Below are 86,780 nucleotides of genomic sequence, written 5' to 3' on the forward strand. Positions count from 1 at the left end.
CGGGGTGGGCGGGGCCGGGGTGGGCGGAACCGGGGTGGGCGGGGCCCGGGTGGGCGGGGCCCGGGTGGGCGGAACCGGGGTGGGCGGGGCCGGGGTGGGCGGGGCCCGGGTGGGCGGAACCGGGGTGGGCAGAACCGGGGTGGGCGGGGCCCGGGTGGGCGGGGCCCGGGTGGGCGGGGACGGGGTGGCGGTGGTGGTGCCGACGCACCGGCGGCCGGAGTTGGTCGTGGGGGCGGTGGAGGCGGCGCTGGGCCAGACGGTCGCAGTGGACGAGGTGGTGGTCGTGGTCGACGCCGACGGGGGTGGGGCCGAGGAGACCGAAGCCGCCCTGTCGGCCATCGGCGACCAGCGCGTGCGGGTGGTGCGCAGGCCGGGACGGGGCGGCCCGTCGCAGGCCCGCAACGCGGGAGTGGCCGTCACCTCGGCCCCGTGGGTGGCCTTCTGCGACGACGACGACCGCTGGCTGCCGTCCAAGCTGGCCCGCCAGCTCGACGTGCTGGCCCGCGCCGGATGGCCGCCCGACGCGGTCGTGTCCACCGGCGTGGTGGCCCGTAGCCCGGGCTCGGAGTACCGGTGGCCCAAGAGGTTCGTCGACGGGACCAGGTCGGTGGGCGAGTACCTGTTCTGCACGCGGACACCGTTCCAGGGTGAGACGCTCCTGCACACTTCCACGCTGTTGGCCTCACGATCGCTGCTGGAGGCCGAACCCTTCGACGAGACCCTGCGCAACCATGAGGACTGGGACTGGCTGGTCCGGGCCGCCGGGCGGGGAGCACGGTTCCTGGCCGTTCCCGAGCACCTGGCCGTCTGGCACATCGAAGAGGACCGGCCCGGGCTCACGGCCGTCACCGGCGACTGGGAGCGTTCGCTGGCCTGGGCCGGGCGCCAGCGGGGACGGCTCGGCGAGCGCGCCTACTCGGCCTTCTGCCTGACCGTCGTGGCCGGCCGGGCCCGGGCCTCGGGATCGGCCCGGGGTGTGGGGGCTGCGCTGGTGGCCGCCTTGGGAGGCTCACCCCCGGTGCGCAACCTCCTGTGGTTCCCGTTCTACGCCGTCCTCTCGCCGGGTGTGCGCCGCCGGCTCCGGGCCCGTCTCACCTCCGCCCGGCTACCTTCGGGACGATGGTCCGCACGATCGTAGGTTTCCGGCCGGCCGACGGGGACGGTTGGGTGGCCGAGCTGTCGTGCCTGCACACCCAGCACGTGAGGCACCGCCCGCCGTTCCAGCTTCGGGAGTGGGTGCTGACCGAAGAGGGGCGGGCGGACCGGGTGGGAAGCCCGATCGAGTGCCCGCTGTGCGACCGGGCCGAGCTGCCCGCCGACCTAGAGGTGGTGCGGGCCCTCGGGCCGTTCGACCAGACCACCCTGCCCGCCGGCCTGGGGCGTGCCCATCGGGTGGCCGATGGCATGTGGGGCCGCCTGACAGTGACCGAGGGCGAGGTCACGCTCACCATCGAGACAGAACCCCCGCTCGTGACCGTCGTCGGGCCCGGGCAGTCCCATCCCATCCCACCGGCTGTCGACCACGCCGTAGCCCTCGCCGGCCCAGCCCGCCTGGCCGTCGAGCTCCTCGCCCGCCCGGCCCCGGGGCCGCCGCACTAGAGCGGGGCGCCGGGGCCGAAGGGCGGGGCGGTGATCACCACCGTTGGAGCGGCCCCGCCCGCCAGTTGCTGGACGAGGCGGAGCTGCAGCAGGGCGGGGTTGTCGGCGCACAGGCGGGCGGCGTTGGCCAACGAACGCAGAGCAGCCGTCTCGCCGCGCGCCCGCTCCAATGCAGCCTGGCCCTCGGCCCGGCCGATGAGGACCTCGGACTGCGCCCGCTTGAGGTCGGGGGGCAGGACGACGTCCTTGAGCTCCAGGGCGTCGAGGGCCACGCCCACCTCGTCCAGGCCGCGCACCGACGCGGCCAGGGTGGCCGCCACCTCGGGCCGCGACGCCAGCAGGTCGGCGACGGTGGTGACGGTCACCAGCTCCCGTAGCGCCACCTGCACGGCCAGGTAGAGGACGGCCGACGGGTCCTGGGCGGCCGTCACCCACGCCTCGGGGTCGACCACCCGGACGCGCCCGGCGGCCGTGATCTTGACCGTCACCCCGTCGGCCGTGGGCACCTCCTGGGTGGGCACCTGCAGCACCCAGGGCCTGACGTCGACCCGCCGTACGCGCTCGCGCCGCGACCACGACCGGTACGCCCCCGGCCCGAGGGTGCGGGCCAGCGCGCCGTCTCGGAACACCAGGGCGCGCTCCCACTGCTCGACCACCAGCCGGCCGCCGGGGCGCGCCGGCTCGGCCACCGCCACGTACCCGTGCACGCCTGCCAGCCAGGCCCGGTTGGTCCGTCTCATCTGTGTTCCTTCGTGCTCGTGTGGCGTCCCGCTCCGGCCGGCCCACCGCCCCCGGCGGGGCCTTGGGGACCACAGGGCCGGTGCCGTGGTGCAGTTGCCTGCCGCCGGCCGGAGCCAGAACGCATCGGACGGGGAGTCGAACCCCTCTAAATGCCCCAGACAGCGGGCAACACGTCGGAACCGGCCCCAGAACTCCGGGGCCCGCCGCTCACGCCGCTGTCACCGACCAGGGTACGGACAGTTGACGACCTCCCGCCTCGCATTTCCCGAAACCTGCGCGGGTTTCGTGGGTGTTTTGCCCACGAAACCCGCGCAGGTTTCGGGGGTTCGCGGGGTTCGGGGTTTCGGGGTTCGGGGTTTCGGGGTTCAGGCGAGGGGGGCGAGGCGGGTGGTGGTGGCCACGGCGTCGAGGCCGGGGCCGCCGGAGGTGGCGGGTTCGGCGGGCTGGAAGTCGTGGCGGCCGGCGAGGGCGGCCACGACTGCGGCCGACGAGTTGGCCAGCGCGTCGAGGTCGTAGCCGCCCTCCAGCACGACCACGCACCGGCCCGGGGGGACGAGTTCGGCCACCCGGCGGGTGAGGGCCGCGTAGTCGCCCGAGGTCAGGCCCAGAGCGGTGTCCTCCAAGATGTCGTCGCGGTGGGAGTCGAAGCCCGACGACACCAGGGCCCACGTCGGCTCGAACCGGGCCGACACCCGCCCGACCACGTCCATGGCCGCCTGGTACACGTCGCCGGTGGCCCCGGGGGGCAGCGGGAAGTTGACCGTGTGACCCGCGCCCGGGCCGGTCCCCGTCTCGTCGGCCCCGCCCGTGAACGGGTAGAGGGGCCACTGGTGCATCGACACGTAGAGGACGCGGTCGTCGGCGTAGAAGAGGTCCTGGGTGCCGTTGCCGTGGTGGGCGTCCCAGTCGACGACCAGTACGCGTTCGCCCCGGGCGGCCAGGGCGGCCGCCCCCACGGCCACGTTGTTGAACAGGCAGAAGCCCTGGGCCTGGCCGGCGGTGGCGTGGTGGCCCGGCGGCCGCACCGCGCAGAATGCGGCCCGCTGGCGTTCGCCGGCATCCAAGACGGCCCCGGCCGCGGCCAGCGCCGCGTCCCACGATCTGGGACCGGCTCCCGTGTCGAGGGTGAGCATCCCCCCGCCCCGTTCGCTGAAGCGGCGCACGGCCTCGATGTGCCCGGGGTCGTGGACCAGGGCCACCTCCTCGACGGTGGCCGCTCGGGGCGTGACCCACTCCACGTCCGCCCCGAGGCCGGCCGCTTCGATCCCAGCCACCACCGCCCGCAGCCGGGCCGGCCTCTCGGGATGGCCGGGGCCGGCGTCGTGGCCCAGCCCCGCGGGCGGGTACTCCACCACGGCGGACATGGGGCGGAAGCTACCCGGCGGGGCCGGGGCCTATCCTCTCGGCAGGTGTCTACACGGTCGGCTGTCCTGGAGTGGGGCCGCGAGCGCTTGCGTGTCGGCCGCTGGCGGAGCGACAGCCGGACCGCCATCCTCTCGCCGGCCGGGGAGAGCGCGCTGCTCTCGCGGTCGTTCATCGAGCGCTGCCTGAAGACCCTGGCCGACGAGGGCTACACGTCGGCTGTGACCGCCGCGTTGTCCCGCACCGAGCAGGCACCGTTCCTGGCCGCAGGCTTTTACGAGCACGAGCGGCTGCGGTTGCTGAGCCACGACCTGCGCCGGGCCCCGGTCGTGCGTGACGCCCCCCTGCGGCGCGCCCTCGACCATGACCACCCGGCCGTACTGGCCGTGGACGCGGCCTCCTTCAGCCCCTTCTGGCAGCTCGACGAATGGTCCCTGCGGGAGGCCATCGAGGCCACTCCGTCGACCCTGTTCAAGGTGGCGGTGGACGGGGCCGACCAGGTCGTCGGCTACGCCATCGCCGGCCGGACCCAGCGCCGGGGCTACCTCCAGCGCCTGGCCGTCCACCCCGACTGCCAGCGCCTCGGGCTGGGCGCCGCCCTGGTGGCTGACAGCCTGCGCTGGATGCGCAGGCGGGGCGTCGAGCGGGTCGTGGTCAACACCCAGATGGGCAACGAGGCGGCCCGGCGCCTGTACGTGCGCCTGGGGTTCAGGGAGGAGCGCGACAGCCTGGCCGTGCTGCGCTACGACCTGCCATGAGGGCCCAGCCCACGAGCGCACGCGCCCTGCTGGCGGTGGCGTGCGCCGCCTTGGTGGCCGTCCTGGCCCCCCCCGTGACAGGGGGCGGAGCTACGGCCCACGCCCAGGCCCAGGTGCCCCGGCGCATGACGCTGGTGAGCCAGAGCCCCTACGTGGGACCGGGCGCCGACCTCGTCTTCCGCCTTCGCGTCGAGCGCAGCGGCCTTCCCGCGGGCAGCGAGGTGGTGGTCACGGTCTACCGGCCCGTGCAGACCCGCTCGGAGTTCGCCCAGACCCTGGAGGACCGCATCGGGCGCCCGGCCGCCCTCGAACCGCACCGGGTGGCTTTGGCCGCGGTCACGCCCGAGGCCAACGGGGATGTCACCGTGCGGGTGCCGGTGGGCGAGCTGGGCGAGACCAACGGCGTGTTCCCCACCCGGGTCGACCTCCGCGACCCGGCGGGCACGCTGGAGCGGATCACCACCCACCTCGTCTACCTGACCAGCGCTCACGCCGGGCCCAAGCTCGGGCTGGCCATGGTCCTGCCCGTGCACGCCCCGGTGTCGCTGCCCCCCGACGGCCAGCGCCGCCTGGCCGGCTTCGACGACCTCGTCACCTCGGTGGCCGCGCTGGAGGCCAACCGGTCCCTGCCCTACGTCGTCCAGGCCACGCCCGAGACGGTGGCCGCCCTCGCCGCCAGTACCGACGACCGCGCCGACCGGGTGCTGGAATCGCTGCGCCGCCTGGGCATCGACCACCCCGTCGTGACCCGGCCGTTCGTGGGGGTGAACGTGCCCGACCTGGTGGCCGCCGGTCTGTCGAACGAGCTGGGCCACCAGCTCATCCACGGGGCCGAGGTGCTGACCGACGCCTTCGTCCAGCGGCCCGACACCCGCACGTGGGTGGAGACCGGGCCCCTCGACCCCGAGTCGGTGGACGAGCTCATCAGGCGGGGGGTGGCCCACTTCGTGGTGGCCGACTCGATGCTGGAGCCGGTGCCCGAGCTCAACGTCACGCTGAGCCGGCCCTTCGTGCTGGGCGGGCGGGAGGAGGACGCACCCGCGGTGGCGGCCGACACCGACCTGTCGGCCCGGTTCAACGCCGAGCGGGACCAGGTGCTCGAGGCCCACCACCTGCTGGCCGACCTGGCCGTGCTGTGGCTGGACGCGCCCGCCGACCGCCGGGCGGTGGTGGCCGTGGCCCCCCCGGGGTGGAAGGCCACGCGTGCCTTCCTCGACGTGCTGACCGCCGGCCTCACCCAGAACCCGGTGATGGAGGCGGTGGCCGTCGAGACGGTGTTCACGGCCGTCACCCCGGCGCTCGCGGGCCGCGGCCTGGGGCTCGTGCGCCACCCGGCGCCCGCCAGCCCCGGTGCCCTCGACGAGGTCGCACCCGCCATCCGCCAGGCCCGAGGCCGCCTGGCCTCGTTGGCCACCGTCCTATCGCCCGCACCACCCAGCATGGCCCTTCTCCAGGAGCGTCTGCTGGCCGCCCAGTCAGCCGAACTGGGCGACAGCCGGGCCCGGCAGGCCTACGTCGACGCCGTCGAGACGGGCATCGCCGACCAGTTGGGCGCCATCGAGATGCCCACCGGCCGCTCCATAACACTCACCGCCCGCCAGGCCCAGATCCCCGTCACCTTCCAGAACCGCACGGGCTCGCCCGTCAAGGTGCTGGTGACCGTGCAGAGCGACAAGCTGGAGTTCCCCGACGGGTCGACCCGCTCGCTCGACCTGGAGCGGCGCAACACCACCGAACGCTTCGAGGTCCTGGCCCGTACGTCGGGTGCCTTCCCGCTGCGGATCACGCTCCAGTCCCCTGACGGCAACCTGCTCATCGGCCAGGCCCGCCTCACCGTGCGCTCGACGGCTGCCTCCAGCGTGAGCCTTGTCGTGTCGGCCGGGGCGCTGTTCTTCCTGGCTGTCTGGTGGGCACGCCACGTCGTCAGGGGCCGGCGGGCGGCCCGTCTCGTCCCCGCGTGACCGGCCCGCCGTCCGGGCCGCCCGGACGGTCCAGGGCGCGGGAGGCGGCCGCCTCCTAGACTGCGTTCAATGAGCGTGCATATCGTCACCGACAGCGGCTGCGACCTCCCTTGGGAACTGGTCGATTCCCACTCGATCTCGGTCGTGCCCCTGACGGTGAGGTTCGGGGCCGAGGAGCTGGTGGCGGGCCGCGACCTGTCGCCGTCGGACTTCTGGTCGCGCTGCGAGGCGTCACCCACCTTGCCCGAGACGGCCGCACCGTCACCGGGTGCCTTCGACCAAGTGTTCCGGGCGGCGGCTGAGGCGGGGGCCGACGGGGTGGTCTGCATCAACCTGTCGTCGCGCCTGTCGGCCACCATCCAGGCCGCCCAGGCGGCGGCCAAGGGAGTGGCCGACGTCGTGCCCGTGCGGGTGGTCGACTCGCTGTCGGCCACTCTGGGGGAGGGCCTCATCGTGCTGGCTGCGGCCCGGGCCGTGGCCGCCGGGGCCTCGCTGGCCGACGTGGTGGAGACGACCGAGGCGGCCGTGGCCAAGACCAACGTGGTGGGCACCATCGACACCCTCGACTTTCTCAAGAAGGGGGGGCGCATAGGCGGTGCCCAGGCCCTGCTGGGCTCTCTCCTGTCGGTCAAGCCGGTGATCGTGGTGGTCGACGGCAAGGTCGAGCCCGGGCCCAAGGTGCGCACCCGCACCAAGGCCCTGCGCCACGTAGCCGACCAGGTGGCCAACGCCCCCGGCAAGGTCGAGCACCTGGCCGTGCTCAACGGGGCGGCCGCCGACCTCGACCAGTTCCTCGACATGCTGGGCGAGAACTTCCCCCGCGACCAGATCGTGGTGGGTGACATCGGGCCGGTGATCGGGGCCCACACCGGCCCCGGCACCATCGGCGTCGCCTTCCAGGTGGCCTGAGGCCCGACACCAACAGCGCTCCAACCTGTGCTGGACTCCGGTCCGACATGGTGCTGACCCGAGCTGGGGCTCTACAGGCGGGGCGGGGCGCACCGGCGCACCGGCGCCCGCGCCGGGCCCGGCCCGCCCGTAGGCTGGCGGCACTGGCCGCAGCCGGCGGCCTCGTCCTGTCCGCGTGCGGGGGCGGTGGGGGCGGTGGGGGCGAAGGCACCTCGGCGGCCCCCAGCCCGACGCTGCCCAGCCTCGAGGCGGCCCCGCCCACGACCGGGGGAGGCGGCGGTGACGCAGCCGTCCCGACCACCGGGACCACCGCTCCGAGCACGGCCCGCAGCGTGCTTCCCGATCTCGTGGTCGACGACGTGGGGGCCGGGACGAAGGTCAACCTGGCATCGTTGGTGCCCTCGGCCCAGCCCGTGCTGTTGTGGTTCTGGGCCCCCCACTGACCGACGTGCCGCCGGGAGGCCCCCGGCGTCGAGCAGTTCGCTCGGCAGCACCAGGACACGGTGAGGGTGGTCGGCCTCGGCACCCAGGACAGCCTGGGCGAGGCGCGCGACTTCGTGGCCCGTTACGGCACCACGTTCACCATGCTGTGGGACTCGTCTTTGCGGTCGTGGCGCGAGCTGCGCATCCCCGGCCAGCCCGCGGCCGTGCTGCTGTCCCCGGGTGGCGAGGAGGTCGAGCGCTGGCTGGGCCCCTTCCCCGAGCAGGAAGTGCTGCGCCTGGCCGCTCGTTACTGAAGCCGGGCCGTTGATAGACGCTCCCTTGGCCCTCGGCTTCGCGGCTGGGATGGTGGCCGCTTTCAACCCCTGCGGGTTCGCGCTCGTGCCTGCCTACCTGGCCTTCTTCCTGGGCGGGGAGGACGGCGGGGAGGACGGCGGGGACGGCCAGGGGGGTAGGCCATCTCCCCGTTTGGCCCCGGTGGCTCGCGCCCTGGCCGTGGGCGGCTCGGTCACGATCGGCTTCGTAGCCGTCTTCGGGCTGGCCGGCCTGGCCACGACCGGGTTCTCGCTGGCCGTGCAGAGGGTGGCCCCTTGGGTCTCGGTGCCCATCGGGCTGGCCCTCACCGCCCTGGGGGTGGCCACCGTGGTGGGCTGGAAGCCGGCCTTGGCACTCCCCCGCCTGGCTGCCGGAGGCCGGCGGCGAGGCCTGGCGTCGATGACGCTCTACGGCGCCTCCTACGCCACCGTGTCGCTGTCGTGCACCCTGCCCATCTTCTTGGCCGCGGTGGCCACCACGTTCCGAGACGCCAGCCTGCTGTCGGGGTTGGCCGTGTTCGTCGCCTACGCGCTGGGAATGGGGACCGTCCTCACCGCGCTGGCGGTGGTCATGGCCCTGGCCCAGCAGCCCCTGGCCGCTGCCTTCCGCCGGGCCGTGCCCTTCGTGACGCGCGCTGGGGGCGGGTTGCTCGTGCTGGCCGGGGCCTACGTGACCTGGTACGCCGTCTACGAGATCCGCCTCCAGAACGACGACGGCACCGGCGAGGGCATCGCCGCCGGCCCGGTCGTGTGGGTCACCCGCTGGTCAGGACAGGTCTCCAACTGGATCGACACCGTAGGCAGCGGACGGATCGCTCTGGCTGCCCTCGTCCTGGTGGCCCTGGCCGCCGCGCTCCAACGGCTGCGGGCCCGTGCCCGGTCCCGGCCGGCCGCCGTCGGTCCCGGCGAGCCCGCCCCCTGATACAGCTACGTGGCCGGGCGGTCGAGTTGGGAGCGGAAGTGGTCGCGCTGGGAGAGCAGGAACCGGCGGTAGGAGCCGACGAGCAGGTCGACGGTGCCCAGGTCGCCCTCGTAGCCCTGAGGGAGCCCGGCCGCCCGTAGGAGCGTGCCTGCCCGCTGAGAGGGCGCGCTGGTGAGCCCGAACCAGCCCGCCAGGTCGCGGGCCATCATCTTGTGAGGTCCGAGCGTGAACAGGTTGTTGGCCCGGGCCACGGCCCAGCAGATGGCGGCCGCGGCGGTGTCGGCCCGGGCCTTGCGGCGGAAGACGGCGGGGTCGCCGGACGCCGCCCGGGCCAGGATGCGCCGGCAGGCGGTGCGGTACTCGGTGGTCAGGCGTTCGTCACAGAAGCGGTCGCACAGCGACAGCACCTCGTCGACCTTCGGGCGGATGTCGTCGGGCGTCCCGGTCCAGTCCATGGGTTCGTCGGGCAACGGCCGGTCGTCGAGGGCGTCGAGGACCGCCTCGCCCCCGACCTCGCGGGCCAGGTACGCGAGCCGGCCCCGAGCGTTGTCCTGGGCCCATCGACCCTCTCTCCAGTAGGCCTCGTCGTCGAAGTCGGCGTCGAAGTCGTCGTCGAAGTCGTCGTCGAACTCGTCGTCGAACAGGCCGGGCTCGCCCCTCATGGCGGCCATGGCAGCCAGGATGGCCTCCGCTCCCTGAGGCCGGGGCGACCGGATGGTGCGTTGGTAGGCCGGCTCGAAGCGGTCGACGGCTGCCAGGGTCTCGGCTGTGAGGGCCGGTGTGATGGCCCGCTCGGCGTGGCAGAAACGGATGAAGGCGCGCAGCACGTCCGGGGCCTTGGCCAGGTAGGCGGCATCGGCCATGATCTTGCGGGGCACCCAGTCCTCCAGCACGATCTCGACGGCCACCGGGCTCCAGCGCAAGGGGTCGCCCGGCCCGTAGCCGGTGCCGAACCACAACAGGTGCTGGACGAAGTCCTGCTGGTCGGGGTCGAGGGCGGCGGCCATGGGCGAGGCCAGGAACCGGTCCCGCAGGTCGTCCTGGTCCTGCTCGCTCCACTCGGGCCGCACGTAACCGGTCCCCCCGGTCGGCAGCAGGCCGGCCATCCACTCGACCAGGGCCATGGCCGCCGGCCAGGTCTCGGTCTCGATGCGGGGAACGGTCATGGCGCCCCGGGTGATGGCCTCGGTGATGCGGGCCCGGGCGTCGGCCGGGTCGAGGTCAGCCCACCGGGTGTCGGCGTCGGCCCCCGCCGCCTGACGGAAGAACGCCACGACCCCCGTGGTGCCCTCCGGTAGGACGAAGGCGTCCTTCACCAGGGAGCCGAGGTTGTGGTCGATGTAGACCACGGCCGTCATCTCGTGCCCGGTGGGGAACCGGGCCCCGATCAGCACGTTGTCCCCGTCCCCGAGGACGTGGGTCATCTCCATGGTCTGGTAGGCCTCGGCCTCGCCCATGCGGACCAGCCAGGCCGGCAGGTCGTCGGCCCGGGCGGCCAGCTCCCGGCGCACCCGGGCAGCCAAGAGCTCGTCGCCCAAGAGGTGGGAGACAGCAGCCAGTAGGGCGCTCGTCTCCCGCCGGCGGACCTCCAGCATGGCCGCCAGCAGGCCGTCTCGACCCAGGGTCTCGTCGCCGTCACGGTCGAAGGGGTCGTCGGTGCGGGGGTCGACCACGGCCAGCAGTGTGCTCGCATGGGCCAGCAGCCCCAGGGGGTGGTCGTCAGCCAGGGCCTCGGCCACCTGGTCCATGAGCCCCGGGCCGTCGGCGGGATGGTCGGCGGGGCCGTCGTCGTAGGGGCTCTCGCCCGAGCGGTGGGTGCCGGGCGGGCGTGTCCCCTTGGGGGTGGTGCGTCCGCCCCGGCGGTGGCGTCCCTTCCTGCCCATCCGGCGTAACTCTATGCGGCCCGAGGTGTGCGGGCGGGCGAGGTTCGGTACCGTGAAGACCGGTGCCCGACTCGCCTCGCATTGACGCCGAGCGCGTCCTTGCCGGGCGGTACCGGCTCGGCCGCCCCATCGCCCGCGGGGGGATGGCCGAAGTCTGGGAGGCGTCCGACGAGGTGCTCGGGCGTCCGGTGGCCGTGAAGGTCCTGCTGCCCCACCTGGCCTCGGACGGTTCGTTCCTCGAGCGGTTCCGGCGCGAAGCGGTGGCCGCCGCCCGGCTGGCCCACCCCAACGTGGTGGCCACCTTCGACACGGGCGTGGACGACGGAGTGGCCTTCATCGTCATGGAACTGGTCCACGGCCGGACCCTCTACGAGGTGCTGGCAGCCAACGGCCCCCTGCCCCCGGCGCGGGCTACGGGCATCGCCGTGCAGGTGGCCGACGCCCTCGACTACGCCCACCGCCACGGCGTCGTCCACCGCGACGTCAAGCCCGGCAACATCCTCCTGGGCGACGACGACACCGTGAAGGTGGCCGACTTCGGGATCGCCAAGGCGGCCGCCGAGCCGCGTTCACCGGCCGGTGGGGACGGTGACCTCACCCAGGCGGGGGCGGTCGTGGGCACGGCCAAGTACCTGTCCCCCGAGCAGGTCGACGGGGCCGAGGTCGACGGCCGGGCCGACATCTACGCCTTGGGGGTCGTGCTCTACGAGATGCTGTGCGGCCAGCCTCCGTTCGTGGCCGACAGTGACATAGCCGTGGCCCTCAAGCACAAGACGGCCCGCCCCCTCAGCCCCCGCCAGTTGAGGGCCGGCATCCCCCGCTCGCTCGAAGCCGTGGTGATGCGGGCGCTGGCCAAGTCGCCCGACGACCGCTATCCCCACGCCGCCGAGATGCAGACCGCCCTGCTGTCGATCGACCTGGGCCCCGACGACGCCGTGCCTCTGGTGGTGAGGGAGCCCACACCGCCCGAAGGCGTGCGGGTGCCGACCTTCGGCCAGAGCGAGCGGTCGTGGCTGTGGCCGGTGGGCCTGATCATGGTGATGGCGGTCGCCCTCGGGGTGATCGGTGTCCTGTTCGCCACCACCGACACCGGCCAGCGGTTGTTCAACCCGGGTTCGGAGGAGCAGGCGCGCCCCGTCCCCGTTTCGATCGTCGAGGCCCTGTCGTTCGACCCCCCTCCGGGGTCGGGCGGCGAGCACGACGACCGGCTCCCCCTGCTGCTCGACGGCAACCCGGCGACGGTGTGGACCACCGAGACCTACGCCAACCGCCGGCTCGGAGGGCTCAAGGACGGGGTCGGTGTCGTCCTGGTGCTCGACCGCCCAGCCGTCGTGCGGGAACTGTTGCTGAGCACTCCCAGCCGAGGCTGGAACCTGCGGGTGTACGTGGCCGACGGCCCCAAGGCCTCTCTGGCCGAGTGGGGCGACCCGGTGGCCAGCCGCAACAACGTGAACAGGCCCGAGATCGAGCTCGACCTCCACGGCCGGCAGGGCCAGGCCGTGCTCGTGTGGATCACCGACCTCGGCCCCGACCTACGGGTGGCCATCGGCGGCGCCCGGGTCACGGCCGCGTCAGATGGCTGACACCCGGCCCGGGCGGTACACGTCCCGTACCGACGGCGACCTGGTGGCCGCCGCCCAGGGGGGCGACCGGGGGGCGCTGGAGGCCCTGCTCGAACGCCACCATGACCGGCTCCACGCCCTCTGCCGGCGGCTGACGGGCAACGACGCCGACGCGGCCGACGCCACCCAGGAGGCCCTGATAGCCGTCGTGAGGGGGTTGGCCCGGTTCGACAACCGCTCGTCGTTCACGACCTGGGCCTACCGGGTCGCGACCAACGCCGCCCTCGACGAGCTCCGGCGTCGGCGCCGGCGCCCCGAGCCCGGCCTGCCCGACGGTCCCGGGGCCCGGCCGGCCGGGGGGGCCTGGGGGGTGGCCTCGCCCGGGGGGGAGGGCACCGTCGAGCAGGCCCTCGAACGCATGGACATCGACGCCGCCCTGGCCCGCCTGCCGGCCGACTTCCGGGCCCCTGTGGTCCTGCGCGACCTGTGCGCGCTGACCTACGAGGAGATCGCCGACGTTCTCGACCTACCTCCGGGCACGGTGCGGTCCCGCATCTCACGGGGCCGGGCCGCCCTGGCCGAGCTGATCGCCCCCGAAGGGAACCGGGAGCCTCCCGCCCGGCGTCCAAACACCAGACCGTCGACAGAGAGACATCCGTGACCGACCACCCCGACCTCGACGCCCTGAGCGCGGCCCTCGACGGCCTCGACGACGGGGCACGAGCCCACGCCGGGTCCTGCCCGGCGTGCGGGCGGGCGTTCGCCTCGCTGGCTTCGGCCCGTGACGCCGTGGCCGGCGCGGTGCCCGCACCCTCCCCCACCACCCGGCGGGCAGCCATCGCCGCCGCCCTGGCCGCGTGGGACGAGGCCACGGCCGCCGGCCTGTCTCCCGGCCAGGCTGGGGGGGTGGGGCCGCCGGTGGGCCTGTCCGGGCCCGGGGCCGAGGCGGGCGGGACGCGGCGGCCGGCTGGCCGGACCGGCGACAACCAGCCCCACCCGGCTGAAGGCTGGCCCGGGCCGGTGTCCGCCGGTCCCGGCGGTGGGGGCGACAGCCCGTCCGGGGTGGGCCGCCGGGGGCCTCAGCCAGAGGGACCTGACGGTTGGCCAGGGCGGGTGGCCGCCGGTCCCGGCCATGGAGATGACCGGGGACCTGGGGCGGGGGTGGTCGTCCCTCTGCGGTCGCGGAGGTGGCAGTGGGCCGCCGGTTCGGCGGTGGCGGCCGTGCTGGCGCTGGTCCTGGCCATGTCCACCCTGGTCGGGAACCCGGGCAACGACGAGTCCACGGGCACGGCCGCCCTCGGGCCCGTGGCCGGCTCGGCCACCGAGGGTGGGCGGTTCGCGGGGCCGGTCGTCGACGGGGGCGACCTCGGCCCGGTGGCCGACGTGGACGCCCTGCGGGCCCGGATCGCGGCCGCCTTGTCGCCCGCCTTGTCGCCCGCCTTGTCGCCGCCCGCCCTGGCCGGGGGTGGGGCTACCCCGGGCTCGGGGTCGGTGGATGCGCCCGCCGCCGGCCAGGGCGAGGCTACGGCCGACCGCGCTGTGCCCCAGCCTTCTCAGGTGGGCACTTACGTGTGCGAGATCGAGGCCCGTACGGCCCGGCCCCAACTCGAGACTGTCGTCTACCGGGCGTCGGCCACCTTCGGGGGCACGCCAGCCACCATCTTGGGGTTCGGGCCTAACCCCGGCCTGGCTCCGCAGGTGGTGCTGGTGTTCGCTCATGGCGACGGCTGTCGGCTCCTGGCCGAGACCAACCTGTCCTGACCCCGGCCGTGACCCCGGTGACGACCACGGCCGTCCAACCGACGGGGCCGAGGAAAGAGAGGTCGTGGCTGGTCGTGATCCAACCGGCCCACACCATGGCCGCGAGCCCGACGGCCCCACACGCCACCCCGAGGGCGAGGCTGGGGCCGCGGGCCACGGCTAGGGCCGCCTCGCCGATGAACAGCCCGAGAACCACGGCCGAGGCGACGACCAGGGGGCCGGTGAAGGGGTACTCCCCCAACACCAGGGCCCCGGCCGCTCCCACGGCCGCGGCGGCGAGCACAGCGAGGGTCAGGCGCACCGGCCAAGGGTAGGCTCCGGGCCGGGGCCCACCCGGGCGGTAATGACGAGTAGGCGAGCCGAGGGAGGCACAGTTGTCCGACAGCAACGGCGCCGGCCAGGAGCCCGACTGGGCCGCTGAGACGGTCGGTCGTCTCGAGGAGTTGATCGACAAGGTCCGGACGCAGACGACCGACCGGGTCGTGATGGTCGCCCGGGCCGTCGTCTACGGCCTGCTGGTGGCTGTCTTGGGGCTCATGGCCGGCATCCTGCTGCTCATCGCCTCGGTCCGCGCCCTCGACGCGCTCATCCCCCAGGAGGTGTGGCTCACCTACCTGATCGTCGGGGCAATATTCACGGCGGCTGGACTGTTCGTCTGGTCCAAGAGGCAACCCCGCACGGAGGGTGCGTGAACGACGATATCGAAGAGGTCATCATCATCGGCTCGGGACCGGCGGGCCTGACGGCCGCCATCTACACGGCCCGAGCCAACCTGCGCCCCCTGATGCTGGAGGGCGAGCTCACGTCGTCCTCCGACCAGCCCGGCGGCCAGCTCATGCTCACCACCGAAGTCGAGAACTACCCGGGCTTCGTCGACGGCATCCAGGGCCCCGACCTCATGGCTAACTTCCGGGCCCAGGCCGCTCGCTTCGGCACCCGCATCGTCACCGAGCGGGCCGAGCGGGTCGACTTCTCGTCCCGGCCCTTCGGCGTGTGGACGCGCGACAACGAGTACCGCGCCCATTCGGTGATCATCTCGACCGGAGCCCAGGCCCGCATGCTGGGCCTCGAAGCCGAGAAGCGGCTGCTGGGCCATGGCTTGTCCACGTGCGCCACCTGTGACGGCTTCTTCTTCCAGGGCCTGCCCATCGCCGTCGTGGGCGGCGGGGACTCCGCCCTCGAAGAGGCGCTGTTCCTGACCAAGTTCGGCCAGAAGGTGTCGGTCGTGCACCGGCGTGACTCGCTCCGGGCCTCGAAGATCATGCAGGAGCGGGCCTTCAAGAACGAAAAGATCGAGTTCGTCTGGGACACGGTCGTCACCGACCTGGTGGGCGACAAGCGCCTCGAAGGCGCCCAACTGCGCAACGTCAAGACGGGCGAGCAGTCGGTCCTGGCGGTGAGCGGCCTGTTCGTGGCCATCGGCCACGTCCCCAATACCGGCTTGTTCGCCGGCCAGCTGGCCCTCGACGCCAACGGCTACATCCTCACCCACGACGGGACCCGTACCAGCGTGGAGGGCGTCTTCGCGGCCGGGGACGTACAGGACCACGTCTACCGCCAGGCCATCACGGCCGCCGGCTCCGGCTGCATGGCGGCCATCGACGCCGAACGGTGGCTGGAGGACCAGAAGGACTAAGGGGGCCCCGGCGGGGGCGGCGAGGCCGGAGGCCGGCGACCAGGCCAGCAGGAGTAAACCGGCCCGCCGCCGTGTTCAGACAGTCGGACGGGCCTCCAGGGGCCCAGGACGAGAGAGGAAGCGCAGCACCATGGCAACCGGGATCACCGACCTCAGCGACACGACGTTCGACGAGGAGATCGGCGCGGCCGAAGTCCCGTTGCTGGTCGACTTCTGGGCCGAGTGGTGCCACCCGTGCCGGATGGTCGCGCCCGTCCTGGAGCAGATCGCCGGTGAGCAGGAGGGCAAGCTGCTGATCCGCAAGCTCAACGTCGACCACTCCCCCGACATCGCCCGGCGCTACGAGATCTTCAGCATCCCCACCCTGCTGCTGTTCAAGGACGGGGTGCTCAAGAAGCGCATCGTGGGCGCCAAGGGCAAGGGACAGCTCATGAGCGAGCTGGCCGAGTTCATCGACGCCTGAGCGAGCCAGCGCCCTGCGCCCCGAGCGCGGCTCGGCTGCAGACGTTCTCCACAGACAGGGGTCAAGCTGTGGACACCGGCGCGGGCCGGCAGCTCAGGCACGGCCGGTAACCAGCGTCGGCGGCCAGTTGCGCGCTCGGGAACATCACGCGGTGGGCGGGTGTGCTGCGGCGGACATGGTGGCACGTCGGCAGGCAGAACACCCCGGTCGTGGTCACCCCCGTGAAGCGGGCCCCGGAGGCCGCCAGGCGGGCCAGTTCGTCGAGGTCGACACCCTCAGCGGCCAGTAGGCGGCGCTTGGCGTCGGGGCCGAGGGCGTAGTTGCCGATGTGGCCGTCGGTCCTGACCACCCGGTGGCAGGGGACAAGCACCGGGACCGGGTTGCGGCCCAAGGCCGTGCCCACCGCCCGGGTGGCTCCGTGGTGGCCGACCTCGCGGGCCACCCACCCGTAGCTGCGGACCTGGCCCCGGGGGATCTGCGCCGCCTTCTCGAGCACGGCCCGCTGGAACGGCGTGCAGCTCGACAGGTCACACCTAGGCGTCTTGCCGCCACTGAGCGCGCTCAGGAGCGCCCGCGGTAGGGGTGTGCCTGGGGGCGCTCGGTGGAGACGGCGCTGGGGGTAGCGGGCCGCGAAAGCCTCGGCGAACTGGTGTTCGTCGTCGGGGGACGCAGTCACGGCTGGAGCGACCAGGCTGGCCCCCGCCTGGCCGAAGGCCACCCGCAGCGGCCCCGTCGGGCCGTCGACCACCAGTTGCAGGTCGGCCAGGCCGGTGGCCGCGTCCACTCTGGCCGCCAGGCTGGGTGGGGCGGGACTGGCCAGGAGGGCCAAGGCGGCTTCGAGGTTCATGGTCGGTCCTCCAGTCGGTCACGCATGGCGGCCAGGGCACGGGAAACCTGGGCTTTGACCGTACCCTCGGGCCTGCCCAGCACCGCCGCCGTCTCAGCAGTCGAGCAGCCGATCACATGGCGGAGGACCACCGCCTGGCGGGCGGCCAGCGGCAGGGAGGCCAGCGCGCCAGCCAGGTCGAGGCGGTCCGAGGCGGTCACCGCCGGGTCGGGATGAGAGCGCAAGGGCGATGGTCGCCGTCCGTCGTCCATCGGTACGGTCGTGCGGCAAGAAGCGGTTCGCAGGTGGTTTCGCGCCACGTTGAGCGCGATCGTCAACACCCATGGTCGTAGTTCGAGGGACGCGGTCCGCGACGGCGAGTAACTGCGAAGAGCCTTGTGGGCGCGTACGAAGGCGTCCTGGGCAATGTCCTCGGCCGCCGACGCGTCGCTCACCCGCCGGGCGAGTGTGAACACGTCCCCCCCGAACCGGTCCACGAACGCCGGGAAGGCCCCGTCGACATCGGCGGCCAGGTCCGCGGCCAGGTCGGCGGCCAGGTCGGCGGCGAGGTCGGGGCCTGGCCTCTGGTCCATGCCTTCAGAACACCGGCGGGTGCCGTTCGGTTGCGTCGGACCGCCTGGTTGCGCCGGCTACTTGCCGGTCATCGCCCGGTAGATGCGCTCCAGGTCCTCCAGGTCGGCGAACTCCACGACCACCCGTCCTTTGGAGGCCCCCAGCTCGACTTTGACCCGGGTGTCGAGGTGGGAGGCCAGCATGTCCTCGAGCTCCAGCAGCCCCGCGGGCCGCAATCCCCCGCCGGGGGCCTGCTTCGGAGCAGGGCCCGGTTCGGGGGCGGCGGCGCGGTCCTCGCCCCGGTTGCCGTCGTTGTGATGGCGGGCCAGGTCCTCCACCGTCCGCACCGACAACCCGTCGCGTACGGCCCGCTGGGCTAGCCCTTCCTGGAAGGTCCGGTCCGGGGTGGTCAGGAGGGCACGAGCGTGGCCAGCCGTGAGCTGGCCGTCGTGCAGCATGCGCTGGACCGCGGGGGGGAGCTGGAAGAGCCGCAGGGTGTTGGAGATGGCCGCCCGGCTCTTGCCCACCCGGGTGGCCAGCTCGTCGTGGGTGAGGTGGAAGTCCTCGATCAGCTGCTGGTAGGCGGCGGCCTCGTCCATGGGGTTGAGGTCTTCGCGCTGGACGTTCTCGACGATGGCCTGTTCAAGCGAGGCGGTGTCGTCGACTGTGCGGACGATGGCCGGGATGGTGGCCAGGCCCGCCCGCCGAGCCGCCCGCCAGCGCCGTTCCCCGGCGATGAGCTCGTAGGGGCCTCCCGGGCCGGGCCCGCTGGAACGTACGAGCACGGGCTGGAGCACGCCCAGCTCACGCACAGACGCCGTGAGGGCGGCCATGGCCTCCTCGTCGAAACGGGTGCGGGGTTGGCGCCGGTTGGCGGTGATGGAGGACACCGGGATGTCGCGGAAGACGGCGCCTTCGTCGTCCGCCCCCGGAGGGATCAGGGAGTCGAGCCCCCTACCCAGCCCGCCGCGCCGCGCCACCGCTCACCTCCTTCGCCAGCTCCCGGTAGGCGATGGCACCCCGGGACGACGGGTCGAACACGCTGATCGGCTGGCCGAAGGACGGCGCCTCGGACAGCCTCACCGTGCGAGGCACGATGTTGCGGCACACCTTGGCGCCGAAATGGCTCTTGACTTCCTTGACCACCTGGTCGGACAGCTTCGTCCGGGCGTCGTACATGGTGAGGACGATGGTGCTCAGCTCCAGCTGGGGGTTCAGGTTGCTCTGGACGAGGTTGATGTTACGCATGAGCTGGCCCAGGCCTTCGAGGGCGTAGTACTCGCACTGGATAGGCACGAGCACCTCGGAGACGGCGGCCAGACCGTTGACGGTCAGCAGGCCCAGCGACGGGGGACAGTCGATGAGGATGAAGTCGTAGTGGTCGCCTGCTCGCTCGATGGCCCTCCGCAGGCGCAGCTCGCGGGAAAAGGCAGGGACCAGCTCGATCTCGGCCCCGGCCAAGTCGATGGTGGCCGGGGCCACGAAGAGGTTGCGGACCGCCGTCGGCTCGATGCAGTCCTCGAGGGGGGACTCCGACATCAGGACGTCGTAGATCGACAGGTTGAGGTTGCGGGAGTTGATCCCCAGGCCCGTAGTGGCGTTGCCTTGGGGGTCGAGGTCGATCACCAGGACACGGAACCCCAGGTCAGCCAGCCCCGCACCCAGGTTCACGGCCGTGGTCGTCTTACCCACGCCACCTTTCTGGTTGGCCACAGCGATGGTCCGGGGCAGTGATCGGGCAGGAGCCCGCTCTCCCCCGGGGCCGGCCAGGGGCCGGGTGGGGGGCAGGTCATCGAGGGGGCCTCGGTCCCCGCTCCGGGCATCACCGCCCGGTTCCTCGCCATCGGTCGGGCCGTGGCCGGCGCTCGCCGGTCGCTCCGGTACGGCAATGACGAGCCCCTGAGCAGGGTCGCCGGCTTGTTCGTCGACTTCTTCGCCGGCTTCGCCTTGGTGGCCCGCTGCCCCCTCGCTTGGCGAGTCGCCGGGTGCCAGCCCGTCGGTAGTGGCCGGTACGTCGCCGGAGGGGTAGTCGCGGAGGGACGCGCCTTGAGCCTCTTCCCCGTGGTCTCCCGGGTCTACGAGGTGAGCGTCGACCGGGGACGAAGGGAAGGGGGCCGCCGTCATGGACATCCCTGAGTCGCCCTCGGAGCCTCGATTGATGCTCTCATCCGGCTCGCGTTCGGGCGCCCCTCGTCGTCGGTCACGGCGAGACCAGGGGTTCGACCGACCAGCGGGCCTCGCTGGCGTCGGAGGCGGGATGACGACCGGGCTCCAGATCCCTGGAGGCTTTCCGGCCCACCGTGAGATGGGGCACTGCTGGGTATCTTGACTGGTCTCGACCTGACTATCAAGTATTGGTTTCACGTGAAACACTGAAGAGCGGGCGCTTTGTTGGAACTCCGGTCCGTCGCGGGAACCGGTCGGGGGCCGGCTCGACCTGCGTGAACACAACCAACGACACCTCCCCATCCGCCACCAAGCGGTCGAGCTCCAACCCCAGGCCCCTCATGGCGACTGCTGGCCACCGACGCTCGTCGCCCCCGGGCGGCTCGCTCACCACTAGCTTGCCTCCGGTACGCAGGAACGGCGCCCCACACTCGGCGGTAGCTGCCGGCGGCCCGAAGCCCCGGGCCACCACCAGGTCGTACTGATGCCGGTGCGTAGGGTCATGGCCCATGAGCTCGGCTCGGCCGGCTAGGACCGTGCACCGCCCGCCAAGACCCAGCTCCTCGACGGCCTCCCCCACGAACCGGGTACTGCGCTCTCGGCCGTCCAGCAGGTACCACCGTGTGGAGGGCCAGCAGGCGGCCAACACCAGACCAGGAAGGCCACCGCCCGTCCCCAGGTCGAGGGCAGGTCCGGTTGGTGGCGCGATGTGCTCGGCCATGGCCAGCGCGTGCCTGACCTGGACCGATACTGGGCCAGGTCCGAGTAGGCCCTGCTTCTGTCCCTCGCCCAGGACCGCCTCCAGCCGGGCCACGTCGGAACCATCCAAGCTGGCCACGTCCCGATCATGCACCACCGGCGCGCGCGCCTCAGCCGTTGGACCGAGGTGGAACGAGGCGGCCGAGCAGTCACCCGACGTTGATGGCAACTACCAGGGCAGGCCGGGTGCCCCGGGCCGGGCCCCCGGGAGAGGGCCCTGACGGGGGGTCAGGCCGGCTTGATGACCACCCGGCGGTGGGGTTCCTCGCCCTCGGAGGTCGTCGTCACGCCCTCGATCGCGTTGATGGCGTCGTGGACGACCTTGCGGTCGGCCGGGATCATCGGTTCGAGCACCTTGGCCACCCCCGAGGCGATGACCTGTTCGGCGACCTGGTTGGCGAACCTCTCCAGTGCCGCCCTGCGGGCCTGGCGGTACCCGGAGATGTCGAGGATGATCCGGCTCGAACGCCCACGCGACCGGCGCTGGACGGCCGTCCTGGTCAGTTCCTGGATGGCGGCCAGGGTCTGGCCTCGCGGGCCGATCAGCAAGCCGAGGTCGTCGCCCTTGACGCTCAGCTCGACGAGGTCGTCCTCCAGCTCACGACGCTCGATCGTGAACGACGCGCCGTACGTTTCCAGCAGCCCTGCCAGGAACGTCTCGGCCACCTCGACCTCGTCGGCCCCCTCTTCGGCGCCATCAGAATCGTTCACACTGCCCTCCAGATCGTCTTGTAGGTGACTCACACCGGCTCTCCCCGGCCCCCCGGACTGGGCTCTGACACCGGCTCGACCACTGTCCGCGCCACCGCCACCGGCGACGGTGCGGGCCGCTCCCGAAGCGCCGGCCCGGTCGCCGGCCCCAGCCTCGCCGCCTGTCCGGCCACCCCTGCGTCTGCGGCCGCCCCGGCCGCGGCCCGACGGGCCAGCCGGGCCAGTCGGCGACGTGGCCTCACCACCACCCGAACGACGTGGTCGATCGCCGCCGCGGGCCGTAGCCTCGCTGCCGCCTCCTGGGCTCTCCCCCCCGGCCGGTCGGCGATCGAAGTCACGTTCTCGCCGGCGATCGCGCCGGTCCAGCTTGGGGCGAGGGGAGCTGGGCGCCACCCTGGCCCGCACCCGGGCTTCGGAGCGCAGGCGCCCGAACAGCCCGGCGCGAGGCTCCTCCACCACCTCGAACTCGGCCTCGGCCTCGTCAACCCCGAGTACCTCGAGAGCCGACTCCTTAGCTTCTTCGACCGTTCTTCCGGTTACCTCGACCCACTCCACAACTACTTCCCTCGTCGCGTGTTCCGGGGTTTGGAGCGGCTCGAAGAGCCTCCCTTACCCTGGGCGCGCCCGCTGCTCCCGCGGGGCGTCACCCGTCCGTTGCTTCCCGACCGGCCCGCCGGCCGGTTCCCTCCGGATGACTTCCCGCCTGCCCCAGAACCGCCCTTACCAGCGGTTTTGCCGTTACCGGACGACTCGGTCCGGGCACGCGGGGCTTTCTGCCGGGGTGGACGGGCCACTCCCGCGGTGCCCCCGCCCAGTCCCTTGTTGGGGTTAGGTGTGCCCAGGGCCTTGGCCAGCCTGGCCATGAAACCGCCTGGGGCAGGGGCGCCCGCCGTCGCCGCCTCGTCCGCACCGGCATTGACCCGGGGCGCGGGCCGGGTGTCCCCGCCGTCGTCGACAGGCCCGTCGTCGTCGACATCCTCGTCCCCGGCCCCGGGGTCGACATCCGGGGCAACGTCGGCCCGGTCCTTGGTCCCGCCCGCTCCGGCGCCGGCCCCAGTTGCACTCGAACGTCCTTTCCCGCCGCGAGTACTGGTCCCGTTGCTCGAAGCCCCGCCGGACGCCGGCGCCTTGGGCTTAGGGGTGCTGACCGCCGTACCGCCGCCCTTGCCCTTAGGGGGCTCGGCTGCTTCCCGTAGCTGCTGGCGCCGGAAGAGGTAACCCTGCTGGCCGATCTGCCACAGGTTGGAGATGAAGAAGTAGACCACGACCCCCGCGGGGATCGTCCAGGAGACGACCGCCAGGAAGATGGGGATGACCTTGGTCATCATCAGGATCTGGGCGTTGGCACCGTCTTTGGGCATGCGGGCCGTCATCTGCTTCTGCTGGTAGAAGCCGGTAGCCAGCACCAGGGCGATGAGGACCAGGTAGGGGAGGAGGTTGGTGAAGCCGCTGATGTCGGCCGCCCGCCGGGAGAGGTCCATGCCGAACGACTGCATGCTGCCGCCCGCGGCCACCAGGGCGTCGAACAGCTCGCTGCCCCGGGGCACGTGCTTGGGCTCGGGCTGGGTGTTGAGCTGCAGGATCAGCCGGTAGAGCACGATGAACAGCGGCATCTGCAGCAGCAACGGCAGGCACCCGGCGAACGGGTTGACGTTGTGCTCCTTGTAGAGGCGCATCATCTCTTCGTTGCGCTTCTGGGGGTCGGCTTTGTACTTGGCCTGGACCCTCTTGAGCTCGGGCCCGATCTTCTGCATCTCCTGCTGGGACTTGACCTGCTTGGCCACCAGGGGCATACGCAGGACCGACACGGCCATCGTCAGCAGGGCGATGGCCACCCCGTAGGACGGGACCAGCGCGTAGAACCAGGCCAGGAGCTGGCCGAGGAGGGCGTAGAGGGGGTCGAGGATCCAGAACTTCTCGGCAGCGAGGAGCGGGACGGCGTTCACAGGGATCGGTGGCTCTGCTTTCTCATCAGGTACTCCGCTCCGGTACGAGGTCGATGCCCTGGCCGCCCCAGGGATGGCACCGGGCCAGGCGGCGGGCCGCTAGCCACGACCCACGGCCCGCACCGTGGAGGGTGACCGCCTCGAGGGCGTAGTTGGAACAGGTGGGCCAGTAGCGGCACGGAGAGGGTCGCCCGGCGCGCACAGCCTGGTAGGCCTTGACCACCACGACCAGCGCCCGAGACATCACCGATAGTGGTGGAGAGGTCACAGGGCTCGACTGTGGATCGGCCGGGGCGCGCTTCAATGTCGGCGGTCCGTTGCCGCACGCAGCGCTTCGGTCACTGTCGCTCTCAGCTCTCCGTAAGAAATGGCCGCCGCCGCAGGCCCCGCACCCACGAGGTAGTCCCCGGGGGATAGGTCGGCACTGGCCTGGCGGATGATCTCCCGTAGCCGGCGTCGTAGCCGGTTACGGACCACTGCACCTCCGACCTGGCGGCCGACGGCGTACGCGACCCGCGGCGAACTGCCTGGGTCACCAGCCACCCAGGTTACCGTCACCGGCCCCCTGCGCACCCGTCGACCTTTGCGACGTAGCACCGCGAAGGCGGCGGGGCCGCTCAGGCGGACAGGCGGTGGCGCCCCTTGCGCCGCCGAGCGGCCAGGATGGCCCGACCGGCGCGGGTCTCCATGCGGTGCCGGAAGCCGTGGCGTTTGGCCCGCTTGCGGTTGTTGGGTTGGTAAGGACGCTTCACTCATGGCCTCCCCGAAAGGGAACGGTGAGCCTGCCGGCCGGGCGCGGCCCGGCGGGGGGAGCTCTGAGACCCAGATAGCTTACGCCCCCACACCCCTCCCGCCGCCAAAGGCAAAAAACCCAACAAAATCGGCCTTGATCGCGGCCCCTTAGGGGATGGTACGGTTCGGTGCAGTGTCCGGGGAAGCGGCCCCCGGGCGAACGGGTCCCCCACTTTCCCGGCCCTGTGCTGTACCGGTGGCGTTCACCGGATGACCGCCGCACGGAAAGGGAGCCCGAGTTATCCACCGATTGTGGATAACTCGTGGACTGTCGTGGGAGGTGAGTGGTTGGCAGGCGCGGACCACCTCTGGGCCGCTTGCGTCGGGAGGTTGCGCGACGAGTTCCCCGACGGCACCTGGAACACATGGCTGGCGGGAGCGAGGGCGCGTGACCTCGACGGGCACCGGCTCCTGGTGAGTGTGCCCAGCGCGCTGGCCAAAGAACGCATCGAAGCCCGACACCTGGAGCGCATCCAACAGGTCCTCGCCGAGGTCACGGGCCACCCCCACCAAGTGGTGCTCGAGGTCTACACCGACGCTGCCCCCGACGACGGGCCACCGCCCAGCCCCCCGGCGAGCTCGGGGCCGAGCCCCTTGGCCACCAGCCCGCTGGCCGCTCCGGCCGCGGCTGCTCCGGCCGCCGGCCCTTCGGCGACCAGCCCTTCGGCAACCGGCCCCTCGGCAACCAGCCCGCTGGCCGCGTCCACGGCCACAGTGCTCCCGGGAACAGTGCTCCCAGGAACAGTGCTCCCGGGAACAGTGCTCCCAGGAACAGTGCTCCCGGGAACAGTGCTCCCGGGCACGGGGGCCGTTATCCCGGCCGAGCCGCCGGGCGGCGTCTCCCCCCCCGCGGCCGTCCCCGCGGCCCCGACCGGCGACAGCCCGTTGAACCCCAAGTTCACCTTCGACGACTTCGTGATCGGCGACTCCAACCGGTTCGCCCACGCGGCCGCCTTGGCCGTGGCCGAGCAGCCGGCCCGGTCGTGGAACCCCCTGTTCATCTACGGGCGTACCGGGTTGGGCAAGACCCACCTGCTGCACGCCATCGCCCACTACGTGCACCGCCACTACCCGGGCATGAACGTGCGCTACGTCTCGACCGAGACCTTCCTCAACGAGTTCGTCGACGCCATCCGCACCAACGCCATGGCTGCCTTCAAGCGCCGCTTCCGCGACTGCCACGTCCTGCTGATCGACGACGTGCAGTTCATCGAGAACAAGGAGCGGTTCCAGGAGGAGTTCTTCCACACCTTCGACCACCTCCACTCGGCCGGGCGCCAGATCGTGATCTCCTCGGACCGGGCACCCCGCAACATCGCCACCCTCGAGGAACGGCTGCGCAGCCGCTTCCAGGGGGGCCTCATCACCGACGTCCAGCCTCCCGACCTGGAGACCCGGCTGGCCATCCTGCGCAAGATGTCCGCCGCCGAGCCCGTGCCCATCCCCGACGGGGTCCTCGAGTACATCGCCACCCACATCACCGACAACATCCGCGAGCTCGAAGGCGCCTTGCTGCGGGCCTCGGCCTACGCCAGCCTGAACGGGGTCACCCTGTCGCCGGCCCTGGCCGAAGAGGTGCTCGGCCAGCTCATCGGGGGCACAGCCGGCCGGCGCATCACGGCCACCATGATCCTCGACGCCACCGCCGAGATGTTCGGCCACCCCGTGGAGGAGCTGTGTGGCAAGAGCCGCAGCCGGCCGCTCGTCCAGGCCCGCCAGGTCGGCATGTACGTCTTCCGGGAGCTGACCGACTTCAGCTACCCGGCTATCGGCCGGGTCTTCGGCGACCGTGACCACACCACGGTCATGCACGCCGTCGAGAAGATCTCCCAGCTCATGAAAGAACGACGGCCCATCTACGACCAGGTGACGGCCCTCATCCACCGCATCCGTAGTGGTGGGTGATCCAGCCGTGCTGATCGGGCCGTGGACAACCCTGGGGAAAAGCTCGCCCAGCATGGGGGCCCTCGGCGCCGGGCCCACAGCCTTGGCCTGGGCCCCCACCCAGGATCTCGTGCCTGGGGAAGCACATCGATGTCATTTCACCCCGCTGAGCGGCTAGGATCCCGGTTATCCACAATCCACAGGCCCTACTGCTCTTCCTAAAGAGAGATCTCCATCTAGAGAGCAGTGCTAGTCGCACCCCTCCGGGGGCACTAAACAGGATGGCGACATGAGGTTCCGAGCCGAACGAGACGCACTGGTCGAAGCTATGGCCACCGCCGGACGTGCGGCCGCCACCCGGGGGGGCGCCCTGCCGGCGCTGTCGGGGATCCGGATGGAGCTGGCCGACAGCACCCTGCACCTCGCGGGCAGCGACCTCGACCTCACTGTCCAGGTCGAGGTGGCCGTCACCGGCCATGAGCCCGGGGTCTGTGTCGTCCCGGCCCGCCTGGCCACCGACATCGTGCGTGCCCTGGAACCGGGGGCGGTCACGTTCTCGGTCGACGGGGGCGAAGCCGTCATCGCGGCCGCCCGTTCGCAGTTCGCCGTGCGGGTGCTGCCGGCCGAGGAGTTCCTGCGCCTTCCCCAAGTGAGCGGTGACCCGGTGAGCCTCGACGCCCTGCAGTTGGCCGGCGCCCTTCACCAGGTCGTGCCCGCCGCCAGCCGCGACGACTCCCGGCCGATCCTCACCGGGGTGCTGTTCGAGGCCGAGCCCCGGGGCCTGCGCCTGGTGTCCACCGACTCCTACCGCCTGGCCTTGCGCGACCTGCCGGGCACGACGCTTCTGGCCGAGGGCCAGCACGTGCTCGTCCCCTCTCGGGCCCTGGGCGAGCTGACCCGCCTGCTGGGCGGGGCCACCCAGGTCGAGCTCCGCCTCGGCCCCGACGAGGCCAGCTTCTCGGTGGGCAACGTCCGGCTCACGACCCGCCTGCTCGAGGGTGAGTTCCCCAACTACGGCCAGCTGATCCCCCCGCACTACCCCAACCGCCTGACCATCGCCAAGAGCCCGTTCCTCGATGCCGTGCGCCGGGTGAAGCTGATGGCGCGCGATGCGGCCCCGGTGCGGCTGTCGCTCGGTCCCGAGACCGTGGAGCTGAGCGCCATCACCCAAGACGTCGGCCAGGCCCGGGAGGATGTCGAGGCCAAGTACGAGGGTGGCGAGATGGTCGTGGCCTTCAACCCCGAGTTCCTCATCGACGGGATCGAGGCATGCCCGGGCGACGAGGTGACCCTCGAGACCCTCGACTCGCTCAAGCCGGCTACCGTCCGGCCCACCGAGGGCACCGACTACCTCTACCTGCTGATGCCCGTACGGGTTTCGTAAGTCCGTCGAGGAGCGGTGCGCCTCGACCGGTTGTGGCTGTCCGACTTCCGCAACTACCAGTCCGCCGAGCTGTCTCTTCCCGCCGGCCTGCTGGCTGTCGTGGGTGACAACGGGGCGGGCAAGACCAACCTACTGGAGGCCGTTGGTTACCTGGCCACCCTGTCGTCGTTCCGGGGGGCGGCCAACGAGGTGCTGGTGAGGACGGGCACCCCCCAGGCGGTGGTCCGGGGCCAGGGGACCAGGGCGGGCCGGGAGCTGCTCATCGAGTGCGAGGTGCGGGCCGGGGGCCGGGGCCGCACGACTGTGAACCGTCAACCCCTGCGCAAGGGCAGTGAGCTGGCCGGCGCCCTGCGGGTGACCGTCTTCTCGCCCGACGACCTCGAACTGGTCAAGGGCGGGCCCACTGGCCGGCGCCGCTACCTCGACGATCTGCTGGCCGCGCTACACCCCCGCCACGACGCCGCCCGCCGTGACTTCGAGCGGGTCCTGCGCCAGCGCAACGCCCTGCTGGCCCAGATAGGCGGGCGCCTCAATGACGACACCGCGCCCACGCTGGCCGTGTGGGACACCCGCCTGGCCCAGACAGGCGAGGCCCTGGGCTCGGCCCGGGCCGCGCTGGTCATCCGGCTGGGGCCCATGGTCGCGTCGGCCTACGAGAAGCTGGCCGCGGGCGGCGAGGTGACCATGGCCTACGAGTCCTCGTGGATGGCGACCGGCATGGCGACCGCCATGGCCGCCGCTCAGCGCGACGAGCTGCGCCGAGGGGTGAGCCTCGTGGGCCCGCACCGCGACGAACTGGCGCTCACGATCACGTCCATGCCGGCCCGCACCCACGCCAGCCAAGGCGAGCAGCGCTCCCTGGCGCTGGCCTTGCGGGTGGCGGCCCACCAAGCCGTCACCGAGCAGGTGGGCGAGCCACCGCTGCTGCTGCTCGACGACGTGTTCTCCGAGCTCGACCACCTGCGCAGCCAGGCCCTGCTGGACAGCCTCCCGGCCATCGTGGGTGGTCCGGGCTCGACCAACGGGCAAGCCGTGCTCACAACGGCTGGCCCCCTTCCCGAGGGCATCGTGGCCGACCGGGTCTTGCGCGTCGCGGGCGGCCAGCTGTCCCAAGGCCAGCAGGCATGACCTGGAAGCCGTTCTCCCCGCCCCCCGAACCCCGCCGCCTGGGCCGCTCGCTCGACCGCATCACCCGCTCGTTGGGCGCCCCCTCGGCCGGCGCCCTGGCCACGATCTTCGAACGCTGGCCGGCCATCGTGGGCGAGGCCGTGGCCGCTCACTCGCGACCCCTGTCGCTGCAGCGGGGCACCCTGACCGTCGGTGCCGACCAGCCGGCCTGGGCGGCCCAGCTTTCCTACTTGGAAGACGACATGAAGCGCCGGGTGAACGAGGTCGTGGGAACCGCGGCGGTGACCCGCGTACGAGTCGTGGTCCGACAGAAATAGGCGCCTGCGGCGCCTCCAACCCGCGCAGCCCCCGAGGTAAACAGGCGCCTGCGGCGCCTCCGACCGCGCGAGCGCCAGCGAGCCGGGCGGGGGTGGGGGAGCCGGCTCAGCCGTGCGCCGGGGGCGCAGCCCCCGAGCTAAACAGGCGCCTGCGGCGCATCCGACCGCGCGAGCGCCAGCGAGCCGGACGGGGATGGGGGAGCCGGCTCAGCCGTGCGCCGGGGGCGCAGCCTCCGCTGCAATCAGCGGCTGTCCTGGTATCCTGGGGGTGCCGACAGACCCCCTCCCGCTTGGGTCTTCGCGTCTCGAAGAAGGGAACCGCAACTACTTGGCTCAGCAGGCAACCGGGTCCTACGGCTCCAAGGACATCACCGTCCTCGAGGGCTTGGAGCACGTCCGCAAGCGGCCCGGCATGTACATCGGGTCCACCGGGCTCAACGGGCTCCACCACCTCGTCTACGAGGTCGTCGACAACTCGGTGGACGAGGCCATGGCCGGCTGGGCCACCCGCATCGACGTGACGCTCCTGGCTGACGGAGGGTGCCGGGTCGTCGACGACGGCCGAGGCGTCCCCACCGACCCCCACCCCAAGGTGCGAGGGCTGACGGGGGCCGAGGTGGCCTTCACCATGCTCAACGCCGGGGGCAAGTTCGGCGACGGCGGGGGCTACAAGGTCTCGGGTGGCCTGCACGGCGTCGGTGTGTCGGTGGTCAACGCGTTGTCCCGCCGGCTCGAGCTGACTGTCGACCAGAACGGCGACCGCTACCACGTCGTCTTCGAGAACGGGGGCCGCCCCCAGGGCCGCCTGCAGGTTGTCGGCAAGGCCCCCCGCAGCCGCCGGGGCACGACAGTTGCATTCTGGCCCGACCCCGCGATCTTCAACTCCGAGGGCACCGACTTCCGGGCCACCACGATCCTCGAGCGCCTGCAGATCTACGCGTTCCTCAACAAGGGCCTGGAGATCCGCTTCCGCGACGAGCGCCCGGGCCACGAGCAGGAGCAGGTCTACCGGTACGCGGGCGGCATCGTCGACTTCGTCCGCCACGTGAACCACGCCAAAGAGGCCCTCTTCAAGCGGGTCGGGCACTTCGAGGCGGTGGAGGCCGAGCAGGAGGTCGAGGTCGCCCTTCAGTGGAACACCGGCTACCACGAGGGCATCTTCAGCTTCGCCAACGGCATCGCCACCGTCGAGGGCGGTATGCACGAGGAGGGCTTCAAGAAGGCCCTGACCAACGTGGTCAACAAGTACGCCCGGGCCAAGAACCTGATCAAGGAGAAGGAGGACAACCTCCTCGGCGAGGACATCCGCGAGGGCCTCACCGCCATCGTGTCGGTGAAGCTGCGTGAACCCCAGTTCGAGGGCCAGACGAAGGCCAAGCTGGGCAACGTCTCCATACGCTCGCTGGTCGAGCGGGTGACCAACGAGAAGTTGGCGGAGTGGCTCGAGGAGCACCCGACCGAGGCCCGCCAGGTCGTGCAGAAGGGCATCCAGGCCTCCCGAGCCCGGCTGGCCGCCCGCCAGGCGCGCGAGGTCATCCGCCGCAAGACACTGCTCGAGGGCGCGGGCCTACCCGGGAAGCTGGCCGACTGCTCGTCGCGCAACCCCGAGGAGTCCGAGCTGTTCATCGTGGAGGGCAACTCAGCCGGCGGCTCGGCCATCAACGCCCGCGACCCGGTGACCCAGGCCATCCTGCCCATCCGGGGGAAGATCCTCAACGTCGAGCGGGCCCGGCTCGACAAGATGCTCAAGAACGCCGAGATCCAGTCCCTCATCTCGGCCATCGGCGCCGGTGTGGGCGACGAGTTCGACGTGAGCAAGATCCGCTACCACAAGGTGATCGTGCTGGCCGACGCCGATGTCGACGGCAACCACATCCGAGCCCTGCTACTCACGTTCTTCTACCGGCAGATGACCGACATGGTCTCCAAGGGTTACGTCTACATCGCCCAGCCCCCGCTCTACTCGACGATCGTGGGCAAGGAGAAGGCTTACCTGAAAGACGACTCGGCCAAGGACCGGTTCATGGCCGAACACCCCAACCACCGCAACGACTTCCAGCGGTTGAAGGGCCTGGGGGAGATGGACTTCGACGAGCTGCGGGTGACCACCATGGACCGCAACCACCGCACGCTGCTGCAGGTATCGGTCGAGCAGGCGGCCCTGGCCGATGAGGTGTTCTCGGTCCTCATGGGCGACGACGTCGAGGTCCGCAAGCAGTTCATCCAGACCAATGCCAAGGACGTGCGGTTCCTCGACATATGAGCGACCAGGGCAACCTCCCGTTCGGGCTCATCGAGCCGATCGAGCTCCAAGAGGAGATGGAGCAGTCGTTCCTCGTCTACGCGCTGGCGATGATCACGTCCCGGGCGCTGCCGGACGTGCGCGACGGGCTCAAGCCGGTCCACCGGCGGATCCTGTGGGACATGTTCGAGCAGGGTTTCCGCCCCGACCGTCCCCACGTCAAGTGCGCCCGGGTCTCGGGCGACGTGATGGCCAAGTACCACCCCCACGGCAACCAGGCCATCTACGACGCCCTGGTGCGCATGGCCCAGCCCTTCAGCCTGCGCCATCCGCTCATCGACTTCCACGGCAACTACGGCTCCACCGACTTCGAGGCGGCCGCCGAGCGCTACACCGAGTGCCGCCTGCACCCGCTGGCCATGGGCCTCATGGCCGGAATCAACGAGGACACGGTCGACTTCGTCGACAACTACTCGGGCGAGTTCCGCGAGCCCTCGGTGCTGCCGGCCCGGTTCCCCAACCTGCTGGTGAACGGCAGCCAAGGCATCGCCGTGGCCATGGCCACCAACATCCCTCCCCACAACCTGGGCGAGGTCATCGACGCCACCGTCCACCTGATCGACAACCCCGACGCCACCCCGGACGACCTCATGGCCTTCGTGAAGGGCCCTGACTTCCCGACGGGCGCCTACATCCTGGGCCGCCAAGGGATCATGGACGCCTACCGCACCGGCCGGGGTTCGGTGAAGATGCGGGCCAAGGCGGAGATCAAAGAGGGCAAGCGGGGCGAGGAGATCGTCGTCACCGAGTTGCCCTACCAGGTCAGCGTGCGGGCCGTGGCCGAGAAGATCCAGGAGCTGGTCGACAGCCGCCAGCTCGAGGGCATCCGAGACATCGACAACCTGTCGGCCAAGGGCCTGACCAAGATCGTCATCTATCTCAAGCGCGACGCCAACTCCAACGTCGTGCTCAACAACCTCTACAAGTACACCCCCTTGCAGACCAACTTCGCGGTGAACACGGTGGCCCTGGTCGACGGCGTGCCCCGCACGCTGAACCTGGCCCAGTTGCTGAGCCACTACGTCGAACACCAGGTCGAGGTGGTCACCCGCCGCTCGCAGTACCGGCTCGACAAGGCCCGCGCCCGCGCCCACATCGTCGAGGGCCTGCTCAAGGCGCTCGACATGATCGACGCCATCATCGCCCTCATCCGGGGGTCCGACGACAAGGCCCACGCCCGGCAGGGCCTGACTTCCGAGCCCTTCTCGTTCAGCGAGGAGCAGGCCGAGCACATCTTGGACATGACGCTCTCCCGCCTGACCCGCCTGGGCCGCCACGAGCTGGAGGAGGAGATGGCCAAGCTGCGGGAGGCCATCGCCGAGCTCGAGTCGATCCTGGCCGACCCCGTGAAGCTGCGGGGCGTGATCAAGAGCGAGATGGGCGAGGTACGCGAGAAGCACGCCACCGCCCGCCGGGCCGAGATCACCTTCGACCCCGGGGACCTCGACAGCCTCGACCTCATCGAGGACGAGGAGCTGGTGGTCACCATGACCAAGGCCGGTTACATCAAGACGGTCACGGCCGACGCCTTCCGTACCCAAGCCCGGGGCGGCCGTGGCATCTCGGGCACCAAGCTCAAGGACAACGACTACGTAACCCGCATCCTGTCTACGACGGCTCACGCCTACCTGCTCTTCTTCTCCAACCGGGGGCGGGTATACCGGCTGCGGGCCCACGAGATCCCGGTCAAGGAGCGTACGGCCCGGGGCACGGCCATCGTCAACCTCCTGCCGCTCGGGCCCGACGAGCGTATCCAGGCCGTGATCGACACCCGCGACTACGAAACCAGCCGGTACCTGTTCTTCGCCACCAAGCGGGGCCAGGTCAAGAAGACCCGGTTCACCGAGTACGACTCCTCGCTGCGGGCCGGCATCATCGCCATCAACCTGCGCGAGGGCGACGAGCTGGTTCGGGTCATCCAAACCAACGAGGGCGACGACATCTTCATGGTCAGCCGCACAGGCATGACCATCCGTTTCGACGAGGGTGAGGTGCGGGCCTCGGGCCGGGCTGCCCAGGGTGTGATCGGCATGCGCCTGCGCGAGGACGACGAGGTCGTGTCATGCGATGTCCCCCGGGCCGACGCCGACATCCTGCTGGTCACCGACGCGGGTTACGGCAAGCGCACCAAGGTGGAGCGCTTCCCCAAGAAGGGCCGGGGCACCCTGGGGGTCAAGGGCATCAAGCTCACAGCCCGCCGGGGTTACGTGGTAGCCGCCTTCATGGCCGGCATCGACGACGAGATCCTGCTCATCTCCTCGGCCGGCATCACCAACCGCCAGTCGGTGCGGGGCATCTCGTCGCAGGGCCGTGACGCCACCGGCGTCAAGGTCATGAACCTCGACGCCGGCCAAACGGTGGCGGGCGTGGCCCTGGTGCTCACCGGCGACGACTGAGCCGTACCGGCGCTAACATGACGGGCACGGCGGTCCCTTCCCCCTGAGTTCTTCTCACGGAGGAAAGGCGCGCCCGTGCACTTATCACGACGCAACCAGAGGGGCTCGGTGCTGCCCCTGGTGGCCCTGGCCATGGTGATGGCCGGGGGAGGTGCCCTGCTGCTCGGCCGGGTGGGCGAGGCAGCAGTGGCCCGGGCCACGGCCCGCACGGCGGCCGACGCCGCCGCCCTAGCTGGTGCGGCCGAGGGGGAAGCGGCCGCCCATGAGGTGGCCCAGGCCAACGGAGCGTCGGTGGTCCGCTACGAGACCGTCGGTCCAGACACCCGGGTCACGGTCCGGGTCGGGCCGGCCGAGGCCGTGGGCCGCGCCCGCCGCGGCGAGGCCGGCGCGGCCGGCGGCCCACCCTGATCCAACCGCGGTTGGTTCGATCCGTCGGTGATCGGGTATCGACGGGGCCGTGGCCCTGATCGAGCCCGAGCAAGGCGCGGCACCTCGAAGCCCGGCCCTCCCAGCCGGGCCCAGCCCTCCCGCCACGGGTGGGCCGCCGAGCGACGGTAGTCTGCGCCCGAACGACGAACAGGACCGGCGCGGCACCCGGGTGGTCTCCGGGGGGCCCGCGCGAAGGAGTCCCATGCCCCAGGGACGGCGAAGCCGGCTCACCATCCGAAGAGTCGACCCGTGGACGATCCTGAAGTTCTCCGTGCTGCTGTACGCCAGCATGTACTTCGTGATCATCGTGGCCGGCCTCGTACTGTGGGCCGCGGCCACCGGTAGCGGGGTGCGGGGCAACATCGAGAGCTTCATCGGCGAGCTGATCGCTTCTGAGGACTTCTCGTTCAACCCTGACCAGATCCTACGGTCGTCGGTGATCGGCGGGGCCATCCTGGTCGTACTCGGCAGCCTGGCCAACGTCCTCATGGCCGTCCTCTACAACCTCATCAGTGACGTGGTCGGGGGCATCGGCATCAGCGTCGAAGAGCGCCCCCCCCGGCGACGCAGCCTGAGCCGCCGGCCGCGACCACGACCGGTGGCCGGCAACCACCAGGGCGACGGCGCCCCCAGGGCGCGCCCCCCCCAGCGCCCGGCCCCCACCTCCCGACCACCCGGAGGCCAAGCTGACCTGGGTGGTTGAGCCCAACGCCGTCGGCGGGTGGGATGTCCACCCCGAGGCCCAGTCCACACGCCACAGCCGCCATCCCAGCCGCGACGAAGCCGTCGAGGCGGCGCGCGCCCTGGGGGGAGACGTCGTCGTCCGGGGCCTACGGGGCGAGGTGCTGGCCCGCCACCGGTCGCCCGCCGAAGGCCCCGGTCCCGAGGCCGTGGCCGCCGGTCGGCCCGGGCCGGCGGGCCCACCGCCGGGCGGGAGCCCCCGGCCCGGTATGCGCATCGGCCAACTGCTGGCCCTGAGCGACCAGACCGACGAGACGGGCCGGCTGCTGCTCGAGGACTCGGCCCCCGAACCAGCGGTCCGCAAGGCCAAGCGGGCGGGCATCGCCATGGAGACCGTCCCCGCGCCTTACCAGGACACCCCGTCACGCCTGGGCGGGCCCATGAACGTGTCGGCCTACGAGGCCTTGCGCCACGACGTCGGCGCCATCCTCGACGGGTTCGCCTGGCTGGCCGAACAGCACCGCGCCAAGGAGCCCCAGGCGGCGGGCGCCCCCCGCCGCCTGTTCGTGACCAGCTATCTGGGTGTCAGCTTGGCCCACGTGCTCTTCCACCGAGCGCACAACCCCGTGCCTGCCCACGGGGCCCTGCCCGCTTTCGTGGCTTCGATCTTCAAGGCCAGCCGGGGCGTCTTCTCGTTCTCGGTCCAGCTCGAGAACGACCTGGGGCCCGACAAGGAGATGACGGCCGCCGACGTCATGGCCTACGCCGAGGAGCGCCGCCAGCTCGTGCGTCCCGAGACGGGCCGGGTGTGCGCCGCCCCCACCAGGCTGATCGAACGTACCATCGAGGCCGTGCTGACCGGGGTAGGCGCCGACCCGGCCCGCTCGACCCTGCCCGACCTGGTCGACTTCGAGATGCTCTGGGAGTTCTACCGGCTCCAGGACTCGGTGGGGGAGGTCTTGAGCACCTACCGGGTCGTGCTCAACCAGGTGGCAACCCCCGAGCTGATGTCCGACCCCAACCGCCTGTTGCGCACGGTCGTGCCTGCCGGTCCGGCCCAAGGTCGCAAGTTCGGCGACTTCACCCAGTCGGTCCTGGCCCACGTGAACGACGCCCAAGCTGGCCTCAACCGGGCCCTGGGCCGGGCCGGCAACGCCCGCCCCATCAACCTGGCCGACCTCATGGGGATGCTCTGACCGGCCGGTGAAGGGGCGGGCACCTATCGGCTTCTGGGCCCACCAACTGGTGGAATACCTGCTGGGCTTCATGCTCCTGTCGCTGGCCATCCGCCTGACCGGCCCGGCCGTGGTTCCCACCATCGTGGGTGGGCTGCTCCTGGTCAGCCTGGCGGCCTCGACCGACGGCCCCCTGGGGGCCCTGCGCCTGGTGGGACGAAAGCTGCACCGGCGCCTCGACGTGGCCGTGGCCGTGGCCTTGGCCGCCAGCCCCCTCGTGTTCGGCTTCGGCAACGTCATGCTGGTGGCCGTGGCCGAGGGTATGGCCCTGGCCATGGTCGTGCTCGTGCGGCGGACGACCTACTTCGCCCCGTCCCGTAGGCAGCGCCGGGCCGAGGCCCGGGCCGTGGGCGGGGCCGACCTGGCCGACCGGGCCATCGACGCGGCCACCAGGGCAGCCACCGCTCGGGCGCGGGCCGCGGGCGAGGTCCTGGGCCGGGTGGCGCGCGACGGTCCCACCCGCTTGGGCCGGTTCGTGGGGCGCCACCGCCGCTGACCACCCCCGCCCCCGCCCCCTGACCTTCGTCCGACGCCGGCACTCGGTGGTGTGCTATGACGGCGGTGCACTGGGAGGGCGGGATGGGCAAGGTAGTCGTCGGGGACGGTGTGAGGACCGAGCGCCGGGGCGCTGCCGACTTGGCTGCGTCGTTCGCTCTGGCTTACGCGGTGGGCGCCGGCCTCATGCTGGCCCTGCTGCACAACGCCGGGATGTGGTCGGTGGTGGCGTACACCCGGCTGCTCGACCTGGCCATCACGGCCGGCGTCGTCCAGTTGCACGACGCCCAACCCGGGATCATCGAAGGTGTCCCCGAGCTGGAGCTGTTCCAGAAGTCCCAAGAACCAATCGACACCGGCCTGGCCCTGGTGGGTGCGGTTTCCGCCCTGGGTCGGCGGTGCTCAACAACCACCCGATGGCACTGATCAACCTGCTCAGCCTCGAGGCCGCGGGCGGGGAGGACAGCTTGCTGCTGGCCGCCCTGGTGGGGGGCGACCTCGGCCCCCGGCTCCTGCCCATCGGGTCGTTGGCCGGTCTGCTGTGGGTCGAGCTCCTGCGCCGGGGCGGCGTGAGGGTGCCCCTGCGGCGGTTCGTTTCGGTCGGCGCGATGGTCACGGCCCCCGCCCTGGTGGCCTCGCTGGCGGTGTTGTCGGTCACCACCTGAGGCGGGGGCGGTGGGCAGTCAGCCGAGCCTGGCCAGCTCGGCGACCACGAGCCTCTCGACGGTCGTAGGGTCGAGGCCGGCGGCGGCCAAGGGGCCGTCGGGGGGACCGGTCTCGAGCAGGGCCAGCAGGATGTGCTCGGTACCGACGTAGTTGTGGCCGAGGCGCAGGGCTTGGCGGATGGTGACCTCCAGGGCCTTGCGAGCGTCAGGGCCGTAGGGGACGAGGGCCGGCGGGTCGGCGGCCCGGGGGGCCAAGGCGGCGGTGGCCGCCTCCCGGAGGGCGTCGAGGCCCACCCCGGCGGCGACGATGGCCTTGGCCGCCACGGCTTGCGGCTCGCTGAGCAGGCCGAGCACGAGGTGGGCCGCGCCGACCAGGTCGTTGCCGGCCGCCTGGGCCTCGTTGTGGGCGGCCATGACCACGTTGCGGGCCCGGGGCGTGAACCTGCTGAAGTCGCCGTTGGACGCGAGGTCGTCGGCATCGCCCGGGCCCTTGGGGACGAACCGCTTACGGGCCGCCTGCTTGGTGACCCCCATGGCCCGGCCGATCTCGGTCCACGAGGCGCCCGACCGCCGGGCTTGGTCCACGAAATGGCCGATGAGGTGGTCGGCCAGCTCGCCCAAGTGGTCGGCGGCCACCACCGCACTGGTGAGCTGCTGGAGCTCGTCGTCGTGGACCTTGCGGATGGCATCTATCAGGTCGTCGAGGCGGACGTTGCCCGGGAGAGTGGGGTTGGCCATGGCGACAACTCTAGGTTGTCGAACGGACCTAGACAACCAGAAGTTGTCGAAACCCCCTCTTGTCGACCGGATTAGTGGACAACAAGCTATATTCCAACTAACCTGGTGGATATTAACGAACTAGTCGTCGTGTTCATCGCCGGGTTCCTGGCCTCGCTGGTCGACGGCGCCCTGGGCATGGGCTTCGGGCCGACGTCGTCGAGCATCCTGCTGGGCGGCGGATTGTCGCCCGCGGCCGTGTCGACGACGGTCAACCTGGCCAAGGTGGCCACCGGCCTGAGCGGGGCCATCGCCCACTGGCGCTTCGAGAACATCGACCACCGGCTCGTCGGCCGCCTGGCCCTGCCCGGCTGTGCCGGAGCCCTGATCGGGGTCACGGTCCTGGCCAGCGTCGACGGCGACACCCTCAAGCCGGTGCTGTCCTGCTTGCTGCTGGTGATGGCCGCCCGCATCCTCCTGCGCTTCAGCCTGCCCCTGCCGGCCCGAGCCCCGCGCCAGCCCGGGCGGGGCGCCGACGGCGGTGGCGACGAGGGTGGTACCGACCAAGACGGTGCCGCCGAAGAGGCCGCGCTGCGGCACTACGACGACAGAGGCACCGCCGCGGTGGCCGCCGTCGGGGGCGTCACCAACGGCCTGGTGGGCGCGTGGGGACCGGTCGTGACCCCGTTCCTGCTACACCGGGGCCTCACGCCCCGCTTCGCTATCGGCTCGGTGAACACCGCCGAGGTGGCCGTGGCCGTCGTGGCCTCGGGGTCCCTGCTGGCGTCCATCGGCGGTGGCGGGGTCGACTTCGGCATCGTCCTGGCCATGCTGGCCGGCGGGGTGCTGGCCGCGCCGCTGGCCGCCTGGGTGGTCCGCTTCCTGCCCGCCCGGGCCCTGGGGGTGGCTGTCGGCGGCCTCCTGCTGTTCACCAACCTCCGCCAACTGGCATCGACCGCCGGAATCGGCCCCGCCCGCTGGGGGGCCTACGCCTTGGTCGTGGGGGTCTGTGTGCTGGCCGCCCTCCGCCCCCGCCTACGGGCCCGCTCCCCCCTGGCAACCTGACGGCTCGGCCCGGTTGAAACAGCCCGTGGCTGCAACAGCCGTCAACCCGGCTCCAGGTAGGCAACCCCGCTGCTCGGCCGCGTCGGCCCGGTACGGCGGCTTGGCTGTCTAACCTGGCCCGGTGGACGACCCCCCGAGGCTGGACGCGTTCGAGGTCACCGCCCGCGCCCGCTCGGCCTACGGCCCCGACGGTCGGCTGGCATTGCCCAAGGTGGCGTTCTAGCCGATCTGTCCCTTCGAGACCGCCACCCTGCAGGTGCGCCACATCGAGGACCCGGTGCTGCCGGAGCCGCCCCGCCACGGTGAGGACGCCGACGACTGCGGGCACTGCCGTACCCCGGACGAGGAGTTCGTCTGGACCGACGACCGGTGGCGGGTAGCAATGCCAGAACAGCCCATGGCGCTGCCGAACGTCTGGCTCCACTCCCGTGCACACCTCGACTTCGACGACCTGACCGACGAGCTGGCGGCCGAGCTGGGCGTGCTGATCGCACGTGCTCACCGGGCCCTGTCGGGGATCGACGGTGTGGGGCGGGTCCATCTCAACCGCTGGGGCGACGGCGGGGCGCACCTGCACGTCCTTCTCGTCGCCCGGCCCGAAGGCATGGTGCAGTTGAGGGGGATCTACCTCATGACCTGGATATACGCCCTGCCGCCACTGCCGGCTGAACAGTGGCGATCGATGCGGGCACACGTAGCCGCCCGGCTGGGCTCCACCTGAACGCTCAGCGCCGGGCTAGCCCGAGCGAGGACCGGCCATGGACCGCCGGGGTTCGGGGCTCGCCCCGCCTGCCGGGACGCGCCACCGTTCGGCACCGGTGCGGGCGTCCAACGCCACCGCCTCTCTCGCTGAGCGCGCTTACCTTGCGCCGCGTATGTGCCGTTGTCGGGCGCCGACGGCAGGACCGGACCCTCCCCTGAGGCTAGGACGTGAACCCGATCAGGCCGTCCACTGCGGCTTGGTCGACCGGCAGGTACCACATCTCGGAGATCTTGCCGTCGCGGAAGTGGAATACAAAGACCTCGTTGAACTCTCGCGTCTCCCCGTCGCGTACGGACTTTCCTCGTTGAAGGGTGATCCCATGCTCGTCGTCAGCGAGGTATGCGTGGTTCTGGAAGGTGTACTCGCCCATCGCCTCGAGGAAGCGTCCGAATAAGCCCTGTAGCTGATCGAGGCCCGCGTAGTCGCCAGCCAGCCGGCTGCTGCCAGTCACATGCACGACGACATCCTCGGTGTAGTGCGAGAAGAATCCCTCGATGTCGCCGCTCTCCATGGCCTCGTCTGCCCGCCGCAGAACCTCGGTGTTCGGATGTGCCATCGCTCCTCCTCCCTTCGACCGGCGGGCCCCCGCACGCCGGCGTTGTAAGGCTACGCCGTTCCTCGCGCCAAGGGACCCTGAAGGGGCTGCTGTGCTAGTAGCCGCACAAGGCAACAGGAGCGATCGTCGACGGCCTTCTCACGTGCACCAATCGTGCCGCAATCGTGCGATTCGGAGAGCAACGGAAACCAGGATCGCTACTGCATCGCGAGATCCCCAAACGGAGGACGCCCTTGTCGACAGCCTCTCAATGCAGGGCGGAGGCCTCCGCAGGTTGCGAGTTGCGCTGCGGTCTGCTGGTAGCGTCTCTTACCGGGTCGGCTGCCTGAAGTGGGAAGCCGCGTGCAAGCGGGAGGTCTGGACAATGGGTGTCCGGGACAACCAAGAGCTCGTCCGACAGATGTTCGAGAAGGCGATCAACGAACGGGACCCGTCAGTGTTCGAGTCCTTCATCGCCGCCCGTTATGTAAACCACGACATGCCTGCGCCGGAGCCGGGCCCCGAAGGGTTGAAGTCAGTGATGGGCGGCTTCTTCGCCGCATTCCCCGACATGAAGATCGTTGTGGAACAGACCATCGGCGAGGGAGACATCGTGTGTACGCGAGGCCATTTCATCGGAACGCACGACGGGGAGTTCATGGGCATTCCCGCAACCGGCAAGAAGGTTCACGTGAAGTACATGGACATGTGGCGTATCGACGAAGGCAAGGCCGTCGAGAACTGGGTGCGACTTGATATGTTGGGGTTGATGCAGCAGCTCGGTGCCGTTCCGGGCCCATAGACCGGGGGGACTTCCTGCCGCGGCCCACGCCCGGGCCAGCGCTCTGCCATCAAGGCTGGCGTGACCGTCGAGAGAGCCACGTCCACGGTCGTAGCTCATCGTCGTGCGGGGATCGACGTGTGAGGCGGCCTCCTGCACGTCGCGCCGCGGCACCCCGGTATCCGGAGCGGCTGTGATGAAGCCGTGGCGCAAGCAGTGGGGGCTGATCCTCTTGGCGATGCCAGCCAGGTGGGTGAGGCGCTTGACCGTTCGATCCGCGGCGTAGCGGTCCATCCGGCCTCCATTGTCCCCGATGAAGATCGGTCTGGTTGCTCGCTCGTCGATCTACCGGATGGCTCGCGAGGTTCGGGGGGCGAGAGGGATCGTGACGTGCTTGCCACCCTTTGGCAGGATCTTGACGGTGACTAGAATTAGGGTCATGTCTGAGACGCTATCCCTGGCTCATATCAAGGCCCACCTCTCCGAGATCGTCGACCGAGTGGAAGGCACCCACGAGCGGGTGGTGCTCACGCGCAACGGCCGCCCTGCTGCGATCATCATGAGCCCGGCAGACCTCGCGGCCCTGGAGGACACGCTGGACCTGCTCTCGGATCCCCATGCCGTGGCGGAGATCCAGGCCGCACGCGAAGATGTGGCCGCGGGCCGCGTCGTGGGGGCCGCCGACCTTCGTAACAGGTACCTGGGTGGGTGAGGGCACCTACGAGCTGGTCGTTGCCGCGACAGCGGAGCGATCCCTCGCCCGCCTGCCTGAAGCCGTCGCCGCGGCGGTCGTGGAGTTCATGCTCGGTCCGCTCACCGAGAACCCACGGAGAGTCGGCCATCCCCTGCAGCGCGAATTCGCCAGGTTGTGGGCAGGGCGGCGCGGCCCCTACGGGGTTGTGTACGAGGTCGACGACGACGCTATGACCGTGACCATCCTGCGGATCGACCACCGAGCCGACGTGTACCGGCCTACCTGAAGGTTTCGCGTTACCTGAGCGCGCCACCGGTGCCGAAGTCGGGCGGTGCTGACCGCCCCGCTGGTCACGCGGTCCTGAGTGTCCCACCTACCCGGCGGTCAGGGGACACCTGGTCCTGTATGCCGTGCTCGTTGTTCGGGGCGCCTCTCCGAAGCGCGAGTCGATGGGCGAGACCGTGGTTGAGGCCCTGTGGCGAGGTGACCACCGTCCGAGGCGCCAGCACATCCAGGGCTGCCTCGATTCGATTCCGGCGCTTTCGAAGTTAGCCTCGCAGGCGCTGGGGAGCTGGCCCGCATCTTCATCGTGTCTGGCAACGGGGCGGACCATTCAGTCGAGTAGGTCACGTGGCGTTCCACCGTTCGCCCGAAGGCGGTGATGCTGTAGCACCGCAAGTCCGGCACCTCCGTCATGATCTCGCCGCAGAGTTCCAGGCACTCGTTGCAGATGATCTCGCCCGTTTGGCTCGCCACCAGCTGTCGACGTGGTGCCCGAGGCCGACGAAACAGTTCGTGCCCGAACGACGCCGGCGACCCCGGAGGGTAGGGCGGCGCCGAGTGCCGGCCCGTCGTTCGGGCTCAGCTGACGGACGCGCTACCGGTCGCCGCCGCGACGCGTCGGGGCGTCGCCGGTCACGGCCGCGGTTTCCGTCAGACTGAGAAGGATGTGTTCGAGTTCCACTTGACGGGCGCGGAGCTTGTCGGCTCGCTTGCCTTCTTGGATCGCCGCCAGGGCGTCCAGGATCGCGGCTTCGGCGAGCTCCCGCTCGTGCAGGGCCACCGCCGGGCCCAACTCGGCCAGCTTGGCCTTCACCCGGTCGATCATGGCCTCGAGAGACGCTCGAGCGTAGGCGTCCAGTGCCACGGCACCGACTTCCTTGGCCCGGTTCGGGTTTGCGCGGCTCACCATCGCTGCACCTCCGCTGTATCGGATGGCCCCGAAGTGGGGCGCGGACGCTCGTCCTTGACGGCACCCTCGCGCTCGAGGCTCTGACCGGCATCCCGGGATCGCGTAGTGGATTAGGGGGGCGCCTCCCGCTGGCGACCGGCCCCGCGAGTACCGATCGGTTCGCCAGCCATCTCGCGTTCGCGGCACACGAAGGGGATCGGCACGTCCCGCTCGGGAGCCGCCGGTAGTGTCCCGCTTCAGCGATGACGTCCAATCCGATCGAGGAGACCGAGCCTACGTGGGTCGACGTCGATGACGCGGCCAGGTTCGCCGGCGTCAGCCGCTCGACGATACTGAGAGCCTGTTCAACCAGAGGCATTCCGGTTCGGGAGGACGGCCGTCGACGCTTAGTCCCTCTTGAGCGCGTGTTGATTGCAACCGCCGGCAAGGAGGTGGAGGCCCTGCGCAGACGACTCGCCGCCGCGGCCAGCCTCCCTGACGCGCCAGCGGCGGTCAGAGAGTGGGGCGATGGCGTGCTCGCGTTCGTCGAACCCCTGATCGACCGCCTGCTGGCAGCCGAGGCCCGTGCTGCGGTAGCGGAAGCCAAGCTCGCCCTCCTTGAGCAGGAGAAGCGACCGCTGACCCCCACCAAGGGCAAGGCGAACGGGACAACCGACCGATAACCCACTTCGTGTCGGAGATACCGCCGGACAACGCCGTGTGCCCGACCGAGATCTACCGGCACCTTCTGGTCGGACTCAGGTCAGTCCCGGTCGGTCACCAGGACGACACGACGGGCTCCGCTCTTCCAGAGCTCGGCGTGGAACGGGAGTTGTCCAGGCGCACCGGTAGCCGGTTTCCAGTTCGGCTCGTCGTGGAAGTTTGGGGCCAACTCCTCGCGCCAGACTTTCTGCCGCTCATCTGGAGCGAGCCAGCGAAGCGGTCGCGAAGCGTGCGAGACCGCATCCTGGATGTCGGGGTCCACTACAAGGGGGACACCGCCCATACGGTTCCTGCGGCGGTGACGTCCGAAGAGTGGGTACGGGTTCAGTACGAATACCGCCCGACCCCCCTGTAGGAGGAGGCGCCCGGGGCACGCCCACGCATAACGTCCCTCAGCGCTGATCCCGCTCGCGCACTCCGGCCGCACTTCGCCTCGTGGCACCAGACCGAGAAGAGGCGTAGGTGGGTGGCGTAGTTCCTTCGGGTGCGCCCGCAGTACCCGCCCGAGGAACCCGGCGACGGCGATTGCTCCGTCCGCAAGGGATCTCCGACGAGGACGACGGCTGTAGTCGTGGACAAGACTGCACTCCTTTCGATGAATCCGGTCCAGAGGAGGACCGGCATCGAGGAGCACACCACGGAGCCCGGCGGTTTCGTCCGGCGCCGATGCCCACGCCCGTCGCCTCCCGTCGGGCATGATGCGGCAGTGACGAAGCGCTCCACCTCAATCCTCGAACGCCCGGTCTACGGCGTTTCGGAGGCCGCTGGCCTCCTCGGCCTGCGCGCTGACCGGGCTCGGGCGTGGCTCGACGGCTACGAGCGCCAAGGATTTCGATACCCGCCTGTGATTCGCACGGAGCCGACAGGCGAGGACGTCGTGACCTGGGGAGAGTTCGTCGAGCTGGGCTACCTCCGCGAGTACCGGCGCAAGGGCGTGCCCCTCCAGAGGCTCCGCCCGGTGATTGACGAGCTGCGTCGCGAGTTCGCTACTCCCTATCCGCTGGCCACGGCGAAGCCCTACGTCCTCGGCAAGGAGCTCGTGCTCGAACTCCAAGAGAAGAACGGCATCCCACCGGCGATTGCCATCGTGATCCGCTCCGGTCAACAGATCCTGCTGGCACAGGACGCCCAGCGATTCTTCAAGAAGGTCGAGTTCGACCCGCCCGGCCGAGGCGACGTGCGTCGGCTGCACCCCGCCGGGCTGGCATCGCCCGTCGTCATCGATCCTCTCGTGCGGTTCGGCCGTCCGTCAGTGCAGGGCGTCGCCACTGAGCGACTCTGGGAGCTCTTCGACGCCGGAGAATCGATCGAGGAGATCGCCGACGGCTACGAGATGCCCACCGAGCAGATAGCGGCAGCGGTCGCCTACGAGGAGCAGCTGCGTTCGCTGGCGGCATAGCCGGCGATGCCCGCCAGGTTCTTCGTTGATGAGAACGACCTGGCGTTGGGCAAGGAACTCGCCGAGCTGCACGGCAACGTCGTCTTCCCCGGCCATCCCGACCTGCCCGAGGTGCCGAGGCAGAGCCTTGACGACGAGTGGCTGGGGGTGGTCGGCACCGAGGAGCTCGTCGTCATCACCCGTGACCAGCGAATCCGTTATCGGCCGGTCGAAAGGCGGATGTGGGTCGAACATCGGGTGCGGGGCTTCGTCCTGACGGGGACGGCAAGCCAGTCGACCGCCGACAGCCTCAGTCTGCTGGAGCAGTGCTGGGCGAAGATGGCCACAATCGTGGACGCGAAGCCTGTTGGCCCGTGGATGTACGCCGTCACGCGAGCCGGGCTGCGAGCCATCCTGCTCGCCTGACCCCTCGGGACCTTCGCCGCGCGACTCGCCCAGACCGGATCGACCACTCCGCTGCGAGCGCATTTCCTCGCGCCCCGGGCGTGTCGTAGTCGGGCGGTCGGGCTGGCGGCGAGCCGGTCACCGGGGTACGGCGAGTGGGCGACGTTATGTGCGCCTTGTGGCCCGTGCGGCCGGCGTAGAGCCGTCGATCGGTCGCGCGCCTGCCGGTCGAAGGTCGACTCGCTGGGCCCGCCCGAGAATCCAAGTTCTGCGCTGTCAGTTCGGCGCCGAACGAGATCGACCAGTCCGCGGCGGGCCCCGCTCGATACCGGGCATACTGCGTGCGTGGCTGGCGACGGTAGCGGCCGACTCTCGGTCAGGCGCCTGGGGCTCGAGATCCTCGCGGTCTCGGCTGGCCTGGTCATCGCATGGGCCGTGACTAGCTCGCTCTGGGTCGCCTTCGGAACGTTGCCGATGGTTGTGAGCGGCTCGAGTGTCGCCCTCATCGGCGTGATCATCTTCCGAAGGCGGCTCTATGGGTTAGGAACCGGCCTGGTCGCTGGCGCTCTCGTCTGCGGCGCCGTGTTCGTGATGCTTTCGTTCCTGATGCCGGCTGCCGGCGTCGACTGACTTTCCGACATTCTGCGCTTGATCGATGAACGCGAGCGGTCGCGAGAGCGGGCAGTCTGATCGCCCTGGAGGCGCTGGCCGGGGTTCGACGACCAGCGCGGGCCTTGCCCTACGAGCGCCTGAGGAACTCGCAACGTGTACTTGGTGATCATCGTGGACGAGAAGAACGAGACCGTCCACGGCCATCACCTACGCGATCTCAACAGGGCTTACGGCCTCACATGACCCCGGTCGCGGGGTGATCTGCACGCCTCCCGACGCTCGCTGACGGTACGAGCGGGCATCGGATCGCCTCCCGGGCATCGTCCTCGCTCCGACCGTCCGTCGATTTGGCACCCGCTTTTCTCGTCCCGAGGTCAACTCGTCCAGGTTTCAGCCGTGCGGGTAGTCGGGCAGCCCCGACGAGTCGAGCTCGGTGCGTAGCTGACGGATGAACCGCACGGCGAAGGAACGGCCGGCCTCCGCCCGGAGACGCGCCGAACCGGTCGCCTGCCCAGCGCGTAATCGGGACGACCTCGCCATCAGCGAGCGATTCGGGGAGCGGCGGAGGCCCGTGATCGAGCACCCACTCGCTCCAGTCGCTCATCCACTCCCACTCGAACGACGGAGGCTGCACGCCGACCATCATCCCCGGCCTGGCACCCTGGTAGCAGTGGGGGTGGAAGCGATCGCACTCAAGGCGCTCATCCGGGGCAGCGTCGACGCCGCGGTGAAGTCGTCATTCGCACCGAGCGAAGCGAAGGCGCTGGCCCTCGACGCCCACGACAGCGTTGCCGCCGTACTCGTCGTCCGCCGTCGTCGTGACGATGCTTGGATCGTTGATGTCGTGACGTTTGTTGAGGAGGACGGCACGTGGACCGACGTCGGATCCGGAGGAGGGACCTGGGGTGATCTGCCACTCGACCGCGATCCACGTGCTGCGCCGTCGTTGGGACCGGTTTCGATAGGCTGGTCCGTGGTCGGTGACGATGGGCTGGTCACCGTCGGCGGGTTGGTGATCGGCGCGGTCGACTCGGTGGAAGTCGCCGTCGGTGATCAGACTCGCCGTGTTGCTATCCGGCCCGACTCAGCAGGGTTCGTCGTCGCCATTGCCGCGCCCGACGATCAAGACATGGAAGCCATCGACGTCCGTGCGATCGATCGCAACGGCGCCGTCGTCCACAGTTCGGCCGCTTGGCGGGTGGAACGAGAAGTAGCCCGGCCCGGCGTGAGCGTTGCGGACGCTCTTCGGCTCCCGAACGGAACCACAGCGACCGTCCGAGGTGTGCTGCTTGCCGTGCCCGGCCAGGGACCACTGTTGTGCGACGACGTAGATCCGGGTCCGCCGCCGCGATGTCGGGGGGCGGCCCTTCAGCTCGACACGACCGCTCCGCTGCCACCGACCACGATGGAAGGCGGCGCGATCTCAGCCTTCATGGTGGTGGTGTCGGGAGTCGTGCACGACGGAGTTCTGACGCCAGCCGAATAGGGTCCGTGTGGCCCAGGAGAAGTTGACCAGGCCTACTTGTGCTGCACGGCTGGCTGCATGTCGACCAACGGGTGGACATGGGCGATGGCACGCCCGTGCTGGGTGAGCCCGGCCCACTGGACCGCACCGGCAGTCCCGACGACGATGTGGGCCTCGTTGGTGCCGTTCTCGATGATGATCCCGTACTCGCGTCCTTGGGCGTAAGGGCCCGCGTTCACGGGGTTGCCGTGCTGGCCGACGAACGTCGTGACCGGGTCGGGTGCGTTACCGGGGACCGGGTCGAGGGCGTTGAGGGTGTTCAGCTGGCCAGCAGCCAGGTCCTCGAGAAAGCGGACGAGGTGGTCGAGGGATGAAGGACTGCGATTGCGTTCGCTGGGAGCGGTTGGCGGCCCGTAGACTCAGTTCCGATGAGGCAACCAGCTCCCGCGCAGCCGAAGTCTACGGCTACAGTTATGGGCTGTACTAGCGCTGTGCTTGGGCTCCAGGGGCCTTTCCGGAGGCATCGAAAGTGCCTCTGACCAGCATGTTTGCTGGGGCTATAGCTCAGTCGGTTAGAGCGCATCCCTGATAAGGATGAGGTCGCAAGTTCGATTCTTGCTAGCCCCACCATGAGCACGATTCGTCGAGGCCTGCTGGCTGTTGGCCTGGCCAGCATCGTGGCCGCCGTCTTGAGGCTGCGCGGGCCCTCGGGGGTCCCGCCCCAGCGAGGCGGCTGGCGGGAGCTGTCCGGCACGGAGCTGAAGTAGGCCAGTGCGCGCCGTAGTGGTGGGCTCCGGCACGGTCGGGGCCCGGGCCGGGCGCCAGCTGCTGTTCCTGGGCCACCTCGACGACGTGGTGGTGGTCGACGCCTACCCTGCGAGGGCGGCGGCCGTGGCCGAGTCGTTCGGACGTCCGGCCCGAGCGGTCGACGGCAACGGCCTGGCCTCGCTGGAACCGGGTGACGTGGCCCTGCTGGCAACCCCCAACAACCACCGGGCCCTGGCCGAGGAGGCCCTCGAGCGGGGGGCGCACGTCGTGTCGGTGGGCGACGGCCCCGACGACGTACGCGCCCTGCTGGCTCTTGACGCGGCCGCCCGCGCCCAGGGCCTCAACGTGGTCGTCGGCGCCGGCTTCGCACCCGGGCTGACGTGCGTCCTGGCTGCCCTGGCCGCCCGGGCCTTCGAGCGCGTGGTCGAGATCAGGGTGGCCAAGGTGGGCACGGGCGGGCCGGCCTGCGGGCGCCAGCAGCAGGCCGCCCTCAAAGGCGAGGCCCTCGACTGGCGCGACGGCCAGTGGCACGGGCGCCGGGCCGGTTCGGGACGTGAGCAGTGCTGGTTCCCCGACCCGGTGCGGGGGATCGACTGCTACCGGGCCTCCCTGGCCGACGCCGTGCTGCTCCACCATGCGTTCCCCGAGGCCGAGAGGGTGTCGGCCCGCCTCGGGGCCAGCCGCCGCGACCGGCTGGCGGCCCACCTGCCGCTGCGGCCCAAGGTCGACCCCGAGGGCGAGCTCGGCGCCGTGCGCGTCGAGGTCAGGGGCGCCCAGGGCGTAGCCCTCGACGACCGGGTGCTGGGGGCGGTCGACCGCCCGGCTGTGGCCGCCGGAGCGGTGGCCGCCATGGCCGCCCGCTGGGCCCTCGACGGCCGCCTGTCCGGTCCCGGGGCGTCGGGCCTGGCCGGCCTCGTCGAGCCCGGCCCTTTCCTGGCCGCCCTGGCCGAACGGGGCGTCAAGGTGGCTGTGTTCGAGGGCAGCGAGCACGGCAACGGCAACCCCCTGCCCTCCCCGTCCGCCTGACCGCTCCCCGTCGGCGGGCCCGTCGCCCGCGGCCCGCGCCCGGCCCCCTCCCGCCGCCCGTCGCCCGCCGCCCGCTCCCCGTCGCCCGTCGCCCGGCCCCCCTGCCCGTCGCCCGCTGCCCGTCGCCTGACCGGTCGGCTCCGGCCGCCGGTCCAGATCAGCGCACGAGGCGTGAGAGCCGGCGGTCGGCCAGCACCTTGCCGCCGGTCTGGCAGGCCGGGCAGTAGGTGACCTCGTAGGACTCGTAGGACACCCGCCGCAGGCCCTCCCCGCAGCGGGGGCAGGGAGTGCCGTGGCGGCCGTGGACCACCCAGTGGTCGCCGACTTTGGTGGGCAGGCCGCCCGTGCGGCGCCGTTCGGCGGCCAGCCCATCGGCCAGCACGGCCCGCAGGGATTCAAGCAGGGCATCGCGCTGGCCGGGCGTCAGGCTGCGCAGGCTGTCGTAGGGGGAGAGGCCGGCCCGGTGGAGGGTGTCGTCGGTGTAGCCCCGCCCCACCCCGGCGACAGTCCGCTGGTCCCGCAGGATGGTGTGCACCCGGCGGGAGTCCTCGCTGGCCCGAACGAAGTCGGCGAACTCGTCCGACAGTGGTTCGGGCCCGAGCCGGGCCAAGGGGCCTTCGTCCCCCTCGGCCAGCACCCACCACCCCGCCTTGCGTTCGGTGCCGAACTCCTTGAGCAGCACCGAGGCCCGTCCTGCGAACCGCCAGCGCACGACCGCCCCTTTGGGCCGGGTCGTCTTGGGCGGGTCCTCGATGTCGACCCGCCCGCCTTGGGACAGGTGGAAGGCGATGCGGGGCCCGCCCAGCTCGAACAGGGCGAACTTGCCTCGCCGCCCCACTCCCGTCACCCGCCGGCCGACGAGGGACTCGGGCGGGGGCACGGCCGTCTTCAGGGCCGAGAACTGCAACGGCGCCGCCCCCGAATAGACCGCCCCGCCTACGGCCTCCTCCAACCTCTCGGCCATGGCCTGTACCTCGGGCAATTCGGGCACCCCCCGAGGGTAAACCGCCCTCAAGGTGGCGGGTGGCCGTGCCGACACCGCGGGGTACCGGCGCGCGGCGACGGTGGGTCCCTCGACGGCGGCCCGAACGAACAACGAGGAGACGACGCGATGGACGACCACCTGTCGAAACGACCCGGGCGCGCAGCCTCCTTGACCGCCGGCGTACTGGCCGCCGCCGTGCTACTGGCCGCCTGCGGGGGTGGCGGGGAGGCGGCCGCGCCCACCACGACGTCCACCACCGTGCCCCAGGTCGAACTGGACAAGCGCAAGGCCGAGCAGGCCGTGCTGGCTGCCGCCGACCTGCCCGGCTATACCGACGATGCCGACGAGGACGAGGACGAGGGCGAGGACCTTGCGGGCGCCTCGGAGTGCGTCAGTGCCAGCGCCCTGCTGGTGGTCCTAGGCGAGACCGGCGACCCCCGGGGTGCGTCCTCGCCCACCCGCAGCAGCGGCGTGCACAGCGTGTCGTCGAGCGTGTCCTTCGCCGCGACCGAGGACGAGGCCGTGGCCGCGCTGGCCGTCGTCGAGGACGAGGTCACTGCCACCTGCCTGGGCAACGCCCTGGTGGCCGACATGGGGGCCACCCCAGGCTTCACCAACCCGAGGCTGACCACGTCCCGCCTGCCGGCGGTGCCGGCCGGCGACCAGCAAGCGGGCTTCCGCATGGTGCTGCGGGCCACTGCCGCCGGCCAGGTCCTGACGTTCAACTTCGACCAGACCTTCGTACGAGTGGGCCGGGGCGTAGCCGTCGTCTTCACGTTCTCCGAGGGGGCCACCTTCCCGAACACCGAACGGTCCCGCCTCGTGACCGCCGTAGCCAGCCGCATGGCGGCCTGAGGATCGGCGCACCGGCCGGGGCCCGGCCGTCAGGCGAGCACGGAGCGGGGGACGAGGCCCTCGTCGGCCAACCAGGCGGCTGTGCGGGCCAGGGTCTCGGCTGCCGGACGGTAGCGCAGCCCCAGTTCGCGTTCGGCCCGCGACCCGTCGTAGCGGTGGCCGTGGAGCAGGGCGCGCAGCGACTCCCGGCAGACCAGCGGTGTGCGGTCCCGGGCCCGGGCCACTCCCTCGACCCCGGCCACCGCCACCTTGAGGGCGGCTGCCGGCACGAGGCGGGGAGGACGCACCCCGGGGGCCACCGCGGCCATGGCCGCCAGCAGTTCGTCACCGTCCAGCGAGCAGGCGTTGAGCAGGTAGCGCCTCCCCGCCACCCCGCGAGCCTCGGCCAGCAGGTGGCCCCGGGCGCAGTCGTCCACGTCGACCAGGCTGACGGTCGTCTCCACCCAGAACCGCAGCCGGCCCCGCAGGAAGGCCACCAGCACCTGGCCCGTACCCGTCGTCCGGCCCGGGCCCTGCACCGACGACGGGTTGACGTAGACGACGTCCACCCCCAGGGCCGCGGCCTCCCGGCGGACGGCCTGCTCGGCGTCCCACTTCGAGCGCTCGTACTCGGACAAGAACGTCCCCCGGTGCGCCGACTCCTCGTGGCCCAGGGCGCCGGTGGCCTCGCCGATGGTGACGGCCGACGACGTGTAGACCACTCGGCCCACCCCGGCGCGGGCCGCCGCAGCCACGCAGTTCACCGACCCGGCCATGTTCGTGTGGTGCATGGGCGACGGGTCGCGCAGGCAGAACTTGTTGACCCCGGCCACGTGGTAGACGGCGCCGCACCCCTGCATGGCCCGCTCCAGCGACGTCCCGTCGAGCACGTCACCCCGCACGGGCTCGGCCCCCGCGGCCACCAGTGCGGCCGCGGCCTGGTCCGAACGAGCCAGGCCTCTCACCTGCCGCCCGTCGGCCACCAGGTGACGGACCACGGCCGCTCCCACGATCCCGGTGCCTCCCGTGACCAGGACAGGGGGGCCGGGCATGGCCGAGCACGCTACCGCCGCACCCCGCCGCTACCGTGGCGGCCCACCTGGCCTGCGGCCCGGCCCGGCCGTCAGGTACGGGGCGATGAACCGCTGGCGGTGGCGCCGGGGTAGGGGCCGAGCAGGGGGGGAAGGTCGGCCAGTGCTCCGACGTGGGGGTGGTCGACGGCCCCGCAGAACCCGTGGGGGTCGACGTGTACCGGCTGCAGGCCGGCGTTGCGGGCCCCTTTGACGTCGAAGTGCACGGTGTCGCCCACGTAAAGGCACCGTTCGGCCGCGATCTCGAGGGCCTCGAGTGCGTACCCGAAGATGCGGGGGTCGGGTTTGGCCACCCCCACCCGGTGGGAGTCGACCACGATGGCCACCTGGGCGGACTGGCCGTCGACCGCGCAGATCTGGCGGGTCTCGAGCTGTTCCTCCATGTCGCCTCCGGCGTTGGAGACGACGGCCAGCGGGTAGCCGGCGGCCTGGAGGGCCAGAAGGGCCCCCACTGCCCCCGGCGCGGCCACCCAGGGCGTGGCCAGGTAGACGTCGCGCAGGCGGGGCCGCACGGCGTCGACGTGTTCGTCGCCCACCCCGAAGTAGGTCGCCATGGTGGCGTCCAGCCCGGTCCAGTCGGGCTCGTCGAACGTGTCGACGCCCTCCATGATGCGGTCGACCTCGCCCATCAGGCGGTAGTGGTTGCGGTTGCAGGTCGCGTCGTCGGGCACGTCAGCCACGTAGGGGCCGACGGCCGCCCGGATGGCCTCCTGGTCGGGCAGCAGCAGCACCCCCCCGGCGTCGAGCACCACAGCCTCGATGGGCCCGGTCCATTGCTGTCGTGCCTCGTCACCCACGAATGACCATTGTCGCCCAGCCACCTACCGGACCTGGATACGGAGGGGGACGAGGGCCACCGGCCGGCCCGGTTCAGCGACCACGATCGCCGCGGACCACGTTCCCGCCATGATGAACTTCATGTCGACGTCGTAGCGCCCGCCGGAGGCCTCCCGAGCCATGGCACTCACCCCCGGGTGCTCCATCTCGGGCATGTCGGCCGCGAAGCAGACCTGGGCCCCGGTCACGGGCCGGCCGTCGCGGCGCACGGCCAGGCGGAAGGTCGTGCCCTCCAGGCGGGGCGGGTCGGGCTCGGAGTCGACGGTGGCCGAGTACGCCGGGTCGGTCTCGCCTTCGGGGCAGGGGGCCCCGCTGCCCGCTCCCGAACGGCGGGTGTTGACCTCCATGGGCACTTCGACGGCGTCCGAGCCCGACTCGACCACGACGGTGACGGTCCAGATGCCGGCGATCGACAGGTCCCGCCCCGATCCTCGCCACCGCTGGTCGGCTGAGGCCTCGAGGTCGACAGCCGTGGGCGTCAGGTCGGGGTTGTCCTTGAGCTGGAAGCGCAGCGAGACCCGGTCGGCGCCCGCCGCCCGGCCGGTGTCGTAGTCGTCCACCTTTGCCTCGTAGCGGTTGAGCCCAGGCTGGCCGGGGGTGACCACCAGTTGGACACGGACCGTCGTGGCGAAGTCGCTCCCGGTCACGCTGATGGGAGCGGCGGCCGCGGCGGCCTCCTTCGATGCCGCGGCCACCAGGACCGACGGGGGGAAGCCGGCCATGACCGCGGTGGCGGCCAGCAGGGTGGCCCCCAACCCCACCTCGAGCCTCACGACCCGCCGGAAGCCGCCGGCGCCCCCCCCGGCAGCCGCCGGGACGTGGCGGAACCGCGCCCGTGCCCCCAGGGCCACGAGTACGGCGAAGAGGCCGAGCTTGACCAGCAGGGCCAAGCCGAAGTCGGTGTTGACCAGCCGGTCCCACGCCCCCACCTGGTTGAGGGCACGGGCCGTCCCCGAGACCACCACGAGGGCCAGGGCCCAGGCGGCCACCGTGGAGAAGCGGCGGGCCAGGCCCCGGCCCCGGCCCGGGTCGCCCCGGCGCATGGCGGCCAGGAGCCAGACGAGCCCGCCCACCCACACGCCCACCGACACCATGTGCGACCACTGGGCCCCGACCGTGAACCACCGGGCCGACGAGGCGTCGGCGTGGCCCGCCAGGGCACGGGCCAGCATCGCCGCGGCCGCCCCCACACCCACGGCCACCAGCGGTGCCCGGTCGCGGCGTACGGCGGACCACGCCACGGCCGCCCCCGCGGCCAGCACGGCTACCGCCTGCACAGTCAGCTTGTGGCCGGTGGCCGACGAGAGCAAGTTGCCCAGGCTGGTCTCGGCCGACGCCCGCTGGTCGGCGACGGACAGCCCCACGCCCACAACGGCCGCGAGCCACGAAGCGGCCAGGGAGCGCCGGGGCAGGGAAGCAACGTCGGCCGCGACAGCCACCCCCACCACCGCCGCCCCCAGCATCAGCACCACGCCCGCGTAGAAGAGCCACCGGCCGGCCACACCGACGGGGGTGGGCGCGGGGGTATCCATCAGGACCACTCCGGCTTCGCCCGGCAGGGGGGCGGGCACTCCCACGCCGAACCCGACCGAGCCCGCCGTCGTGTGCCCGTCGATGGACGAGGTCGTCCGCCACGTGACCGTGTAGGCGCCCTGGTCGAGGCCCTCGAGCGTCACTCGCAACTGGTAGGGCTGGTCGGGAACGGGCTCGGGCTTGCCGGCCCGCACCTCCTTGCCCGACGAGTCGAGCACCCGCACGGTGGTCAGGGCGAAGTCGGGTCTCTCGGTGAAGGCCAGGACCACCGAGCCCGGCGCCTCGGCCAGGCTCTCGCCGTCGGCCGGGTTGGAGGCCGCCAGCAGGGCGTGCCCCGACGCCGGGGCGCTGGCCAGTGCCATCCACAGGGCGGTCAGCAGCACGGCTGCCAGCGCGGCCGGCCCCCGCCCTCGGGGCCACCCCGCCCGGGCGGTCACGGTGTACGAGATCGCGCCGCGCCCGTGGCCCCCGCCCCGCGGCTGGCATCGTTGCCGGCCGCCGGACGGCCAGGCGGGGCCGTGCGAGAACGGCGGGCGGAGACAAGGGCGGCGCCGGCCGCCAACGCCCCCAGGCCGCCCAGGGCCAGGCCCGCGACAGCCAGGGCACGGGCACTGCGTACGCGATCGTCGGCGGCCGCCAGGGCAGCCTCGACCTCGTCGGCCCGGGCTTCCAGCCGCGGGACCTCGCGGTCGATCCGTGTCGCGATCTGGCCCGTCGAGGGGTCCCGGGCCGGGAAGTGGGTCTCGGTGGCGTCCACCACGTCGTCGAAGGTCGTGCTCGAGGAGGTGAACGACTCGTCGACGCTCTGGCCCCGGATGGTGCCGGTGAAGCGGAACGTGTAGCTCCCCGGCCGGGTGGGCGTCAGCCACGCCCGGTAGTCACCAGGCGTGCCCGAGGAGGTGCCGAAGTTGGGGACCATCGGCATGGTCACGCGGTCCTCGCCCTTGACCACCTCGACGTTGAGCGTGCCCGCCACGTCGGTAACCGCGGCCCCGCTGCCGGCCTCGGTGATCCGCACCTGCACGCTGTTGAGCAGGCCCGTGTAGGCCGGCTCCTGGCCCCAGCCCACCACCAACACGAAACCGCCCACCGCCTGCTGCTCGTGGGCGGCCACGGGGGCAGCCCCGACGGCGGCCCCCGCGGCCCCCAAACCCAGTGCCAGCGCAACCAGCGCGGCGCGACCCACCACTCGGTCAACCCTTCTCATGACACCCGGACGCCGACATCGTAGGCTGCTATCCACTTGCACATACTCGCGTTGCCGTAAGTTCATCTCATCGTTAGGATCGATCAACCTGTAAGGCTCGGGAAAGGGAACTGACTTGAAGCTGACACGTACGCGCGCGGTGGTGGGGATGCTCGCCGCAGTCGCGATTGCCGTACCCGCATCGTTTGCCTGGGCCTGCGTGGCCCCCGTCTCCATGACCATCGTCGGCAACCCGTCGGTGCAGCCAGGCGGCACTGTCACCGTGTTGCTGCGGGAGTACGCCCAGGGGGCACCGATCGAGGTGCGCCTCAACTCGCCCACGGGCCAGCTCCTGGCCACCCACCCGGCGCCCACCACCACCATGACCAGCTCGCACACCCTCGAGGTGCCCATCCCCGAGACCCTCCAGCTCGGCACCCACTTCCTGGTCTCGGTGCAGAACTACCACCACATGAACTCCGGCAACATCGGCCGGGCCACGATCTACGTGGGCACCCAGCCGCCTCTGCCCGCCGGCCCGGAGGCCCGCCCGTCGGCCCTCGAGGTCGGGTCCGGCCCCAGCGCGGCCACCCTCATCCTGGTCGGTCTCGGTGTGGCTGGCGCCATGCTGCTGCTGGCCGGTGTGTACACCGTCATCGCCGGTGGCAAGGGCCCCGAGCCCAAGCCCGAGCCGGTCAAGAAGTAGCCGACGGCCCCAAGCGACTCAGGAGACGAGATGAGAACTCGCAAGCTTTTCCGAGGCGCGCTGGCCGTCGTGGCCGGAGCCATGGTGGCGTCGACCACCGGCCCGGCCACCGCCCAGACCGCCATGACCTACCCCAAGGTCACGTTCGCCCAGCAGGACCAGCAGGTCGACCAGGTCCTGTCGGCCGTCAACATGACCCGCGACGCCGAGGCCCCGGCCCGGGGCTTCACCGGCCCCTCGGCCATGGCCGTCGACCCCAACAACCCCCGGGTCGTCGTGGCCGCCACTGCCGACCTGCGCAGCCGCATCTGCTACATGACGGTCTCGCGTGACGCCGGCCGCACGTGGAACTTCTCCAACGAGCTGCCCGGCTCGGAGGCCTACCCCTTCTGCACGAACCTCACTGCGGGCGTGCCCACGGTGCAGGTGAAGTTCGGGAGCAACGGGGTCATCTACTACGCCCGCCAGGCCTACGGTGACGGCGAAGGCCCGCGCGAGGGCAAGTCGAGCATCCTGCTGGCCCGCACTACCGACCTGGGTAACACGTGGCAGACGACCATGGTCGAGGACAACCGGGGCAAGACGGGCGAGACGGCCCCGTCGGCCAGCGGCGTGCATGGCCTGGCCGTCGACACCTCCGGGGCCCGCGACGTGGTCCACGTCGGCTACGTGCGTTCCCACCCGGACGCGCCCGCGGGGTCACCCCTACGCCGGCCCCATGTCATGGTGGCCACCTCGACCGACGGCGGCGACACCTTCGCCGAAGGGGTCAACCTGAACGCCACCTCCCAGGTCAACTTCACGATCGCCGGGCAGTCCGTGCCCCTGATCATGCGCACCGGCTTCGGGGCGCCGTTCATGTTCGCCCGCAACGGCACCCTGCTGGTGGTGGCCGGCCCCGAGTTCGAGCCCGGTACCGCTCCGACGGCCCCCGAGGACTCCGGTTCGGGAGGCGCCTCCGGTTCGTGGTTCCACTTCGCCCTGCCCCAGCTCATCGCCCGCTCCACCGACCAAGGCCAGACGTTCACGATCAACACCCTGAGCCCGCCCCGCTACGACGGCACGGGGGCCATGACCGGCCTGGGCTGGACGCCCCACGGCGGGCCCGAGGGCACGATCATCGCCGTGCACGCGGCCACGCCGCCCACCTCGCCGACCTCGGGAGTGGCCGATGTCGTTATGCAGCGGTCGACCGATGACGGGGTGACCTGGTCGGAGCCCCTGGCCGTGGGCGACGCCGCCCCCGACGAGTACACGACCAACTTCTACCCCAACCTGAGCGTGGCGCCCAACGGTCGGGTGGACGTCATCTGGCAGAGCAACCGGGGCCTGGCTGACAACAAGTTCTCGGTCGAGTACACGTACTCCACCGACGGGGGCGAGACGTGGGCGCCCAACATGACCGTCAGCGACCAGCCCCTCGACTTCAACTACGGCATCAGCTTCAACTCCGACCTCCGTTACGCGCCGGGGGTGGCCTCGACCAACCAGTACGCGGTCTTCGGTTGGGCCGAGGCCCGCCAGCCCGACGAGCTGAACCAGACCCAGGACGTGTACGGCACCTCGGCGCAGTTCGCCCCCCTGCCGGCCACGTCGAACACCACGGCCCCCATCCTGGCCGCCGCCTTCGGCGGTCTGGTCGTGGCCGGCCTCGTCCTGCTGCTGGCCATGCGCCTCCGTGGCGGGGGCGGGGGGTCGCCCCAGCCGGCAGCCGCCCGCCAGCAGGCGACCGCCGCCGGCTAGCCAGCATGCATTAGCGGTCAAGGGCACGCGCCAGGCGGGGCGCGTGCCCTTGGCGCGCCGGGATCAGGTCTCCAGCGCCGAACCCACGGCCACGAGCAGATGGTCGCGCCACGGCCGGGCCACCAGTCGCAGCCCGCCGGGCAGCCCGCCGACGTGGCCACAGGGCGCTGACACGGCCGGGAAGACGATCCGGCCTCAGGGGATGGCGTTGCGGGATCCTCGGCGTCCGGGCCGTCGAGAAGTACGTCACAGCCATCTTCGACATCGGTCCCACCTCTTGACCGGAGGCTGACGGGCGGGCATCGTGGAGGGCGGTACCAGGGCGGGCCTTCGCCGTCGGGCTCACGACGGTCTTTCGTTCACACGACCGAAGGGCCGGAGCCTGAAATGACCGCGAACCACCAACACCAACCCGACGACCGCAATGACGAGGGCTGGTCCGATGAGGCCGTCGCCCGCCTGCTGGGCACAACGGCTGACGCCCTGCTTGAGGCTGTGACCGATAGTGGCAGGGGCGTTCTCGTCCACCTGGCCGAGACCGGGGGCGACATCAACATCGGCACGCTCGATCTCGACGGCCGCCATCCCGCCGAGGTGCTGGTGGGCACGGTGGCCCCCGAGCACTGGCTGGCCATGGGCGTGGCAACCGGCGGTCGTGCCTACTCCCTCGACGACCCTGGTCGCGGGCGCGGGGGCACCAGCCGGCGGATCGTGAGCGTGGTCCTGGTCCATCGCCGCGGTTCGGTGGTGAGCCGGTTGCTGCTCGACGGTGAGGTCTCGAGCTCGGCGCCGGCTTACGGCGTCGTGCTCGACTGCCTACAACGGGCCCTCTGGCTCGACACCGCCGCCCCCGCCGTCCCCACCGGTGGGCTGTTCGCCACCTACTGGCTGGAGTCGACGCTGCACCTCCTCGCCGAGCAGGGCGGCGAAGTGAGCTGGCCGGAGGTCTGCAGCCAGCACCCAGCGGCCCGCCTGCTCGACGACGACTACCGCATCGCCAGCACCGGCGAGTTGGTGGCGGCGGCCGCCGCCCTCCAGCGGGTCTGTGACTGGGAACGGTTGCGCTGGCTCGTCATCGAGGGAAGCTGGGAAGAGCGCACCCTGACCCCTACCGAGGCCGCATGGTTCGACGCCGGCTCGTTCTCGCGCTGGGTCCTCACCGAGCATCCGCCGCCCGACGTGCTCGTCGGCGAGATCCGCCACTTGGCCCCACCCCGGATCGCCCGTCAGTGCTTCACCGCCCTGAGGCGGATGGGCATACCAACGCGTGGCGCCGGTACCCATGCGGCGTGAGACCGGTAGCTTGGCCGGGGGAGGGCACGACGACGATGCGGATGCTGTTCAGTACCACCGCCGGTTCTGGTCATTTCGGGCCGTTGGTCCCGGTGGCGCGAGCCTGCCAGCAGGCGGGGCACGAGGTGAGGGTGGCGGCGCCCGCCTCCTTCGCCGACGCCGTGGCCGGGGCGGGGTTCGCCCACGAACCGTTCGCCGACGTCTCCCCCGAGGTGATGGGCGCGGTGTTCAGCCGCCTGCCCCACCTGCCGAGGGAGGAGGCCAACCAGGTCGTGCTCTCGGACGTGTTCGGCCGCCTCGACGCCCAGGCCGCCCTCCCGGGCGTGACCGAGGTGATCGCCCGATGGCGACCCCACGTGGTCGTGCGGGAGACGTGCGAGTTCGGCTCGTTGGCGGCCGCGGAGAAGGCCGGTGTCCCCCACGTCGAGGTGGCCATCGGGCTGTCGGGCGCGGTGGCCATGGCCCGTCCGGCTGTGGCCACTGCCCTGGACGAGCTCGACGCCCTCGCCGGTTTGACTACCGGGACGCTCTCGGCGAGCTGGGCCCGCTCGCCGGTGCTCACCAGCGTGCCCGTCGAGCTCGACGACCTCGCCTCGGCGACCGGCCCGGTCCACCGCTTTCGAGCCGAGGGCGCCCCCGGGGGGCAGCGCCGGGCGGCCGGCCTCCCGCCGTGGGGCGACCCGGACCAACCGCTCGTGTACGTCACGTTCGGGTCGGTCACCGGTGGACTGCCCCCCTTCGCCGGGCTCTTCCCGGCGGTGCTCGGCGTGCTGGCGGGCGAGCCCGTCCGGGCCCTGCTGACCACGGGCCACGGCGTCGACCCCGCGACCTTGGCGCCCGTGCCCCCCAACGTCCACGTGGAGCGGTGGTGGCCCCAAGACGACGTGCTCCTGGTGGCGGACGCGGTGGTGGGCCACGGTGGCTTCGGCACCACGATGGCGGCGTTGGGTGCGGGCCTGCCTCAGGTCGTGATGCCGCTGTTCGCCAGCGACCAGTTCGTCAACGCCGAGCGGGTGGCGGCCACCGGTGCCGGCGTCTGTCTCGACGGCGGGCTGGCGGCCGTCCCGGTACTGGCCGGAGCCGTGCGGGAGGTGCTCGAGGAGCCTGGCTACCGCGAAGCCGCCCAGAGGGTCGCCGCGGCCATGGCCGCCCTCCCGGGCCCGCTCTCGGCCGTAGCGTTCATCGTCGACCGGGTCACCTGACCACGTCGAGCGGCCGAACCGTCGCGGTCGAGGGGCGGGCGGCCACCCTCTGCCGCGCCTTGTCCGTGACCGGGGCGCCCGTCCCGGGCCGGCAGGCCGAGGGTCGCGCAGGGGCGGGCCAGGGGCGGGCCAGTGGCGGGCCAGTGGACCGCCGAAGCAGGCGGTCCCAACTGGACGGGGGTGCCAGGGAAGGTCACAAGTCCTGTTTTGGATCGTGATCGTCGGGGCGCCCGGCCGCGAGTGCGGGACCGGCGGCTTGCCTGGCGCCTCAGGCGCACCGGGTGGGGCGGTCAGTGCTGCCGTCGGGGCGCCCCGCCTGTTGGCCACGTGACCGATCGATGCGACAGACTCAGGTCGTGGCCACGATGGTTCGCTGCCCTGAGTGCCAGCGAAAGAACCAGGTCCCCGCGGGCGGCGGCAAGGCGCGTTGCGGCGCCTGTGGGGCTGCGCTGGGGCCCATCCGAGGTGGGGCGTTGGCGACCACCAACCCAGCAGAGGCCAGCCCGTCGGGGGCGGGCAGCCCCTGGGGCGGCGGTGGTCCTGGGGGACCGGGGAGCCCGTGGGGAGCCGGGGGTCCCCCTGGCCCGGCGAGCCCGTTTGGTCCCGGTGGCCTCAGCGGAGCCGGGGGACCTTGGGGCGGCGGCGGCGATGCGAGCGGTGCTCGTATGCGCCAGGCACGGCGCACCGGTCGTACCGCGAGCACCAGCATGGGCAGGCCGGGCGCACCGCGTCCGAGTGATCCACGCGCCGCCGTGGTGCAGGGCTGGAACGAGGTCCTCCATCTGGCGCCCGCGGACATGGGGTTGACTGCGGCCCTGGGAGAAGGGGGTGACGACCCCATCGCGTGGCTGAGCGAGGCTGCCGGCATCCCGCGTGCGGAGCTGGAGCGGGTCCGGCTGCTCCGCAACCGTGTCGCGTCGAACCAGCCGGTCGCCGATCGTGACCTATCCGGAGCACTGGAGACGATCGACCGGGTCATCGCACTGGTGGGCCGCATGGGCCTCCTGGAGTAACCCACTGGGGGACCGCCGTGGCGCCTCGGGAGGGTGGGAGAGCTGCGTCGAGCCGTGACATGTAAGCGGGCCCGGAGACCCGTGCAACCTGGTGGCGAGGTCCCTAGAGTGAGTTGACCTTCCACCTGAGTGAAGGGAGCAGCCACGGTGCAGGGCTGGCGGGGGAGGGAGCGTCCGATGACACTCGGTTCCCTGCTCACGGATGTCCTGGGGCCCGAGCCGCCGGTTGGCGTCGTGGCCTTCGACGGGACGCGCGTCGGCCCGGCTGACCCGGCTGTCACGATCGTCATCCGTAAGCCCGATGCGCTCCGCCGGATCGTCCAGGCACCGGGGGAGCTGGGGTTCGTCCGGGCCTACGTGGCGGGCGACCTGGAGATCGAAGGCGACATCTTCTCGTTGTTCCAGCTACGAGACCTTCTGGGGCCAGTGAGGCTGACACCGGCCCAGACCCTGCAGGCGGCGAGGATGCTGGGCCTTCGTGCCCTCCGGCCGCTGGTACCACCGCCCGAAGAGGCCCGGCTGGTGGGGCGCCGGTACACGCCGGCTCGCTCCCGCGCCGCCCTCGCCCACCATTACGACCTCCCCGACGAGTTCTTCGCCTTGTTCCTCGACCCCTCCATGGCCTACACGACCGCCATCTTCGAGAACGAGGAGGAGAGCCTCGAGCAGGCCCAGGCCAACAAGTTTGATCTCGTCTGTCGCAAGCTCGCCCTCGAGCCGGGCATGCGGCTCCTGGACATCGGCTGCGGCTGGGGGGCCATGCTGGTGCACGCGGCTAAGCACTATGGCGCCCACGCGGTGGGTGTCTCGCTGTCTCTCCGGCAGGTCGAGTGGGCCCGAAAGCGGGTGGCCGAGGAAGGGCTGAGCGGCCGCATCGACGTCCGGCACCTCGACTACCGCAAGGTCGACGACGGTCCCTACCAAGCCGTCAGCGCGATCGGGTCGTTCGAGCACATCGGGCTCCATGACGGCCAGTTCTTCCAGAAGGTCCACACCCTGCTGGCACCTCGGGGGAGGTTCGTCAACCACGCCATCAGCCAGCCCGCGGGCCGCAACGCCCCAGCCGCCCGGCGGGGGTTCATGCAACGGTACGTGTTCCCCGACAGCGAGATCCATGAGGTCGGGCACGTCGTCTCGGCCATGCAGGCCGCGGGCCTCGAAGTCCGACACGTTGAGTCGCTCCGTGAGCACTACTCCCTCACGTTGCGGCGCTGGGTGCGCAAGCTGGAGGAGAACTGGGATGCGGCTGTCGCCTTGGTCGGCCCAGGCCGAGCCCGGGTGTGGAGGCTCTACATGGCCGGCTTCGCCGTGAACTTCGATCGGGACGACTCCTCCCACCACCAAGTCCTCGCCGTGCGCCCGGACCCCACTGGCCCCAGCGGGATGCCTCTCCGGCCCACGTGGACATCCTGACCTGGGCCCGGAGGTAACCTCGCACATCGGGCCGGTCCTCCCCACACAGGTCCCGTCGGGTACATCGGGGATCAAGTAGCAGGCCAGGGGACGTAGCTCAGTTGGCTAGAGCACCTGCTTTGCAAGCAGGGGGTCGCCGGTTCGAGTCCGGTCGTCTCCACGGGTAAAAGTGCTGTTCAGGGGCCTGCGGAGTCCGTCTTGCGGAACGGCAGCGGCGGCTCAGGCCGCGACGAGGCCGCGAGAGATCCGGCGACGAGGCGAACGACCTCGACAGGTTCTACGTCATGATCCTGGAGTAGAAAGGGCACGTGTCGGACCCGGCGAGCCCCGCGGCCCAACCTGACCGGGCGTTGCTGTTCCAGCCCCTCGCTGACCACGGCCTCTTCATCCTGGTCGACCCCGACGCGCCGATGCCGTGGCCCCCTCCAGGACGCCACGGCGACCGACCTTGAGCTGCCCGTCGTCGTCAGCGATTCCGGCCTCGGGTTCGTTTCCGCGGGCCGGGATTTCTTCCCCTCGGTGGAGGTCCGGCTCCACATCCGCCGGCCAGCTCTGCCCATCGAGGGTTGGGACGCCTCTGGGGAGGCGGTCGTGACCGTGAGGAGCGGTGTCCTGTCGGTCCGCTCGCTCGCCGGGGACGTATCCGGGACCTTCGACGCGGAACCGGGGCTGTGGCACGTCGCCTGGCGCGTTCGAGGCCGGGACGAGGCCGCGGCCAGGACCCGCGACTTGGAGATGTTCTTCCACGGGGTCGAGCAGTGGGCGCTCGACCTCTGGCCAGCCGAGGGCTGATCCGGAAATGACTGGTGCTCCGTGAGCGCGTGGGCGCGCCGGACTCGGGTGCGGGGCGGAGCCAGGCCGGGACGAAGTCCCGGCCTGTCGCGTGTTCAGGCGGTGGGGGTCAGGGTGACGTGGGGCCCGAGGACCTCGACCTGGTGGACGAGGTTGCGGGTGCGGCGCTGGGTGTTGACGCTCGTCGAGTAGAAGTCCCCGCCGAGGTCGTGGAAGCCGGCTGTTGGGTCGGCATGGACGTGCGAGACGATCACCAGGATGGAGCGGGCCACGGCGACGAGGCCAGGTCCCGCCTTCGGCGTTGGCCAGGGCGATCTCGGTGATGGCGAGGCCGCCCGGCTGCTCCCGCGCACTCTTGCGGCCTAACCACTGGTCCTCCGCTAGGGCCGCCAGCGATGAACCCACCCTGTCGGGAGGCTCACGTAGCGCCGAGTCTACGGAAGGTCGAGGCACCGATCTACTAGAAACTCTTGTCAGTAGCTTGTAGTGCGACGGTCATTACGACGACCTCGTCGCTGCGGCCCACAGGGTTCTGTGGTTGGAGGGCAGCTGATCTCCGTGGCCGGCCGGCCGGGCATTCAAGGGCGGCTGTTTTCGGCCGGTGAGCCCTGTTCGGCCGAGATCGGGCAGTATTCGGGGTATGACGAGCCTGGTGGTCCTTGATCACGGCGCGCCGGTGGCGATCACCTTCGACGACATCCTCAAGTACCACGGGCGGGCGTCGGTCGCCGGCGTGGCCCATGCGTTCAAGGCCATGGAGCGAGCCTTCCCGTTGCTGTCAGGTGACCAGCCGCCCGAGCGTTATGACCTCACCGTCGAGAGCGGGTTCCCCGGCGACGGGGCGCGCGACGCCTTCGAGATGGTCACCCGGGCGGTCACGGGCGAGCGCTACCGGCTGGCCACCGACCTGACGGCAGCCGCGGCCCCGGCGGCCCCCGGCGGCCACTTCTTCTTCCGGCTCGGCTATCGGGGAACGGTCGCGGAACTGGTCCTGCGGCCGGGCCACGTGCCCGAGGACTTTCTCGACCTCGCGTGCCGCCCGGCCCCCACACCGTCCGAGGCAGCCCGCGCCAGCCGGCTCAAGGAGGAGATGGCCGAACGGCTGTTGAGCCTGCCGGCGGCCGAGGTCTACGACGCGGGAGTGCGCTGAGCCGGACGGCGAGGTGTGCCCGCGTCGAGCGCACCGGTCAGCCGGCAACGGCGCCGGGGCGCAGATCCAGGTCGTGACGCACTAGCCGAGGAAGCGTCAGAAACGGGCAAGAGCCCCTTCACGGGCCCGGAACAGGCGCGAACCGGGGCGGAAACGGTCGGTTCCTATGGTCGGCGCGAACCGACTCAAGGAGAACGACTTTGCGTACCAAACGGGTGCGGCTCGGGCTGGCACTGTTCACGGCTCTGGCTTTGGCGACGGCAGCGTGCGGGGACAGGGCCGGGGAGACCACCGCCAGCGGCGGTCAGGGCAGCGCCAGTAGCGGCGACACCATCAAGGTCGGCATCCTGCACTCGTTGAGCGGGACGATGGCGATAAGCGAGGTAGCGGTCAAGGACGCCGAACTACTTGCCATCGAGGAGATCAACGCCGCCGGCGGCGTGTTGGGCAAGCAGCTCGTCCCGGTAATCGAGGACGGGGCGTCGGACTGGCCAACCTTCGCCGAGAAGGCCCAGAAGCTCATCTCCGTCGACAAGGTGGCGACCGTGTTCGGAGGGTGGACCTCGGCCAGCCGCAAGGCGATGCTGCCCGTCTTCGAACGCAACAAGGCGCTTCTTTGGTACCCCGTGCAGTACGAGGGGCTGGAGAGCTCGCCCTACATCTTCTACACGGGTGCCACCACCAACCAGCAGATCATCCCCGGCCTCGACTACCTCAAGAGCCAAGGCAAGACCAAGATCTTCCTGGTGGGGAGCGACTACGTGTTCCCCCGCACCGCCAACAAGGTGATCCGTGCCTACGCGGCCGCCAACGGCATGGAGATCCTGGGCGAGGAGTACACGCCGCTGGGCCACACCGAGTACTCGACGGTGATCAACAAGCTCCGGGCCGCCAACCCCCAGGCGGTGTTCAACACCCTGAACGGCGACAGCAACGTGGCCTTCTTCAAGCAGATGAAGGACGCCCAGATCAGCTCGACGGCCATGCCTGTGCTGTCGGTGAGCGTGGCCGAGGAAGAGGTGAAGGGCATCGGCCCCGCCAACGTCGCCGGTCACCTCACGGCCTGGAACTACTACCAGACGACCAGCAACCCGGCCAATACCGCCTTCGTCGAAGCCTACAAGAAGAAGTTCGGGGCCAACCGGGTCACTGCCGACCCCATCGAGGCGGGCTACATCCAGGTCTACCTCTGGAAGATGGCGGTCGAGAAAGCGGGCACGACCGAGGTCGAGGCAGTGAGGGCGGCCGCCGGGGGGACGACGTTCGACGCTCCCGAGGGCACGGTCACCATCGACGGTGAGACCCAGCACATCTACAAGACGGCTCGCATCGGTGTCATCGAGGCCGACGGGCTCATCAGGGAGGTCTGGAACTCGGGCCAACCCATCAAGCCCGATCCTTACCTCAAGACCTACCCCTGGGCCGTCGGGCTCTCCTGACGGCTCAAGGCTGACCGTCCCCTTGGACATCTACGTCTCCCAGCTCTTCACCGGCCTCAGCGTCGGCTCGGTGCTGCTGCTCATCGCCCTCGGTCTCACGTTCACCTTCGGGCAGATGGGTGTCATCAACCTGGCCCATGGCGAGCTGATCATGGCGGGGGCCTACACCGCCTACGTAATCGGTGAAGGGCTGGGAGCCGTGTCCTTGCTGGTGGCCCTGCCGGCAGCCTTCGTGCTGGCCGGGACCATGGGCCTCGTGCTCGAACGGGTACTCGTCCGGCGCCTGTACGGGCGCCCGCTTGACACGCTGCTGGTCACCTGGGGGGTCAGCCTCGTGCTCCAGCAGGTGGCCCGTGACATCTTCGGGGCTCCCAACGTGAACGTGACCAAACCCTCGTGGCTCGATGGAGGGTTGGCGGCGTTCGGCACGACGCTGCCCTATACCCGCCTGTTCATAATCGCCCTGGTCGCGGCCGCAGTGAGCGGGATATGGATCTACCAGGCCCGCTCGACCCAGGGCCGCCGCATGCGGGCGGTGGTGCAGAACCGCCAGTTGGCGGCCTGTACGGGCATCAACACCGGGCGGGTCGACCAGCGAACGTTCTTCATCGGCTCCGGACTGGCCGGGGCGGCCGGCGTCGCCTTGACCCTGCTCGGGCCCATCGGGCCTTCCCTCGGCACCAACTACATAGTCGACGCCTTCCTGGTGGTGGTGGCCGGCGGCCTCGGCCAGATCCGGGGCGCGGTCTTGGCCGCCATCGGTCTCGGCGTGTTGGCTGCCTTCGTCGAGTTCCAGACCCAGGCGAGCCTGGCCAAGGTGGCCGTGTTCGTAGCCGTCGTCGCGCTCTTGCAGTTCCGGCCCCAGGGCCTGGTCGCCCTCCGGTCCCGGGCGCTGACGTGAGGGACCGGCTCAAGTTCAACCGCAACCGGCTCGCCTGGTTCCTGGGTGTCGGGTTCGTCTTGCTGGTGGCGGCCCCGGCGTTGATGTCGGACTTCCGCCTGAGCCTGCTGGCCAAGTACCTCTGCTTCGCCATCGTCGCCATCGGCGTGGACCTGGCCTGGGGCTACGGAGGGATGCTGACCCTCGGCCAAGGCCTCTTCTTTGGGATCGGTGGGTACTCGATGGGCATGTTCCTGAAGCTGGCCGAGGCCGGTCCCGACGGGTTGCCCGACTTCATGGTCTACAACGGTCTGACCGAGGTACCCGGCTTGTGGAAGCCCTTCGCCAACGCCTGGGTGGCCCTCCCGGCGGCCGTCCTGCTGCCCATGGGGCTGGCCGCGGGATTGGGTGCCCTCGTCTTCCGAAAGCGCATCCGAGGCCCGTACTTCGCCATCCTGACCCAGGCCCTGGCCGCCGCCTTCGTGATCCTGCTCATCGGCCAGCAGGGTTACACGGCCGGTACCAACGGCCTGACCAACATCCGCACGCTCTTCGGCTACGACCTGAACGACCCCACCAACCAGCGTCTGCTCTACCTGGTCGTGGCGATCTGCCTGGGGGCCGTCTTTCTGATCGCCCGCCAGCTCGTGGCCAGCCGCTACGGGCGCCTGCTGGTGGCGTGCCGCGACGCCGAGGACCGGGTGCGGTTCCTCGGCTACAGCCCGACCAAGGTCAAGGTGCTGGCCTTCACCGTGTCCGCCGGCATGGCCGGCCTGGCCGGCGCCCTGTTCGTGCCCGTAGTCGGGATCATGTCTCCGGCCCTCTTGGGGATCGTCCCCTCCCTGGAGCTGGTGATCGGCGTGGCTCTCGGGGGCCGGGCGACGTTGGTCGGCGCGGCCGTGGGCACTGTCCTGGTCGGCTACGCCAAGACGGGCTTGTCGGAGAACTACCCCTCGGGCTGGCTCTACCTGCAGGGGGCACTGTTCATCACCGTCGTGGCCTTCGCCCCCAAGGGCCTGGCCGGCTTGGCCGAGGCCCTCAAGGTCAAGCGCCGGCGGGTCACCGTGAAGGGCACGGTGGTCGGCTCGGCCACAGCCCCCAGCGAGCCCGCCCCCACCCTGGAGCCGGCCAAGTGAGCGCCGGGCCGAACGGCACAGCCCGGGGAGTGCTGGAGGTCCGCCGCCTGTCGGTGGTGTTCGACGGGTTCAAGGCCATCGACGGTCTCGACCTGACCGTCGACGAGGGCGAGGTGCGTTTCGTCATCGGGCCCAACGGGGCAGGCAAGACCACCCTGATCGACGTCATCACGGGGATGACCAGGCCCCAGTCGGGAACGGTCCGATTCGACGGGCAGAGCCTTCTCGGCAAGGCCGAGTTCGACATCGTGGCCATGGGCGTCGGGAGGACCTTCCAGACGCCGTCGGTGTTCGAGCAGCTCAGCGTGCTGGAGAACCTCGACCTGGCCGCCAGCTTCCGGCGACCGCTGCGCCAACTGCTGCGCAGGCGCAGGGGCGTCCAGCCCGAGGTTGCCTCTGCCCTGGAGACGGTCGGGCTGGCCGGCCGGGCCGAGGCCCCGGCCGGTGTGCTCTCCCACGGCCAGAAGCAGTGGTTGGAGATCGGGATGCTGCTGGTCCAGGGGCCCAAGCTGCTGCTGCTCGACGAGCCGGTGGCGGGCATGAGCAAGGACGAGCGCTCGCGTACGGGCGAGCTCCTACACGAGATCGCCCGGACCCGCACGGTCATCGTGGTCGAACATGACATGGAGTTCCTGCGCCGGTTCGCGAGCCGTGTGACGGTCATGCACGAGGGCCGGGTGTTGTGCGAGGGCACGGTCGCCGAGGTGCAGGCCGACCCCCACGTCCAGGCTGTCTACCTCGGTCGTAGCCGCGACACCCGGACGGGAGCGGACCTCTGATGCTCTCGGTGGAGGGGTTGGATGTCGCCTACGGTCGCAGCCAGGTGCTGTTCGGTGTGTCGCTGGAAGTGCCTGACGGCGGGCTGCTGTGCGTGATGGGCCGTAACGGCGTGGGCAAGTCGACGCTGCTCAACTCCATCATGGGGGTGCTGAAGCCCAGCCGCGGGCGGGTCCTGTGGGACGGTACCGACCTCGCCGGCCAGCGCCCCGACCACCGGGTGGGCCTCGGGCTCGGCTACGTGCCCCAAGGCCACCCCGTCTTCCCCCAGCTCACGGTGGCCGAGAACCTGGCCATCGCGGCCGACGCCCCCGGCGGCCGCCGGGGCGGAGGCGGGCCGGCGGGGGCGACCGCCGACGCCCTCGACCTGTTCCCCCGGCTCAAGCCCCTCCTGAGCCGGCGAGCAGGCTTCCTCTCGGGTGGCCAGGCCCAGCAACTGGCCTTCGCCCGTGCCCTCGTCACCCGCCCGAGGCTGCTCCTGCTGGACGAACCCACCGAAGGCATCCAGCCGTCGATCATCCTCGAGATCGAAGACGCCATCGCTCAGCTGCACGCCAGCACCGGGATGGGCATCGTGCTGGTCGAGCAGTACGTCGAGTTCGCCCTCCGGCTGGCCGATCGCTACGTCGTGCTCGATGCCGGTGAGGTCGTCGCCTCGGGTGAGGCGGCCAGCCTGGAGGAGGAGGCCGTCCGTCGCCTCCTGGCGGTCTGACGGCGGCGCGATGAGGCTCACCCCCCACGAGCAGGAACGCCTACTCGTCCACGTGGCCGCCGGCCTGGCCAGGGAACGGCAGGGCCGAGGCCTTCGGTTGAACCACCCCGAAGCGGTGGCCGTCCTGAGCTCCTTCGTCCTCGAGGGGGCGCGCGACGGGAGGTCGGTCGCTGACCTCATGGAGGCCGGGCGGTCCGTGCTGACCGTCGATGACGTGATGGAGGGTGTCCCGGAGATGGTCGGGGAGGTCCAGGTGGAGGCGACGTTCCCCGACGGGACCAAGCTGGTCACCCTGCACCAGCCCATCGGGTGAGGCCCGGTGAGGTGGTCCATGGGGAGGGGCCCGTCATCATCAACGGCGGGAAGCCGGTAACGACGGTCGTGGTCCTGAACACCGGTGACCGCCCTGTCCAGGTTGGTTCCCACTACCACTTCGCCGAGTCCAACCCCTCGCTGGCCTTCGACCGGGCCCTGGCCTGGGGTCAGCGGCTGGCGGTGCCCGCGGGGACGTCGGTCCGCTTCGAGCCGGGCCTCGACCAAGAGGTCGGGCTCGTCCCGATCGGAGGGGACCGGCTCGTGCCGGGGTTGCGTTCGAAGCCCTCGGCTGAGCTCGGGCCTGCCCGGGCGCCCTCGTGAGCGAGCTGTCGCGGGAGCGCTACGCCCAGCTCTACGGGCCCACCGTCGGCGACCGGGTCCGGCTCGCCGACACCGACCTGTTCATCGAGATAGAGCAGGACCGGTGCGCGGGCGGCGACGAGGCTGTCTTCGGTGGCGGCAAGGTGATACGAGAGTCGATGGGCCAAGGGCGGGCGACCCGGGCCCAAGGGGCGCCCGACACGGTCATCACCGGGGCGGTGGTGCTCGATCACTGGGGGGTGGTGAAGGCCGACGTCGGCATACGCGAAGGCCGGGTGGTGGCCCTCGGCAAGGCCGGGAACCCCGACACCATGGACGGGGTCGACCCGGCCCTCGTCATCGGGCCGTCGACCGAGGTCATCTCCGGCAACGGCCGCATCCTGACAGCCGGCGCGGTCGATTGCCACGTCCACTTCGTCTGCCCCCAGGTCATCGAGGAAGCACTGGCCTCGGGGGTGACCACGCTCGTCGGTGGCGGGACGGGGCCGGCCGAGGGGACCAAGGCCACCACCGTGACGCCGGGCTCCTGGCACCTGGCCCGCATGCTGGAGGCCCTGGACCCGTGGCCGGTCAACGTGGTCCTTCTCGGCAAGGGCAACACGACTTCGGCGGAGGGAATGTGGGAGCAGCTACGGGCGGGTGCGGCCGGCTTCAAGCTGCACGAGGACTGGGGGTCGACCCCCGCGGCCATCGACGCCTGCCTGTCGGTGGCGGACGCCGCCGGAGTGCAGGTCGCCCTCCACAGCGACACCCTCAACGAGGCGGGGTTCGTGGAGTCGACCCTGGCGGCCATCGCCGGGCGGGCGATCCACGCCTACCACACCGAGGGTGCGGGCGGGGGGCACGCGCCCGACATCATCACGGTGGCGTCGCACCCCAACGTCCTGCCGTCGTCGACCAACCCGACCCGCCCCCACACCGTCAACACGATCGACGAGCACCTCGACATGCTCATGGTCTGCCACCACCTCAACCCTTCGGTCCCCGAGGACCTGGCCTTCGCCGAGAGCCGCATCCGCCCCTCGACGATCGCCGCCGAGGACGTGCTCCACGACATGGGGGCCATCTCCATGATCGGCTCCGACTCCCAGGCCATGGGCCGCATCGGCGAGGTCGTGGTCCGCACCTGGCAGACGGCCCATGTAATGAAGCGCCGGCGTGGTGCGCTGGAGGGCGATCCGAAGGGATCGGACAACCGGCGTGCCCGTCGCTACGTGGCCAAGTACACGATCTGCCCGGCGGTGGCCCATGGCCTCGACGCCGAGCTCGGTTCGGTGGAGGTGGGCAAGCTGGCCGACCTCGTGTTGTGGGAACCGGCCTTCTTCGGGGTGCGGCCTCACGTCGTCGTGAAGGGGGGCATGATCGCTTGGGCGGCCATGGGTGACGCCAACGCCTCCATCCCCACGCCCCAACCCGTGCTGGCCCGGCCCATGTTCGGGGCATCTCCGCTGGCCGCCGCGGCCACCAGCTTGGCCTTCGTGGCCCCGGCTGCCCTCGAAGCGGGATTGGCCGAGCGGCTGGCCGTACGGCGCTCCCTGGTGGCGGTGACCGACGTCCGGAGGCGTACCAAGGCCGACCTCCCCGAGAACGCCACGTTGCCCGAGATCACTGTCGAACCGGACACGTTCACCGTCCGGATCGACGGTGAGGCCGTCGAACCGGAGCCCGCCACCGAGCTCCCGATGGCCCAGCGGTACTTCCTCTTTTGAGCGCGCTCGTCCTGCTCCTGGCCGACGGGCGGTTCCCTTCGGGGGGCTACTCCCACTCGGGGGGCGTCGAGGGGGCCGTGGCCGGGGGGCGCCTGGCCGACGTCGACGAGCTCGGCCCGTTCCTCGTGGGGCGGCTGGCCACTGCCGGGCGGGTTTCCGCCGCCTTGGCCGCTGCGGCCTGCGGGGGAGGGCACGGCCTCGACCTGCTCGACCGGGAGGCGTCCGCCCGCATGGCCTCGCCTGCTCTGCGGGCGGCGTCCAGGGCCCAGGGCCGCCACCTGCTCCGTGCGGGGGCCGCCGTGCTGGGTCGGCGGTTGCCGACTGGCGACGCCCACCACGCGGTGGCCATGGGGATCGTGGGCCGGGCCGCGGGGGCCTCCGTGATGGAGGTGGCCCGCTGGGCGGCCTACGAGTCGGTGGCCGGTCCGGCGGCCGCCGCCCTCCGGCTGCTGGGCCTCGACCCGTTCGCCACGTGGGCTCTCGTCGCCAGCCTCGACCGGCAGGTCGAGGCGGTTGCGGCCGAGTCGGCGGCCGCCGCGTCCGGCCCCCTCGACCGCCTGCCCGCGGCGTCGGCCCCGTGGCTCGACATCGGTGCTCAGCACCACGCTTCCCAGGAGGTGCGTCTGTTTGCTTCGTGAACGTCCGGTGCGTATCGGTGTCGGCGGCCCAGTGGGGACGGGGAAGACCGCGCTGGTCGCCGCCCTGTGCCGGGCCCTGGGGCCCGAGATCGAACTGGCGGTTGTCACCAACGACATCTACACCGACGAAGACGCCGAGTTCCTGCGCCGAGCGGGGGTGCTCGACACGGCCCGCATCATCGCGGTGCAGACGGGTTGCTGCCCGCACACCGCGATCCGCGACGACATCTCCGCCAACCTCGCGGCCGTCGAGGAGCTCGAGGCCCGGTTCGCCCCTCTCGACCTCGTGCTCGTGGAGAGCGGGGGCGACAACCTCACGGCCACGTTCAGCTCCGGTTTGGTCGACTTCCAGGTTTTCGTGCTCGACGTGGCCGGCGGGGACAAGGTGCCCCGCAAGGGCGGCCCGGGGGTGACCAAGTCCGACCTTCTCGTGGTCAACAAGACCGACTTGGCTCCCTTGGTCGGCGCCGATCTGGCGGTCATGGCCCGGGACGCGGCAGCGAAACGGGGTGAGCGCCCAGTGGTCTTCTGCTCGCTGGTCGACGACCCGTCGGCTTTAGCGGTGTCGGCCTGGGTACGTGACCGGCTCGGGGCAGCGGCGGTCGCGGCCCCGGGGTGATCGCCACCGCCAGGCTGGTCGCGTCCCCGGGGGGCAGGTTGTCGCGCATCCGGTGCGAGCCGCCGCTCACCCTCCGCCCCACGCCCGAGGCCGTCTACCTCGTGGGCAGCGCCGCCGGCCCTCTCGGTGGGGACGACCTACGAATCGAGGTCGAGGTCGAGGAGGGGGCGGACCTGACAGTTCGTTCGTCCGCCGCCTCCGTGGCCCTGCCCGGGGTGTACCCGTCCTCTGTCGCGGTACGGGCCCGGGTAGGGGCGGGCGGCGCGCTGCGGTGGCTGGTGGAACCGACGGTGGCCGCTCGCGGCTGCCGCCACCGGCTCGACGCCGACATCACCCTGGCCCGAGGGGCGCGCCTGCACTGGGTGGAGGAGATCGTGCTCGGCCGCCATGGCGAGACCTCCGGGTCGGTGACCAGCAGGCTGTCGGTGGAGGTTGGGGGCGTGCCCCTGCTTCGCCACGAGCTGGCTCTCGGGCCCGACCACCGCGGTGGTGCGACGCCGGCCGTGGCGGGGACGGCCCGGGCCGTCGGGACGGTCGTGGTCGTGGGCGGTGGCGCTGGCCCACCGTCCACGGCGTTCGCCCCGGGGGCGGCACTGCTCGCCCTCGACGGTCCCGGCTTCCAGGTTGTCGCCTTGGCCTCGGACCGCCTCACGCTCCGGCGGCTGCTGGACGAGGGGGTCAGGCGGGGCGGGTGGGAGGACGAGCTGGTCCGCTGATGCTGGGCATCGGTGTTCCGGTGAGGGGCGAAGGAAAGGGCTCCGGCCGGCTCGGGTCTGGCCGTCGGTTCATCCCGGGCTCAAGGTCGCCCAACGGAGGGACGGTGCTCGATGGCGGAGGCTGTCCCACCCGGCTGGGACAGCCTCCGCCTGGTAGTCGGCTTGCCAGGTCGCGAACTCCTGCGCTGGGGCTTCAGGCCGGCGCCGCGAGGGCCGGGGCGACCGCGCCGCCGAAGACCTCGAGCTGGATGTTGTCGGGGTCTCGCAGGGTGATCATGGCGCTCCCGCTCGCAGGTTGCTTGACCTCCGAGTGGACGACGCCGAGCTCTTCGAACCGGTCCTTGAACTCCTGCACCGCTTCGGTGCTCCCGACGTTGAAGGCGATGTGGTCGACGCCGGCCCGGCGCTCGTCGAACGGCTCCCCGGGCGGCTGCTCGTGCGCCGTGAGCGTCAGCGTCACGCCGCTGCCAGCCAGCATGCGGGCCCGACGGAAGCCGTCGCCTTCGATCTCGGCGACGGTCTCGAACCCGAGCGTCTGGCGGTACCACTCGGCGCTCTTGCCGAGGTCCGAGACGCTGAGGCTCACGTGGTGGTAACCCAGAACTCCTGCCATGAGCGTGTCTCCTTCGTGTAGTGATCTATCAGTGGTAGAGCGTGCGGCTGCACACGGGCTGCGCTCGGCCCTAGCCGACTGGCCGGTTGCGGAAGGCGAAGCCCTGCAGCACCGACACCATCCCGTTGACGACGAAGCTGAACAGGCCCGCCACGAGGATCAGCCCGAACACCTGGCCCGCGAGATAGCTCCGCTGGGCGTTGGCGATCAGGGCGCCTACGCCGTCGACCCTGGTCACGATCTCGACCAGCAGTGTGACGACGAGCGCCAATGGCGCGGCGACGCGCACGCCCAGGAAGATGGAGGGCAACAAGGCGGGCAGGACGCACTTGCGCGAGCGCTCGACGGGGCCGAGGCGAAGGGACCTCGCCATATCGAGGAGCACGGGATCGAGCGAGCGGACGCCGGTGCGGGTGTTGAGTAGGACCGACCACATGGCCGCGAAGGTGACGACGGCAACCTTCATCGTCGTGCCGTAACCGATGAACAGCACGGCGATGGGCACGATCGCGGCCGGCGGCATGGCCCGTACGAACTCGAGGGTCGGTCCCAAGGCCCGGTCGGCCTTGGCGGAGGCCCCCACGAGCAGCCCGAGGAGCACCCCCAGCACGGTGGCGACGCCGAGCGCGATGGCGAAGGTGGAAAGCGTCTGAACCGCCGCGGGCCGAAGCCTTCCGGTGCTCCAGAGATCGCGGACCCCGTCGATCCATGTGGACGGTGGTGGGAAGTACGGCGAGCCCTCCGAGCCCAGCATCTGCCACATCAGCAGGAGGGCGGCCAGCGGGAGCAGGCCACGCAGCGGGGGGAACGCAGACGTTCGCCGGGCCTGCCCGTCTCGCGGACGCCGGCGGATGCCGGGGGGGTGGACGTCGTTCGCGCCAGCCGTGTCGTGGGGGACGGGAGCCTGGACGGCGGCCATCACGCGACGCCCCCGTGGCCGGCCGCCAGCGCCGGGAATGCCCGCTCCGAGACGTAGCGGAGGCCGGTGTTGAGCACGACGCCCAGGATCCCGATCGTGACGACGTAGGCGAACATCTGCTCCGGTTGCAGTGCATGCTGGGCGCGCACCAGGGCGTTGCCCAGCCCGCTGGGGTTGCCGATCATCTCGGCTACCACCGCCAGCACCAGCGACAGCGACATCGCCAGGCGCAGGCCAACGACAATCGAGGGCACGGCCGAGGGCAGGATCAGCTTCCGGATCCGAGCGGGCTTGGACATACGGAGCATCTGCCCGACGTCGACCAGTTCGGGTCGCAGGCTGCGCACGCCGTCGATCGTGTTGATCAGCACGGTCCACGCCCCGGCATAGACGATCAACACGAGCTCCATCCGCAGCGAGAACCCGAAGACCAACAGCGACACCGGGACGAGTGTGATGGGCGGGATCGCACGGACGATCTCCACGCTGGCCATCGAGTACCGCCACGCGGTGTTCGAGAGGCCCAGCCACACCCCGAGGGTGACCCCGATGACCCCGGCGATCACCCAGCCCACGAGCGCCGACCGGAGCGTGTGCGCGACCGGGGCGAAGAGGTCACCCGAGGAGACCAGGGAAGCGAATGCGCCGGCGACGCCTGAGGGGGCGGGGAGGAACTCGAAGTCGGCCGCTGCCGTCCGCACGACGACCTCCCACACCCCCATGAGGGCGGCCAGGGTCACCAGCCCGAGAAGGTTGACGCCCCCGGACCACGGGGCGTGCCTAGCCATGGCCGCGCACGATCTCGTCGTATACCAGGCGGCGAAGACGGTGGAACTCGGGCAGCTCCTTCGTAGCCAGCTGGTGGCGCGGGCGGGGCAGCTCGACTGTGACCTCGCGAACGATCGTGGCCGGGATGCCCCCGAGGATCAGAATGCGGTCGCTGAGGTATACGGCCTCGTCGATGTCGTGGCTGACGAAGGCGACCGTCGGTTTCCGCTCCTGGTGGACTCGCAGGAGCTCGTCTTGCAGCAAGGACTTGGTCATGGCGTCGAGAGCACCAAACGGCTCGTCCATGAGCAGGACGCACGCATCCATCGCCAGTCCCCGGGCCAGCTGCACTCGCTGCTGCATGCCGCCTGACAGCCTCCATGGGTAGTCCTTGGCTCGCTCCGCCAGCCCGACCATGTTCAGGGCATCGGTGACCCGCTGACGGATCTCGTCCTTCGACGGCACCCTCCCCTCGAGGCCGAGGGCCACGTTCTTCTCGATCGTGCGCCACGGCAGCAGCGATGCGGCGTAGTTCTGGAAGATGAAAACGGCTTCCTTCGGTGGCCCGTCCAGGGCCTGGCCCCGGAAGCGCACCTCCGAACCGGGCGCCGGCTCGATGAGGCCGTCGAGCACTCGGAGCAGGGTCGTCTTACCAGTGCCCGAGCGGCCCATGATCGCGACGAACTCGCCTTCCCGCAGGTCCGCGGTGATCCCTTGGAGGATTCGCCGCGGACCTTCCGTGGAGCCAAGCTCGACGCTGAGGTTCCGGCATTGACAGACGACGGGCTTCGTCGCCGGGGCGGTGGTCCTGCCTCGCGGCGCGTCCGTGGCCACGGTCATCGGCCGGGAGGCGTGAGGACCAGCTTGTTGGGGTCGACGTTGCCTCCGAACTGCCCGATGTCCTTCAGTACCTGCACCCACCGGCCGAGGTCCTGCGTGCGGATGTCGAAGTTGTAGGTGGGCAGGGCGACGGAGTTGGCGATGGGCGCCGCCATCCCGGTGTAGCCCTGCAGGACCTGACGAGCCTCGCTGTTGTTCTGCTGGATGAAGATATCGGCTTCCTTCAATGACTGGACGAAGCGCTCAAGGGCCGCACGATTGTCCTTCGCCCACGATCCCTGGGCCATCCAGAAGTTGGTGGCGAGGGGGTCGGCGATGGGCGAGAACGGGTCGCCGATCGAGACGAAGCCGTCCCGCTTCAGGCTGGTGGCGAAGGGCTCCAGCGCTTCGACGGCGTCGATACGCCCGGCCTTGAGCTGGTCAGGAAGGTTCGGGGACGGCGCCTCGACGCCCCTGATCGAGTCCGGGTTGACGCCCTGCTGCTTCGCCGCCCACAGGACGCCGGCGTGGATGACCCCGCTCAGCGTCGGCGTACCGACCGTCTTGTCCTTGAGGTGAGCGACGTCGGTGATCCCGGAGTCGGCGGGGACGATGATCTGGGCAAAGGGGTTCGCCTTGGAGCTGATCGTGTTGCCCGCGACCTGGACGACGTCGAGCCCTGCACCCCCGGCCCGGATGAGGTCGGTGGCCGTGGCAAGCGCGATGTCGAACTGGCGGCCCAGCGTCGCGGGGATGTCGGAGATGTTCGCCGCTTGCTCCAAGGTCACGTCGAGATCGTTGCGCTCGAAGATCCCCTTCTCCTTCGCCACGTGCAGCGGCAGTACGGTCGTGGCGGGTACGAAGGACACGCGGAGCTTGGCCGGGCCAGCCGCTGTGGAGTTGGCGCCCTGTGCACCAGAGGAGGTCTCGCGGCCGTCGCCGCCGCACGCCGCCGCGACGAGCGCTAGGACGACCACCGAGGCGCGGACGGGTAAACCACGGTTCTTGAAGAGCGGCAAACGCTTCATGCGATCCCCTATCTGAACATCAACGGTTGCGGTGATTGCTAGGTCTAGAAGCCGGCTTCGCAGGGGAATTGCGTTCCTACACCCGGCACGGCGCCCGCAGGAGGTGGCCGGAAGACCAGGCTGGGCCCCGAGTGTGCGGCGTATCTGCGGTCTCGCTGCAGGAGGACGTGGCCGCCATCGGTGGGGCCGCTCGCGCCCTGGCCTCACCCCGACCCGGGCCGGGTGAACTCGGCATCGACGGTGAACCGCAGGTTGTTGCTCACGACCAGGCCGCCCCCCTCGAGCGCCGCGTTCCACGTGAGCCCGAAATCGGTGCGATCGATGCTGCCCGCGCCGGAGAAGCCGATACGGTCGTTGCCGAAGGGGTCGCGCACCAGACCCCCCAACTCCGTCCGGAGCGTCACCGAGCGGGTGATGTCCCGCAGGGTGAGGTCGCCGCGCACGAGGTACGAGCCGTCGCCCTGCTCCTCGACACGCGTGCTGCGAAAGGCGATCGTCGGGTAGCGCTCGACGTCGAGGAAGTCGGAACTCCTGAGGTGCTGGTCACGATCGGGACTGCCCGTATCGATGGAGGCGGCGTCGAGCTCGGCTTCCACCCATGACCGCAAGGGGTCCTCGTCGTCGACGTGAAGGGCCCCGAGCGTCGCCTGCATGCGACCGCGAACTGTCGCGACCATCATGTGGCGGACGGGAACCTCGACCGACGTGTGTGCTGGATCAAGGCTCCAGTCGCCGGCCATTTCGGCCAGGATCGCGTCGAGTTGTGCCAGCGTCACCGTCTCGGCCATTGCGTCACCTCCTGATGTCCGGGCCCGCGCTCACCGGGGCAGGCCCTCGGTGATGGCCACTCCTGTTCCATCTGCCGCCCTCCTCGTGAGCCCCGCCTTTGGCCCACGACCGCGGTATGCCCCGAGCTGTTGAGCTTCGCGGCCCCGCCTTGTAGAGCCTGACGGCTTGAGCAGGGCCCTGCATCCCGTGAGTACGTAGTTCGCGCAACGACGAGCTCATGCGGCATCGTGATCGCGTCGAACCAGGCTGCGTTGGCGACCAGCCCGAAGGCCGGCCGGCGGGCCGGACCACGCGATCGCGGGATGTGCGGGCCGGGCCGGGCGGGCGAGAGTCTCTCATGGCGACGGAACAGGGGTGCGAGAGCCAAGCCTGCTCGACCGGTTCGACAATTGTCTGGCGGAAGCTGGCATGCGGCTCAAGCGTGCTGATCGGCCGACCCGAGAGTGTTCGCGGGCGGCTCCTGTAGATGGACGGCGAGCCGGCCGGGCCGCACGAGACGCCGGATGGCTCCGGGGCCCATCCGCGGCTCGATGAAGAGCAGATCCGCAGCCTGGAGCGGTACGGCGAACGGCGGACAACGCAGACCGGTGACGTGCTGTTCAACGCGGGAGAGCGGGTCTCCGAGCTCTACGTGGTCCTCACCGGGGCAGTGGCGATCGTGGAGGGATACGGCGCCGAGGACAGGGTGCTGAGCGTCCACGGCCCCGGGCGCTTCCTCGGCGAGGTCGGCCTGCTCACGGGCCAGGTCACTCTGGTGTCGGCCGTCGTGCAGCAGCCCGGGGAGGTCCTCGCCGTGCCGCTGCACCAGCTACGTGAGGTCGTGGCGCGCGACGCTGTCTTGGGCGACCTCATCCTGCGGTCCTGCCTCCTCCGGCGCTGGGCCCTCATCGGGATGGGAGCCGGGTTCAAGATCCTGGGGTCCCGGCATTCGCCCGACACCCGGAGGCTGCGCGAGTTCGCGGCCCCCCACCGCTGGATCGACCTCGAGGAGGACCCGTCGTCGGAGGTTCTCCTTCGCCGGCTGGGCGTCGAGCCCCACGAAACCCCCGTCATCGTCTGCCCCGGTGGCGACATCCTGCGGAACCCCTCCAACGCCGACCTCGCCCGGGCCGCCGGGCTGGTCGCTCCCCACTCGGCCGGCGAGCTGTGCGATCTCGTGGTCGTCGGCGCCGGACCTGCCGGCTTGGCAGCCGCCGTCTACGGTGCCTCCGAGGGCCTGGACACCGTGGTCGTCGACGGCGTGTCGACCGGTGGCCAGGCCGGCACTTCCCCCCGCATCGACAACTACCTCGGGTTCCCGGCCGGGATCTCCGGTCCGGAACTGGCCGAGCGAGCGGTCGTCCAGGCCGAGCGGTTCGGGGCCCGGATCACCGTGCCGTTGAAGGCCTCGTCTCTCGAGCGCGTTGACGGCCACTACGTCGTCCACCTCGAGGGCGGTGAACAGGTGGCGGGCCGCACCCTCCTGCTGGCCACCGGTGCGCGCTACCGCAGGCTACCCGTGCCGCGGCTCGAGGAGTTCGAACCCACGAGTGTGTACTACGCCGCCACCGAGGTCGAAGCGCAGATGTGCCGGTCCGACCCGGTCGTGGTCGTGGGCGGCGGGAACTCGGCAGGCCAGGCCTCCCTGTCGCTCACCAGGCACGCGGCCTGCGTACGCCTGCTGATCCGGGGCGGGGACCTGGGCAAGGACATGTCCCGCTACCTCGTCGACCAGATCGAACGCAACCCGAACGTCGAGGTCCTGCGCCACACCGAAGTGCGTGAGCTCGTCGGCCAAGAGGTCCTCGAGGCGGTCGTCGCCGAGAACAACCAGACCGGCGAACGCCTGCAGGTCCCGGCGCGCGCCCTGTTCGTGTTCATCGGGGCCGACCCTCACGTCGACTGGCTCGCCGGCCAGGTCGAGCTCGACGAGGACGGCTTTGTGCTCACCGGGACCGGCGCGCGCGACGGCTCCGGCGACCTCCACGCGGTGGCGCTGGAGACGAACCTGCCCGGCGTGTTCGCGGCTGGGGACGTTCGCAGCGGCTCGATCAAGCGGGTGGCGGCCGCCGTCGGCGAGGGCGCCATGGCGGTGCGCCTCGTCCACCAGCACCTGGCCGGGGACGGGTCGCCCCCCCAGGAGGCTCGAACCGTCGACGGGCGCCCTTCACCTTCAACCGCCTCCTGAGCTACCGCTACGGCTGCTTGTGCCGCAACGGGGCCTTGGGAAGGTGTCGTCAACCATCCGGTATCGGCAAAGCCCCACCCCGCGCAGCAGTGGCGAAGGCGGGTTAAGCGTCATTTTGCCCAGGCAAGTGGGACCCAGAGGGAGCCGAGCCGCTACCAGCGACGGCGAAGGCCACGGAAGGCGCCTGGGAACTTGGAGCGGGCGCCGAAGGACCCTCCGGCGTAGGGGGCGTGGAACGGTCAGACGGTTTTCGTGGGAACTGGAGAGGCCCTCCTCGGCCCCGCCCTGCGGGGGCGGGAGCGAGCCCGCCTATAACCGTCGACGGGAAGTGGCGGGCGGCCGAGAGGGAGTCGGAGGGGGTCGTAGTAGCGACGACGGCTGGGACAACACAACCCGGCCTGAGCGAAGGGCCCCTGCTTCACCGGTGCACGACGAAGGAGGCGAGGAGCCCTGATGAGTGCCGAGCGATCGGCTAGGTCCGTCAGCCACGCCGAGGGCGTGGACAAGGTTCGAGCGCTCCAACGCGTGCTGTATCGCAGTGCCAAGCAAGACCCAGAGCGTCGGTTCCACGCCCTTTACGACCACCTCGCCCGCAGCGACGTGATGTGGCGGGCCTGGATCGACGTGGCCACCAACCAGGGGCCCCCGGCGTCGACGGCGTGAGCATCACTCACATCGCCGACGGAGGCGTCCAGGGAGTGCGAGCCTTCCTCGACGGGCTCGCCGCAGAGCGGCGGGGTAAGAGGTATCGCCCGAAGCCCCTGCGGAGGGTCCACATCCCCAAGCCGGGCAAGCCGGGCGAGACCCACCCGCTCGGCATACCCACCGTGGCGGACCGGGTGGTGATGGCGGCCGCCAAGACGGGGCGGCGACGGGCCAGGTGGAGGGCGACTCGTCGCCGATGGCGCCGAGGGCGTCGCCGACCGGCAGCGGCTGGAGCGACCCACCGTTGCCGGCCACGTGCGCGTCGCCGCTCTCGTCGAGGATCAGGTACTGCCGGATGATCCGGTGCTTGTAGGCATCGAGCAGGCTGCCCCGCTCGGCGCCGGCGATCAGGTCGTCAATCTCGGCGCGGATGCTCTGGCTGGGGGATACTCGTTCGGTCAGGGTGTAGGTCCTCCTTCGTGAGTTGGTAGCTCTTCGAAGGAACCTACGCCCGTCGACTTCTACACCAGCGGATGGACGCCACCCCAGCTCGATCGCGTCGAGAGAGTGGTCCTTGCATGGGCCGCCGCCGCGTGGTGGCGCATGGCGCCATGGCGCCACGAGAGTGCGCAGTGGCGCGCGTGGTCGAGCGGTGCGTCGCCCGCCTACATGAGGTCAAGTACGCGTGGCTACGTACACCACGACATCGACGCCTTGTGGGACACCGCAGCGGGAGACTCGGACGATCGTGCTGGGCTCCGTTCCCGGTACATCGACCTGCCGCACGACGAAGGACAGCTTGCGCCCCGCTGTGAACTCATCCGGGGTCAGTCCGTGGGCGGTCTCGAAGCCGGTGCCCTCGCGTTCTTCCCTGTACCGGCACGGAATGTCCGCGGTCCTTGCTGCCATCTCGGAGAACGCATACAGCGCAACCCCGACGAGTACCACTACGAGGATCGTCGCGCCAACGCCGATCCACCACCGGCTGCGACCTCCCCACACTGGCATGTCACCATCATCGTCAGAACGGGTGTCCCGATTTGTCGCGCTCCGCACAATCGAATGATACCTGCGCGGTCGACATCATGACCTGGCTCGCGACGAGTCCCTTGACTCGACTTTGACACGGTGATCGCGAACATGCTGGTCAGCGGGGCGCGATCGAGGGTGTTTGTCACTACAAGGGCCGGTTGATCTGCTCCTACGCGATGCGGGCCCGGCCCCACGACCCCCGAAGGCGTCGATGTCCGCCTGCAAGGCCGACCGGCGGGTCATAAGCTCGATGCACCTGCCGCCGGCGTCGAGCACGACGGCGTGGACGCGGGCGAGCTCCCGCATCGCCCGGGCCGGGCTGAGGTGCTGGTCGTCGAGGTCAGGGTCGCGCACGTCCGCAGCCCGCAGGTCGGCGGCCATGAGGGACTCGATGACGGCGGCGTAGACGCAGATGGCGATGTGGCCGCGTACGCGGTCCTCGGTCCAGTGGTAGACGGGCCGCAGGTGCAGGAAGTCCTTGAGCACCCGGAAGCGCCGCTCGACCTCGAGCAGGCGGCGGTAGGCGACGACCACCGGGCCGTGGTGGCCTGCGCCGGCGTGAGGCTGGTGGCCAGCACGTAGCGCCCCGGCCGAGCGGGACGACTCGGCCTCCACGTCGTCGCCGCCGGCGCCGTCGACGTGGCGCTGCAGGATGTCAATTTCCCCGTTGCTTCGAACCACGTGTTCACCGCCGAGGTGGCGCTCCGATGCAACGCCCAAATCCCCTGCCCCGTGACTCTCGCCCTGTGGGGGCTTGGGATCAACGGCGACGAGCCTGCCGCCCGCAACATCACGGTTCCTCTCGGAGGCTGGAGCGTCTACGGACTGATCGCACAGGGCTACGCACCTCACTCGAAATTGCGGTTCGAAGTTTACAACGGCACCTTCGGACAAAACTTGGACGTCGACTTTGCGACGCCCCACTGGAGCGACAACCGCTCGCCGTAGGTTCCGAATTGCGGTCTGTCTGACTTAACCGCGGAACCCGGGCTGGAAGTGAACCAACTCATGGGGTCGCCTCGGTGGTCTCGGTGTCGGTCCGGCGATGGTAAGCGAGCCGCTCCTCTCGGGCTCGGGCGAGACCCTGCCGGCGGGCCTCGCGGATTGTCTCGCCACGGCCCTCGTGCTCGTCGTTCGGGGTGATGTAGCCGATGGCCTCGTGAAGGCGCACCCCGTTGTATTCGGTCCTGACCCTCGCCAGTTCGGCCTCGAGGACCACGGGGTCGGTGATGTCCTCCAGGTGCGGCCACTCGCTCTTGACGTGGCCGAATCAGCCAATCGCGAAACCATCCGGCATCGGCAAACAGCCCCACCCCGCGTAGCAGGGGCGAAGGCAGGTCATGCCTTTGCCGCCGCGTGCACCATTACCAACCGCGTGAGGTCGACTCGCGACGAGATTGCGAGCTTGCGGAAGATCTGGCGAAGGTGGAAGTCGACGGTGTGGCGCGAGACGAACATGCGCTCGCCGACCTGGGGGTTGGTGAGCCCCTCGGCCACCAGGTCGGCCACCCGTAGCTCCCCGTCGGTAAGGCTGCCCCATCCCGAGATGGGGCGATCGGCGTGCCGCCAGTGCCGGCGGCGGACGCCGGCCTCCCTCAACCGGGCACGCACCCGGGACGAGTCCCGTGCGGCCCCGCACGCCTGGTAGGTGTCGAGCGAGCTCTCCCAGCAGCCGATGGCGCCGGAGAGGTCGGACCGCTCGGCGAGAATGGTCCCTGCGTCCTCCAGGGCAGACGCGGCGGCCCACGGGTGGCGGTGGGTCGCGGCCGCCCGCAGCAGTATCTGCGGGTCGCGCTCGAGAAGGCCCCGGGCGTGCTCGGCGGCGGCAATCAGGGCCGGGTAGCAGGCGCCACCGTCGCCTGGGTGGGTGGCCAGGCGCTGGGCGCACGCCACCACGGCCTGGGCTTGCGACCGGTCGCCGGCAGCAAGCGCCAAGCGCACCACGAAGGCGGCGGCGGCCGCCTCCTCGACGAGCAGAGAAGCGACCCCGGCCGTACCCATGCCGTTGCTCGCCAGGGCGCGCAGAGCACGCTCCCGGTCGCCCTCCGCTGCCGCCAACTGGGCCTCGACCCAGGAGTAGATCGTGGGTGCGAACACGGCGCGGGTGGACGGCGGCCCCACCTGGCTGCGGGCGAGGTACCGGACGGCGTCACCGATGTCGCCGCGCTGGAGGGCGACGGCCGCCAGCACCGAGAGGGCCATCGGGACCAAGAAGCGGCAGCCCGTCGCCTCGGCGTGAAGGAGGCCGGCCTCGGCGTGGGCCTGGGCCTCGTCCAGCCGGCCTGCGGCGAGGCGGAGGCGGGCGCGGAACACGTCGGGCGCCGACGCCCAGACCGTGTCGCCGGTTGCCGTCGTGCCCAACTCGCCCTGGGTGACGGCGCCGTCAGCGGCCTCGAACTCCCCCAGGGCGGTGAGCTTGGCGGCCAGGCAGAGGTGCGGATGGACGCGACGTCCCTCGACCGGCCCGCGGTCGGCGCGACGGACAGCGGCCCGCAGGAGCCCGAGCGCGTCGGCGACCTGGCCCTCGCGCCAGGCCAGGAACGAGAGCGCCATCAGCGCCCCGGCCAGGGCGGCGTCTCCCCGGCACTCGGGCTCGCCGGCCAGGATGGACTCGGCCAGCCGCCGGGCGCGGGGCAGATCGTCCTCGGCCAGGATGGCGAACAACCGGGAGATCTCCGCCCCGGCGTAGAGGGACTCGTCCAGATCCGGCTCGGCCAGCACCTTCTCGGCCTCGGCCTCCGCTTCGGCGGGGAGGCCGCTCCCGAAGAGGATGGACGACAGGGTGAGGCGCAACTGCGCCCGGGCGTCAGCCGCCAGAGCCGGGTCGACGAGCACCGAGCGGGCCAGCGCCGCCGCCTCCTCCAGTCGCTGGGCCCGTACGAGGGCGTCGACGGTGAACAGACCACGCGCAAGCCGGCGTTCGTCGGCCGGTAAAGTCAGGGTCAGCGCCCGCAGGGCCAGGTCGGCGGCCGCCGCCGGCGAGTCGGCCAAGGCCTCGGCCGAGGCCCGGTCCAGGCAGTCCAGGGTTATGCAGTCTCCTTCGCGGGCGCTTTCGAGGAGATGCCGGGCGGCTGCGACGGCCGATCCCCCCCGGCCGAGCAGCGTGGTGCCGATCTGGCGGTGCAGGGCCCGCCGCGCCGGCTCGGGGACCTCGGCGTAGAGCGCATCTCGTACCGCTTCGTGGCGGAACCCGACGGTCGTCGGGAACACGATGAAAGCCCCGGCCGCCACCGCTTCGTCGATCGACGGGAGCAAGGCCCCGACCGGTTCGCCCATGACGTCGCTCAGCACGTCGAGCGAGAAGCACGGCCCCAGTACGGCCGCGACCTTTACCAGGCGCGCCGCGGCGGGAGTGAGCTGAGCAACGAGCTGCCGCACCGCCGGCTGCTGGACCTGAGCGCTCGCCCGATGAGCGCGTTTGGTGACGTCTGTCACCACCGTGGCGGGGTGAAGGGCCGTGCCCTCGTCCGTACCCTCGTGATCGCCCCCGGCAAACTTGGCTGCGGTCATAGGCCATCATGTGCGCCGGGTTGTCGGTGAAACCTCGTCCTGGCGGGACCAATCGCCGCCGATAGTTCGTCCTCGTCACGCGCGAAGCGCGTCTACTGTGTGGCGTATGGGCGACTCTATGCAGTTCGGGTTGCCCGGTGTCGATGTCGCATCTGGCGAACACCTATGTGCGATCCTCGCGGGCCCAGCCTTGCGCGACAGGTACCAGGCGTCCCGGAATGTCAAGGGCCATCTCGTCCTGCCCATAGGCGGCCAGCGGAACTGCCCGGTCGTGGCCATCAGAACTGCCCAGCGGAGGCCGTGAGATCTGCCCATGCGTTTCGTTCACCCCAACTCGCGGGCTGGG

Annotated in this window: 96 protein-coding genes, 2 tRNA genes and 1 pseudogene; 63 read left to right on the forward strand and 36 right to left on the reverse strand. The window is 71.1% G+C overall.

The window, feature by feature from the left end; translation table 11 throughout:
* Together AB1673_06265 and AB1673_06270 are read left to right on the forward strand one after the other, a co-directional pair.
* On the forward strand, positions 1–1,138 hold a 1,138-nt coding region (locus tag AB1673_06265), incomplete at its 5' end, for a glycosyltransferase (GenBank protein MEW6153578.1).
* A complete protein-coding gene (locus AB1673_06270) occupies positions 1,120–1,599 on the forward strand; it encodes a DUF3565 domain-containing protein (GenBank protein ID MEW6153579.1) in 480 nt (159 codons plus the stop codon). The genes AB1673_06265 and AB1673_06270, both read left to right, overlap by 19 nt.
* On the opposite strand, the gene AB1673_06275 is transcribed toward AB1673_06270, so the two are convergent.
* Positions 1,596–2,339: an SPFH domain-containing protein gene (locus tag AB1673_06275; GenBank protein MEW6153580.1), complete on the reverse strand. Its 744-nt coding sequence runs from the start codon at positions 2,337–2,339 to the stop codon at positions 1,596–1,598. The genes AB1673_06270 and AB1673_06275 overlap by 4 nt on opposite strands.
* A gap of 366 nt (positions 2,340–2,705) precedes the next feature.
* Complete coding sequence (locus AB1673_06280) at positions 2,706–3,704, reverse strand: histone deacetylase (GenBank protein ID MEW6153581.1); 999 nt, start codon at positions 3,702–3,704, stop codon at positions 2,706–2,708.
* A gap of 45 nt (positions 3,705–3,749) precedes the next feature.
* Between AB1673_06280 and AB1673_06285 the strand changes: the two genes are divergently transcribed.
* The 6 genes from AB1673_06285 to AB1673_06310 all read left to right on the forward strand — a co-directional run bounded on the left by AB1673_06285 (position 3,750) and on the right by AB1673_06310 (position 9,007).
* The gene (locus tag AB1673_06285; protein MEW6153582.1) at positions 3,750–4,460 is read left to right on the forward strand and encodes a GNAT family N-acetyltransferase; all 711 of its coding nucleotides are present in this window, start codon (positions 3,750–3,752) and stop codon (positions 4,458–4,460) included.
* Positions 4,457–6,421 carry a DUF6049 family protein gene (locus tag AB1673_06290; protein MEW6153583.1) on the forward strand — a complete coding sequence of 655 codons (1,965 nt, stop codon included), beginning with the start codon at positions 4,457–4,459 and terminating at the stop codon, positions 6,419–6,421. The genes AB1673_06285 and AB1673_06290 overlap by 4 nt, the downstream gene beginning before the upstream one ends.
* Before the next feature lie 69 nt (positions 6,422–6,490).
* Positions 6,491–7,330 carry a DegV family protein gene (locus AB1673_06295; protein MEW6153584.1) on the forward strand — a complete coding sequence of 280 codons (840 nt, stop codon included), beginning with the start codon at positions 6,491–6,493 and terminating at the stop codon, positions 7,328–7,330.
* A 47-nt stretch (positions 7,331–7,377) separates the two neighbouring features.
* On the forward strand, positions 7,378–7,773 hold the full coding sequence (locus AB1673_06300) for a hypothetical protein (protein MEW6153585.1): 396 nt from the start codon (positions 7,378–7,380) through the stop codon (positions 7,771–7,773).
* Between the two features lie 60 nt (positions 7,774–7,833).
* Complete coding sequence (locus tag AB1673_06305) at positions 7,834–8,067, forward strand: hypothetical protein (protein ID MEW6153586.1); 234 nt, start codon at positions 7,834–7,836, stop codon at positions 8,065–8,067.
* 10 nt (positions 8,068–8,077) lie between these two features.
* Positions 8,078–9,007 (forward strand): cytochrome c biogenesis protein CcdA, encoded by a 930-nt coding sequence (locus AB1673_06310; GenBank protein MEW6153587.1) that lies wholly within the window; start codon positions 8,078–8,080, stop codon positions 9,005–9,007.
* A 5-nt stretch (positions 9,008–9,012) separates the two neighbouring features.
* On the opposite strand, the gene AB1673_06315 is transcribed toward AB1673_06310, so the two are convergent.
* Positions 9,013–10,890, reverse strand: a complete 1,878-nt coding sequence (locus AB1673_06315) for a DUF6398 domain-containing protein (GenBank protein MEW6153588.1) — start codon at positions 10,888–10,890, stop codon at positions 9,013–9,015.
* 62 nt (positions 10,891–10,952) lie between these two features.
* Between AB1673_06315 and AB1673_06320 the strand changes: the two genes are divergently transcribed.
* The 3 genes from AB1673_06320 to AB1673_06330 are packed head-to-tail and all read left to right on the forward strand — an operon-like array spanning position 10,953 to position 14,213.
* Positions 10,953–12,473 (forward strand): protein kinase, encoded by a 1,521-nt coding sequence (locus AB1673_06320; protein MEW6153589.1) that lies wholly within the window; start codon positions 10,953–10,955, stop codon positions 12,471–12,473.
* Positions 12,466–13,113 carry an RNA polymerase sigma factor gene (locus tag AB1673_06325; protein ID MEW6153590.1) on the forward strand — a complete coding sequence of 216 codons (648 nt, stop codon included), beginning with the start codon at positions 12,466–12,468 and terminating at the stop codon, positions 13,111–13,113. The genes AB1673_06320 and AB1673_06325 overlap by 8 nt, the downstream gene beginning before the upstream one ends.
* Positions 13,110–14,213, forward strand: coding sequence for a hypothetical protein (locus AB1673_06330; protein MEW6153591.1), 1,104 nt, complete (start codon positions 13,110–13,112; stop codon positions 14,211–14,213). Before AB1673_06325 ends, AB1673_06330 begins: the two co-directional genes overlap by 4 nt.
* On the opposite strand, the gene AB1673_06335 is transcribed toward AB1673_06330, so the two are convergent.
* On the reverse strand, positions 14,128–14,514 hold the full coding sequence (locus tag AB1673_06335; GenBank protein ID MEW6153592.1) for a hypothetical protein: 387 nt from the start codon (positions 14,512–14,514) through the stop codon (positions 14,128–14,130). The two genes, AB1673_06330 and AB1673_06335, sit on opposite strands and share 86 nt — an antisense overlap.
* 73 nt (positions 14,515–14,587) lie before the next feature.
* Between AB1673_06335 and AB1673_06340 the strand changes: the two genes are divergently transcribed.
* The 3 genes from AB1673_06340 (at position 14,588) to trxA (ending at position 16,312) form a co-directional block, all read left to right on the forward strand.
* On the forward strand, positions 14,588–14,905 hold the full coding sequence (locus AB1673_06340) for a hypothetical protein (protein ID MEW6153593.1): 318 nt from the start codon (positions 14,588–14,590) through the stop codon (positions 14,903–14,905).
* Positions 14,902–15,849 carry a thioredoxin-disulfide reductase gene (gene trxB, locus AB1673_06345; GenBank protein ID MEW6153594.1) on the forward strand — a complete coding sequence of 316 codons (948 nt, stop codon included), beginning with the start codon at positions 14,902–14,904 and terminating at the stop codon, positions 15,847–15,849. The genes AB1673_06340 and trxB overlap by 4 nt, the downstream gene beginning before the upstream one ends.
* 130 nt (positions 15,850–15,979) lie before the next feature.
* Positions 15,980–16,312: a thioredoxin gene (gene trxA / locus AB1673_06350; GenBank protein ID MEW6153595.1), complete on the forward strand. Its 333-nt coding sequence runs from the start codon at positions 15,980–15,982 to the stop codon at positions 16,310–16,312.
* Positions 16,313–16,373: 61 nt separating this feature from the next.
* On the opposite strand, the gene AB1673_06355 is transcribed toward trxA, so the two are convergent.
* From AB1673_06355 to rpmH, 10 genes are all read right to left on the reverse strand, one after another.
* Complete coding sequence (locus AB1673_06355) at positions 16,374–17,159, reverse strand: methylated-DNA--[protein]-cysteine S-methyltransferase (GenBank protein MEW6153596.1); 786 nt, start codon at positions 17,157–17,159, stop codon at positions 16,374–16,376.
* Entirely contained in the window at positions 17,156–17,731 is a 576-nt protein-coding gene (locus tag AB1673_06360; GenBank protein MEW6153597.1) for a sigma-70 family RNA polymerase sigma factor, read from the reverse strand. The genes AB1673_06355 and AB1673_06360 overlap by 4 nt, the downstream gene beginning before the upstream one ends.
* Before the next feature lie 57 nt (positions 17,732–17,788).
* Positions 17,789–18,691 (reverse strand): ParB/RepB/Spo0J family partition protein, encoded by a 903-nt coding sequence (locus AB1673_06365; GenBank protein MEW6153598.1) that lies wholly within the window; start codon positions 18,689–18,691, stop codon positions 17,789–17,791.
* Positions 18,666–19,481, reverse strand: coding sequence for an AAA family ATPase (locus AB1673_06370; GenBank protein ID MEW6153599.1), 816 nt, complete (start codon positions 19,479–19,481; stop codon positions 18,666–18,668). Before AB1673_06370 ends, AB1673_06365 begins: the two co-directional genes overlap by 26 nt.
* A gap of 577 nt (positions 19,482–20,058) precedes the next feature.
* Positions 20,059–20,715 carry an RsmG family class I SAM-dependent methyltransferase gene (locus tag AB1673_06375; GenBank protein ID MEW6153600.1) on the reverse strand — a complete coding sequence of 219 codons (657 nt, stop codon included), beginning with the start codon at positions 20,713–20,715 and terminating at the stop codon, positions 20,059–20,061.
* 149 nt (positions 20,716–20,864) lie between these two features.
* Positions 20,865–21,902: an RNA-binding cell elongation regulator Jag/EloR gene (gene jag / locus AB1673_06380; protein MEW6153601.1), complete on the reverse strand. Its 1,038-nt coding sequence runs from the start codon at positions 21,900–21,902 to the stop codon at positions 20,865–20,867.
* Between the two features lie 2 nt (positions 21,903–21,904).
* Complete coding sequence (locus AB1673_06385) at positions 21,905–23,293, reverse strand: YidC/Oxa1 family membrane protein insertase (GenBank protein ID MEW6153602.1); 1,389 nt, start codon at positions 23,291–23,293, stop codon at positions 21,905–21,907.
* A gap of 25 nt (positions 23,294–23,318) precedes the next feature.
* Positions 23,319–23,537 carry a membrane protein insertion efficiency factor YidD gene (gene yidD, locus AB1673_06390; protein ID MEW6153603.1) on the reverse strand — a complete coding sequence of 73 codons (219 nt, stop codon included), beginning with the start codon at positions 23,535–23,537 and terminating at the stop codon, positions 23,319–23,321.
* 56 nt (positions 23,538–23,593) lie between these two features.
* Entirely contained in the window at positions 23,594–23,890 is a 297-nt protein-coding gene (rnpA, locus tag AB1673_06395) for a ribonuclease P protein component (GenBank protein ID MEW6153604.1), read from the reverse strand.
* 20 nt (positions 23,891–23,910) lie between these two features.
* A complete protein-coding gene (gene rpmH, locus AB1673_06400) occupies positions 23,911–24,045 on the reverse strand; it encodes a 50S ribosomal protein L34 (GenBank protein ID MEW6153605.1) in 135 nt (44 codons plus the stop codon).
* Positions 24,046–24,295: 250 nt separating this feature from the next.
* Between rpmH and dnaA the strand changes: the two genes are divergently transcribed.
* From dnaA to AB1673_06460, 12 genes are all read left to right on the forward strand, one after another.
* Positions 24,296–25,990, forward strand: a complete 1,695-nt coding sequence (gene dnaA / locus AB1673_06405) for a chromosomal replication initiator protein DnaA (protein MEW6153606.1) — start codon at positions 24,296–24,298, stop codon at positions 25,988–25,990.
* A gap of 268 nt (positions 25,991–26,258) precedes the next feature.
* The gene (dnaN, locus tag AB1673_06410; protein ID MEW6153607.1) at positions 26,259–27,353 is read left to right on the forward strand and encodes a DNA polymerase III subunit beta; all 1,095 of its coding nucleotides are present in this window, start codon (positions 26,259–26,261) and stop codon (positions 27,351–27,353) included.
* 15 nt (positions 27,354–27,368) lie between these two features.
* The gene (locus tag AB1673_06415) at positions 27,369–28,481 is read left to right on the forward strand and encodes a DNA replication/repair protein RecF (GenBank protein MEW6153608.1); all 1,113 of its coding nucleotides are present in this window, start codon (positions 27,369–27,371) and stop codon (positions 28,479–28,481) included.
* On the forward strand, positions 28,478–28,798 hold the full coding sequence (locus AB1673_06420) for a DUF721 domain-containing protein (protein MEW6153609.1): 321 nt from the start codon (positions 28,478–28,480) through the stop codon (positions 28,796–28,798). Before AB1673_06415 ends, AB1673_06420 begins: the two co-directional genes overlap by 4 nt.
* Positions 28,799–29,126: 328 nt before the next feature.
* Positions 29,127–31,061 carry a DNA gyrase subunit B gene (locus AB1673_06425; GenBank protein MEW6153610.1) on the forward strand — a complete coding sequence of 645 codons (1,935 nt, stop codon included), beginning with the start codon at positions 29,127–29,129 and terminating at the stop codon, positions 31,059–31,061.
* On the forward strand, positions 31,058–33,496 hold the full coding sequence (gene gyrA / locus AB1673_06430) for a DNA gyrase subunit A (GenBank protein ID MEW6153611.1): 2,439 nt from the start codon (positions 31,058–31,060) through the stop codon (positions 33,494–33,496). The genes AB1673_06425 and gyrA overlap by 4 nt, the downstream gene beginning before the upstream one ends.
* Before the next feature lie 75 nt (positions 33,497–33,571).
* A complete protein-coding gene (locus AB1673_06435) occupies positions 33,572–33,904 on the forward strand; it encodes a hypothetical protein (GenBank protein MEW6153612.1) in 333 nt (110 codons plus the stop codon).
* Positions 33,905–34,127: 223 nt separating this feature from the next.
* Positions 34,128–34,628, forward strand: coding sequence for a DUF3566 domain-containing protein (locus AB1673_06440; GenBank protein ID MEW6153613.1), 501 nt, complete (start codon positions 34,128–34,130; stop codon positions 34,626–34,628).
* Positions 34,621–35,802, forward strand: coding sequence for a DUF2188 domain-containing protein (locus tag AB1673_06445; protein ID MEW6153614.1), 1,182 nt, complete (start codon positions 34,621–34,623; stop codon positions 35,800–35,802). The genes AB1673_06440 and AB1673_06445 overlap by 8 nt, the downstream gene beginning before the upstream one ends.
* Before the next feature lie 7 nt (positions 35,803–35,809).
* Positions 35,810–36,337, forward strand: coding sequence for a hypothetical protein (locus AB1673_06450; GenBank protein MEW6153615.1), 528 nt, complete (start codon positions 35,810–35,812; stop codon positions 36,335–36,337).
* A 56-nt stretch (positions 36,338–36,393) separates the two neighbouring features.
* On the forward strand, positions 36,394–36,762 hold the full coding sequence (locus AB1673_06455) for a hypothetical protein (GenBank protein ID MEW6153616.1): 369 nt from the start codon (positions 36,394–36,396) through the stop codon (positions 36,760–36,762).
* On the forward strand, positions 36,753–37,001 hold the full coding sequence (locus AB1673_06460) for an ArsB/NhaD family transporter (protein ID MEW6153617.1): 249 nt from the start codon (positions 36,753–36,755) through the stop codon (positions 36,999–37,001). Before AB1673_06455 ends, AB1673_06460 begins: the two co-directional genes overlap by 10 nt.
* 18 nt (positions 37,002–37,019) lie before the next feature.
* On the opposite strand, the gene AB1673_06465 is transcribed toward AB1673_06460, so the two are convergent.
* Positions 37,020–37,739, reverse strand: a complete 720-nt coding sequence (locus AB1673_06465; GenBank protein MEW6153618.1) for a Clp protease N-terminal domain-containing protein — start codon at positions 37,737–37,739, stop codon at positions 37,020–37,022.
* A gap of 105 nt (positions 37,740–37,844) precedes the next feature.
* Between AB1673_06465 and AB1673_06470 the strand changes: the two genes are divergently transcribed.
* Positions 37,845–38,783 (forward strand): sulfite exporter TauE/SafE family protein, encoded by a 939-nt coding sequence (locus AB1673_06470; GenBank protein MEW6153619.1) that lies wholly within the window; start codon positions 37,845–37,847, stop codon positions 38,781–38,783.
* A 256-nt stretch (positions 38,784–39,039) separates the two neighbouring features.
* Positions 39,040–39,504: a hypothetical protein gene (locus tag AB1673_06475; protein MEW6153620.1), complete on the forward strand. Its 465-nt coding sequence runs from the start codon at positions 39,040–39,042 to the stop codon at positions 39,502–39,504.
* A gap of 15 nt (positions 39,505–39,519) precedes the next feature.
* Here AB1673_06475 and AB1673_06480 read toward each other — a convergent pair whose 3' ends face one another.
* Both AB1673_06480 and AB1673_06485 read right to left on the reverse strand, forming a co-directional pair.
* Complete coding sequence (locus AB1673_06480) at positions 39,520–39,621, reverse strand: hypothetical protein (protein MEW6153621.1); 102 nt, start codon at positions 39,619–39,621, stop codon at positions 39,520–39,522.
* An 85-nt stretch (positions 39,622–39,706) separates the two neighbouring features.
* A complete protein-coding gene (locus tag AB1673_06485) occupies positions 39,707–40,102 on the reverse strand; it encodes a nuclear transport factor 2 family protein (protein ID MEW6153622.1) in 396 nt (131 codons plus the stop codon).
* A 400-nt stretch (positions 40,103–40,502) separates the two neighbouring features.
* Between AB1673_06485 and AB1673_06490 the strand changes: the two genes are divergently transcribed.
* Positions 40,503–40,883, forward strand: coding sequence for an ester cyclase (locus tag AB1673_06490; protein MEW6153623.1), 381 nt, complete (start codon positions 40,503–40,505; stop codon positions 40,881–40,883).
* Between the two features lie 99 nt (positions 40,884–40,982).
* On the opposite strand, the pseudogene AB1673_06495 reads toward AB1673_06490, so the two are convergent.
* Positions 40,983–41,207, reverse strand: a pseudogene (locus AB1673_06495) (tyrosine-type recombinase/integrase).
* A 94-nt stretch (positions 41,208–41,301) separates the two neighbouring features.
* On the opposite strand from AB1673_06495, the gene AB1673_06500 reads away from it, so the two are divergent.
* Entirely contained in the window at positions 41,302–41,574 is a 273-nt protein-coding gene (locus tag AB1673_06500) for a type II toxin-antitoxin system Phd/YefM family antitoxin (protein ID MEW6153624.1), read from the forward strand.
* Entirely contained in the window at positions 41,567–41,842 is a 276-nt protein-coding gene (locus tag AB1673_06505) for a type II toxin-antitoxin system RelE/ParE family toxin (protein ID MEW6153625.1), read from the forward strand. Before AB1673_06500 ends, AB1673_06505 begins: the two co-directional genes overlap by 8 nt.
* Positions 41,843–42,433: 591 nt before the next feature.
* On the opposite strand, the gene AB1673_06510 is transcribed toward AB1673_06505, so the two are convergent.
* Positions 42,434–42,748: a hypothetical protein gene (locus AB1673_06510; GenBank protein MEW6153626.1), complete on the reverse strand. Its 315-nt coding sequence runs from the start codon at positions 42,746–42,748 to the stop codon at positions 42,434–42,436.
* A gap of 242 nt (positions 42,749–42,990) precedes the next feature.
* Here AB1673_06510 and AB1673_06515 point away from each other — a divergent pair, with 242 nt between their 5' ends.
* From AB1673_06515 to AB1673_06535, 5 genes are all read left to right on the forward strand, one after another.
* Complete coding sequence (locus tag AB1673_06515; protein ID MEW6153627.1) at positions 42,991–43,410, forward strand: helix-turn-helix domain-containing protein; 420 nt, start codon at positions 42,991–42,993, stop codon at positions 43,408–43,410.
* 746 nt (positions 43,411–44,156) lie between these two features.
* Positions 44,157–44,849, forward strand: coding sequence for a DUF433 domain-containing protein (locus tag AB1673_06520; protein ID MEW6153628.1), 693 nt, complete (start codon positions 44,157–44,159; stop codon positions 44,847–44,849).
* A gap of 6 nt (positions 44,850–44,855) precedes the next feature.
* A complete protein-coding gene (locus AB1673_06525; protein MEW6153629.1) occupies positions 44,856–45,254 on the forward strand; it encodes a hypothetical protein in 399 nt (132 codons plus the stop codon).
* 324 nt (positions 45,255–45,578) lie between these two features.
* A complete protein-coding gene (locus AB1673_06530) occupies positions 45,579–45,863 on the forward strand; it encodes a hypothetical protein (protein ID MEW6153630.1) in 285 nt (94 codons plus the stop codon).
* A 658-nt stretch (positions 45,864–46,521) separates the two neighbouring features.
* Positions 46,522–47,331, forward strand: a complete 810-nt coding sequence (locus AB1673_06535) for a hypothetical protein (protein ID MEW6153631.1) — start codon at positions 46,522–46,524, stop codon at positions 47,329–47,331.
* 32 nt (positions 47,332–47,363) lie between these two features.
* On the opposite strand, the gene AB1673_06540 is transcribed toward AB1673_06535, so the two are convergent.
* Entirely contained in the window at positions 47,364–47,549 is a 186-nt protein-coding gene (locus tag AB1673_06540) for a hypothetical protein (GenBank protein MEW6153632.1), read from the reverse strand.
* 314 nt (positions 47,550–47,863) lie between these two features.
* Here AB1673_06540 and AB1673_06545 point away from each other — a divergent pair.
* Both AB1673_06545 and AB1673_06550 read left to right on the forward strand, forming a co-directional pair.
* A tRNA-Ile gene (locus AB1673_06545) sits at positions 47,864–47,940 on the forward strand.
* A 141-nt stretch (positions 47,941–48,081) separates the two neighbouring features.
* On the forward strand, positions 48,082–49,104 hold the full coding sequence (locus AB1673_06550) for a Gfo/Idh/MocA family oxidoreductase (protein ID MEW6153633.1): 1,023 nt from the start codon (positions 48,082–48,084) through the stop codon (positions 49,102–49,104).
* A 157-nt stretch (positions 49,105–49,261) separates the two neighbouring features.
* On the opposite strand, the gene AB1673_06555 is transcribed toward AB1673_06550, so the two are convergent.
* The gene (locus AB1673_06555; protein MEW6153634.1) at positions 49,262–50,095 is read right to left on the reverse strand and encodes a DNA-formamidopyrimidine glycosylase family protein; all 834 of its coding nucleotides are present in this window, start codon (positions 50,093–50,095) and stop codon (positions 49,262–49,264) included.
* A gap of 120 nt (positions 50,096–50,215) precedes the next feature.
* Here AB1673_06555 and AB1673_06560 point away from each other — a divergent pair, with 120 nt between their 5' ends.
* Positions 50,216–50,944, forward strand: a complete 729-nt coding sequence (locus AB1673_06560; protein MEW6153635.1) for a hypothetical protein — start codon at positions 50,216–50,218, stop codon at positions 50,942–50,944.
* A 29-nt stretch (positions 50,945–50,973) separates the two neighbouring features.
* On the opposite strand, the gene AB1673_06565 is transcribed toward AB1673_06560, so the two are convergent.
* The 4 genes from AB1673_06565 to AB1673_06580 form a co-directional block, all read right to left on the reverse strand.
* Positions 50,974–51,975, reverse strand: coding sequence for an NAD-dependent epimerase/dehydratase family protein (locus AB1673_06565; protein MEW6153636.1), 1,002 nt, complete (start codon positions 51,973–51,975; stop codon positions 50,974–50,976).
* A gap of 71 nt (positions 51,976–52,046) precedes the next feature.
* Positions 52,047–52,811, reverse strand: coding sequence for an HAD family hydrolase (locus AB1673_06570; GenBank protein MEW6153637.1), 765 nt, complete (start codon positions 52,809–52,811; stop codon positions 52,047–52,049).
* A gap of 24 nt (positions 52,812–52,835) precedes the next feature.
* Entirely contained in the window at positions 52,836–54,821 is a 1,986-nt protein-coding gene (locus AB1673_06575; protein ID MEW6153638.1) for a copper resistance protein CopC, read from the reverse strand.
* A complete protein-coding gene (locus AB1673_06580; GenBank protein ID MEW6153639.1) occupies positions 54,818–55,573 on the reverse strand; it encodes a hypothetical protein in 756 nt (251 codons plus the stop codon). Before AB1673_06580 ends, AB1673_06575 begins: the two co-directional genes overlap by 4 nt.
* A 133-nt stretch (positions 55,574–55,706) precedes the next feature.
* Between AB1673_06580 and AB1673_06585 the strand changes: the two genes are divergently transcribed.
* The 8 genes from AB1673_06585 to AB1673_06620 all read left to right on the forward strand — a co-directional run bounded on the left by AB1673_06585 (position 55,707) and on the right by AB1673_06620 (position 63,732).
* The gene (locus tag AB1673_06585) at positions 55,707–56,276 is read left to right on the forward strand and encodes a hypothetical protein (GenBank protein ID MEW6153640.1); all 570 of its coding nucleotides are present in this window, start codon (positions 55,707–55,709) and stop codon (positions 56,274–56,276) included.
* A gap of 30 nt (positions 56,277–56,306) precedes the next feature.
* Positions 56,307–58,019, forward strand: coding sequence for a sialidase family protein (locus tag AB1673_06590; protein MEW6153641.1), 1,713 nt, complete (start codon positions 56,307–56,309; stop codon positions 58,017–58,019).
* A gap of 387 nt (positions 58,020–58,406) precedes the next feature.
* Complete coding sequence (locus tag AB1673_06595; GenBank protein MEW6153642.1) at positions 58,407–59,312, forward strand: hypothetical protein; 906 nt, start codon at positions 58,407–58,409, stop codon at positions 59,310–59,312.
* Complete coding sequence (locus AB1673_06600; protein ID MEW6153643.1) at positions 59,309–60,514, forward strand: glycosyltransferase; 1,206 nt, start codon at positions 59,309–59,311, stop codon at positions 60,512–60,514. Before AB1673_06595 ends, AB1673_06600 begins: the two co-directional genes overlap by 4 nt.
* Before the next feature lie 752 nt (positions 60,515–61,266).
* Positions 61,267–61,527, forward strand: a complete 261-nt coding sequence (locus AB1673_06605) for a hypothetical protein (protein ID MEW6153644.1) — start codon at positions 61,267–61,269, stop codon at positions 61,525–61,527.
* Positions 61,528–61,704: 177 nt separating this feature from the next.
* Positions 61,705–62,940, forward strand: coding sequence for a cyclopropane-fatty-acyl-phospholipid synthase family protein (locus AB1673_06610; GenBank protein ID MEW6153645.1), 1,236 nt, complete (start codon positions 61,705–61,707; stop codon positions 62,938–62,940).
* Positions 62,941–63,026: 86 nt separating this feature from the next.
* Positions 63,027–63,100: transfer RNA gene (locus AB1673_06615), tRNA-Ala, on the forward strand.
* Between the two features lie 431 nt (positions 63,101–63,531).
* Positions 63,532–63,732, forward strand: a complete 201-nt coding sequence (locus AB1673_06620) for a hypothetical protein (protein MEW6153646.1) — start codon at positions 63,532–63,534, stop codon at positions 63,730–63,732.
* Between the two features lie 95 nt (positions 63,733–63,827).
* On the opposite strand, the gene AB1673_06625 is transcribed toward AB1673_06620, so the two are convergent.
* A complete protein-coding gene (locus AB1673_06625) occupies positions 63,828–64,004 on the reverse strand; it encodes a hypothetical protein (protein ID MEW6153647.1) in 177 nt (58 codons plus the stop codon).
* A gap of 368 nt (positions 64,005–64,372) precedes the next feature.
* On the opposite strand from AB1673_06625, the gene AB1673_06630 reads away from it, so the two are divergent.
* The 12 genes from AB1673_06630 to AB1673_06685 all read left to right on the forward strand — a co-directional run bounded on the left by AB1673_06630 (position 64,373) and on the right by AB1673_06685 (position 74,144).
* Positions 64,373–64,882 (forward strand): hypothetical protein, encoded by a 510-nt coding sequence (locus AB1673_06630; GenBank protein MEW6153648.1) that lies wholly within the window; start codon positions 64,373–64,375, stop codon positions 64,880–64,882.
* A 200-nt stretch (positions 64,883–65,082) separates the two neighbouring features.
* Positions 65,083–66,321, forward strand: coding sequence for an urea ABC transporter substrate-binding protein (urtA, locus tag AB1673_06635; GenBank protein MEW6153649.1), 1,239 nt, complete (start codon positions 65,083–65,085; stop codon positions 66,319–66,321).
* A 22-nt stretch (positions 66,322–66,343) separates the two neighbouring features.
* Positions 66,344–67,222 carry an urea ABC transporter permease subunit UrtB gene (gene urtB / locus AB1673_06640; GenBank protein MEW6153650.1) on the forward strand — a complete coding sequence of 293 codons (879 nt, stop codon included), beginning with the start codon at positions 66,344–66,346 and terminating at the stop codon, positions 67,220–67,222.
* A 41-nt stretch (positions 67,223–67,263) separates the two neighbouring features.
* Positions 67,264–68,337, forward strand: a complete 1,074-nt coding sequence (urtC, locus tag AB1673_06645; protein MEW6153651.1) for an urea ABC transporter permease subunit UrtC — start codon at positions 67,264–67,266, stop codon at positions 68,335–68,337.
* Positions 68,334–69,116 (forward strand): urea ABC transporter ATP-binding protein UrtD, encoded by a 783-nt coding sequence (gene urtD / locus AB1673_06650; protein MEW6153652.1) that lies wholly within the window; start codon positions 68,334–68,336, stop codon positions 69,114–69,116. Before urtC ends, urtD begins: the two co-directional genes overlap by 4 nt.
* A complete protein-coding gene (gene urtE, locus AB1673_06655; GenBank protein ID MEW6153653.1) occupies positions 69,116–69,826 on the forward strand; it encodes an urea ABC transporter ATP-binding subunit UrtE in 711 nt (236 codons plus the stop codon). Before urtD ends, urtE begins: the two co-directional genes overlap by 1 nt.
* Positions 69,827–69,836: 10 nt before the next feature.
* Entirely contained in the window at positions 69,837–70,139 is a 303-nt protein-coding gene (locus AB1673_06660; GenBank protein MEW6153654.1) for an urease subunit gamma, read from the forward strand.
* Positions 70,136–70,462 (forward strand): urease subunit beta, encoded by a 327-nt coding sequence (locus tag AB1673_06665; GenBank protein ID MEW6153655.1) that lies wholly within the window; start codon positions 70,136–70,138, stop codon positions 70,460–70,462. Before AB1673_06660 ends, AB1673_06665 begins: the two co-directional genes overlap by 4 nt.
* Positions 70,459–72,171: an urease subunit alpha gene (locus AB1673_06670; protein ID MEW6153656.1), complete on the forward strand. Its 1,713-nt coding sequence runs from the start codon at positions 70,459–70,461 to the stop codon at positions 72,169–72,171. The genes AB1673_06665 and AB1673_06670 overlap by 4 nt, the downstream gene beginning before the upstream one ends.
* Positions 72,168–72,809: an urease accessory UreF family protein gene (locus tag AB1673_06675; GenBank protein MEW6153657.1), complete on the forward strand. Its 642-nt coding sequence runs from the start codon at positions 72,168–72,170 to the stop codon at positions 72,807–72,809. Before AB1673_06670 ends, AB1673_06675 begins: the two co-directional genes overlap by 4 nt.
* Positions 72,763–73,428, forward strand: coding sequence for an urease accessory protein UreG (ureG, locus tag AB1673_06680; GenBank protein MEW6153658.1), 666 nt, complete (start codon positions 72,763–72,765; stop codon positions 73,426–73,428). Before AB1673_06675 ends, ureG begins: the two co-directional genes overlap by 47 nt.
* On the forward strand, positions 73,425–74,144 hold the full coding sequence (locus AB1673_06685) for an urease accessory protein UreD (GenBank protein ID MEW6153659.1): 720 nt from the start codon (positions 73,425–73,427) through the stop codon (positions 74,142–74,144). Before ureG ends, AB1673_06685 begins: the two co-directional genes overlap by 4 nt.
* 193 nt (positions 74,145–74,337) lie before the next feature.
* Here AB1673_06685 and AB1673_06690 read toward each other — a convergent pair whose 3' ends face one another.
* The 6 genes from AB1673_06690 to AB1673_06715 all read right to left on the reverse strand — a co-directional run bounded on the left by AB1673_06690 (position 74,338) and on the right by AB1673_06715 (position 79,079).
* Complete coding sequence (locus AB1673_06690; protein MEW6153660.1) at positions 74,338–74,757, reverse strand: VOC family protein; 420 nt, start codon at positions 74,755–74,757, stop codon at positions 74,338–74,340.
* Positions 74,758–74,827: 70 nt separating this feature from the next.
* The gene (locus AB1673_06695) at positions 74,828–75,676 is read right to left on the reverse strand and encodes an ABC transporter permease subunit (GenBank protein ID MEW6153661.1); all 849 of its coding nucleotides are present in this window, start codon (positions 75,674–75,676) and stop codon (positions 74,828–74,830) included.
* The gene (locus tag AB1673_06700; GenBank protein MEW6153662.1) at positions 75,676–76,464 is read right to left on the reverse strand and encodes an ABC transporter permease; all 789 of its coding nucleotides are present in this window, start codon (positions 76,462–76,464) and stop codon (positions 75,676–75,678) included. The genes AB1673_06695 and AB1673_06700 overlap by 1 nt, the downstream gene beginning before the upstream one ends.
* Positions 76,457–77,167, reverse strand: a complete 711-nt coding sequence (locus AB1673_06705; protein MEW6153663.1) for an ABC transporter ATP-binding protein — start codon at positions 77,165–77,167, stop codon at positions 76,457–76,459. The genes AB1673_06700 and AB1673_06705 overlap by 8 nt, the downstream gene beginning before the upstream one ends.
* A gap of 113 nt (positions 77,168–77,280) precedes the next feature.
* Positions 77,281–78,291: an ABC transporter substrate-binding protein gene (locus tag AB1673_06710; GenBank protein MEW6153664.1), complete on the reverse strand. Its 1,011-nt coding sequence runs from the start codon at positions 78,289–78,291 to the stop codon at positions 77,281–77,283.
* Between the two features lie 203 nt (positions 78,292–78,494).
* Entirely contained in the window at positions 78,495–79,079 is a 585-nt protein-coding gene (locus AB1673_06715) for a YceI family protein (protein ID MEW6153665.1), read from the reverse strand.
* Positions 79,080–79,546: 467 nt separating this feature from the next.
* On the opposite strand from AB1673_06715, the gene AB1673_06720 reads away from it, so the two are divergent.
* The 3 genes from AB1673_06720 (at position 79,547) to AB1673_06730 (ending at position 82,375) form a co-directional block, all read left to right on the forward strand.
* Positions 79,547–81,247, forward strand: a complete 1,701-nt coding sequence (locus tag AB1673_06720; protein MEW6153666.1) for an FAD-dependent oxidoreductase — start codon at positions 79,547–79,549, stop codon at positions 81,245–81,247.
* A 453-nt stretch (positions 81,248–81,700) separates the two neighbouring features.
* Complete coding sequence (locus tag AB1673_06725; GenBank protein MEW6153667.1) at positions 81,701–81,910, forward strand: hypothetical protein; 210 nt, start codon at positions 81,701–81,703, stop codon at positions 81,908–81,910.
* Between the two features lie 297 nt (positions 81,911–82,207).
* Positions 82,208–82,375: a hypothetical protein gene (locus AB1673_06730; protein ID MEW6153668.1), complete on the forward strand. Its 168-nt coding sequence runs from the start codon at positions 82,208–82,210 to the stop codon at positions 82,373–82,375.
* Between the two features lie 192 nt (positions 82,376–82,567).
* On the opposite strand, the gene AB1673_06735 is transcribed toward AB1673_06730, so the two are convergent.
* Both AB1673_06735 and AB1673_06740 read right to left on the reverse strand, forming a co-directional pair.
* On the reverse strand, positions 82,568–82,900 hold the full coding sequence (locus AB1673_06735) for a hypothetical protein (GenBank protein MEW6153669.1): 333 nt from the start codon (positions 82,898–82,900) through the stop codon (positions 82,568–82,570).
* A gap of 75 nt (positions 82,901–82,975) precedes the next feature.
* The gene (locus AB1673_06740) at positions 82,976–83,605 is read right to left on the reverse strand and encodes a hypothetical protein (GenBank protein MEW6153670.1); all 630 of its coding nucleotides are present in this window, start codon (positions 83,603–83,605) and stop codon (positions 82,976–82,978) included.
* Here AB1673_06740 and AB1673_06745 point away from each other — a divergent pair, their 5' ends adjacent.
* On the forward strand, positions 83,606–83,872 hold the full coding sequence (locus tag AB1673_06745; GenBank protein ID MEW6153671.1) for a hypothetical protein: 267 nt from the start codon (positions 83,606–83,608) through the stop codon (positions 83,870–83,872).
* Between the two features lie 58 nt (positions 83,873–83,930).
* Here AB1673_06745 and AB1673_06750 read toward each other — a convergent pair whose 3' ends face one another.
* Both AB1673_06750 and AB1673_06755 read right to left on the reverse strand, forming a co-directional pair.
* Positions 83,931–84,143, reverse strand: a complete 213-nt coding sequence (locus AB1673_06750; GenBank protein ID MEW6153672.1) for a hypothetical protein — start codon at positions 84,141–84,143, stop codon at positions 83,931–83,933.
* A gap of 119 nt (positions 84,144–84,262) precedes the next feature.
* Positions 84,263–86,302 (reverse strand): LuxR C-terminal-related transcriptional regulator, encoded by a 2,040-nt coding sequence (locus AB1673_06755; protein ID MEW6153673.1) that lies wholly within the window; start codon positions 86,300–86,302, stop codon positions 84,263–84,265.
* Between the last annotated feature and the right edge of the window lie 478 nt (positions 86,303–86,780).

The sequence above is a fragment of the Actinomycetota bacterium genome (assembly GCA_040754375.1).
In the GTDB taxonomy this organism is placed as follows: Bacteria; Actinomycetota; Acidimicrobiia; order Acidimicrobiales; family AC-14; genus JBFMCT01.

Bases quoted from the DNA above. Each gene is read 5' to 3' on its own strand.
- AB1673_06270 (MEW6153579.1), top strand. From the start codon at position 1,120: ATGGTCCGCACGATCGTAGGTTTCCGGCCGGCCGACGGGGACGGTTGG.
- AB1673_06275 (MEW6153580.1), bottom strand. From the start codon at position 2,339: ATGAGACGGACCAACCGGGCCTGGCTGGCAGGCGTGCACGGGTACGTG.
- AB1673_06280 (MEW6153581.1), bottom strand. From the start codon at position 3,704: ATGTCCGCCGTGGTGGAGTACCCGCCCGCGGGGCTGGGCCACGACGCC.
- AB1673_06290 (MEW6153583.1), top strand. From the start codon at position 4,457: ATGAGGGCCCAGCCCACGAGCGCACGCGCCCTGCTGGCGGTGGCGTGC.
- AB1673_06295 (MEW6153584.1), top strand. From the start codon at position 6,491: ATGAGCGTGCATATCGTCACCGACAGCGGCTGCGACCTCCCTTGGGAA.
- AB1673_06300 (MEW6153585.1), top strand. From the start codon at position 7,378: ATGGTGCTGACCCGAGCTGGGGCTCTACAGGCGGGGCGGGGCGCACCG.
- AB1673_06315 (MEW6153588.1), bottom strand. From the start codon at position 10,890: ATGGGCAGGAAGGGACGCCACCGCCGGGGCGGACGCACCACCCCCAAG.
- AB1673_06325 (MEW6153590.1), top strand. From the start codon at position 12,466: ATGGCTGACACCCGGCCCGGGCGGTACACGTCCCGTACCGACGGCGAC.
- trxA (MEW6153595.1), top strand. From the start codon at position 15,980: ATGGCAACCGGGATCACCGACCTCAGCGACACGACGTTCGACGAGGAG.
- AB1673_06355 (MEW6153596.1), bottom strand. From the start codon at position 17,159: ATGAACCTCGAAGCCGCCTTGGCCCTCCTGGCCAGTCCCGCCCCACCC.
- AB1673_06360 (MEW6153597.1), bottom strand. From the start codon at position 17,731: ATGGACCAGAGGCCAGGCCCCGACCTCGCCGCCGACCTGGCCGCCGAC.
- yidD (MEW6153603.1), bottom strand. From the start codon at position 23,537: ATGTCTCGGGCGCTGGTCGTGGTGGTCAAGGCCTACCAGGCTGTGCGC.
- dnaA (MEW6153606.1), top strand. From the start codon at position 24,296: ATGACCGCCGCACGGAAAGGGAGCCCGAGTTATCCACCGATTGTGGAT.
- dnaN (MEW6153607.1), top strand. From the start codon at position 26,259: ATGAGGTTCCGAGCCGAACGAGACGCACTGGTCGAAGCTATGGCCACC.
- AB1673_06420 (MEW6153609.1), top strand. From the start codon at position 28,478: ATGACCTGGAAGCCGTTCTCCCCGCCCCCCGAACCCCGCCGCCTGGGC.
- gyrA (MEW6153611.1), top strand. From the start codon at position 31,058: ATGAGCGACCAGGGCAACCTCCCGTTCGGGCTCATCGAGCCGATCGAG.
- AB1673_06440 (MEW6153613.1), top strand. From the start codon at position 34,128: ATGCCCCAGGGACGGCGAAGCCGGCTCACCATCCGAAGAGTCGACCCG.
- AB1673_06455 (MEW6153616.1), top strand. From the start codon at position 36,394: ATGACGGCGGTGCACTGGGAGGGCGGGATGGGCAAGGTAGTCGTCGGG.
- AB1673_06460 (MEW6153617.1), top strand. From the start codon at position 36,753: ATGGCACTGATCAACCTGCTCAGCCTCGAGGCCGCGGGCGGGGAGGAC.
- AB1673_06465 (MEW6153618.1), bottom strand. From the start codon at position 37,739: ATGGCCAACCCCACTCTCCCGGGCAACGTCCGCCTCGACGACCTGATA.
- AB1673_06485 (MEW6153622.1), bottom strand. From the start codon at position 40,102: ATGGCACATCCGAACACCGAGGTTCTGCGGCGGGCAGACGAGGCCATG.
- AB1673_06490 (MEW6153623.1), top strand. From the start codon at position 40,503: ATGTTCGAGAAGGCGATCAACGAACGGGACCCGTCAGTGTTCGAGTCC.
- AB1673_06500 (MEW6153624.1), top strand. From the start codon at position 41,302: ATGTCTGAGACGCTATCCCTGGCTCATATCAAGGCCCACCTCTCCGAG.
- AB1673_06510 (MEW6153626.1), bottom strand. From the start codon at position 42,748: ATGGTGAGCCGCGCAAACCCGAACCGGGCCAAGGAAGTCGGTGCCGTG.
- AB1673_06515 (MEW6153627.1), top strand. From the start codon at position 42,991: ATGACGTCCAATCCGATCGAGGAGACCGAGCCTACGTGGGTCGACGTC.
- AB1673_06525 (MEW6153629.1), top strand. From the start codon at position 44,856: ATGCCCGCCAGGTTCTTCGTTGATGAGAACGACCTGGCGTTGGGCAAG.
- AB1673_06560 (MEW6153635.1), top strand. From the start codon at position 50,216: ATGGACGACCACCTGTCGAAACGACCCGGGCGCGCAGCCTCCTTGACC.
- AB1673_06565 (MEW6153636.1), bottom strand. From the start codon at position 51,975: ATGCCCGGCCCCCCTGTCCTGGTCACGGGAGGCACCGGGATCGTGGGA.
- AB1673_06590 (MEW6153641.1), top strand. From the start codon at position 56,307: ATGAGAACTCGCAAGCTTTTCCGAGGCGCGCTGGCCGTCGTGGCCGGA.
- AB1673_06595 (MEW6153642.1), top strand. From the start codon at position 58,407: ATGACCGCGAACCACCAACACCAACCCGACGACCGCAATGACGAGGGC.
- AB1673_06610 (MEW6153645.1), top strand. From the start codon at position 61,705: ATGACACTCGGTTCCCTGCTCACGGATGTCCTGGGGCCCGAGCCGCCG.
- AB1673_06630 (MEW6153648.1), top strand. From the start codon at position 64,373: ATGACGAGCCTGGTGGTCCTTGATCACGGCGCGCCGGTGGCGATCACC.
- urtE (MEW6153653.1), top strand. From the start codon at position 69,116: ATGCTCTCGGTGGAGGGGTTGGATGTCGCCTACGGTCGCAGCCAGGTG.
- AB1673_06660 (MEW6153654.1), top strand. From the start codon at position 69,837: ATGAGGCTCACCCCCCACGAGCAGGAACGCCTACTCGTCCACGTGGCC.
- AB1673_06690 (MEW6153660.1), bottom strand. From the start codon at position 74,757: ATGGCAGGAGTTCTGGGTTACCACCACGTGAGCCTCAGCGTCTCGGAC.
- AB1673_06695 (MEW6153661.1), bottom strand. From the start codon at position 75,676: ATGGCCGCCGTCCAGGCTCCCGTCCCCCACGACACGGCTGGCGCGAAC.
- AB1673_06700 (MEW6153662.1), bottom strand. From the start codon at position 76,464: ATGGCTAGGCACGCCCCGTGGTCCGGGGGCGTCAACCTTCTCGGGCTG.
- AB1673_06710 (MEW6153664.1), bottom strand. From the start codon at position 78,291: ATGAAGCGTTTGCCGCTCTTCAAGAACCGTGGTTTACCCGTCCGCGCC.
- AB1673_06715 (MEW6153665.1), bottom strand. From the start codon at position 79,079: ATGGCCGAGACGGTGACGCTGGCACAACTCGACGCGATCCTGGCCGAA.
- AB1673_06720 (MEW6153666.1), top strand. From the start codon at position 79,547: ATGGACGGCGAGCCGGCCGGGCCGCACGAGACGCCGGATGGCTCCGGG.
- AB1673_06725 (MEW6153667.1), top strand. From the start codon at position 81,701: ATGAGTGCCGAGCGATCGGCTAGGTCCGTCAGCCACGCCGAGGGCGTG.
- AB1673_06735 (MEW6153669.1), bottom strand. From the start codon at position 82,900: ATGCCAGTGTGGGGAGGTCGCAGCCGGTGGTGGATCGGCGTTGGCGCG.